The organism is Streptococcus sp. C150 (assembly GCF_000187445.1).
GTDB classification, from domain to species: domain Bacteria; phylum Bacillota; class Bacilli; order Lactobacillales; family Streptococcaceae; genus Streptococcus; species Streptococcus raffinosi.
The window spans coordinates 167,788-283,130 of record NZ_GL698449.1 but is presented as its reverse complement, the minus strand read 5'-3'; the positions used below and the strand labels follow the sequence as shown (position 1 = coordinate 283,130).

General features: G+C 40.6%; 104 protein-coding genes, 3 tRNA genes, 1 other RNA gene, 5 pseudogenes, 1 riboswitch and 1 other annotated feature (1 of these 115 running past the window's edge). Of the genes and pseudogenes, 16 read left to right on the top strand and 97 right to left on the bottom strand.

The features are described from left to right. Both HMPREF0848_RS01360 and ccpA read right to left on the bottom strand, forming a co-directional pair. Positions 1-123: the 5' end (the start) of an MmcQ/YjbR family DNA-binding protein gene (locus HMPREF0848_RS01360; RefSeq protein ID WP_037608752.1), read on the bottom strand. Its footprint begins 945 nt before the window's first position; only the first 123 of its 1,068 coding nucleotides appear in the window; it begins with the start codon at positions 121-123; its stop codon lies off the left edge, out of view. A gap of 56 nt (positions 124-179) precedes the next feature. Further along, positions 180-1,181 carry a catabolite control protein A gene (ccpA, locus tag HMPREF0848_RS01355; RefSeq protein WP_008534115.1) on the bottom strand — a complete coding sequence of 334 codons (1,002 nt, stop codon included), beginning with the start codon at positions 1,179-1,181 and terminating at the stop codon, positions 180-182. 312 nt (positions 1,182-1,493) lie between these two features. On the opposite strand from ccpA, the gene HMPREF0848_RS01350 reads away from it, so the two are divergent. Beyond that, entirely contained in the window at positions 1,494-2,579 is a 1,086-nt protein-coding gene (locus tag HMPREF0848_RS01350; RefSeq protein WP_002889007.1) for a M24 family metallopeptidase, read from the top strand. A 98-nt stretch (positions 2,580-2,677) separates the two neighbouring features. Here HMPREF0848_RS01350 and HMPREF0848_RS01345 read toward each other — a convergent pair whose 3' ends face one another. The 24 genes from HMPREF0848_RS01345 to argF all read right to left on the bottom strand — a co-directional run bounded on the left by HMPREF0848_RS01345 (position 2,678) and on the right by argF (position 24,504). Next, positions 2,678-3,046, bottom strand: coding sequence for a S1 RNA-binding domain-containing protein (locus HMPREF0848_RS01345; protein ID WP_008534113.1), 369 nt, complete (start codon positions 3,044-3,046; stop codon positions 2,678-2,680). Position 3,047: 1 nt separating this feature from the next. Beyond that, positions 3,048-4,454, bottom strand: a complete 1,407-nt coding sequence (locus HMPREF0848_RS01340) for a Cof-type HAD-IIB family hydrolase (protein WP_008534112.1) — start codon at positions 4,452-4,454, stop codon at positions 3,048-3,050. 154 nt (positions 4,455-4,608) lie between these two features. Then, a complete protein-coding gene (gene smpB, locus HMPREF0848_RS01335) occupies positions 4,609-5,073 on the bottom strand; it encodes an SsrA-binding protein SmpB (protein WP_008534110.1) in 465 nt (154 codons plus the stop codon). Positions 5,074-5,094: 21 nt separating this feature from the next. Further along, positions 5,095-7,548, bottom strand: coding sequence for a ribonuclease R (gene rnr, locus HMPREF0848_RS01330; protein WP_008534109.1), 2,454 nt, complete (start codon positions 7,546-7,548; stop codon positions 5,095-5,097). Positions 7,549-7,610: 62 nt separating this feature from the next. Continuing rightward, positions 7,611-7,847 carry a preprotein translocase subunit SecG gene (secG, locus tag HMPREF0848_RS01325; protein WP_002889016.1) on the bottom strand — a complete coding sequence of 79 codons (237 nt, stop codon included), beginning with the start codon at positions 7,845-7,847 and terminating at the stop codon, positions 7,611-7,613. 45 nt (positions 7,848-7,892) lie between these two features. After that, on the bottom strand, positions 7,893-8,039 hold the full coding sequence (gene rpmG, locus HMPREF0848_RS10325) for a 50S ribosomal protein L33 (RefSeq protein ID WP_002890443.1): 147 nt from the start codon (positions 8,037-8,039) through the stop codon (positions 7,893-7,895). Next, positions 8,029-9,204, bottom strand: coding sequence for a multidrug efflux MFS transporter (locus HMPREF0848_RS01320; RefSeq protein ID WP_286643458.1), 1,176 nt, complete (start codon positions 9,202-9,204; stop codon positions 8,029-8,031). The genes rpmG and HMPREF0848_RS01320 overlap by 11 nt, the downstream gene beginning before the upstream one ends. 98 nt (positions 9,205-9,302) lie before the next feature. After that, complete coding sequence (gene coaE, locus HMPREF0848_RS01315) at positions 9,303-9,896, bottom strand: dephospho-CoA kinase (RefSeq protein ID WP_008534105.1); 594 nt, start codon at positions 9,894-9,896, stop codon at positions 9,303-9,305. Then, complete coding sequence (gene mutM, locus HMPREF0848_RS01310; RefSeq protein WP_008534104.1) at positions 9,893-10,714, bottom strand: DNA-formamidopyrimidine glycosylase; 822 nt, start codon at positions 10,712-10,714, stop codon at positions 9,893-9,895. The genes coaE and mutM overlap by 4 nt, the downstream gene beginning before the upstream one ends. Before the next feature lie 47 nt (positions 10,715-10,761). Beyond that, on the bottom strand, positions 10,762-11,661 hold the full coding sequence (gene era / locus HMPREF0848_RS01305) for a GTPase Era (protein ID WP_008534103.1): 900 nt from the start codon (positions 11,659-11,661) through the stop codon (positions 10,762-10,764). A gap of 21 nt (positions 11,662-11,682) precedes the next feature. Further along, the gene (locus HMPREF0848_RS01300) at positions 11,683-12,087 is read right to left on the bottom strand and encodes a diacylglycerol kinase family protein (RefSeq protein ID WP_002889028.1); all 405 of its coding nucleotides are present in this window, start codon (positions 12,085-12,087) and stop codon (positions 11,683-11,685) included. Next, positions 12,068-12,565, bottom strand: a complete 498-nt coding sequence (ybeY, locus tag HMPREF0848_RS01295; protein WP_002889029.1) for an rRNA maturation RNase YbeY — start codon at positions 12,563-12,565, stop codon at positions 12,068-12,070. The genes HMPREF0848_RS01300 and ybeY overlap by 20 nt, the downstream gene beginning before the upstream one ends. A gap of 372 nt (positions 12,566-12,937) precedes the next feature. Beyond that, positions 12,938-13,534, bottom strand: coding sequence for a recombination mediator RecR (recR, locus tag HMPREF0848_RS01290; protein WP_008534102.1), 597 nt, complete (start codon positions 13,532-13,534; stop codon positions 12,938-12,940). Between the two features lie 139 nt (positions 13,535-13,673). Continuing rightward, positions 13,674-15,788, bottom strand: coding sequence for a penicillin-binding protein PBP2B (gene pbp2b, locus HMPREF0848_RS01285; RefSeq protein WP_008534101.1), 2,115 nt, complete (start codon positions 15,786-15,788; stop codon positions 13,674-13,676). Between the two features lie 121 nt (positions 15,789-15,909). After that, positions 15,910-16,746 (bottom strand): NAD(P)H-hydrate dehydratase, encoded by an 837-nt coding sequence (locus HMPREF0848_RS01280; protein ID WP_008534099.1) that lies wholly within the window; start codon positions 16,744-16,746, stop codon positions 15,910-15,912. Between the two features lie 3 nt (positions 16,747-16,749). Then, on the bottom strand, positions 16,750-17,604 hold the full coding sequence (locus HMPREF0848_RS01275) for a bifunctional methylenetetrahydrofolate dehydrogenase/methenyltetrahydrofolate cyclohydrolase (protein WP_008534097.1): 855 nt from the start codon (positions 17,602-17,604) through the stop codon (positions 16,750-16,752). Between the two features lie 148 nt (positions 17,605-17,752). Beyond that, positions 17,753-18,529, bottom strand: a complete 777-nt coding sequence (locus tag HMPREF0848_RS01270; RefSeq protein WP_037609108.1) for an alpha/beta fold hydrolase — start codon at positions 18,527-18,529, stop codon at positions 17,753-17,755. Between the two features lie 148 nt (positions 18,530-18,677). Further along, positions 18,678-18,818, bottom strand: coding sequence for a FeoB-associated Cys-rich membrane protein (locus HMPREF0848_RS10320; RefSeq protein ID WP_037608749.1), 141 nt, complete (start codon positions 18,816-18,818; stop codon positions 18,678-18,680). Between the two features lie 11 nt (positions 18,819-18,829). Continuing rightward, positions 18,830-20,962, bottom strand: a complete 2,133-nt coding sequence (gene feoB, locus HMPREF0848_RS01260) for a ferrous iron transport protein B (protein ID WP_008534095.1) — start codon at positions 20,960-20,962, stop codon at positions 18,830-18,832. Further along, positions 20,959-21,435 (bottom strand): ferrous iron transport protein A, encoded by a 477-nt coding sequence (locus tag HMPREF0848_RS01255; protein WP_002889048.1) that lies wholly within the window; start codon positions 21,433-21,435, stop codon positions 20,959-20,961. Before HMPREF0848_RS01255 ends, feoB begins: the two co-directional genes overlap by 4 nt. A gap of 160 nt (positions 21,436-21,595) precedes the next feature. After that, positions 21,596-22,330, bottom strand: coding sequence for an amino acid ABC transporter ATP-binding protein (locus tag HMPREF0848_RS01250; RefSeq protein ID WP_002889049.1), 735 nt, complete (start codon positions 22,328-22,330; stop codon positions 21,596-21,598). Then, a complete protein-coding gene (locus HMPREF0848_RS01245) occupies positions 22,330-23,010 on the bottom strand; it encodes an amino acid ABC transporter permease (protein WP_008534094.1) in 681 nt (226 codons plus the stop codon). The genes HMPREF0848_RS01250 and HMPREF0848_RS01245 overlap by 1 nt, the downstream gene beginning before the upstream one ends. Before the next feature lie 214 nt (positions 23,011-23,224). Continuing rightward, positions 23,225-23,455, bottom strand: coding sequence for a DUF1797 family protein (locus HMPREF0848_RS01240; protein WP_002885970.1), 231 nt, complete (start codon positions 23,453-23,455; stop codon positions 23,225-23,227). A gap of 68 nt (positions 23,456-23,523) precedes the next feature. Beyond that, positions 23,524-24,504 carry an ornithine carbamoyltransferase gene (gene argF, locus HMPREF0848_RS01235; RefSeq protein ID WP_008534092.1) on the bottom strand — a complete coding sequence of 327 codons (981 nt, stop codon included), beginning with the start codon at positions 24,502-24,504 and terminating at the stop codon, positions 23,524-23,526. Between the two features lie 243 nt (positions 24,505-24,747). Between argF and HMPREF0848_RS01230 the strand changes: the two genes are divergently transcribed. From HMPREF0848_RS01230 to HMPREF0848_RS01220, 3 genes are all read left to right on the top strand, one after another. Next, on the top strand, positions 24,748-27,018 hold the full coding sequence (locus tag HMPREF0848_RS01230; protein WP_008534091.1) for an ATP-dependent Clp protease ATP-binding subunit: 2,271 nt from the start codon (positions 24,748-24,750) through the stop codon (positions 27,016-27,018). Between the two features lie 282 nt (positions 27,019-27,300). After that, positions 27,301-27,759 (top strand): NUDIX hydrolase, encoded by a 459-nt coding sequence (locus HMPREF0848_RS01225; RefSeq protein ID WP_002889057.1) that lies wholly within the window; start codon positions 27,301-27,303, stop codon positions 27,757-27,759. A 9-nt stretch (positions 27,760-27,768) separates the two neighbouring features. After that, positions 27,769-28,071, top strand: a complete 303-nt coding sequence (locus HMPREF0848_RS01220) for a DUF1827 family protein (RefSeq protein WP_002889059.1) — start codon at positions 27,769-27,771, stop codon at positions 28,069-28,071. Between the two features lie 45 nt (positions 28,072-28,116). Here HMPREF0848_RS01220 and HMPREF0848_RS01215 read toward each other — a convergent pair whose 3' ends face one another. From HMPREF0848_RS01215 to parE, 14 genes and pseudogenes are all read right to left on the bottom strand, one after another. Beyond that, a complete protein-coding gene (locus tag HMPREF0848_RS01215; RefSeq protein ID WP_008534090.1) occupies positions 28,117-29,079 on the bottom strand; it encodes a Gfo/Idh/MocA family protein in 963 nt (320 codons plus the stop codon). A gap of 98 nt (positions 29,080-29,177) precedes the next feature. Next, positions 29,178-30,413 carry an aminoacyltransferase gene (locus HMPREF0848_RS01210; RefSeq protein WP_008534089.1) on the bottom strand — a complete coding sequence of 412 codons (1,236 nt, stop codon included), beginning with the start codon at positions 30,411-30,413 and terminating at the stop codon, positions 29,178-29,180. Next, positions 30,391-30,900 (bottom strand): TVP38/TMEM64 family protein, encoded by a 510-nt coding sequence (locus HMPREF0848_RS01205; RefSeq protein WP_008534088.1) that lies wholly within the window; start codon positions 30,898-30,900, stop codon positions 30,391-30,393. Before HMPREF0848_RS01205 ends, HMPREF0848_RS01210 begins: the two co-directional genes overlap by 23 nt. Positions 30,901-31,155: 255 nt before the next feature. Next, complete coding sequence (locus tag HMPREF0848_RS01200) at positions 31,156-31,776, bottom strand: DUF3862 domain-containing protein (RefSeq protein WP_008534087.1); 621 nt, start codon at positions 31,774-31,776, stop codon at positions 31,156-31,158. Positions 31,777-31,819: 43 nt separating this feature from the next. After that, positions 31,820-32,169: a transfer-messenger RNA gene (gene ssrA, locus HMPREF0848_RS10315) on the bottom strand. A gap of 160 nt (positions 32,170-32,329) precedes the next feature. Beyond that, positions 32,330-32,401, bottom strand: a tRNA-Arg gene (locus tag HMPREF0848_RS01195). Positions 32,402-32,469: 68 nt separating this feature from the next. Then, positions 32,470-33,672: a 30S ribosomal protein S1 gene (gene rpsA, locus HMPREF0848_RS01190; RefSeq protein WP_002889064.1), complete on the bottom strand. Its 1,203-nt coding sequence runs from the start codon at positions 33,670-33,672 to the stop codon at positions 32,470-32,472. A 120-nt stretch (positions 33,673-33,792) separates the two neighbouring features. Next, positions 33,793-33,864 (bottom strand) — tRNA-Gln (locus tag HMPREF0848_RS01185). A 67-nt stretch (positions 33,865-33,931) separates the two neighbouring features. Then, positions 33,932-34,012: transfer RNA gene (locus HMPREF0848_RS01180), tRNA-Tyr, on the bottom strand. Between the two features lie 62 nt (positions 34,013-34,074). Beyond that, positions 34,075-34,305 carry a DUF2969 domain-containing protein gene (locus HMPREF0848_RS01175; RefSeq protein WP_002889065.1) on the bottom strand — a complete coding sequence of 77 codons (231 nt, stop codon included), beginning with the start codon at positions 34,303-34,305 and terminating at the stop codon, positions 34,075-34,077. A 118-nt stretch (positions 34,306-34,423) separates the two neighbouring features. After that, a pseudogene (locus HMPREF0848_RS01170) lies at positions 34,424-35,458 on the bottom strand (branched-chain amino acid aminotransferase); the annotation flags it as partial. 156 nt (positions 35,459-35,614) lie between these two features. Next, a complete protein-coding gene (parC, locus tag HMPREF0848_RS01160) occupies positions 35,615-38,071 on the bottom strand; it encodes a DNA topoisomerase IV subunit A (protein WP_008534084.1) in 2,457 nt (818 codons plus the stop codon). A gap of 623 nt (positions 38,072-38,694) precedes the next feature. Then, positions 38,695-39,243 carry a hypothetical protein gene (locus HMPREF0848_RS01155; protein WP_008534082.1) on the bottom strand — a complete coding sequence of 183 codons (549 nt, stop codon included), beginning with the start codon at positions 39,241-39,243 and terminating at the stop codon, positions 38,695-38,697. A gap of 155 nt (positions 39,244-39,398) precedes the next feature. Next, positions 39,399-41,348 carry a DNA topoisomerase IV subunit B gene (gene parE, locus HMPREF0848_RS01150; protein WP_008534081.1) on the bottom strand — a complete coding sequence of 650 codons (1,950 nt, stop codon included), beginning with the start codon at positions 41,346-41,348 and terminating at the stop codon, positions 39,399-39,401. A gap of 137 nt (positions 41,349-41,485) precedes the next feature. Between parE and plsY the strand changes: the two genes are divergently transcribed. Next, positions 41,486-42,127: a glycerol-3-phosphate 1-O-acyltransferase PlsY gene (gene plsY, locus HMPREF0848_RS01145; protein WP_008534079.1), complete on the top strand. Its 642-nt coding sequence runs from the start codon at positions 41,486-41,488 to the stop codon at positions 42,125-42,127. A gap of 121 nt (positions 42,128-42,248) precedes the next feature. Here the strand turns inward: plsY and HMPREF0848_RS01140 are convergent, their stop codons facing one another. The 9 genes from HMPREF0848_RS01140 to HMPREF0848_RS01100 all read right to left on the bottom strand — a co-directional run bounded on the left by HMPREF0848_RS01140 (position 42,249) and on the right by HMPREF0848_RS01100 (position 49,013). Then, positions 42,249-42,608: a helix-hairpin-helix domain-containing protein gene (locus HMPREF0848_RS01140; RefSeq protein WP_008534077.1), complete on the bottom strand. Its 360-nt coding sequence runs from the start codon at positions 42,606-42,608 to the stop codon at positions 42,249-42,251. 73 nt (positions 42,609-42,681) lie between these two features. Continuing rightward, on the bottom strand, positions 42,682-42,936 hold the full coding sequence (locus HMPREF0848_RS01135; RefSeq protein ID WP_002889075.1) for a DUF1912 family protein: 255 nt from the start codon (positions 42,934-42,936) through the stop codon (positions 42,682-42,684). Positions 42,937-43,047: 111 nt separating this feature from the next. Continuing rightward, positions 43,048-43,998 (bottom strand): homocysteine S-methyltransferase, encoded by a 951-nt coding sequence (gene mmuM, locus HMPREF0848_RS01130; protein ID WP_037608742.1) that lies wholly within the window; start codon positions 43,996-43,998, stop codon positions 43,048-43,050. A gap of 11 nt (positions 43,999-44,009) precedes the next feature. Beyond that, a complete protein-coding gene (locus HMPREF0848_RS01125) occupies positions 44,010-45,386 on the bottom strand; it encodes an amino acid permease (RefSeq protein WP_008534075.1) in 1,377 nt (458 codons plus the stop codon). A 126-nt stretch (positions 45,387-45,512) separates the two neighbouring features. Beyond that, positions 45,513-46,112: a ribosome biogenesis GTP-binding protein YihA/YsxC gene (gene yihA / locus HMPREF0848_RS01120; protein ID WP_008534074.1), complete on the bottom strand. Its 600-nt coding sequence runs from the start codon at positions 46,110-46,112 to the stop codon at positions 45,513-45,515. Positions 46,113-46,122: 10 nt separating this feature from the next. After that, positions 46,123-47,349: an ATP-dependent Clp protease ATP-binding subunit ClpX gene (clpX, locus tag HMPREF0848_RS01115; protein ID WP_008534073.1), complete on the bottom strand. Its 1,227-nt coding sequence runs from the start codon at positions 47,347-47,349 to the stop codon at positions 46,123-46,125. Between the two features lie 17 nt (positions 47,350-47,366). Then, positions 47,367-47,537 carry a hypothetical protein gene (locus HMPREF0848_RS10595; protein WP_008534072.1) on the bottom strand — a complete coding sequence of 57 codons (171 nt, stop codon included), beginning with the start codon at positions 47,535-47,537 and terminating at the stop codon, positions 47,367-47,369. A 4-nt stretch (positions 47,538-47,541) separates the two neighbouring features. Continuing rightward, a complete protein-coding gene (locus HMPREF0848_RS01105; RefSeq protein ID WP_008534071.1) occupies positions 47,542-48,045 on the bottom strand; it encodes a dihydrofolate reductase in 504 nt (167 codons plus the stop codon). 107 nt (positions 48,046-48,152) lie between these two features. Further along, positions 48,153-49,013, bottom strand: a complete 861-nt coding sequence (locus HMPREF0848_RS01100; protein WP_008534070.1) for a thymidylate synthase — start codon at positions 49,011-49,013, stop codon at positions 48,153-48,155. A gap of 472 nt (positions 49,014-49,485) precedes the next feature. Between HMPREF0848_RS01100 and HMPREF0848_RS01095 the strand changes: the two genes are divergently transcribed. From HMPREF0848_RS01095 to HMPREF0848_RS01075, 5 genes are all read left to right on the top strand, one after another. Beyond that, positions 49,486-50,652, top strand: coding sequence for a hydroxymethylglutaryl-CoA synthase (locus tag HMPREF0848_RS01095; RefSeq protein WP_037608740.1), 1,167 nt, complete (start codon positions 49,486-49,488; stop codon positions 50,650-50,652). A 1-nt stretch (position 50,653) separates the two neighbouring features. Next, complete coding sequence (locus HMPREF0848_RS01090; RefSeq protein ID WP_008534067.1) at positions 50,654-51,931, top strand: hydroxymethylglutaryl-CoA reductase, degradative; 1,278 nt, start codon at positions 50,654-50,656, stop codon at positions 51,929-51,931. Positions 51,932-52,095: 164 nt separating this feature from the next. Beyond that, positions 52,096-52,545: a DUF1836 domain-containing protein gene (locus HMPREF0848_RS01085; protein ID WP_008534065.1), complete on the top strand. Its 450-nt coding sequence runs from the start codon at positions 52,096-52,098 to the stop codon at positions 52,543-52,545. After that, a complete protein-coding gene (gene trhA, locus HMPREF0848_RS01080; protein WP_008534063.1) occupies positions 52,538-53,215 on the top strand; it encodes a PAQR family membrane homeostasis protein TrhA in 678 nt (225 codons plus the stop codon). The genes HMPREF0848_RS01085 and trhA overlap by 8 nt, the downstream gene beginning before the upstream one ends. 58 nt (positions 53,216-53,273) lie before the next feature. Continuing rightward, complete coding sequence (locus HMPREF0848_RS01075; protein ID WP_008534062.1) at positions 53,274-53,465, top strand: PspC domain-containing protein; 192 nt, start codon at positions 53,274-53,276, stop codon at positions 53,463-53,465. A gap of 65 nt (positions 53,466-53,530) precedes the next feature. Here the strand turns inward: HMPREF0848_RS01075 and HMPREF0848_RS01070 are convergent, their stop codons facing one another. The 8 genes from HMPREF0848_RS01070 to HMPREF0848_RS01035 all read right to left on the bottom strand — a co-directional run bounded on the left by HMPREF0848_RS01070 (position 53,531) and on the right by HMPREF0848_RS01035 (position 61,198). Next, the gene (locus tag HMPREF0848_RS01070) at positions 53,531-53,710 is read right to left on the bottom strand and encodes a hypothetical protein (protein WP_008534060.1); all 180 of its coding nucleotides are present in this window, start codon (positions 53,708-53,710) and stop codon (positions 53,531-53,533) included. A gap of 15 nt (positions 53,711-53,725) precedes the next feature. Continuing rightward, positions 53,726-54,589 (bottom strand): DUF3114 domain-containing protein, encoded by an 864-nt coding sequence (locus HMPREF0848_RS01065; protein ID WP_037608738.1) that lies wholly within the window; start codon positions 54,587-54,589, stop codon positions 53,726-53,728. 19 nt (positions 54,590-54,608) lie between these two features. Continuing rightward, entirely contained in the window at positions 54,609-55,550 is a 942-nt protein-coding gene (locus HMPREF0848_RS01060; RefSeq protein ID WP_008534058.1) for an alpha/beta fold hydrolase, read from the bottom strand. A 48-nt stretch (positions 55,551-55,598) separates the two neighbouring features. Further along, the gene (thrS, locus tag HMPREF0848_RS01055) at positions 55,599-57,545 is read right to left on the bottom strand and encodes a threonine--tRNA ligase (protein ID WP_008534057.1); all 1,947 of its coding nucleotides are present in this window, start codon (positions 57,543-57,545) and stop codon (positions 55,599-55,601) included. A gap of 47 nt (positions 57,546-57,592) precedes the next feature. After that, the gene (locus tag HMPREF0848_RS01050; RefSeq protein ID WP_037608735.1) at positions 57,593-57,985 is read right to left on the bottom strand and encodes a hypothetical protein; all 393 of its coding nucleotides are present in this window, start codon (positions 57,983-57,985) and stop codon (positions 57,593-57,595) included. A 458-nt stretch (positions 57,986-58,443) separates the two neighbouring features. After that, positions 58,444-59,766 (bottom strand): glycosyltransferase family 4 protein, encoded by a 1,323-nt coding sequence (locus tag HMPREF0848_RS01045; RefSeq protein ID WP_008534055.1) that lies wholly within the window; start codon positions 59,764-59,766, stop codon positions 58,444-58,446. Continuing rightward, a complete protein-coding gene (locus tag HMPREF0848_RS01040; protein ID WP_008534054.1) occupies positions 59,767-60,765 on the bottom strand; it encodes a glycosyltransferase family 4 protein in 999 nt (332 codons plus the stop codon). A gap of 211 nt (positions 60,766-60,976) precedes the next feature. Then, entirely contained in the window at positions 60,977-61,198 is a 222-nt protein-coding gene (locus HMPREF0848_RS01035) for a DUF3923 family protein (RefSeq protein ID WP_021152180.1), read from the bottom strand. Positions 61,199-61,502: 304 nt separating this feature from the next. On the opposite strand from HMPREF0848_RS01035, the gene HMPREF0848_RS01030 reads away from it, so the two are divergent. Beyond that, the gene (locus tag HMPREF0848_RS01030) at positions 61,503-62,054 is read left to right on the top strand and encodes a TetR/AcrR family transcriptional regulator (RefSeq protein ID WP_008534052.1); all 552 of its coding nucleotides are present in this window, start codon (positions 61,503-61,505) and stop codon (positions 62,052-62,054) included. A gap of 73 nt (positions 62,055-62,127) precedes the next feature. Here HMPREF0848_RS01030 and HMPREF0848_RS01025 read toward each other — a convergent pair whose 3' ends face one another. The 20 genes from HMPREF0848_RS01025 to HMPREF0848_RS00930 all read right to left on the bottom strand — a co-directional run bounded on the left by HMPREF0848_RS01025 (position 62,128) and on the right by HMPREF0848_RS00930 (position 86,373). After that, on the bottom strand, positions 62,128-65,133 hold the full coding sequence (locus HMPREF0848_RS01025; protein WP_037608732.1) for a Spy0128 family protein: 3,006 nt from the start codon (positions 65,131-65,133) through the stop codon (positions 62,128-62,130). 353 nt (positions 65,134-65,486) lie between these two features. Beyond that, complete coding sequence (locus HMPREF0848_RS01020; RefSeq protein ID WP_008534049.1) at positions 65,487-66,179, bottom strand: 5'-methylthioadenosine/adenosylhomocysteine nucleosidase; 693 nt, start codon at positions 66,177-66,179, stop codon at positions 65,487-65,489. 77 nt (positions 66,180-66,256) lie between these two features. Further along, positions 66,257-66,517: a cell wall synthase accessory phosphoprotein MacP gene (gene macP / locus HMPREF0848_RS01015; protein ID WP_002889099.1), complete on the bottom strand. Its 261-nt coding sequence runs from the start codon at positions 66,515-66,517 to the stop codon at positions 66,257-66,259. A gap of 3 nt (positions 66,518-66,520) precedes the next feature. Continuing rightward, entirely contained in the window at positions 66,521-67,069 is a 549-nt protein-coding gene (locus tag HMPREF0848_RS01010) for an NUDIX hydrolase (RefSeq protein WP_002889100.1), read from the bottom strand. Positions 67,070-67,145: 76 nt separating this feature from the next. After that, positions 67,146-68,525 (bottom strand): bifunctional UDP-N-acetylglucosamine diphosphorylase/glucosamine-1-phosphate N-acetyltransferase GlmU, encoded by a 1,380-nt coding sequence (gene glmU, locus HMPREF0848_RS01005; protein ID WP_008534047.1) that lies wholly within the window; start codon positions 68,523-68,525, stop codon positions 67,146-67,148. Between the two features lie 264 nt (positions 68,526-68,789). Beyond that, positions 68,790-71,450: a magnesium-translocating P-type ATPase gene (mgtA, locus tag HMPREF0848_RS01000; protein WP_008534046.1), complete on the bottom strand. Its 2,661-nt coding sequence runs from the start codon at positions 71,448-71,450 to the stop codon at positions 68,790-68,792. A gap of 224 nt (positions 71,451-71,674) precedes the next feature. After that, a riboswitch (M-box (ykoK) riboswitch) is annotated at positions 71,675-71,830 on the bottom strand. Positions 71,831-72,292: 462 nt separating this feature from the next. Next, on the bottom strand, positions 72,293-73,297 hold the full coding sequence (fni, locus tag HMPREF0848_RS00995) for a type 2 isopentenyl-diphosphate Delta-isomerase (protein WP_008534045.1): 1,005 nt from the start codon (positions 73,295-73,297) through the stop codon (positions 72,293-72,295). Positions 73,298-73,345: 48 nt separating this feature from the next. Next, positions 73,346-74,341, bottom strand: coding sequence for a phosphomevalonate kinase (locus HMPREF0848_RS00990; protein ID WP_008534044.1), 996 nt, complete (start codon positions 74,339-74,341; stop codon positions 73,346-73,348). Then, complete coding sequence (mvaD, locus tag HMPREF0848_RS00985; protein WP_008534043.1) at positions 74,334-75,278, bottom strand: diphosphomevalonate decarboxylase; 945 nt, start codon at positions 75,276-75,278, stop codon at positions 74,334-74,336. Before mvaD ends, HMPREF0848_RS00990 begins: the two co-directional genes overlap by 8 nt. Beyond that, positions 75,260-76,138: a mevalonate kinase gene (mvk, locus tag HMPREF0848_RS00980; RefSeq protein WP_008534042.1), complete on the bottom strand. Its 879-nt coding sequence runs from the start codon at positions 76,136-76,138 to the stop codon at positions 75,260-75,262. Before mvk ends, mvaD begins: the two co-directional genes overlap by 19 nt. A 241-nt stretch (positions 76,139-76,379) precedes the next feature. Continuing rightward, positions 76,380-77,696, bottom strand: coding sequence for an FAD-containing oxidoreductase (locus HMPREF0848_RS00975; protein ID WP_008534041.1), 1,317 nt, complete (start codon positions 77,694-77,696; stop codon positions 76,380-76,382). 160 nt (positions 77,697-77,856) lie between these two features. Next, complete coding sequence (locus HMPREF0848_RS00970) at positions 77,857-78,648, bottom strand: alpha/beta fold hydrolase (protein WP_008534040.1); 792 nt, start codon at positions 78,646-78,648, stop codon at positions 77,857-77,859. Positions 78,649-78,687: 39 nt separating this feature from the next. Next, a complete protein-coding gene (locus HMPREF0848_RS00965) occupies positions 78,688-79,053 on the bottom strand; it encodes a hypothetical protein (protein ID WP_008534038.1) in 366 nt (121 codons plus the stop codon). Between the two features lie 236 nt (positions 79,054-79,289). Continuing rightward, the gene (gene ald, locus HMPREF0848_RS00960) at positions 79,290-80,402 is read right to left on the bottom strand and encodes an alanine dehydrogenase (RefSeq protein WP_008534037.1); all 1,113 of its coding nucleotides are present in this window, start codon (positions 80,400-80,402) and stop codon (positions 79,290-79,292) included. Between the two features lie 218 nt (positions 80,403-80,620). Then, a complete protein-coding gene (locus HMPREF0848_RS00955; protein WP_008534036.1) occupies positions 80,621-81,763 on the bottom strand; it encodes an amidohydrolase in 1,143 nt (380 codons plus the stop codon). Positions 81,764-81,958: 195 nt separating this feature from the next. Next, positions 81,959-82,678, bottom strand: a complete 720-nt coding sequence (locus HMPREF0848_RS00950; RefSeq protein ID WP_008534035.1) for a 16S rRNA pseudouridine(516) synthase — start codon at positions 82,676-82,678, stop codon at positions 81,959-81,961. A gap of 84 nt (positions 82,679-82,762) precedes the next feature. Continuing rightward, on the bottom strand, positions 82,763-83,446 hold the full coding sequence (locus tag HMPREF0848_RS00945; RefSeq protein ID WP_008534034.1) for a VIT1/CCC1 transporter family protein: 684 nt from the start codon (positions 83,444-83,446) through the stop codon (positions 82,763-82,765). A gap of 117 nt (positions 83,447-83,563) precedes the next feature. Continuing rightward, complete coding sequence (trhO, locus tag HMPREF0848_RS00940) at positions 83,564-84,547, bottom strand: oxygen-dependent tRNA uridine(34) hydroxylase TrhO (RefSeq protein ID WP_008534033.1); 984 nt, start codon at positions 84,545-84,547, stop codon at positions 83,564-83,566. Between the two features lie 190 nt (positions 84,548-84,737). Next, the gene (locus HMPREF0848_RS00935) at positions 84,738-85,460 is read right to left on the bottom strand and encodes an ABC transporter permease (protein ID WP_008534032.1); all 723 of its coding nucleotides are present in this window, start codon (positions 85,458-85,460) and stop codon (positions 84,738-84,740) included. Between the two features lies 1 nt (position 85,461). After that, positions 85,462-86,373 (bottom strand): ABC transporter ATP-binding protein, encoded by a 912-nt coding sequence (locus HMPREF0848_RS00930; protein ID WP_008534031.1) that lies wholly within the window; start codon positions 86,371-86,373, stop codon positions 85,462-85,464. A gap of 152 nt (positions 86,374-86,525) precedes the next feature. Here HMPREF0848_RS00930 and HMPREF0848_RS00925 point away from each other — a divergent pair, with 152 nt between their 5' ends. Both HMPREF0848_RS00925 and HMPREF0848_RS00920 read left to right on the top strand, forming a co-directional pair. Beyond that, a complete protein-coding gene (locus tag HMPREF0848_RS00925; RefSeq protein WP_008534030.1) occupies positions 86,526-87,236 on the top strand; it encodes a LytR/AlgR family response regulator transcription factor in 711 nt (236 codons plus the stop codon). After that, positions 87,236-88,531: a sensor histidine kinase gene (locus HMPREF0848_RS00920; protein ID WP_008534029.1), complete on the top strand. Its 1,296-nt coding sequence runs from the start codon at positions 87,236-87,238 to the stop codon at positions 88,529-88,531. The genes HMPREF0848_RS00925 and HMPREF0848_RS00920 overlap by 1 nt, the downstream gene beginning before the upstream one ends. A gap of 148 nt (positions 88,532-88,679) precedes the next feature. On the opposite strand, the gene HMPREF0848_RS00915 is transcribed toward HMPREF0848_RS00920, so the two are convergent. Continuing rightward, positions 88,680-89,381 carry a glucosamine-6-phosphate deaminase gene (locus tag HMPREF0848_RS00915; RefSeq protein ID WP_008534028.1) on the bottom strand — a complete coding sequence of 234 codons (702 nt, stop codon included), beginning with the start codon at positions 89,379-89,381 and terminating at the stop codon, positions 88,680-88,682. Between the two features lie 152 nt (positions 89,382-89,533). On the opposite strand from HMPREF0848_RS00915, the gene queA reads away from it, so the two are divergent. Further along, the gene (gene queA / locus HMPREF0848_RS00910) at positions 89,534-90,577 is read left to right on the top strand and encodes a tRNA preQ1(34) S-adenosylmethionine ribosyltransferase-isomerase QueA (protein WP_008534027.1); all 1,044 of its coding nucleotides are present in this window, start codon (positions 89,534-89,536) and stop codon (positions 90,575-90,577) included. A gap of 97 nt (positions 90,578-90,674) precedes the next feature. Here the strand turns inward: queA and HMPREF0848_RS00905 are convergent, their stop codons facing one another. From HMPREF0848_RS00905 to HMPREF0848_RS10790, 8 genes and pseudogenes are all read right to left on the bottom strand, one after another. After that, complete coding sequence (locus HMPREF0848_RS00905) at positions 90,675-92,462, bottom strand: ABC transporter ATP-binding protein (protein WP_008534026.1); 1,788 nt, start codon at positions 92,460-92,462, stop codon at positions 90,675-90,677. 12 nt (positions 92,463-92,474) lie between these two features. Further along, the gene (locus HMPREF0848_RS00900) at positions 92,475-94,211 is read right to left on the bottom strand and encodes an ABC transporter ATP-binding protein (RefSeq protein WP_008534025.1); all 1,737 of its coding nucleotides are present in this window, start codon (positions 94,209-94,211) and stop codon (positions 92,475-92,477) included. A 197-nt stretch (positions 94,212-94,408) separates the two neighbouring features. Next, a pseudogene (locus tag HMPREF0848_RS10795) lies at positions 94,409-94,564 on the bottom strand (LysR family transcriptional regulator); the annotation flags it as partial. A 9-nt stretch (positions 94,565-94,573) separates the two neighbouring features. Continuing rightward, complete coding sequence (locus HMPREF0848_RS00890) at positions 94,574-96,127, bottom strand: BCCT family transporter (RefSeq protein ID WP_037608729.1); 1,554 nt, start codon at positions 96,125-96,127, stop codon at positions 94,574-94,576. A 165-nt stretch (positions 96,128-96,292) separates the two neighbouring features. Further along, a pseudogene (locus tag HMPREF0848_RS10970) lies at positions 96,293-96,358 on the bottom strand (nucleotidyl transferase AbiEii/AbiGii toxin family protein); the annotation flags it as partial. Continuing rightward, positions 96,355-96,948: a type IV toxin-antitoxin system AbiEi family antitoxin domain-containing protein gene (locus tag HMPREF0848_RS00885; protein WP_008534021.1), complete on the bottom strand. Its 594-nt coding sequence runs from the start codon at positions 96,946-96,948 to the stop codon at positions 96,355-96,357. The gene HMPREF0848_RS00885 and the pseudogene HMPREF0848_RS10970, both read right to left, overlap by 4 nt. A 57-nt stretch (positions 96,949-97,005) precedes the next feature. Continuing rightward, positions 97,006-97,221: pseudogene (locus HMPREF0848_RS00880) on the bottom strand (CHAP domain-containing protein); the annotation flags it as partial. Positions 97,222-97,587: 366 nt separating this feature from the next. Beyond that, positions 97,588-97,845: pseudogene (locus HMPREF0848_RS10790) on the bottom strand (type II toxin-antitoxin system Phd/YefM family antitoxin). Positions 97,846-98,791: 946 nt separating this feature from the next. On the opposite strand from HMPREF0848_RS10790, the gene HMPREF0848_RS00865 reads away from it, so the two are divergent. Continuing rightward, positions 98,792-99,535 carry a response regulator transcription factor gene (locus HMPREF0848_RS00865; protein WP_008534015.1) on the top strand — a complete coding sequence of 248 codons (744 nt, stop codon included), beginning with the start codon at positions 98,792-98,794 and terminating at the stop codon, positions 99,533-99,535. Between the two features lie 9 nt (positions 99,536-99,544). Further along, the gene (locus tag HMPREF0848_RS00860) at positions 99,545-100,852 is read left to right on the top strand and encodes a sensor histidine kinase (RefSeq protein WP_008534014.1); all 1,308 of its coding nucleotides are present in this window, start codon (positions 99,545-99,547) and stop codon (positions 100,850-100,852) included. Positions 100,853-101,091: 239 nt separating this feature from the next. Here the strand turns inward: HMPREF0848_RS00860 and HMPREF0848_RS00855 are convergent, their stop codons facing one another. The 11 genes from HMPREF0848_RS00855 to HMPREF0848_RS00800 all read right to left on the bottom strand — a co-directional run bounded on the left by HMPREF0848_RS00855 (position 101,092) and on the right by HMPREF0848_RS00800 (position 114,963). Beyond that, entirely contained in the window at positions 101,092-101,658 is a 567-nt protein-coding gene (locus tag HMPREF0848_RS00855) for a hypothetical protein (protein ID WP_008534013.1), read from the bottom strand. A 798-nt stretch (positions 101,659-102,456) separates the two neighbouring features. Continuing rightward, positions 102,457-102,825, bottom strand: coding sequence for a 50S ribosomal protein L7/L12 (gene rplL / locus HMPREF0848_RS00845; RefSeq protein ID WP_004183006.1), 369 nt, complete (start codon positions 102,823-102,825; stop codon positions 102,457-102,459). Positions 102,826-102,899: 74 nt separating this feature from the next. Then, positions 102,900-103,403 (bottom strand): 50S ribosomal protein L10, encoded by a 504-nt coding sequence (gene rplJ, locus HMPREF0848_RS00840; RefSeq protein ID WP_003095623.1) that lies wholly within the window; start codon positions 103,401-103,403, stop codon positions 102,900-102,902. A gap of 31 nt (positions 103,404-103,434) precedes the next feature. Then, positions 103,435-103,571, bottom strand: a sequence feature (ribosomal protein L10 leader region). Positions 103,572-103,694: 123 nt separating this feature from the next. After that, positions 103,695-104,903 (bottom strand): ABC transporter permease, encoded by a 1,209-nt coding sequence (locus HMPREF0848_RS00835; RefSeq protein WP_008534010.1) that lies wholly within the window; start codon positions 104,901-104,903, stop codon positions 103,695-103,697. Positions 104,904-104,912: 9 nt separating this feature from the next. Beyond that, the gene (locus HMPREF0848_RS00830; protein WP_374116745.1) at positions 104,913-105,599 is read right to left on the bottom strand and encodes an ABC transporter ATP-binding protein; all 687 of its coding nucleotides are present in this window, start codon (positions 105,597-105,599) and stop codon (positions 104,913-104,915) included. Between the two features lie 10 nt (positions 105,600-105,609). Continuing rightward, positions 105,610-106,863 carry an efflux RND transporter periplasmic adaptor subunit gene (locus HMPREF0848_RS00825; RefSeq protein WP_008534007.1) on the bottom strand — a complete coding sequence of 418 codons (1,254 nt, stop codon included), beginning with the start codon at positions 106,861-106,863 and terminating at the stop codon, positions 105,610-105,612. Positions 106,864-106,912: 49 nt separating this feature from the next. Further along, positions 106,913-107,671, bottom strand: a complete 759-nt coding sequence (locus HMPREF0848_RS00820; RefSeq protein ID WP_008534006.1) for a class I SAM-dependent methyltransferase — start codon at positions 107,669-107,671, stop codon at positions 106,913-106,915. A 400-nt stretch (positions 107,672-108,071) separates the two neighbouring features. Further along, complete coding sequence (carB, locus tag HMPREF0848_RS00815) at positions 108,072-111,251, bottom strand: carbamoyl-phosphate synthase large subunit (protein ID WP_008534004.1); 3,180 nt, start codon at positions 111,249-111,251, stop codon at positions 108,072-108,074. Positions 111,252-111,481: 230 nt separating this feature from the next. Then, the gene (locus tag HMPREF0848_RS00810) at positions 111,482-112,570 is read right to left on the bottom strand and encodes a carbamoyl phosphate synthase small subunit (RefSeq protein WP_002889463.1); all 1,089 of its coding nucleotides are present in this window, start codon (positions 112,568-112,570) and stop codon (positions 111,482-111,484) included. A 164-nt stretch (positions 112,571-112,734) separates the two neighbouring features. Continuing rightward, on the bottom strand, positions 112,735-113,661 hold the full coding sequence (locus HMPREF0848_RS00805; protein WP_008534002.1) for an aspartate carbamoyltransferase catalytic subunit: 927 nt from the start codon (positions 113,659-113,661) through the stop codon (positions 112,735-112,737). A gap of 24 nt (positions 113,662-113,685) precedes the next feature. After that, positions 113,686-114,963: a solute carrier family 23 protein gene (locus HMPREF0848_RS00800; RefSeq protein ID WP_037608722.1), complete on the bottom strand. Its 1,278-nt coding sequence runs from the start codon at positions 114,961-114,963 to the stop codon at positions 113,686-113,688. Positions 114,964-115,343 lie beyond the last annotated feature (380 nt).

Genomic DNA, 115,343 nt, shown 5'->3' with positions numbered 1-115,343 from the left:
AAGTTCTTGGTCAATGAGTGGCTTTCTTAATTCCCATCCTTTATCAGCGGTCCTAAATCCGAAGGCCTCCAGGCTATCAGGGTTTAACCGTTTCTTCTTAAAATAGGCATCCTCAAAAGTCATTATTCCTCCTTTTTTCAAAGGAAAAGTTGAGACAAAATCATGCCCCAACACCTTTTTTATTTCGTTGACTGACGTAAGGTAAGACCGTGATTCAGAATAACGTCTTTTTCTTCTAGTTCTTCCTTATTCATAATTTTAGTCAACATACGCATGCTAACTGCCCCTAAATCATAGAGAGGGAGACTGATACTTGTCAGATTTGGACGGGTGTAACTTGTAATCGGTGAATCATTGCTGGTAATGATTTCAAAATCTTCAGGAACCGATTTACCTGCTGCAAAGAGACCATTTAGGAGGCCTGCAGCCAATTCGTCTTCTCCCACATAGGCAGCCGTAGCTCCAGAATTCAAGACACGTTGTGCCAAATCAAAACCATCTTTGTAGCTATACTTAGCTTCGAAGACAAGTCCCTCGTTGTAGCGCATATTATTTTTTTCAAGTCCTGCCTTATAACCAACCAAACGAAGCTTACCATTAATATCATCAATCAGTGGTCCTGATACAAAGGCAACCTTTTCATTGTTTTTAGCAAGCTGTGTAATAGCATCTTCAACGGAAGCCTTATAATCAATGTTAACACTTGGTAATTGATTTTCAAGGTCAACTGTACCTGCTAAAACGATTGGTGCACGAGTACGAGAGAATTCTGCACGGATTTTTTCTGTCAGATGATGCCCCATGAAAATGATACCATCCACTTGTTTAGCAAATAGAGAATTAATGACTGCAACTTCATGATCGTCATTTTCATCACTAGATGCAAGAACAATATTGTACTTGTACATGGTTGCAATATCATCAATCCCCCTTGCTAAAGTAGCAAAATAACTATTAGCAATATTTGGGATGACAACTCCTACAGTAGTAGTTTTCTTACTCGCCAAGCCACGCGCAACCGCATTTGGACGATAATCCAGGCGATCAATGACTTCGAGCACTTTTTTTCGAGTGTTTTCTTTTACATTTTTATTTCCATTTACAACACGAGAGACCGTTGCCATAGACACACCAGCTTCGCGGGCAACATCGTAAATAGTAATCGTTTCATCAGTATTCATAAAAACACATCCTTTCTAACATAACGCTCACTTATCCAAGATAATTGTAGCAAATTTTGAAAACACTTTCAATTATTTTGACTGATTTTTTACAAAAAAATGAAAGGGTTTGCCTCTTCTCAACCATAATGAAGTAAGCCATTTCAAAAAATAATGTTTTCCGTTAGCTTTTTCATTGCGATTCCAAGCTTACAGAGAAAACCATTAAAATGCTTTTATGAAAGAAAATGATTTAATGAAAAGCCAAAAACAACTTGAATTTTCCCTGCAAAAGTGACAGAATGAATGTAAGAAATACAAAGGAGTTTTTTTATGTCTAAACTTGATCGCATTCGTCATTTTCTGTATGAACATAAAGCGGGTCTAGCCATTGTTTCAGACCCTGTTACCGTCAATTATCTTACTGGTTTTGATTGTGACCCCCATGAACGTCAAATGTTCCTCTTTGTCTATGAAAACCGCGAGCCTGCGCTTTTTGTTCCTGCTCTTGAAGTAGCACGAGCTTCTGCTGTTCTCGACTTCCCAGTCTTTGGTTATGTAGACTCTGAAAATCCTTGGCAAAAAATCAAGGCTGGTCTAGCAAGCACAGATAGTCCTGTTATCTATGCGGAGTTTGACAATTTAAATGTGACTAAATTCCAAGGGTTGCAAACTGTCTTTGACGGACGTTTTGAAAACTTGACACCATTCATCCAAAAAATGCGTGTCATCAAGTCAGCTGATGAAATTCAAAAAATGATTGGCGCTGGAGATTATGCAGATAAAGCTGTAAATATCGGTTTCGACAATATTTCTCTTGATGTGACTGAAACTGACATCATTGCCCAAATTGAATTTGGTATGAAAAAAATCGGTATTAATCAAATGTCCTTTGAAACCATGGTTCTTACAGGTAATAATGCCGCAAACCCTCATGGTATTCCGGGAACTAACCGTATTGAAAACAACAGCCTTCTTCTCTTTGACTTGGGTGTTGTCAGTCAAGGCTACGTCTCAGATATGACTCGTACCGTAGCTGTCGGTCAACCCGACCAATTCAAGAAAGATATCTACAATATCTGTTTGGAAGCTCAATTGACAGCCCTTGATTTTATCAAACCAGGTGTAACAGCCAGTGAAATTGATGCTGCTGCTCGTCAGGTTATTGAAAAGGCTGGTTACGGTGAATACTTCAATCACCGTCTGGGACACGGTCTTGGTATGGATGTCCACGAATTTCCTTCCATCATGGATGGCAATGACTTGGTCATCGAAGAAGGCATGTGCTTCTCTGTGGAACCTGGTATCTATATTCCTGAAAGAGTCGGTGTCCGTATCGAGGACTGTGGTTATGTTACAAAAGACGGCTTTGAAGTCTTCACACACACACCAAAAGAATTGCTCTATTTTGATGTTTAATGAAAACACAAGGGTCTTCAATTAAGTTGAGGACCTTTTCGTTTGCACTCAAATTCAAAAGCCATATAAAAAGCTGACTCATCGTGAGTCAGCTTTTGCTATTTCTCCTCATGCTCTTGTCGAAGATAGTCAAGGCCTTCTTCAATCCATTCTGGCATGGCTGCAGCTAAGGGCTTAAAACCATAGTTCAATCGACTATCTGAGAAACGGTGGCGATGAGGAATTTTATTTTTTTCTTCCTCAAGTGTTCTCAAAGAAAGACTGGCCTTTTGTGTAAACTCATCAAAGTCAACGACCTGAACCAAGACATCCTGGTCTACCTTTAGGGTATTGTAGATGTTGTCAATATAACCTGTCTTAATCTCTGAGATGTGAATCAAGCCTGTGGTACCATTTTCCAAGGAAACAAAGGCTCCGTAAGGCTTGATGCCTGTGATAACACCCTTAAGCTTGTCTCCAATTTTCATCTTAGTCTGCTACCTCAACTGTTTCAATGACAACATCTTCAAGTGGCTTATCTTGAGCCCCAACTTCGACACTCGCAATCTCATCAAGTACCTTATAAGAAGCTTCATCTACCAATTGACCAAAAACTGTGTGGCGATGATCAAGGTGAGGTGTTCCCCCATTTTCAGCATAAGCTTCAGCGATTGGTGCTGGCCAACCACCTCGCTCCAATTCTTTTTTTGAATATGGGATTTCTGGTGTTTGAACGATAAAGAATTGACTACCATTAGTATCTGGTCCAGCATTGGCCATAGAGAGCGCCCCACGAAGGTTGTAGAGTTCTTTAGAGAATTCATCCTGGAAGCTACCACCGAAGCTCGATTCGCCACCCATACCAGTACCAGTTGGGTCACCACCTTGAATCATAAAATTCTTGATGATACGGTGGAAAATCACACCATCATAGTAACCACTTTTAGCCAAATTGACAAAGTTAGTAACGGTTAGTGGCGCATGGTCAGGGAAAAGTTTGATGACCAAATCGCCGTGATTTGTTTTAATCGTTGCGACTGGCCCTTCTACTGAATCCAAGTCAAGTTGTGGGAAATGAAGTTCTTTTTCTACCAATCCGAGTTCCTCCAAGGCATGGAAAATGCCATCTTCTTCTACTGTTCCTGTAACGTAATCTGCTTTTTCTTTCAGTTCTGGTGTGGCATTACCCATGGCAATCTTAAGACCAACATAGTCAAAGATTTCCATATCATTTGGACCATCACCAAACATCATAGCATTTTCTGGTTTGAGATTTTCATGTTCCAAGACATGACCAACACCAGAAGCTTTTGAGATACCATTGGCCACCACATCTGATGAGTGTTCGTGCCAAGGTACCATACGGACATGGGATGCCAGTTCTTCAGGTAATTCAAGGTCACCATCATTTTCCGCAAAAGTCCACATATGGTAAACATCATTCGACAAGTGAAAGTCTGGCTCCACATCACAAAGACCATAGACTGGTTTCATAGCATTATCAATCAAATCTGAACGCTCTGAAACAACTGGCTTATCCTTACCTGCAAACCCCCAGGCAATCCCAATCTCTTTGCACCATGCAACGAAGGCTTCTGTAATCTCACGTGGAAGGGGATGATTGTAGATTTCATCGCCTTTACGGTTAATCACATAGGTTCCATTAATGGTTACAAAATAATCTGGCTCTAGGTCACGAATTTCCTCAACCACACCATAATAGCCACGTCCTGTCGCAATCCCTGTCAAGATTCCTTTATCTTTAAGACCCTTGAAAACAGCTTTTATAGATTCAGGTATGTAACCTGTCTTTTTGACACGAAGCGTGTCATCAATATCAAAGAAAACAATCTTAGTTTTCTTTGCCTTGTATTTTGTTTTTGCATTTACTGGCATCGCTAATCTCCTTACATAAGATCAAGTCTATCGTTAGGTGCTCATCAAAAGACACCCTAACAAAAAGACCATACGGCATTCCCATTATATCATTTCTTAAAGCTAAAAAGCAAAAAATCATCTAAGACTTGAATGGTCCTAGATGATCGCTGTCTTAACGGTTAACGCTCTTAATAACACGTTTGATATCACGCTCTTGTTCACGGCGTTTGATAGATTCACGTTTATCGTAGTCGTGCTTCCCTTTGGCAATACCAAGCAAGACCTTGGCAAAACCATTTTTTAGGTAAACCTTAAGAGGAACCAAGGTCATCCCTGTTCCCTTAAGGTCGTTTGCAAGTTTGACGATTTGCTTTTTCTTAAGCAATAATTTTCGGATACGGTCTGGATCCTGATTCCAAATATTTCCTTGTTCGAAAGGGGCAATATGGACATTGAGTAACCAGGCCTCACCATTTTTGATTTGGGCATAGCCATCTTTTAACTGGATACGAGCCGCACGAACAGACTTAATTTCCGTTCCTGTTAGCACGATTCCTGCTTCAATAGTATCAACGATACTATAGTCATGTCTCGCCTTTTTATTCTGAGCAACAACATTGCCTTCACCCTTTGGCATAGCAGTCCCTCCATTCTCATCCTATTTTCGTTTTTTAGCTACATCCTTGTAAAAAGGTTTGTTGCCTTTTTTCTTACGACGACCACTCTCACGTCCCTTATTATCATTATGAGGACGGTTTTGATTCTTACGTTTGTCTGGCTTCTTAGATGACTTACGTTTATCGTCATAAGACCCTTTACGGCCATTATTATCTTGACGGTTACGATTATCGCCACCCTTACCACGACGATTGAAATCCCCATTTTGACGGTCACGACGAGGGCCTCTGTGACGGAAGGCCTTAGCCTTTTCTTCACGTTCTTGACGGGCCCTATGATCCACTTTTTCGATGATATCATACTCACTTGGAAGGTATTGAAAATCAATATCTCCAGTTTCCTTGTCCGCACGTGTTAATTTGACACGGATAGGTTGTCCAACACGGAAAGTCTTACCTGTTTTCTCTCCTTGAAGCGTCATGGTACGTTCATTGTAATTGTAAAATTCTGGCAAGGTCGTGATGTGAACCAAACCTTCGATGGTGTTTGGCAATTCCACAAACATACCGAATTTAACCACACTTCCGACAATACCGTCGAATTCTTGTCCAACATACTCTTCCATGTATTCTGCTTTTTTCATAGCTTCAACGACACGTTCAGCATCAATGGCACGACGTTCAAGCGTTGAAGATGATGACGCTAACTCAGGAATTACCTCATCAAAATGTTCACGTGTTTCTTGAGACAAATTGTTGGTGTATTCACGAATCATTCGGTGAACCAAGAGGTCCGGGTAACGACGGATTGGACTAGTAAAGTGGGTATAATATTGAGCTGCCAAGCCATAGTGCCCGTGGTTGTGTTCTGAATAACGGGCCTGTTGCATTGAACGAAGCAACATCATGTTCATAACTTCCGCCCCAGGTTTACCCTGCACTCGAGCCATGAACTCTTGCAAGTCTAGCTGATCCATCTTATTGGCAGTTCCTTTGATTTGAACACCAAAGATAGAGGCATAATCCATGAAACGTTGCAATTTCTCGGCTTTAGGTTCCTCGTGGATACGGTAGATAAATGGCAACTTAGCCTTAGCGAAGTGCTCAGCTACACATTCATTGGCAGCCAACATGAAGGATTCAATCATTCGCTCGGCTGTTCCACGTTCACGCACCACGATATCCACTGGCATCCCTTTCTCATTAACCAAGATACGAGCTTCAGACGTATCAAAGTTAAGGGCACCACGACGCTCACGCATGTCTTCTAAAATCTTATGGAGTTCTGCCATAGCTGATACAGAATCCATGATTGGCTTAAACTGCTCAATTTTTTCTGGATTTCCAGCCAACATGTCATTAACATCGCTATAGGTCATACGGAAGGTTGTGTTAATAACAGATTGACAAATCTTATGATTAACCACCTTACCTTTTGGAGTAATCTCCATAATGGCTGACTGAGTCAAACGATCAACATTGGGATTTAGTGAACAAATACCATTTGACAGACGCTCCGGCAACATTGGCACCACACGGTCTGTCACATAAACCGAAGTCCCACGTGCTACGGCCTCACGGTTAAGGGCAGATCCTTCAGTGACATAGTAGGACACATCGGCAATGTGGACACCGAGTTCAAAATTACCATTTGGCAAACGCTTAATATGGACCGCATCGTCCAAGTCCTTGGCATCGGCTCCATCAATAGTGAAGGTCACTTCTTGACGAAGGTCAACACGACCAACTAGGTCTTCCTGACTAGGTGCATCTGGCACAGCTTCTGCTTCAGCCATGACATCCTCTGGAAACTCTGAAACAATATCCATTGATTCCAAGACTTCCAAGACATCAATACCAGCATCCCCCTGATGACCAATAATGTCACGAACACTTCCTACGAAATAATCATAGTGACGGTTAGGGTATTTTTCGATATCAACCTTAATAATTTCAGTACCATCTAGGGCAACTGGTTCTTTCTTGATATAAATTGGCTGCTGAATTTTTTGGTTTTTAGACTTAATGTAACCCGCATAGGGTTCTTTCTCGTCGCTAAGGATAAATTTCCCTACAACAGTCTTAAGCGAACGTTCTACAATTTCAACAACACGTGCTTCTGCTGCTGTCCCTCGTAAACGGTCTGCTGGCTTCTTGATGACAACGGCAACAGTATCACCATCAATAGCATGGCCAACATCATTACGACCGATGAACATATCATCTTCACTGTCATCGACATGCAAAAAACCAAAGCCGTTCTTATTGGCACGGAAGACACCTTCAACAGTCACCTGATTAGGATTTTCTTTCTTAGGACGCAAGGATACAGAGCCATCTCGGTTAAAACGCAACTGCCCCTTACTTTCCATGGCTGATATGGCCTTGATGAGCTGAGGGAACTTTTCACCCCCAGCATGATTAAGAGCCTGGGCAATGTCGTTTACACTGGATTTCCCATGCTCCTTCAAATAATTTATAATAGTTTCTTTCATGATTTCCTTTTCTTTTATTTATTGACTATAACGCAAAAAATGAGCCAACCTCAGTCAGCTCATTACTTACTTGAGAGAATGGAAAGGACGATTGCATCTACAATCCATAGAAAAACCAAGATTCCTGTAAAGCGTTGCATAAAGGCTTCGAAACCACGTGGTTTACTACGTTCAAATAGTGCTTCTGACCCACCACCATCAAAGACATTGCTACTTGGGTTTTTTTGTGGCTGCATGAAAATCGCAATCACAATAATAGCTGACATCACCAAGAGCAGCGTTAATAATAAGTCGTACATAGTTATTCCTCCGAAAATGTCCTTATTATTCTACCATAGAACCCTTTAAGATTCAACATGTAAGGTTACTTTTCTATCCTTTGGACAGAATTTTGGAACCTGAATTTTTTCAGGATGATTCTGTTTATTTTTACTTGTGAGGTAATTGATACTCCCACACTCACTACACTTTAAATTGATTTTAACTCTCACCTATATTCTTAACTCCTAGCGATTTTCTAAAGATGATTAAGGACCAAACAAAATTTCCAAAGACGATGGCTGCTGTCACAAAGAATACCCAACGATATCCTAGCCCTGTAGCAACTGCTGAACCCACAAAGGGACCTAAAACTTGTCCAATGTATGAAAAACTTTGATTAAAACTAAAGATTCTTGAAATTCCTTCTTTGGGGGTCATCTTGGTCAATAAGGAATTGACACTCGGCATCAGGGCACCTACACCAAAGCCATAAGCAAAGCGTAAAAGGCCCAGTTGCAAGGCTGAACCTGCAAAACCACAAAGGAAATACAAGAGAAAACTATAAAATAACCCCATCAAGAGCAAACGATGATTTCCAATGCGATCACCCAGTCGGCCTAAATAAGGAGTGCTTAAAAGGCTTGAAAAGCCCATAGCGGACACAATTAACCCTGAGTAAAAGAGGATATTATCGTTTTGACCCAAATAACGAATGTAAAGCGCCAAGATCGGGGCAATTGATTGGGCAGAAATTTGGATAATCATACTAGTCACAAAGAGCCCAATTAAAAGTGATTTGCTTGGAATTTTAGCAAATACTTGCGAAAGACTCATCATCTCTCCCTTTTCAATCGGTTGGAAGTCCTCGCGTAAACCAAAGATAGTCAAGAGGCAGCAAATAAACAAAATGAGTCCAACCAATAAAAAGGTCCCCCTCATTCCAAAGGCCTCAGATAAGGCACCCCCTAGCAAAGGGCCAATCAAGACACCTGCCGTGAGACCCGTGGACAAGGTCCCCAGGGCATAGCCAGAACGTTGCTGAGGAGCCTGACTAGCAATCAAGGCTGTTGCATTTGGCACATAACCTGCAAACAAACCATTCAAGATTCTCAAGAAAAGCATCCAGAAGACATTAGGCACAAAGGCTAAGCCTCCCATTGTAAAGGTCATGACCATACTGGCTCTTATCATCATAGGTTTTCGGCCATAACGGTCCGCCAAGCGTCCCCAAACTGGTGAAACCAAGGCTGAAGCTAGGGCAGACAGAGCGACAGATAAACCAGCATACCATTCTACCATAGCGCCTTTAACCCCTAATTCTTCAACATAGAGAGCCATGAAAGGCATGACAATAGAAAAGCTAGCCCCAGTAAAAAAAGTTCCTATCCAAGCAATTTTAAGATTTCGTTGCCAATCAGCGGTTTTAAGCTCTTTTTGGCGCAAATCATCATCTTCTTTCTAAAATTCACTATCCATTATAACACAATGACTAACTATAGGAGGTTAGCTAAATCTTTGATGGCACTCTTCACCTTTTCCTTCAAATCATCAATGCTCCCGTTGTTATTAATAACTAAACTAGCATACGGCAGTTTTTCGGATAAAGGCATTTGACTAGCAATACGCATGTCTGCTTCCTCAGCACTTAAGTGATTCCTTTTCATCAAGCGTTGGCGCTGGACCTCAGGAGACACCGCCACCAACCAAATCTGGTCAAACCAATCCTGATAATCATTTTCAATCAGTAAGGGAATATCCATAAAAAAGACGTCCTCTTCCTTGGCCAAGCAATCTCTTTTGGCTGCCAACTCTTCTCGGATAATTTTTCCCTGAATTTCAGCAGATTGATGCCGCATCTCTTCACTTGAAAAGATTAATTGCCCTAACTTAGGACGATTTAATTCTCCATCAGAAAGAAGGATAGCCTCTCCCAACCAATCAAGCAAGGCTTGATACAACCTGCCCCCTTTGGTCTGCATGTCGTGCACCAGTTGATCGGCATCAATGACCTTGTAACCTGCCTCTTTAATCATTTCAACAACGGTTGATTTTCCTGAAGCAATGCCTCCTGTTAATCCTATAATCATCGTTTTTGACAATGAGGACACAAATGCGTTCCTCTTCCTCCTAACTTGATTTTCTCAATCGTGCTTGCGCAACGTGGACAAGGTTGCCCTGTCTTTCCGTAAACCTGCAAATAATCCTGCATGGTCCCGTCTTCACCGAGGGCATTACGATAGGTCCTTATAGTGGAACCACCTTTTTCAATCCCCAACTGTAATATGGCAATCGTTTGATCGTGAACTCGTTTCATGGCTGCCTTGCTGAGTTCCCTTGCCGGCGTCTCTGGATGAACCTTGGCTGCCCAAAGTACCTCATCAACGTAGATATTTCCTAGTCCAGCCACTAATTTCTGGTCCAAGAGTAAGGGCTTAATAGGCTTGTCGGAACGCATTAAAGCTCTCTCAAACGATGCATATTTAAAGGCCTTCTTAGTAGGTTCAGGACCAAGCTTTTTCTTCGTAAAATAAGCTTCCTCTTGATTTTTAGATAGTAAATCAAAAGTCCCAAACTTGCGAACATCCTGATAGACAAGTGTAGAGCCATCATCTAACTTAAAAAATAAGTGAAAGTGTTTGTTGGTAGGAACCTGGTCTGTAAACAGTAGGTATTTCCCCTCCATGCGCAAGTGGGAAATCATAATCAACTGACCAAAATCAAAAATGAGATACTTTCCCCTACGTCGCATGGCTTGAATCCTTTGACCAGGTAATTCGTTTAGAAAGCTTTGATAGGACGTTTTTACCATCTTTGGGACCTTGACCTCAACCGATAAAATAGTTCGCCCTAGGACTAGTCTTTCTAAACCACGTCTAACCGTTTCTACTTCAGGTAACTCAGGCATCTGCTCCTCCTTCTAGCAAGAAAGCCGAGCAAGTGCCCAGCTTTTTCTCAATATTCTTTTTCATTATAACCAAAATCGGCCAAATCAAGTTTTTTATCACGCCAATTTTTCTTAACCTTAACCCAAGTTTCGAGAAAGACCTTATCCCCAAGCATGAGTTCAATATCTTTACGAGCAAGGGTACCAATTTTCTTGAGCATGGCACCTTTTTTACCAATGACAATACCTTTTTGGCTATCACGCTCAACCATGATCGTCGCACGAATGTGAACCTTATCCGTCTCTTCATCACGCTTCATAGAATCAATAACAACAGCAACTGAGTGCGGAATTTCTTCACGAGTCAAGAGTAGCACTTTTTCACGAATCATTTCAGACACCAAGAAACGTTCTGGGTGATCTGTAATCTGATCTGATGGAAAATATTGGAAACCTTCTTCAAGATTGTCACTCAAAACATCCACAAGGTGAGAGACATTGTTTCCTTGAAGGGCTGAGATTGGAATAATCTCCTTGAAATCCATTTGGGTACGGAAATCGTCAATCTGCTCAAGTAGTTGGTCGGGATGGACCTTGTCAATCTTATTAACCACCAAAATAACGGGTACCTTGGCTTGCTTAAGGCGTTCGATAATCATATCATCACCCTTACCACGAGGTTCATCGGCTGGAACCATAAAAAGGACCGTATCCACTTCACGAAGGGTTGAATAAGCAGATTCTACCATGAAATCCCCTAAAGCCGTCTTAGGCTTGTGGATTCCCGGTGTATCGATAAAGACAATCTGTTCCTTGTCTGTTGTGTAAATTCCCATAATTTTATTACGGGTTGTTTGAGCTTTATCGCTCATGATTGCAATTTTTTGCCCCATAACATGGTTCAAAAAGGTAGATTTTCCTACATTAGGACGGCCAAGAATGGCCACAAAACCTGATTTAAATGTCATTTACTTTCTTTCTCTTTAGTTCTAGTTAAAAATTAAGTTCCAAATTTTAGGTATGAAAACAATCATACCAGTGATGAGTGCGTAACAAGATACGACAAGGACAGCTCCCGCTGCCATGTCTTTAGCATTTTTGGCTAACATAGAAAAGTGATAATTACTAGCCAGATCAACCACATTTTCAATGGCAGAATTGACAATTTCAAGAGCAATTACTAGAAAAACCGCCTGCAGGAGAAAAAGCCATTCTATCGCAGAAACACGAAAAATCAAGCCAGCTAGTACCACTAAAACAGCAGAAACCAAATGCTTGCGCATGTTACGTTCTTCTTTAATAGCCGTAATTATACCTGTCAGAGCAAACTCAAAACTTGCTGTAAATTCTCTATTTTTCCACTTTTTCTGTGGATTATTGTCGCGTAAGTCCATAAGCAGTTAAAATTTCTTCCTGTAATCCAAACATTTCCGCTTCTTCTTCAGGGGTGTAATGGTCATAGCCATTGATGTGAAGAAAGCCATGAACAGCTAAGAAGCCCATCTCACGCTCATAGCTATGTCCATATTCTTCAGCCTGTTCGTGAGCCTTATCAACGGAAATAAAGAGTTCACCGATATAACTATCAAATTCTCCCATCATTTCAGCCAATTCTGGATTTTCCGCTAAATCTTCCTCATCAAAAGTGATATCTACCTCTGGCTTATACTCCAAACTAATGACATCAGTAGGGCGGTCCGTATCACGATACTCTAAATTCAATTCGTGACTACGTTCGTTAGTTACAAAAGTAACTGCCATCTCCTTGTCTTCCTTACCAAGTTTTTGCGCTGCAAAATCAAGTAACTCCAAGGTTTGTTTCTTTATTTCTTCAGAGACCTGTCCAGTCTCGTCGATCATTTCAACGTACATAGCATATCTTTCCGAACGATTGATTCCAGTTTTAGGACAGAACCGTTCGTTTCCTTTCACTAACAAATTAGCTTTTTATTACAAATACTTAATCACAGTTAATATCGCCCCAGATTAACTCCAGTCCAATATCAATCACTTCATTATATCACAAGGATACAGAAAAAGCAGACTTAAGCCTAATTGTCTGCTTCTTTTATTAAGAATATGATATAGCAAGCCTTTATCGATTTAGACCATGAGAAAAAACGATTTTTCAAAGAACTCTTTAACTTCTTTGTCCCTAAATTTCTGCATCAGCACCTTACTATTAAAAACTTTCAGTATCAAAATCCGACAAATAGCGAAAAAAAGCCATCGTTAAATGACTTTTTAAAGTTCTGTACGATTCTCAATTGCTCGCAACAAGGTCACCTCATCAGCATATTCAATGTCAGAACCAACAGCCAAACCACGTGCTAAACGGGTTACCTTAATGCCGGCTGGTTTGAGGACACGGGAAATATACATGGCTGTTGCTTCACCATCGGCTGTAGCATTGGTTGCAATAATGACTTCTTCAACCTCACTATCCATCAAACGAGTAATCAAACTCTTCAAATTAATATCATCAGGCCCTATACCGTTCATAGGTGAAATAAGACCTTGAAGCACATGGTAAAGGCCATGATATTCCTGAATCTTTTCCATAGCTGAAACATCTTTTGAGTCCTCGACAACCAAAATCTTAGTACGGTCTCTAGTCTCATCGGTACAGATATTACAGGGATCGTCATCCGTTAAACGCCCACAAACTGAGCAATAAGTCAATTCACGCTTAGCAGCCAAAAGGTTTTTGGCAAAATCATTGACATCCTCATCAGACATGCTAATGGTATAAAAAGCCAATCGTGTCGCCGTTTTAGCCCCAATTCCAGGGAGTTTTGAAAAACTATCAATCAGTTTAGCAATCGGAGTAGGATAAAGCATGAAGGCCTCCATTTCTTTTTATTCTTAATCTATTTCTAACTTTTTATCTTATGACATGATAACCGTTGCCCCAAGGACAAACACCCAAACACTATATCATAGAAAAATCTCTCATGCAAGGCACAAGAGATTTTAGACTTTAGTGAGTGTTTTGGTAAAGTTCCATAATGGCCTTGACTGCACCTTGATAGGCCTTACTCTTCCAGTCAAGCGCATGTGGGTACATAATTCCAACAGCTAATTTGGTTCCATCTTTGGCTGTCGCATAAGCTACAGCATTAAGATTAACTGTGGTTACAGAATTACCAGAACTATCTGTCGCATAGGTTTCGGCTGTTCCTGTTTTCCCACTAATCGGAATGATAGAACTTGCCATTCCTTTACCTGTTGCAAGGCTAGAACCTGAATTGACAACGTCATTGAACCCTTGTTGGACAAGACCAAGTTGCTCAGAATCTAAAGAAAGGGTATTGAGCACACGGGTATCAACCGTTGAAGAGAGGGTACCTAGACTACCATTTGCACCAGCATCGTAAATGCCTCCGACAATATGGGGAGCCACACGTTTACCACCATTAGCAATTGAAGCAACATACTGAGCTAGTTGAATGGTTGTATAGGAGTCATACTGGCCAAAGGCTTCTGTCAGCACATTGGCAACATTGTATTTCTTGGAAATAAAGCCTTCAGATTCTCCAGGTAAATCAAGACCAGTCGAAACCCCCATACCAAACTCGCCATAAGTATCACGAAGAGTCTTCATAGCCTTATCCATATTATCCGTTGACAAAGCCATACCTGGATAATATTGTTGGCCGAGGAGTTTGATAGCAATCTGAACCATATAGGTATTTGATGAATATTCTAGGGCCTGAGTAGCCGTAATGGCACGACTACCTTGATCCGTAAACCAAGATGTAATAGGGGCTGAACCAGCAATATTAATAGGCTGGTCAGTCAAAACTTGGTTACCGTAGATGACACCCGAACGCCAACCTGCCGTCAAGGTAGCCCCCTTAACAACAGATCCTGGAGTGAAGACATCCGTAATCGTTCCTAGGGCATCCGCCTTAAAATCTGGTGCCCCTTTCTCATGCTTTTGTCCTGCCATTGCAAGTACAGCACCGGTGTCTGCATTCAGTACTACCGCATACATTCCCTCAGAATAAGTCGCCTTATTCTCAGCAATTTCTGAAGAAAGTTGTTGACTTAGGATGTCTTCAACACCCTTTTGAAAATTGAGGTCAATGGTTAACTGCAGGTTGTTACCCTTGCTACCTTTTTGCGTGATTTTATCACTGTCGACCTTTCCTTCTTTGTCTACAGTAATTTCACGAACCGTATGTTTTCCTTGTAGTTTTTCCTCATATTCTTTTTCTAGATAAGAGGTTCCTACACGGTCATTGAGGGCATAGCCTTTTTTAAGGTATTCCTTGGCATCTTCCTGAGGTAAGCCTGCTTCTGAGCTTGAAACCTTACCAATCAGAGGAGATAAGGCCGAATCAGCTGTATGACGTTCCCAGTCCTTAGCAACCGTAATACCATTTAGTTCCTTTTGTTTAGCCGCTACAATCGCAATCTGATCAGGTGTTAATTCGCCTGTCTTTAATGTGACTGTTGAGAAATTAGACACAGCATTCATCTGAGAATAAATGTAGACAATCTTAAGTTCATTCTCAGAATAATCAACGGCTTCATCAGGCACTGCATCAACAGCATTATTGTAAATAGTGGCTTCGGCAAGTTTGTTACCAAATTTGTCTGTTTTCTTGTCGTTTGGAAGACTATTGACAACACGCTTATAGGTCGAAGAATCCGCAAGGTAAAAATCACGTTTTTGACGGGCAGTTACCTTAGTTTCAGTAAGAGTTACCATGGTTGCCAACTTCTCTGCAACCTTTTTCATCGTATCAGATGAGACCAGATTGCTACGTGTAAAGGTAATGACGTCCTTACTTTGGTTGGTCGTCAGAGCAACCCCCTTGGCATCAAAAATTTGTCCTCGCTCGCTAGCAATTCTAACAGTATACTTGGAATTATCCTCTAATTTCTTAGCATAAAAGGATTTGTTAGAAATCTGCATATAAGCAAGGCGTGCAAAAAGTAATAAAAAAAGAACAAGAACAACACCAAAAAGCAAGTAAACACGACGTGAGATATTTACTGGCTTCTTAGGTTTATTGGCTCGTTTGTCTTTTCGTTTTTGGCGCCATTTTTTCCAATTTTGATTGAGTTTTTTTGAAAATGATGTCACTTTTTTTCCTCTATGTTCTCATAAAAATTCTCTTTTATTTTATCATAAATCAGCCTAGGCAAACTTAAAAAAATGTCGAAATCTAAAAAAACTTGCCTCAATCTGAGACACGTTTTTTAGATTATAATGACAATTTTCTCATCCAGCTTGGAATGGCTTTACTGATGCGTGTCGGCAAAACCACATAGGCATTTTTAGCGAGGTCATCAGCGATAGCTGAGTGAAGCCAACTGGCAACCGTAACAGCTTTATAGCGGTCATTTGAAGCAAATTGAGCAAGAAAACCCGTTACCATACCGGCCAAGGTATCTCCCATGCCACCTGTTGCCTGATAGGGACCACCAACCTCTAAATGAGATACTTCTTTACTCTGGTAGACAGCCGTTCGGTGGCTCTTAGCTACTAGTATGGTTTCAGCCGGAAAGTCTGCCAGAGCTTTCTGTGTATTAGAAACAGTCTGCTCCAAAATAGCTAAGCCAGAAAGACGTTCCCATTCTTTCTGATGAGGGGTAAGAATGAGGTGACACTCTGGCAAATCCGCCTTATTTTTCTTAGCAAGAAGGTTAAGGGCCGATCCATCAACAACTAGGTTCTGATCAGGTCTAATATTTGCCAGGACCAAATCCAAGACCTGACTAGCTGCATCACTCTCACCTAGACCTGAGCCAATTAAAACAACATTTGCAGCCCTAAGATTATCAAGAAGCCTGTCCTTTTCTCCGAAATCAAAAGCCATAGCCTCAGGAAGATGGGCATGAAGTGCTGTGATATTGTCACAATCGGTCGCTACCGTAACCAAGCCTGCCCCACTATTGACACAGGCAATAGCAGCCATAATGATGGCACCACCATATGGGTAGAGGCCACCAATTAAAAGCACCCGACCGTAAGATCCCTTATGAGACTCTCTCAAACGAGGTCTAATCACTTGCCTAGCTAAATCGCCATCTACTTTCATAAGCTATCCTTTCGCACTACGAAGAGCAGCTTGATAGGTCTGTTCCATAAGCATGGTAATAGTCATAGGGCCTACACCACCTGGAACAGGCGTGATCATGCCAACTTTATCTTTCACACCTTCAAAATCAACATCGCCACAAAGTTTGCCTTCTTCATCACGGTTAATTCCCACATCAATGACAACGGCACCCTCTTTGACAAAGTCTTCTGTGACAAATTTTGCACGTCCAATAGCCACAATCAAGACGTCTGCTTTGTTACAAACATTCGCCAAATGTGGTGTTCTTGAGTGGGTCAAAGTAACTGTGGCATTTTTTTCCAAAAGAAGCTGAGCCATAGGCTTGCCGACGATATTACTACGTCCAATAATAACTGCTGTCTTGCCTTCCAATTCAACATTGTACTCACGCAGAATTTCCATAATACCTGCAGGAGTACATGGCACCATTTGAGGACGTCCATTCCAAAGATTCCCCGTATTCATAGGGTGGAATCCATCAACATCCTTTTTAGGATCAATTGCCAAGAGAATACGCATTTCATTGATATGGTTAGGTAGTGGTAATTGTACCAAGATACCATGGAAAAGCGGATCTTGATTGTACTTTTCAATGACCTCAATCAATTCTTCTTCACTTATTCTCTCTGAAAGATTGACCGTCTTGCTATGGAAACCTGCCTTAATAGCCGCACGTTCCTTATTACGGACATAAACCTGACTAGCAGGGTTGTCGCCAACCATAATAACGACCAATCCTGGTACAATCCATTCACTTTCTTTAAGACGAGCTACCTTTTCTTGCAATTGATTTTGCATTTTAAGAGCTAGGGCTTTACCGTCCATCATTATCACCATGTGTGTTCTCCAATACATACTTTTTTTCAATTATACCATAGGGAAGACTCTTTGTGACTTAATTTTCAAAATTTTCAAAAAAACAGTTCACATTTGAGTACTAAAAAAGCCGAAACACTGTTTCAACTTTTTTGATTCGTTTTCGCTATTAATTGACAAAACTATTTTGCTGGCTCCATCCTTTAATGGCACATAAGGTCTTTTGTTGGAATTTGCCACTCTCATACATATGATCAGCACCAGTTAGTGAAATAAGCACCGAATCATGGTAGTTCTTTGCCGTTCTTCTTGCAATATTAAGGTGAGTCATCTTATCTCTGGTTCCAGAAATCACGAGAACAGGACAGGATATTTGGTTAAAGTCCACGTAAGCTGCCTTCGTTTTATCAAACCAAGGAAGAGCCATCTGGGTGTAAACCTTGCCTGATTCTGGAACTAATGTCGCAAAAACTTCTTCTTTCAAGGACTCTTCTTGTTCATTCATACAATACTTGAAAAACTCCTTTTTATAAGGAGGCATAGCCTTTTTCCAAAATCCCCAGCGTAGAAAATGCTTACCAAAACAAGCCAGCATGGTTGGGTAAAAGGCAAAAATATCTGCCGTAGGTGCTGGTCCCATAAGAATCATACCAGCTACTTCCGTTTTTTCGGCAACCATCTGTGCCACCAAACATCCTAAAGAGTGTCCCAAAATAAGTGGCGGTTGATCTAGACTTTCAATCAAGTCCACCAAATCATCTCGGTAATTCTGCAAGGTCACTGTCCCAACCTTTGCTAGACAATCTTGGTAGGGTAAATCATGATAACGAAAGCTAGGTGTATGCACCTTATATCCCATTTGATGCAGACCTGAAGCGAATTCTCCCCAAACATTACCGTCACACCAGGTACCGTGAATTAGGACAATCTCTCTGTTCAATGCCATTCCTTTCATTTCTCCTTTGTTAAATCAAGCTAGATTTTTTTCAATGTCATCATATCACACTTTCTCTTAGGCAATCTTTATACATTCCTTACAATTGTAAGTAAAAATGACCTCTTATCCAAATAAGAGATCATTTTCTTATATTCTATTAATGATCAGCTTTATGCATTTCTTCTTTGACCGGGCAAGAGCACTCACAATCACCACAAGATCCTTTTCCTTTGATATAGTGACGGATGCCTAAACCAGCCAAAGCGAAAATAATAAAGGCAATAATAAATGTAGACATAACAACTTCTCCTAACTATTAGCTTCTTGAAGATTTTCCAAGGTAATAATCTTATCCTTAATTTGACGTGGTTTACGAACAACGAAGTAAATCATAGTCACTAAAAGCAAGACTGCTACAAGTGTCCAAGGAGTTATCGGCTTACCATAAAGGAGAACTTGACCAAATTGATATAGAATCAAGCTGACACAATAGGCCAAACCTGTTTGAAAACCAATCGCTCCAACCGTCCATCTCAGATTAGCCATTTCACGTTTGATAGCCCCAATAGCTGCAAAACATGGTGCACAAAGCAGGTTAAAAATCAAGAAAGAATAAGCAGCTAGAGCTGAATAATCTGCTTGCAGGGCCGTAGCCAAACCAGCTTCACTACTGTTATGATAGAGAATTCCGAAGGTAGCCACCACGGTCTCCTTGGCTGCTAAACCTGTGAGAGCAGCAACCGTTGCCTTCCAATTTCCAAAGCCCAGAGGTGCAAAAATCCAAGAAAAGCCCTTACCTAAAGTAGCTAAGATACTCACTTCTGTATCAACGGTCTGTAACATAAAGTTATAGTTGGACATGAACCAAATCAGGACAGTCAAACTGAAAATAATGGTTCCTGCACGTTTCACAAAACTCATAGCCTTACCAAAGGCATAACGCAAGACCGACATAGCCTTAGGCCAATGATAAGAAGGTAATTCCATAATGAAAGGACTGGTCAAGCCACCCAAAAAGCTCGTCTTTTTAAGGGCAATACCTGATAAAATGATGGCAGCCATCCCAATAAAATAAGTACTTGGAGCCACCAGAGGATTGTGAGGAAAGAAGGCCCCAGCAATCAAAGCGATAATTTCCAATTTAGCCGAGCAAGGCATAAAGGTTGCCGTCATAATAGTAATCCGACGATCTCTTTCATTTTCAATAGTCCGGCTAGACATAACTGCTGGGACACCACATCCTGTTGAAATCAACATCGGAATAAAAGATTTCCCAGAGAGCCCGAAACGACGGAAAATACGGTCCATAACAAAGGCAATACGACTCATATAGCCAATATCTTCAAGCACACCTAAGCAGATAAATAGCACGAAGATTTGAGGAAGGAAGCCAAGTACCGTCCCAATCCCAGCCACAACGCCATCAACAATCAAAGACTTAAGCCAATCTTGGACATGAAGATAGGTGAGCCCAGAGGTCATCAAATCAGGAACATACTTGCCAAAGAGGACATCACTGGCCCAGTCAGTCCACATCTTTCCCTGAAGAGAAAAATAATAGACCAAATACATAACTACCGCAAAAATTGGGAGAGCCAAAATACGGTTGGTTACTAATTTATCAATCTTGTCTGACAAGGTTAAGGCAAAATCTTTTGTCTGACTCTGAGCCATCTTACAAACACGTTCAATAAAGGCGTAACGCTCATTAATGACAATAGATTCGGCATCCTCTGTGAAAACTTCCTCAGTGATACGTATGATGTCTTTGATTTCTTTACGTTGGAAAGCTGACAAATCTAGTTCAGCCTCAACCAAAGCATCGTGTTCAAAGAGCTTAATGGCATAAAAACGTGCGGACCTTTGTGGCACAGAATTTCCCAAAACATCCAAAATTTGTGATATGGCAGCTTCTAATTTATCATCATAAATTGGAAAAGCGATGTCTCCTACACTAGCGATCGTCGTATGAGCTGCCTTTTTCACAACCTTATCCACACCAGTCTGTTTGAGAGCGCTAGTCGCAACCACCGGGACACCCAGATGATAAGACAATTTATCGATATTAATTGTTTTTCCCTGAGCTTCTAAAACATCACTCATGTTAAGAGCCAAGGTCATAGGAATACCTGTTTCAATCAACTGTGTTGTCAGATAAAGGTTACGTTCCAAGTTTGTCGCATCAACCACATTTAAGATGCTATCAGCCTTTTTGCTGAGTAAATAGTCACGCGCCACCTTTTCCTCAGGACTATAGGGTGACATAGAGTAAATCCCAGGTAAATCCTGAATTTCGATATCTTTATGCTTTTTAACCAGCCCACTTTTTCGTTCAACTGTAACACCTGGCCAGTTACCAACACGCTGATTATGCCCTGTCATCAAGTTGAATAAGCTAGTCTTACCACTATTAGGATTACCAATTAAAGCAACTTCTATCATTTTTCCTCTCCCTCATCCAGCATGACTACACTAATCATTTGCGCTTCCGACTTTCGTAGCGTTAATTCATAGCCTCTCAAACTAATTTCTAATGGGTCTCCTAAGGGAGCTACTTTACGTAATAAAACCCGTGTGCGCTTGGTAATTCCCATATCCATGAGACGACGCTTGGTTTCATTAGCTGCGAAAATATCAGTGACGATGGCAGAACGTCCAACTGGTAGTTCAGAAAGAGGTATTTTCTCCTCATTTTCCTCAGCAGGTGTCAAATCAATCTTATCTAGAATCGATGCATCAAAGGCTAAGCGACTCCCTTTCACTATAATAATAGCACTGTTTTTGGTCTTAGTTACCACCTCAATGGTTTCACCAGGAGCTAACCCTAAGTTAGATAGGTGCAAAAGACTATCTTTAGGAAGGTTAATTCCAAGAATCCTATAAGGGGTTTTTAAGGCCGTATCATATATAAGCATATTTCTTGACCTTCTATATTATTTTTGGTATGGCATCATTATAGCATAATTATCCATTGTTTCCGTAAAATCGCCCTAAACAAGAATGATTCTAGAAAAGTAAAACAGCAAAAAAGACTGGAATAATTCCAGCCTTCACAAACAAGATTTAATCTCTGTCTTACAATACCTTACTCAAGAAATCCTTTGTACGTTCTTCTTTCGTATGGTCAAAAATCTCTTGTGGTGTTCCTTCTTCTACGATAACACCGCCATCCATGAAGATAACACGGTCGGCCACCTCATAGGCAAAGCCCATTTCATGCGTAACGATAGCCATAGTCATCCCAGACTTGGCAAGGTCCTGCATAACCGCAAGTACTTCACCAACCATCTCAGGGTCAAGGGCAGAAGTTGGTTCGTCAAACAAGAGAACATCTGGATCCATAGCCAAACCACGCGCAATCGCAATACGTTGCTGCTGACCACCTGATAGGCTACTTGGATAAGCATCCGCCTTTTCTCTCAAGCCAACCTTATCTAGAAGTTCCAAGGCTTTAGCTTCGGCATCAGCTTTAGAAATCCCCTTAGTTTTAATAGGCGAGAGGGTAATATTTTCTTTAACCGTCATATTTGGGAAGAGGTTAAACTGTTGGAAAACCATTCCCATTTTTTCACGCATTTTGAAAATATCGTTATTCTTATCTGTAATATCCACACCTTCAAAGGAAATTACACCTTTTGTAGGCGTTTCAAGTAAGTTCATTGAGCGTAGGAAGGTTGATTTACCAGATCCTGAAGGACCAATGATAACCACTACCTCACCTTTTTTAATATCTAGATCAATCCCCTTGAGAACTTCGTTTTTACCAAAATACTTGTGAAGATTTTTAATCTCAATAATTGTTTTTGCCATTATTTACGTCCCTCCCCAAGTCGTTTTTCCATTTGTTTCAAAAGCGCTGTCATAGCCGTTGTCACAATCAAATAGTAGAAGGCTGCGAACAGAAGCGGTGTCAAGGTCAAGTAAGTTGTTGTCGCAACAGTCTGTGCACCATTCCACAATTCCATAACGCCGATGGTTTGCAAGAGCGAACTATCTTTGATAATCGTTACGAACTCGTTACCCAAGGCCGGCAAAATATTTTTAATGGCCTGAGGCAAGACCACATAACGCATGGTATTCCATGGACGAATACCAAGTGAATAGGCTGCTTCGACCTGTCCTTTCGGAATAGACTCAATCCCTGCACGCACACTTTCAGAGATATAGGCACCACTATTTAAAGAAAGGACAATAATACCAGGAACGATACGTGACAAATCAAGGTTCAAAATTCCGAACTGAACCGTTGGAAGGTTCATATGAATGAGGTTGAAAGCAATCATAATTTGCACAACCATAGGCGTTCCACGGAAAACCCAAACATAAAGGCTTACGAGCCACTCTAATGGCTTGATTCCAGAACGCTTAATCAAGGATACCAAAACCCCAAGAATGGTCCCAAAGAAGACCACGCAGACTGAAATCATAATTGTTACTAAGACACCATAGTTAAAGTAAGACCAGAACTGTGGCAAAAATGAAAAGTTCATCAAGATACTCCTTATTAATATTCCTCATTATTATATCAGAAGAATGCATAATAATAAAGTATTTTCTTATAAATGCGATATTTTAGTATAAAAAGTAGCTTAAAGACATAAAAATCAAAAAAGAGTGAGTAAGAACAATTTTACATGCTCTTTCTCACTCCCATTAACGATTTTGAAACCCCTAGTCTAAAAAGAGTCGGTTTCAAGTTATTGATTAGTAAAGCAAGTCGTAGATTTCCATTGCAATCAAGTCAATGCTATCAAATGAATAAGATTCACGAGCTTCAACGTCACGCAATGTGAAAACTGGACCATTTTCTGGATCATTGCTGAATGATACTTCGGCAACAACCACTCCTTCACGTTCAAAATTACGTTTTAAATTACCACCATCAGCCGCCATCATTTCAAGACGGTTAATGATTCTCACCAAATGTGATTCCATGTTATTTCTCCTATTAATTGTGTATTTCTTACTTATTTTATCACACTTACGGAAAAAATGGGGGAATTTTAAATTTTTTTCAAGGAATTGTACATTATGGCCTTGATAGAATGCATACGGTTCTCAGCTTCTTGGAAGATGATGTCACTGTATTTTTGGAAGACCTCATCTGTAATTTCTAACTCTGACAAACCATATTTGTCATACATTTCCTGTCCAATTTGAGTATTAAGGTCATGGAAGGCTGGAAGGCAATGCATAACGATGACATCTGGATTTTCCGTTTTGGCAAGTAAGTCTGCATTTATCTGATAAGGTAGAAGCAAATCAATACGAGATTTAAAGTCCACTTCTTCTCCCATAGAAACCCAGACATCAGTGTAGAGCATATCCACTCCCTTAACTTCTGAAATATCATCTGTAATGGTTAAATAAGCACCATTATTATGTTTATGAGCTAGGGCAACAATATCATCCTCAGGCTGCAAACCCTCTGGAGCAATAATCTTAACATTAACACCCAAGATAGCCGATGTCACCAAGAGTGAATTTGCCATATTATTACGACCATCTCCAATATAAGCAATGGTCAAGCCCTCTAGACTACCAAAGTGCTCCTTCAAGGTCATGAAATCCGCAATCATCTGAGTCGGATGCCAAGTATCTGTCAAACCATTCCAGACCGGAACACCAGAGTATTTAGCCAAGTCTTCAACATCCTCTTGTTTAAAACCACGGTACTCAATCCCATCAAACATTGATCCAAGCACCTTAGCTGTATCAATTACAGACTCCTTCTTACCAAGCTGAATATCACCTGCACCAAGGTAGGTCACATTCATCCCTAGATCCTGACCAGCTACAGTAAAGGCTGAACGTGTTCTTGTTGATGTCTTTTCGAAAAGTAGGGCAATATTTAACCCTTCTAGATACTTATGAGGAATTCTATTTTTCTTCAACTCTTTAAATTTAAGAGATAGCGCAATTAATTCTTCCAGTTCCTGTTTAGTGAAGTCAATTTCTTTCAAAAAGGATGTTGCTAATGTCATAGGGCTCTCACTTTCATTCTGAATAATATAAAAGGTATTATAGTCTATTTTTGTATAATATGCAAGTATTTTTGTATTTTAATTCAAAATTAGCACTTGATTATACAGAGTGCCAAACCCTAATGCTTTTTGCTTGCAATATTACTACTGCATGCTATAATGGAGACATAGATTTGACCTTTTTTGACCAAGTTGTCTTCAAAAAAAGAGTCCTTTCAAATCCAGATAGAAAGAGGTACTGATATGCTCTGCCAAAACTGTAACCTAAATGAAGCTAGTATCCATTTGTATACCAACGTAAATGGTAATCAGCAACAAGTTGACCTCTGTCAAAATTGTTATAAAATCATGAAATCTGATCCTGAGAACCCACTCAATCAATTCAATCAAACAGGGGGTTCCAACTTCATTGATGATTTCTTCAGCGACCTAAACAACTTCCGTTCTTCAAACGGAGACCTTCCAAATACACCACCAACACAGGAAGGTGGAAACCGAGGAAACGGTGGCAATACACAGGGTCCAGGACGTCCAGGAGGACCTCGCCAACAGGCGCCTCAACAACCACAAGGTTTACTTGAGGAATTTGGAATTAATATCACAGACATTGCCCGTCGTGGAGATATTGACCCTGTCATTGGTCGTGATGAAGAAATCATTCGTGTTATAGAAATTCTTAACCGACGTACCAAGAACAACCCTGTTCTTATTGGTGAACCTGGTGTTGGTAAAACAGCCGTTGTTGAAGGTCTCGCTCAAAAAATCGTTGATGGTAGTGTACCTCAAAAACTCCAAGGCAGACAAGTTATCCGTCTTGATGTCGTCAGCCTAGTCCAAGGTACTGGTATCCGTGGTCAATTCGAAGAACGCATGCAAAAACTCATGGAAGAAATTCGTCAACGTCAGGATGTTATCCTCTTTATCGATGAAATCCATGAAATTGTAGGAGCTGGTAATGCTGGTGATGGCAATATGGACGCTGGAAATATCCTAAAACCTGCTCTTGCTCGTGGCGAGCTTCAACTTGTCGGAGCAACAACCCTTAACGAATATCGCATTATCGAAAAGGATGCTGCCCTCGAACGCCGTATGCAACCGGTTAAGGTTGATGAACCAACCGTTGAAGAAACCATTACAATTTTGCATGGTATTCAACCTAAATACCAAGACTACCACCATGTCAAATATACGGACGAAGCTATCAGGGCAGCTGCAGAATTGTCCAATCGATACATTCAAGACCGCTTCTTGCCAGACAAGGCCATTGACCTTCTTGATGAAGCTGGTTCTAAGATGAACTTGACCCTTAACTTTGTTGATCCTAAAGATATTGATAAACGTTTGATTGAAGCGGAAAATCTCAAAGCTCAAGCCACTCGTGACGAAGACTTTGAAAAGGCTGCTTATTTCCGTGATCAAATTGCCAAATACAAGGAAATGCAAAAACAAACCATCAGTGACCAAGATATGCCTGTCATCACTGAAAAACATATCGAAGCCATTGTGGAACAAAAAACAAACATTCCTGTCGGTGACCTTAAAGAAAAAGAACAATCACAACTTCTTAGCCTTGCTGATGACCTTAAGTCACATGTTATTGGACAAGATGCCGCGGTTGATAAGATTGCCAAAGCTATCCGTCGTAATCGTGTTGGTCTTGGCGCACCAAATCGCCCAATTGGTAGTTTCCTCTTCGTAGGTCCTACTGGGGTCGGTAAAACTGAGCTCTCTAAACAATTGGCCATTGAACTCTTTGGATCAGCAGATAGTATGATTCGATTCGACATGTCCGAATACATGGAGAAACACGCTGTTGCTAAGTTGGTCGGTGCCCCTCCAGGATATGTAGGTTATGACGAAGCTGGTCAGTTAACTGAAAAAGTCCGCCGTAATCCTTATTCACTGATTCTTCTTGATGAGGTTGAAAAAGCTCACCCAGACGTGCTTCACATGTTCCTCCAGGTACTTGATGATGGTCGTTTGACTGATGGACAAGGTCGCACTGTAAGCTTCAAAGATACCATTATTATCATGACATCAAATGCCGGTACTGGTAAAGTTGAAGCTAGTGTTGGTTTTGGAGCTGCTCGTGAGAATCGCACTAACTCTGTACTGAACCAACTCGGAGACTTCTTTAGTCCTGAATTTATGAACCGTTTTGACGGTATTGTTGAATTTTCTGCCCTCAGTAAGGAAAACCTCCTAACTATTGTGGACCTCATGCTTAATAGCGTCAACCAGCGCTTGGCCAATAACGGTATCCACTTTAGTGTGACTGAAAAAGTCAAAGAAAAATTGGTTGACCTTGGTTACGACCCTAAGATGGGTGCTCGACCACTTCGCCGTACCATCCAAGATTATATTGAGGATGCCATTACCGACTTCTACCTTGAAAATCCAAATGAAAAAGATCTCAAGGCAGTCATGACATCCAAGGGTCATATCACTATTAAATCTGCTAAAAAAGTTGAAAAAACTGCACAAAAAACTGAAACGACCAAAGAATCTGACTAAATCGTCTAGAAGTAGGATAAGGTGCTATAATTTTCAAATCAGAAAAACTCAAGGTATGGGATAACATTTTCCATATCTACTATCTCAAACAGGCTTCTAGGCTTGGTTGACCCTAAGGGGAGTAAGACAGAAGAAACGTCATTTAAAATTTCTTCTGTCTTACTCCTTTTTTCACACATTTCAATTTTCCATTTTCAAAATTCTCTGTAATTCTGCCTAAATCAATAGGAAAATGAGGATTTTTTTAGTATAATATAGGCAAATAAACCTAAGGAGCAACTTATGAATCCAACATTTGGTGATAAGGTTGAGGGAGCTCATTATCAGACACGTTACGGTGTTTATGCTGTGATTCCTAACCAAGACAAGACGAAGATTATTTTAGTTCAGGCTCCTAACGGGGCTTGGTTTCTCCCAGGTGGAGAAATCGAAGCAGGCGAGGATCACTTTAGTGCCTTAAAACGCGAGTTAATTGAAGAACTTGGGTATACAGCCACTTTAGGACAGTACTATGGACAGGCTGACGAATACTTCTATTCAAGCCACCGTGACACTTACTTTTACAATCCAGCCTACATTTATGAAGTTGTAGATTTTTCAGAAATTGGTAACCCCCTAGAAGATTTCAACAAGCTGGCATGGTTCCCAATTGATGAAGCGATTTCCAAGCTTAAACGCGGCAGCCATAAGTGGGGAATCGAACAATGGAAAGCTAGCCATACAAGAACTGCCAAATCCTAGGAGGTAACTATGAAACTTATTAACACGACGCAAACACACCAAGAACTTGTACAAAACCAACTTGATAATACAGATGCCTTCCTCGTAGAAACCTATTCTGCTGGAAATACAGATGTTGTCTTTACACAAGCACCTAAACATTACGAACTATTGATTTCAAATAAACACCGTGCTGTTAAGGATAACGAATTAGAAATCATCCGTGAATTCTTCCTCAAACGCAAAATTGACAAAGATATCGTTTTGATGGATAAACTCCAAACAGTACACACCGAAAAATTGATTGAGATTTCATTCCCAACAACTGTATAAATCCAAAACAAGCAATGGCTAATGCCACTGCTTGTTTTTAGTATCTTACAAAACTTTAGAGGCCTGATCCAAGACTTGCATAACCTGACGACTATGCTCCAACTGCTTGGCAACACTGTCAATATCATTGGTAGCTACCATTTTCTCAAATGCTACAAATTCATCGTACATACGATGATGCGTACTATTAAGATTAGTCACAATCTCTTCTTGACCATTAAGAGTAAGACCAATTTCAGGAAGGGTGTTGGTAGCACCCAAAATGGTGATAGCTCCCTTATCTCCTTGAATGGTTGAACGAATGTCAGCACTACAGTCTTTAGCTCCAATGGCAACAGCCTTAAAGTTACCATAGTCCAAAACTAGAATTCCTGACGTATCCACTCCTCTCTCCACATTAGGTAGGTATTCCACACGATTAGGCTTTCCAAAAAGTCCGACCAAAAGATGGATATTGTAGATATTCAGATCTCTAAGCGCTCCCCCACCCATTTCAGGGTTAAAGGCAGGAGCAATCTCACCACGTTTAAAGGCATCGTAGCGTGATGAATACTGAGAATAATTGATATTCACAATCTTGATATCACCGATTTCTGCTAGAGAATTCTTAATCGCTGTGAAATTAGCCAGATATTGATTGGTTATAGCTTCTATCAAGAGAAGCTTTTTTTCTTGGGCAAGCTTAGCCAGCTCTTCAAACTCTTCCAAATGTAAGGTAAAAGGTTTCTCACAGATGACATGCTTGCCAGCTAGAAGTGCTTGTTTGGCATAGTCATAGTGGGTATGATTAGGTGTTCCAACATAAATGGTATCAACATCTGGATTGGACAAGATTGCTTCATAATCACTTGTCGCCTGAGTTAGACCATATTGCTTAGCTAAAGCTTCAGCCTTATCAAGTGATCGTGGTGTCGACATTATAGCCTTCAGCTCAATTCCCTCAATAGTTACCAAAACAGGCAAAACCTCTGTAACAATCATTCCTGTCCCTAATAATGCAAGTTTCATCAACCTACCTCCTTCTTCCTCTAAACTCTCTTATATATGTTGTAATTCCAAAAACAGAATTATAATGAAAGAGGACTACAATAGAAGCCCTCTACATCTTAAGAACGTCCAAGCAGTTTCTTAATTCCTTGAATGGCCTTATATTTAAACGGTTGTGGATAATAACGGAAAGTTCCCATTTTACGAACGATATAGCCATTAAAGTTTTGTTTAAAACGCAAAACCCCATCTGAACCATCAAAAATGCCCATGATACCAAGGAAGTTATAGAAACTGATACCACGTTTAATAGCCTGTGTCATCACATACTCTTGCAAGAGTGCTGGAGCATAAAACTTATTAAATTCAGGATAAGAACCACTAAAAAGATAGACTGCTTCTTGAGGGGTGTAAACGAAGAGACTTCCGGCTAGAACAATGTCTTCCTGGCCGTACTTGTCAATAAAGGCTGTTGCTTCTCCCTTGCGAACATCAAAAGTTTCAAACTGACTTGATAGCTCTCGCAATTGGTTTTGTTTTTTCTCAGACTTAGGATTAGTTTCCAAATCAGCTTGCAATTTGACAATTCTAGCTCCCAATTTAGCCTGATCCTTCTCTAAATGTTCAAGGTAATCTTGGAAATTCAAAGTAGCAACCATAAAATCAGCATTATCACCAAAGGCATCATAAAAATCTTGGTAGTAATCCAGCGATTTATCACTATATTCTCGACGATCAGAAGTCGCTGAAGTGATTTCTTTAAAAATGGATAACTCGTCACGCTTCAGTTTTTTCAGCTTGATACCAAAAGTTTTAGCTTTTTTAACTAATGGTTTCCCTTTTTTGCTGAAAGACTTAATCAAATCTTTTTCTGTAATCCCTGATAAATCCTTCACATAATGCCAGTCAGGCTCACCACCAGGATAACCTGTTTGCAGACCATCAAAGCTATAACCTAAGTTAGTCAATTGGCTAATCAGCTGCTTTTGCTCATCACCAGTTGGCTCCCCATTACTATCAAAGGTTTGATAAGTATCATAAGGTTTGATTAACAGCTCAAGCGCACCATTTGCTTTAGCGTAGTCCTTCAATCCTTGGTAAAAGTCGCTCAGATGAGTCGTATTGGAGTGAATAGGTCCACAATTCACTTCCATACGAAGCCCACCAGTCATAGGCATACTATAGATAATTGCTGAGATTTCTAGCTGATTGCCTTCTTTCCAAGCGACATAGCTAATGCTAAATCCACGTTTTTCAAGAAGCTTAGCCATTTCCTCTGTTTGCATAAAAGAACGCTCTGAAACCTGTTGAGCATATGTGTTAAATTCTTCCTTAGTTACTTGAATGAAGCTCATTTTTTTCCTTCCTAAAATGGATAACGTAAATTACGAGTGAGATAAACAACAAAAGGGCAAGTATTGCCACTAATGGTATTCGAATTGGGCGACTATTTAGCAACAAATCCCCACTGACGGCATAAACAATCGAAATCGGAGCAACTCCTATAAGAGTCGCTAAAACTCTGGTCTTGCTTGGTAACTTCATCTGAATACACGCATAATTGACCAAAGCCGATGGGATAAAGGGAATAGAGAAAGCCAGAGAAATGCCAATAAAACGATGATTAAAGTTTTCAATATAGGTTAGGAGTTTCTCCATACGTTTAGACCTCTCGGGCTTTTCGAGTCTTCTTAGGATTTCAAAACTAGTTAAATTTCCAAAAGTATTCCCAAGGATATTCATAGGAATGGCCAAGAAGGGACCGTAAAGCAGACCAACGAAAATACAAAAAAACGAACTTGAAACTCCAGGAATGGCTGATGATAAAATCATTAGACTCATAAGGATAAGAGCATTCTGGAGATTTGCCTGCTTAAAAGCTTCTCTTAAGAAGTCTTGGTCATGCTTAGCATTGGCCCAAAACCTGATTAAAGGGAAAATGTTATGTAAGAGAGGTAATAAAAATAGCAGAATTAATACAGTAATTCCGACAAAAAAATCCTTTTCCGGGTCATTGCATCTCCATCGTTTTAGTCACTCTTTTTATTATAACAAAAAAATGCCTTCATTGATTTAGAAAGGCATTTTTTCCTATTATTACTTGTTAATCAAATTTGCTTGAGATTTGTTTTCCAAGGCACCATTCTTGAAGTTAAGAGTAAGACTACCTGTTTCACCCTTTTTAGCGACAAGATTTGATGACCAAAGAGCCTGTGTCATTGTAGCATCAGAAGATACTGCAATAGAATAAACATCTGGTGTACCAAGTGTTTTAACGGCATCATCATAGCTCGTTCCATTTTTAAGGTTTTCATACATTTTCAAGGTGATTTTAGGATCACGGACAAAAGAAAAGTTTGAGAGTGACTTAACAACAGTACTATTATTGAAAAGTTTAGCCGTAACAACGACATTATCAAACTGCCAATTGTAGACATCCAGTTTAGCATCTCCTGCCTGCTCTTGGCTAGTCGATGACGGTTCCCCAAACAAACCTTTCAAAGTATCAAGATTTGATCCCCCTGAAAATTCCTGAGAGGCATTTGCCATGGAAATTTTATCAAAGTTCTGACGAACATTGCCATGTTTAACTGTTAGAATCTTTGAAGCTTCATTATCCACAGACCCCTTCGTCTCAGTCTTAGACGAAGAATGTCCACAAGCAGCTAAGGTAAAAAGTGAAAGACCTAAAACGGCCAAAGACAAAAGTTTTTTCATAATAAATTCCTATACACAAATAAAAGGCTGACGCCTCAAGTATTTATGGAGCCGGTGGGAGTCGAACCCACGTCCAAACACCTGCCAACATATTCGTCTACAACCATAGGTTATGTCTTTCATTTAACAGATAGGCGACACATAACTCAAGCCTTCTATATGCGAGCCTATAAATCTCTTTTCGACCAGCTAGGCAATGGTCAAACGTAGCTTATAAATCAATAAAACCTCTAAGCAAACATAAGCAATCTGCTAGAAGTCACGCGAGCAGGTGTTTAGGCTGCTACAGCGTAAGAATTTGTATTTTTTGCAGTTATATTTAACTGAGCGTTTACGTCGCCACACGAGTCGCAGAATATGCCTCATAATGCCTGTCGAATCCGTAACGACCCCAATATGAGATATTGAGTATTATAGCAAAATTTTTAATAAATAGCAAAATATTACCTACTGTAAACATCATCAGCTCAAAGTCTACAAATCTTATGGCACCTAAATATGACTCAGATTAAAAAACGTTGAAAGAATAAATCTCTCAACGCTCTTGTCTTTTTGCACCCTAAGGGAATCGAACCCCTATCTCAAGAACCGGAATCTTACGTGATATCCATTACACTAAGGGTGCTAACAGTATACTATTATAGCATACTCTAAAATATAAAAAAAGACATGTTTCCATGTCTCTTTTCTATATTACAATTCGATATCTCCGAAAAGATCCGCCATTGAGAATCCAGATTGAGTTTCTGGAAGTTCGTAGTCACGTTTTTCTTGACGTTTAGGACGACGTGGACGTGATTGACGTTTTTCGTTGTTTTCACCTTCAGCATTAGCTGGGCGTTCTTCAAGAGCTTTGATAGAAAGTGATACACGTTCTGCATCAGCGTTTACTTCAAGAACTTTAACAGTAACGTCTTGACCTACTGAAAGAACATCTTTTGGATTTTCAACACGTTTGTGTGAGATTTGTGAGATGTGAACAAGTCCATCGATACCTGGCAATACTTCAACGAAGGCACCGAAGTCAGTCAAGCGTTTAACTTTACCTTCGATAACATCTCCAGCAGCAAGTTTTTGTTCAACGCCATCCCATGGTCCAGGTGTTGTGGCTTTAAGTGAAAGTGATACACGACCTGCTTCTTCGTCGATAGCAAGAACTTTAACATCAACTTCGTCACCAACAGAAACAACTGATTTAGGTGAAACGTTACGTTCGTGAGACAATTCAGTCACGTGAACAAGTCCATCAACACCACCAAGGTCGATGAAAGCACCGAAGCTTGTCAAACGAGCAACTTTACCAGTTACGATTGAACCAACTTCAAGTTTAGAGAAGACTTCTTTACGAGCTTCTGCAGCTTCGGCTTCAACAACTTCACGACGTGAAAGGATGAAACGGTTTTCAGCTGGATCAACTTCTTTGATTTTAGCGTCAAATTCTTGACCTACAAATTGTTCAGTGTTACGAACAAAACGAGTATCAATCATTGAAGCTGGAATAAATCCACGAAGACCTTCAAATTCAACTGAAAGTCCACCTTTAACAGCGCGTGTTCCTTTAACAGTAACAACTTCTTCTTCACGACCAACAAGTTTATCCCAAGCTTTGCGAGCTTCCAAGCGTTTTTTAGATACAAGGTAAGTTACAGTATCAGTATCTTTACCAACAACTTGACGAAGAACAAGCACTTCAAGTGTTTCACCAACTTTAACAAGGTCTGCAACGTTTGCGTCACGGTCGTTTGTCAATTCACGACGTGTCAAAACACCTTCGATACCAGTTCCTTCGATAACAACATTTGCTTGATCATTATCTACTGAGATAACTTCAGCTGTTACAACGTCACCTGTGTTAACTTCGCTAACACTGTTTAGCAATTCTTCAAATTCGTTCATTCTAAAAAGATCCTCCAACAAGAGACAGCCAATTCTGACTCTTGATAACAATATATTTTTCAAGGTACCCGCAAAGACAATTGTTGACATAGGCGGTGCCGAAGCACCCGATACCTTTGACTGGGGTAGCTGGATTCGAACCAACGCATGAGGGAGTCAAAGTCCCTTGCCTTACCGCTTGGCTATACCCCAATAGCAAAATGCCATAAAAAAACATCTAAGTACTTGACATCGACTATTCGACTCAGTCTCTTAGATATGGAGAGAGAGGGATTCGAACCCCCGAACCCGAAGGAGCGGATTTACAGTCCGCCGCGTTTAGCCTCTTCGCTATCTCTCCTTTTAAGAACAAGAAATAGTATATCACAGTTTCTTGACCAAAGCAAGCCTTTACTTTGGATTTTAATGATTAAGATTATAGGCTTCAATAATGGCAGCTACTGCTTGATCCATTTTCTTGTGGAAGCCTGCGACGTTTTCTTTATCAACAACGGCAAATTTACCATCAATTTCTACAATTTGGCCGATAACTTTTTTACCAACAACAAGCTCAAACCCTTCAATGATTGCCTTGTTAACAGTTACTTTGGCATCTTTAACTTGAATTTCAATTTTTTTGTCTTTTTTGCTCATAGATTTACACTTGAGACTTGGCTCAAGTCATCCTTTCTTAATGTATCTCTTTAATTTTACCGAAAAAGAAAAAAGCTTGCAAGAGCAAGCCTTAAAATAAGCGTTAATTTCTTATGATTTAGTCAACTTTGAAAATCCATCCTTCTGGCGCTTCAACATCACCAAATTGAATACCAGTCAACTCATCATAAAGTTTATGTGTAACAGGTCCTACTTCTGTTTCTGAATAGAAGACATGGAAGTCATCACCGTGTTGTACACCACCAATTGGTGAGATAACAGCAGCTGTACCACAGGCACCAGCTTCAACAAATTTGTCCAACTCAGCAATCTTAACATCACCTTGAATAGCTTTCATGCCAAAGCGTTTTTCGGCCAAATAAAGCAAAGAGAATTTCGTAATTGATGGCAAGATGGATGGGCTAAGTGGAGTGATGAACTCGTTATCAGCTGTAATACCGAAGAAGTTTGCAGAACCAACCTCTTCAATTTTAGTGTGAGTTGCAGGATCAAGATAGATAACATCTGAGAATTTACGGTCATGTGCAATCTTACCTGGCAACATACTTGCTGCATAGTTACCACCAACTTTAGCAGCACCCGTACCATGTGGAGCAGCACGGTCGTATTCGTCTTGAATAAGGAAGTTTGTTGGAGCCAAACCACCTTTGAAATAGTTCCCTACTGGCATGGCAAAAATAGTAAAGACGTATTCATCAGCAGGGTGAACACCAATAATATCTCCTACCCCAATCAAAAGTGGGCGAAGATAGAGTGTTGCGCCTGTTCCATATGGTGGAACATATTCTTCATTGGCACGGACTACTTGTTTACAAGCATCTACGAATTTGTCAACGGGAACCTGTGGCATCAAAAGACGATCGGCCGTACGTTGCAAACGTTTGGCATTTTCATCTGGACGAAACAATTGAACTGAACCATCTTTGGTACGGTAAGCCTTGAGTCCTTCGAAAGCTTCTTGACCATAGTGAAGAGCTGGGGATGCTTCTGAGATGTGCAAAGTCGCATCCTCAGTCAAATGACCTTCATCCCATTCTCCGTCTTTGTAATGTGAAATATAACGGAATGGAAGTTTATGGTAATTAAATCCTAAATTTTCCCAGTCTAAATCAACTGTCATGTGTATGTCCTCTTTTCTGTTACTATGTGCTTTATAGTATAGTCCTTTTCATTGAAAATTTCAAGTTTATGTTGCAAAATTCTGACAATTCTTTTTGAGAGGTTTTTTGGGAGGATTGAACGATAAAAAAACTCTGTTCTCAAATAAGAGAACAAAGCTTTCTTATCTTTATTTTTCAATAATCTTGGCAGCGAAGACTTCCTTGTCTGCTAGTCCTTCAATGAAACTTCCATTGCTAGTACGCTCTGAAAGATTAAGAAGGGACAAATCAACTTCTGCTGTTTCACCAGTCGTAGCTGTGACAAGCAAGGTCTGAGGAGCCTCTTCCGCTAGTGTTGCTAGAAGATCTATCTCACCACCAGAATTTTCTGTAAAGACTGGACCAGCCGTAAAGACACGGTGCGGTTTAGTCTTAAGCTCACGAAGAACTTGGAGACCTCGACCAGCTCGCTTAGCCTGTGGAATATCTGCTGTAGCTACCCTTTTGAGACTAGCTCTTTGTGTAAGAAGATAGAAACTTTGGGTATTTGCCACAAAAACGGCCTGAACGGTATCATCATCCTTAAGGTTGATTGCCTTAACACCTGTTGCCTTGGCACCAACAACTGGTACCTCGTCAGCATTGAAACGAAGGGCATAGCCTTTTTGCGTGATAATCATGACATCATCCAATTGAATTGGGGTGACTGTGACAATACAATCACTAGCATCCTTGAGTTTAGCATATTTAACCGACTTAGACTTGTAGGTACGCCATGGAGTAAATTCCTTGCGTTCGAAACGTTTAATCTGACCAAGTTTAGTGGCTGCTAGGTAAGTACCAGCTTCAAAATCATCCAGAATTTCTGCATAAAGCACTTCTTCATCCTTAGATAAATTAGTGATGGTTTGTGATAAATGTTCTCCCAAATCCTTCCAACGAATATCTGGCAACTCATGAATTGGACGATAAATCACATTGGCCTGGTTAGTGAACATCAAGAGATGCTGTGTCGTCTTAGCCTGCTGAACCAGAATCAAGTCATCATCATCACGTTTTCCGACTTCATCAATCGTTGAAGCATTGAAAGAACGTGGGCTTGTACGTTTGACATAACCACCACGAGTGATGCTGACATAGGTTTCTTCTTCAACAATCAAACTTGCGGTATCAATTTCAATGGTCTTGGTTTCCGCTTGTAGCTCTGAACGACGGTCATTCCCAAATTTCTTCTTAATGTCACGGAGCTCACGCTTCATGACATTAAACATGGTGCGCTCGTCACCGATGATGGCAGCCAAGGTCGCAATTTGTTCACGTAAATCGGCTTCCTCATTTTGGAGAGTGACAATATCTGTATTGGTCAAACGATAGAGTTGCAAGGTCACGATAGCTTCAGCTTGTTCTTCTGAAAAATCATAGCTGACTTTAAGATTTTCCTTAGCATCAGCTTTATTTTCAGAAGCTCGGATAAGGGCAATAACCTCATCCAAAATAGAGATGACACGGATGAGTCCTTCCACAATATGAAGACGTTTTTCAGCCTTATCCTTGTCAAATTTTGAACGAGCAACGATAATATCGCGACGGTGGGCAATGTAGCTAGACAAAATCTTTTGCAAGCCCACTTGACGTGGGGTGAAATTGTCGATAGCCACCATGTTGAAATTATAGTTGACCTGAAGATCCGTATATTTCAAAAGATAGTTAAGAATGGTTTGACTGTCAGCATCCTTCTTAAGTTCAATAGCAATACGCAGACCAGTACGGTCAGACTCGTCACGAACTTCCGCAATGCCTGGAACCTTGTTATTGACTCGAACATCATCAATTTTTTTAACCAAGACAGCCTTATTGACATCGTAAGGAATCTCAGTAACGATGATTTGTTCCTTGCCACCTTTGAGTTGTTCGATTTCAGTACGTGAACGCACAACTACACGGCCCTTACCGGTTTCGTAGGCCTTGCGAATCTCGTCTTTGCCCTGGATGATAGCCCCTGTTGGAAAATCTGGGCCAGGCAAGAATTCCATCAATTTATCCAGTTTAGCAGATGGGTGATCAATCATGTAGACAACAGCATCAATGACCTCTGCCAGATTATGTGGTGGAATGTCTGTGGCATAACCAGCAGAAATCCCTGTAGCCCCATTAACCAAGAGGTTTGGAAAGGCAGCGGGTAAAACGGTTGGTTCCTTCTCTGTATCATCAAAATTCCAAGCCCATGGGACTGTGTTTTTATCGATATCTTGAAGAAGGTAGCCCGCAATCTCTGACAAGCGTGCCTCTGTATAACGCATGGCCGCTGGTGGATCACCGTCCATAGAACCGTTGTTACCGTGCATCTCAACCAAGATTTCACGATTCTTCCAATCCTGAGACATACGGACCATGGCATCATAAATGGAACTGTCACCATGGGGGTGGAAATTACCCATAATGTTACCCACCGACTTGGCAGATTTACGATAGCCCTTGTCATACGTATTGCCATCCTTATTCATGGAATAAAGAATACGACGTTGAACGGGTTTCAGACCGTCACGAATATCAGGAAGCGCACGCTCCTGAATAATGTATTTGGAGTAGCGACCAAAACGCTCCCCCATGATGTCCTCAAGGGACATGTTTTGAATATTAGACATAAGATTTCTCTTTATTTTTTAGTTTAAGTAATGATTTGAAATAATATAAAAGACAAATAGTAGACCCCCTACTTCACTGCAACACCTCTAATTACAATGTTGTTCCTTGACTTTGTAACTGTAGAAGAATGGTTTTCACCTTCCTAGTTTCTATTTCACCAATCACAAATTGAACCACTGTACTTATCGCAATTAAAATGAAAAGTACACAAGATAGAGTCAATGAAGTAGAAAGTTCCCCAAAGAATAAGATAAAGTTTAAAAGTGTTAAACAAGTCATTATAGAGGCGTTGATTACGAGAACAGTAGCTAGCGGGATACGAAATAACCTATAATGATAGATACTTTTTAAAAGTGATGTGATACTACAAGCAACACTTAGGGGAGAAAAAACATAGATATAGTAGAAAGCCAATAACAACCCCGTGTAGGTCCTCTGTGAGAAGGGATTATCTATCAAAGATAGAAAGAAGGTTATCACTACTAGTATAGGCAAGATCAAAAAGCGTGTTTTTAGTGGTCTCTTTTTATAAACGCTTAAATAAGCTATTGCCCCTCCACATGCAGGAAACACCACTTGAGGATAGTAAAGTAAAAAACTTAATATCTTAGATAACATAGGTCTACCTCACACTGTCTTTTCCTGACTTAGCAATATAGTCTTTATTTTTTTCATTTTCCTTTCCTCCTATTATATTTTGAACAATACCAATTATCGCTAGGAGAAGAAAAATAAGGTACATAGATGAAGCAGGGAGAAATCCCAAAGACCCTTGTAAAAAGAGCAGGTTGAGGAAAGCCAGTAATGTGGCAAAGAAACTATTAATAACTAGTAAGATTGAATATTTGGTTTGAAAGCGTATTAAATGTAGAAGACTTTTTATAAAAGCTATTAGCGAGAATGGCACATAAAACACTGAAAAGACCATCATATAGTAAAAAACAAATAATAAACCTGAGAATGTACTACCAAAATAAGAATAGAGGGGATTATCCACCACGAAGATTAGGAGGGAGACTATAGATAAGAGAAAAAGGATCGAAAAGCGTGTTTTTATAGGTTGTATGCCATAAAAAATTAAGTATATGGTAGAAACAATAACCATAAGAATAATAGCAGGAAAAGCTACATCTGCATGGTAAAGTAGGTAATCGATAACATTAAAATTCATTTTTCTACCTCCATTGATTTCTAGTCAATGACACTGCAAATAGTTAATAAACTATGTAGAAAATAATCAACTTGTTTCTTTATAATCCCAAGTATCTATTGATAGTAAGCGCTCTCCCTAACTCTATCTTATTACATTCCCTTCTGGCCTGCAACCTAAAATACGCCACTTTCCTCAAGCGTAAATTTAACGTTATCTTCGATCCATTGACGGCGTGGTGCTGGTTTATCTCCCATAAGGACTGAGACACGACGTTCAGCACGCGCTAGGTCGTCAATCGTCACTCGGATAAGGGTTCTTGTCTCTGGATCCATGGTTGTTTCCCACAGTTGGTCAGCATTCATTTCACCAAGCCCTTTGTAACGTTGAAGAAGAGCGCCACGACCAAATTTTTGACGAAGTTCTTCAAGTTCGCCGTCCGTCCAAGCGTATTCGACAACTTCCTTCTTGCCTTTACCTTTGGACATCTTGTAAAGAGGAGGCAGAGCGATATAAACGTGTCCTGCTTCCACTAGTGGACGCATATAACGATAGAAGAAAGTAAGAAGCAAGGTTTGGATGTGAGCCCCATCGGTATCGGCATCGGTCATGATGATAATCTTGTCGTAGTTGATATCGTCAAGGTTAAAATCAGCTCCAACTCCTGCACCGATAGTATAAATCATGGTATTGATTTCTTCGTTTTTGAGAATGTCTGCCATTTTGGCTTTCTCAGTGTTGAGGACCTTCCCTCGGAGAGGAAGAATGGCCTGGAATTTACGATCACGGCCTTGTTTGGCTGAACCGCCGGCAGAATCCCCTTCGACCAGATAAAGCTCATTTTTCTTAGCATTTTTAGACTGGGCTGGCGTTAATTTTCCTGACAAGAGCCCCTTGTCTTTTTTATTTTTCTTGCCATTTCGACTGGCATCACGAGCTTTTCTGGCAGCTTCACGGGCATCACGGGCCTTGATAGCCTTACGCACCAAGTTCGAAGCCAAATCTCCATTTTCCATAAGGAAGTAGGTTAAATGCTCTGAAACGATGCTATCCACAATAGGACGAGCTAAAGGAGATCCCAATTTATCCTTGGTTTGTCCTTCAAACTGAAGGTGTTCTTCAGGAACCAAGAGCGAGATAACTGCTGACAAGCCCTCACGGTAATCTGACCCTTCAAGATTTTTATCTTTTTCTTTGAGAAGACCTGTCTTACGGGCATAATCGTTAAAGGCCTTGGTAATAGCTGATTTAAAGCCTGTCTCGTGAGTACCGCCATCCTTAGTACGGACATTATTGACAAAGGAAAGGATATTATCAGAGTAACCGTCATTGTACTGAAGGGCTACTTCTAGGTGAAATTCCTGCTGGTCTCCATCAATATAGATGACTGGTGTCAGCGTTTCCTTGTCCTCATTCAAGTAAGTTACAAAGTCTTGAACCCCATTTTCATAGTGGAATTCTTCACGAATTTCTTCTTCGCCACGCAAGTCTGTCAATGTCATAGTGACATTCTTAAGAAGGAAGGCCGATTCTTTGAGACGTTCTGAAATGGTGTTAAATTTGAAGTCAGTCGTTGAAAAGATACTAGCATCAGGCATAAAGGTAACTTTTGTACCTGTCTTAGATTTAGGTGCCTTGCCGATTTTTTCAAGTCCTGTTACAGGGTGACCCCCATTTTCAAAACGCTGACGATAGACGCTACCATCACGGGTAATCTCTACCTCAAGCCAGCTAGACAGTGCATTAACAACTGAGGAACCCACACCGTGAAGACCTCCAGAAGTCTTATAACCACCTTGTCCAAATTTACCACCTGCGTGGAGAACAGTGAAAATAACTTCAACTGTTGGTTTACCCATGGCATGCATCCCTGTCGGCATCCCACGTCCAGAGTCAGAAACAGAAACGGAGCCATCCTTATTTAGGGTGACAGCGATGACATCACCAAAGCCTGAGAGAGCTTCGTCGACGGCATTATCGACAATCTCCCAAACCAGGTGATGAAGACCTGTCCCATCCGTTGAGCCAATGTACATTCCTGGGCGCTTGCGAACCGCATCTAACCCTTCCAGTACCTGAATGGCATCATCATTATAATTATTTACATTTATTTCTTTTTTAGCCAAGAGTGACCTCCAAAATTTTCATCCTTATTATTTTATAAGTTTTCAGAAGAATTTGCAAAGGAAATCAGGAAAGCTGTTAGCTTATCTTAGAGCTGACCAACTTTGTCAATTACTAAGCTGTATGCTATAATTATCTCATGAAAATCTTATTATTAATTCTTATCGCCTACCTGCTGGGTTCCATTCAGACTGGTCTCTGGATTGGAAAAGTTTTCTTTCATACGAATCTTCGGGAGCACGGATCTGGAAATACTGGAACAACTAATACCTTCCGTGTTCTTGGTAAGACGGCTGGCACAATCACTTTCTTAGTAGACATGCTTAAGGGGACTTTGGCAGTGCTGCTACCGGTTTGGTTGGGTGTCACAGCTGTATCTCCTCTAATCATTGGTTTCTTTGCCATCATTGGACATGTTTTCCCAATCTTCGCTAGTTTTAAGGGTGGAAAGGCAGTTGCAACAAGTGCTGGGGTGCTTCTTGGTTTTGCCCCCCTCTACTGCGTCTTTCTGCTCTTGGTCTTTGCTCTAACGCTCTATCTAACCAGCATGATTTCATTTTCAAGTGTCACTGCTGCAGTTGTTGGGCTGATTACCCTGGCTACTTTCCCGGCTATCCATTTTTTACTAGATGGGTATGATCCAATCTTTAGTGCTGTTCTTATCATCATGGCTTTAGTGATTATTTTCCGTCACACTGAGAATATGGCCCGTATTCGCAAGCATCAAGAAAACTTGGTCCCTTTTGGACTTAATTTAACCAAACAAAATCCAAAGAAATAAATAATTCAGATCTATCAACCACTAGCAAAAAGCTAGTGGTTTTCTGTTCTGACAATCACTAAAATAGCTAATAAGGCAAACAATAAAGATCCGAAGTTTTCACCTCGGATCTTTTTTAGGCTTAAGCTTTAAAGCTGACACCATTTTCTTTCAATTTTTTAACAGTTGCAGGTCCTACACCTTTAAGGGCTAGGACTTCATCTTCAGTCACACCTGCAAAGGCTGCTGCTGACGTCAAGCCTTCATTGTAAAGAGTCTCTACAAGGTTTGAACGAAGGCCTTCCACTTCTGGAAGTTCTGAAAAGGCTTCAAGACTAAGATCTTTAGCGACCACTTCCTCTTTAGCAACTGGCTGCGTTTCAGCAACCGCTTGTGGGGCTACTGGTGGAACTGGTGGAACTGGGGCTTTCAGATTATTGAAAAGTCCTTGTTTTTTCAAACGGTGTTTAAAAGCCTTCTTTTTATTTTTTACTTTTGCCATGTGTTTTTTCTCCCATTTTGAAAGACGACTTCTTCCTATAGAAGATCGTCGCTCATTTCTTTATCATTTTCTATTAATAGTGACGTTCCCCGAACAAGCCTTCTGGCATATCATGGAAACCTTTACCGGCACGATAATTGGTAAACTTACCAATTAGGAAATTGTAGGCATCTAATTTAGCTTCATAACGGAAACTTGCGTCACGGGCACGTTCATCACCATCTTCTTCCCAAATTTTCTTACTAGCGGCTAAGGCTTTTTCGTTTACTTTAACTTGGGTAACAACCCATGCTTCAAAGTCTTTTAGAAATTCTTGTTCGTAGGTCATATTTTCCTCTTCATTTTAAAAACCAGCTTAACGCTGGATTTATTTTTACAGATAGTATGTAGGCCGTTTGGCCTTACAATCACATATTATAACAAATAATTAGAAATTTGACTAGGTTCTAAATTCTTGATATAAGGCTTTGATGTCATTTGGACGTGTACGACAGCACCCCCCTAAAATCTGAACCCCAAAATGAGCATGCCAATCTTTACTATGTTCGAGCAGGGTGAGGGCATCCTTGTCTTTAGGCTTCCAAGTTTGACTGTCACCATCATAAACTTCACCCGAATTAGGGTAAGTAATAAGGGCCTTGCCTGCCTTCTTAAGAACAGGTAGAGCTTGTTCATAAAGAATCGGCGAACTGCAATTGATTCCCACTGCCAAGATTTGATTAGACTGAGAAACAAGCTTGGCCATCTCATCTAGAGAAGTCCCATCGCTGATGGCATCTGGAACTTGAATGGTAAAACTGATATAAGCTTCTACCTCAGGAAATTCTTCAGCCAAGAGCTCAACCAAGGCTTGTGCTTCCAGATGATTAGGAATGGTTTCCAAAGCCAACAAATCGACACCTTGATCTAGGAGAATTTGAATTCGAGGGCGATGAAAATCCTTAAGTGTTTCAACGGTAACCTGACCATAATCTCCAGTATACTCAGAACCATTGGCCAAATAGGCTGCGTAAGGACCAACATCTCCAGAAATCAAAGGATAGGGGCGTTTGGCTTTCTCGGTCTCATCCAAGGTTGCCCATACCTTATCTCGTGCAGCCTTTGCCAACTGGACCGTTAGGGCAATAATCTGCTCCGCTTCTCTTTCAGTAAGCCCTGCCTCCATCAAGCCCGGTAAGGTCGCTTGATAAGATGATGTGGTAATCAAGTCAGCTCCAGCAGCTACATAGGTTTCGTGAATTTCTTGAATAACTTCTGGCTTCTCAAGAAGGTACTTGGCTGACCAGAGTTTGCCAGAAATATCATAACCCAAGGCCTCCATCTCTGTTCCTAAAGCGCCATGAAGAATGAGGGGAAATTTATTTTCCAAATAATCTTTAAATGTTGCCATGAAAGGCCTCCTTACCATTTTTTAAAGCGAAGGTAGTGATAAAGGTAACAGAAAATCATGAAAGGAATACCAAAGTAGAGCCCCGCACGTTGTGAACTATCCCAAGCAATCCCAATCACAGAAATAGCCAATAGAACGATTGTGATATAAGGAAGGACAGGATTAAACGGTGTCTTATAGTCCAGTTCGTCTTCGGAATGTTCTAGCTTCCACTGTTTACGGAAATTAAGCTGTGCCATAGGAATAGAAAGCCAAACAACTACAACTGCAAAACCAGCGATTGATACCAAAGCTAGATAAACCGTATCTGCAGCATAGATACTTGAAAAGAGTGATAAAACTGCTCCGGCCATGGAAATCAAAAGAGCTGTCATTGGAACACCGTGCTTATTGATTTTCACTAACTTTTTATTAAGCATTCCCTCATTGGCCAAAGACCAAAGCATACGACTTGACGCATAAAGACCTGAATTTCCTGCAGAAAGGATAGCAGTTAAAATAACAAAGTTCATGATGTCCGCCGCAAATGGAATCCCCATCTTGTCAAAAACATCAACGAAAGGGGCTGAGGATACCCCTGCTTCTTTCATGGGAAGAAGCGAAGCCAAAACCACAATGGTCAAGACAAAGAAGATAACCAAGCGTCCAATAGTTGTTTTAATAGCACGTGGAACAGCTTCTTTAGGATTGTCTGTTTCACCAGCTGCAATACCGATTAACTCTGTTCCCGAAAAGGCATAATTAACAGCCAACATGACTGACACAATGGCAAGACCACCATTTGGAAAGAGACCATTAGCCGTCAAATGCTTAAACATAATAGCCTCATGGTGACCATCAAAACTCACCAAACCAAACATTGCTCCAAGACCGAGAATGATGAAGACCAAGATAGCAATGACTTTTATTGACGAGAAGAAGGATTCCGCTTCCGCAAAAGACCTCACGCTCAAAGCATTAATACCAAAAATCACTAAGGCAAAGAAGGCTGCAAAAATCCAAGCCGGAACTGATGGAAACCAACGTTGCATCAACATAGCAGCACCCAAAAATTCTGTTCCCAAGGCAACCGTCCAACAAATCCAATAAAGCCAGGCTACTGTAAAGCCGGTTCCCGGACTAATAAACTTAGTAGCATAGGTGTGGAAGGACCCCGTCACTGGCATAGCTACTGCTAACTCCCCCAATGAAAGCATGACCAAGTAAACAACGATAGCTCCCACAAGATAAGATAGGATAGCACCGAGGGGACCCGCTTGTGCAATCGTATAGCCTGAGCTCAAGAAGAGACCAGTACCAATGACACCACCCAGCGATAGCATAAAGAGGTGGCGTGAAGTCATCTTCCGTTGGAACTGACCTTCATTTTCATAATTATGGTTTTCCATAAATTCCTCCAAAAATGTAATAAAACAAGCTTATCACAATATCATCTCCTTGGATAATAGGTGGAAACTATCAAAGAGATAGACACAAACTATCACAAAAAAAACTCGGATTTCTCCGAGCTCTTCTCACAATTCTGACAAAATCGTATCCCATGCTTCATCATAACCGTCACGTGTGACAGATGAAAAGACGATGAAATGGTCATTCTTATCGAAATTAAGTTTTTTCTTTATGACGGATTCGTGCTTGTTCCATTTTCCGCGAGGAATCTTGTCAGCCTTAGTCGCTACGACAATAACTGGAATTTCATAATACTTGAGGAATTCATACATTTGGATATCGTCCTGGGTTGGTTCATGTCGAAGGTCAACCAAGCTAACAACCACACGAAGATTGTCTCGAGTCACGAGGTATTCCTCAATCATTTTCCCCCATTTGGCACGTTCTTTTTTGGACACACGGGCATAACCGTAGCCTGGAACATCCACAAAGCGTAACTTGTCGTCAATATTGTAGAAATTGAGCAATTGTGTTTTTCCAGGTTTTCCAGAAGTACGGGCAAGGTTTTTACGACCAAGAAGTGTGTTGATAAAGCTTGATTTACCAACATTTGAACGTCCTGCAAGGGCAACTTCAGGCAGGTCATCTTGCGGGTAATGGCTCTTATTTGCTGCACTGAGCAGAATCTCAGCATTATGGGTATTTAGGACTTGTTCTTCAGCCATACATCCCCCTTTACACCGTTTCCATAATCGGTGAAGCAGTGCCATCAACAGCTTCTTTGGTGATGCGAACCTTTGTGACATCTTCCTGACTCGGAATTTCAAACATGACATCCATCATGACTTCTTCAATGATAGAGCGAAGTCCACGAGCACCTGTCTTACGTTCGATTGCCTTGCTTGCAATAGCCCCAAGCGCCTCCTGATCAAACTCAAGTTCAACACCATCATAAGACAAGAGAGTTTGATACTGTTTAACTAAGGCATTTCTTGGCTCTGTCAAGATACGAACCAAGTCATCAACCGTTAACTGTTCAAGGGCAGCGAGGACTGGCAAACGTCCGATAAACTCAGGGATAAGGCCGAACTTTTGGATATCTTCAGCGACGATTTCTTGCATATAGGATGAATCATCATCAATTGCCTTATTATTTTGACCAAAACCAATGATTTTCTCACCCAGACGCTGCTTAACGATATCTTCGATACCATCAAAAGCACCACCCACGATGAAGAGAATATTCTTCGTATCGATTTGAATCATCTCTTGGTTAGGGTGTTTACGACCACCTTGAGGGGGAACACTGGCCACTGTTCCTTCAATAATTTTCAAGAGGGCTTGTTGAACCCCTTCACCTGAAACGTCACGAGTGATGGAAACATTCTCACCTTTTTTGGCAATTTTATCAATCTCATCGACATAGATGATACCACGTTCCGCACGTTCAATATTGAAATCTGCGGCTTGAATGAGTTTGAGGAGGATATTTTCCACATCCTCACCCACATAACCTGCCTCTGTCAATGAAGTGGCATCAGCAATTGCAAAAGGTACATTCAAACTACGAGCCAAGGTCTGAGCTAAGAAAGTCTTCCCTGAACCTGTTGGTCCAATCATAAGAATATTTGATTTTTGCAGTTCCACTTCGTTGTCTTCACGACTTTCGGTGAAGTTGATACGTTTATAGTGGTTGTAAACAGCTACTGCCAAGGCACGTTTAGCACGATCTTGCCCTACGACATAGTTGTTCAAAATATCCAAAAGTTCTTTTGGCTTTGGTGTTTCAGCCAAGTCAGCCAAAACTTCCTCTGCCATTTCTTCACGAATAATTTCTTGTGACAAGGCCACACATTCATTACAGATGAAAACGCCATTGCCGGCGATAATTTTCTTTACTTCTTCTTGGTTTTTGCCGCAAAACGAACAATAAACCATTTCTTCATTACGATTTCCAGCCATTTATTCCTCACTCTTTTCTAAAATAGGGTGCCATAGAAGGCGTGAATAGTATTGACAAGGTTAGTAAAAGCATTTAATAAGAGAAAAACTGCTAAACCATAACGTTTCTTACGAAAGGCAGGGATGGCGGACAATACACATAGTACTCCCAATAATGCAGTAAATAATCCAAAAACACTACGTTGCATGAACCTAGTCTCCTTCTTTTTCATAGCGACTTACGCTAAAATCATAGGCATTTTTATCATCCTTAACCACTAGATGTCGTGATACCTCTTTAAATGCCGTCATATCTAGTTGTGGAAAATACGTGTCTCCCTCTAAATCAGCCTCGATAGTTGTCTTAACGAGTGCATCATAGTGACCATCAAAAGCCTTGTAGACACCAGCACCGCCAGCAATATAGAGGTCCTTATCTTGCTGTTCAAACCAAGATAGAGCTTCCTCAACACTAGTCACCACTCTCACACCCTCACAGCTAAAGTCCTTGTCTCGTGTCAAAATCAAGGTTTCACGTCCTGGTAGACAACGGCGATTCATACCATCAAAGGTCACACGCCCCATAAGAATAGCTGAACCCATGGTTGTTTTTTTGAAATGTGCCAGTTCAGCAGGTAAATGCCAAGGCATGGTGTGATTCTTCCCAATAACATGGTTATGAGCTTCTGCCCAAATAGCAATGAGTTGTTTAGACACAGTATTTCCTTTTCTTTTTACGTTTACAATCCATTCTAACAAAAAAAGAGAAAAAGAGCTTGGAAAAACTTTGCCAGCTCTTTATGGGCTTAAATCATAAGCATTTATTAAATTGCTAAGTCAAATTTGAGTTGGGGTTGAACAGGATCATAGTCCACCAATTCAAAATCTTCTGGTTTGATATCGAAAAAATTAGTTCCATCAGGAACATTAAGGATCAAGCGTGGTTGGCAGTCAGACGGTTGACGCTTGAGAAGTTCCTCGGCTTGCTCAAATTGATTGTCATAAACATGGAGGTTATTGACAAAATAAAAGAACTTACCAACTTTCCAGCCAAAATGCTTGGCAATCATCATCTGAAGAGCCACATACTGCATGGCATTAATGTGATGGGCCACCAACATATCGTTGGAGCGCTGCGTCAAGGTCGCATCCAAATAAATGTCCTCACCCACACGACGAACGTCAAACATGGTCTGAAAGGCACAAGGCTGAAGCCCCGCTGTCTCCTCGAAGGCTTCATAATCCCAAAGAGAAATGACATTACGGCGATTCCAAGGATTGGCCTCTAACTGGGCTAGTAAACGATTAATGATGTCGTGTTTCTTAACAACCGCCCCATAACGCTGACCAATTGAACGCTTGTCCCCATTATTAGCAGGCACGTCTTCAACTTCCCAATCATTCCAATAGTGGACATTATACTTATCTTCAAGGACATCTAAGCTGTTTGTCTGGTCTTGATAAATCCAGAACACTTCTTTGATGGCAGATTTGATAGCGATAGGACGAAGAGTCGTAATTGGAAACTCTCCCTTACTTAAATCATATTCTGCAAAAGAACCTGTGATATATTTGGAATTGGCCGTAGTACCATCCTTGTATTTGGGACGTGCTTGCTCCGACCAAACACCTTCTTCCATGATTTTAGTGATATTTTCTTTAAAAATAGTATCTGCTTTTGTCATGATTTTCCTCTTTATTCTATTTAAAAACAAAGTATTTTTTGAGACTTTCCTTAAGTGTTTACGGAAGTCTACGAACTTCTACGAAGTTCCAAGACTAATTTTTAAGCCTATGGTCTCAAAAATTCCGAGTGTCTGTAAACAAAACACTTTATTTACAGACACTACTCTCACAGCGGAAAGTCTCACTTAACGTTCGCAATGATTTCAATCTCTAACAACAATTTTACTTTTCTAACATAGCTAAAAAAATAGTAGAGTACCATTTCAATTTTACCTTATTCTACTTCAAATGAGAAACAAAAGGGTCATGTTCCCCCAAGGAAAATCTTGTAAAATCCTCTAGCCCTTATCAAAAAATAAGATATTACTAACTATCAAAGTTTTTTCAAGGCGAAAGCGCTCTTTTATGGTAAAATCACTATAGATTAGTATCCTCTGGATGCTCTACAATGAAGAAAAAAGGAAACATCATATGTCTATTGGAATTGACAAGATTGGTTTTGCGACCAGTCAATATGTTCTAAACATGGCGGATCTAGCTCTTGCCCGTGGGGCAGAGCCGGAAAAATTCAGCAAGGGGTTGATGCTTGATGCAACTAGCATTACGCCGATTACAGAAGATATCGTGACACTTGCTTCTGATGCAGCCGCTGACATTTTAAGTGACAAAGACAAGAAAGCCATTGATATGGTCATTGTGGCGACCGAGTCTTCCATTGACCAATCAAAGGCTGCTGCAGTTTATGTCCACAGTCTTCTCAACATTCAACCTTTTGCCCGTTCTTTCGAAATGAAGGAAGCCTGCTATGCGGCAACTGCCGGACTGAACTATGCTAAATTACATGTAGCAGCCCATCCGGATAGCAAGGTTCTGGTTATCGCTAGTGACATTGCCCGTTATGGTGTAGGTTCCTCTGGAGAGTCTACTCAGGGGGCTGGGGCTGTAGCTATGCTAGTCAGTCAGGATCCTCGTATCTTGGAGCTTGCTGATGATAATGTGGCACAAACTCGTGATGTCATGGATTTTTGGCGTCCCAACTACAGTTCAACGCCTTATGTTCAAGGCATTTATTCAACCAAACAGTACCTTGACAGTTTGAAAACCACTTGGTCAGCTTACCAGGAACGTCATCAAGCAGATTTCACTGATTTTGCAGCTTTCTGCCTTCACCTTCCTTATCCCAAATTGGCTCTTAAGGGACTTAACAAGATTATTCCAAAAGATTTGAACCCAGAGAACAAAGAGCGTCTCACAAGTAACTTCGAAGCTTCTATTACCTATAGTCGTCAAATCGGGAATATCTATACAGGGTCACTTTATCTTGGACTTCTTTCCTTGCTTGAACAGTCGCAAGACCTTAAAGCTGGAGACAAGATTGGCTTCTTCTCTTATGGTTCTGGAGCTGTCTCCGAAATTTTCTCAGGACGTCTGGTTGAGGGCTACAAAGACCTGCTTCGTTCAGATCGTCTAGATACCTTTGCCAAACGTCAAAAGTTAAGTGTTGCCGACTATGAAAAACTTTTCTATGAAGAAGCTCAGTTAGATGACACCGGATCAACCCAATTCGCTACATACCAAACTGGCCCTTTTCGACTGACTGAAATCTCTGAACACCAACGTATCTATAAAGGAAATTAATATGACTAAACTCTCTTGGACAGGTTTTTCCAAGAAGACACCGCAAGAACGCAAAGAGCATTTGAAAAATAATGCTCTTTTGTCTCAGGAAAATCAAAATCTTCTGGATAATGATCACCAACTTTCTCTTGAAACCGCCAATCAAATGGCTGAAAATGTCATTAGTCGCTTTACACTTCCCTTTGCCATTTGCCCAGATGTGTTGGTTGATAGCGTGACCTATCAGGTTCCCATGGTTACTGAGGAGCCTTCTGTTGTAGCTGCTGCTTCTTATGCCAATAAGCTCATTAAGCGCTCTGGCGGTTTCACAACAACGATTCATGACCGTCAGATGATTGGGCAAGTCGCCCTCTTTGATGTCCCCGATAAAGCCACTGCTTCAAGTAAAATTCATGCAGCTAGTCAAGAGCTTATAGAGATTGCTAAAGAAGCCCACCCTTCTATCGTTAAACGTGGGGGAGGGCCACGCAAGCTCTGGACTGACACCAAGGGAGACTTCCTCATTGTCTATCTAGCCGTTGATACCCAAGAAGCTATGGGAGCCAATATGGTCAACACCATGATGGAAGCGCTGGTACCAGAATTGGAAAATCTCTCCCAAGGTCAAAGCCTCATGGCCATTCTCTCAAATCTAGCTACCGAAAGCCTTGTGACAGCGACTTGCCGTCTTAGCACACGCTTCCTCAGTCGAAATAAGGAAGAAGCCCATGACCTAGCCAAGAAGATAGAACTAGCCAGCCAACTGGCTCAGGTAGACCCTTACCGAGCAGCTACCCATAATAAGGGAATTTTCAATGGTATCGATGCCCTAGTTATAGCAACTGGAAATGATTGGCGAGCAGTTGAGGCGGGAAGCCACGCCTATGCTAGCAAGGATGGGAGCTACCGTGGCCTGTCTACATGGACCTATGATCAGGAGGCTAAGGAACTGGTGGGAGAATTAACCCTACCCATGCCTATTGCAACCCGTGGTGGTTCTATTGGACTTAATCCGAGTGTATCTATTGCCCATGACTTGTTGAACCACCCAGATGCCAGAACCCTTGCCAGTATCATCGTCTCTCTTGGACTGGCCCAAAATCTGGCTGCCCTAAAAGCATTGACCTCAACAGGAATCCAAGCAGGGCATATGAAACTCCAAGCTAAATCTCTGGCCCTGTTAGCCGGAGCTAGTCCCGAAGAAATGCCTCAAGTTTTGACTGAGCTTCTCAAGGCCAAACATATGAATCAGGAAACTGCTCAAGCAATTCTAGAGAAACTTAGAAACTCATCAAAGTGATAGAAGAACAGTCCAAAAAATCACATAATCTTATCGAATAAATAAAAAAGATGTTGGAAATATTATCTCAACATCTTTTTTATGTCTCACGAGTTCTGACTTGACTTGAATTTCTATAATGTTATAATCTAGTTATGGAAACTAGATAAAGAGGTTTTTATAATTTGACAACACAACACTACCCTCTCTGGGAGGAATTACCAGAGATTGAACTCTATTTGGATCAGGTTTTGCTCTATGTCAATCAGGTCACCCAGAGCACTTTGGGACCAAACGACAAGGGGCTAACCGCCTCTATGGTCAATAATTATGTCAAGCATGGCCATGTCGCAAAACCTATCAAGAAAAAATACAATGCTGCTCAAGTAGCCAGACTTATTGTGATTACGAGTCTAAAGACCGTTTTTGAGATTTCTGAGATTGCGAAAACCTTGGAAATTCTACGAACAGATGCTGAAAGCCAGAAGGCCTACTACAATGACTTTGTCGCCTGCATGAATGGTCAAATTCCCCAGGATGCACCGCAAGTCATCTTATCGGCCTGTCAGACCCTACAGTGCTACCGAGCTACCCATCAACTTTTGAACGACCTTGAAGGAGGAAACAATGTCTAATACTGCTACTTTTAATACTTCTCCCAACCTCAAACTCAGTAAAAAACTTAGCTTTGGTGAGGAAGTGGCTAATAGCGTGACTCATGCTGTCGGAGCTATAGCCATGCTGGTCCTATTGCCAATCACTGCCGTCCATGCCAACAACGGTTATGGCATGACTGCTGCTGTAGGAATGTCTGTTTTCGTCATCAGCCTCTTCCTCATGTTTTTGAGCTCAGCCATCTACCATGCCATGGATTACAACTCACCCCACAAAATGGTCCTACGTATCATTGACCACAGCATGATTTACATTGCCATTGCTGGGAGCTATACGCCTGTTGCCCTCTCGCTAGTTGGCGGTTGGCTAGGTTACAGCATCATCGTCCTCCAATGGGGAACAACGATTTTTGGTATTCTCTACAAAATCTTTGCCAAAAAAATCAATGAAAAGTTCTCTCTCTTCCTCTATTTGATGATGGGTTGGTTGGTAATCTTCATTATCCCTGCTATCATCACTAAGACAGGACCTGCTTTTTGGGGACTCATGCTTGCTGGAGGATTGTCATACACTATCGGTGCCGCCTTCTATGCTAAGAAAAAGCCATACTTCCACATGATTTGGCACCTCTTTATCATGTTGGCTTCAGCTCTTCAATACATGGGAATCGTCTATTTCATGCTTCCTTAAAACTAATACTAGGTTTCAAATAGTTATGATATAATAAGGCCATACGGAGGTAAATCATATGAAAAAAGAACTCAGACGAGATCCAAACAACAAGATCATCGCCGGTGTTTGTTCTGGTATCGCCAATTATCTTGAAATTGACCCTGTCATTATTCGCCTTATTTGGGCTGCAGCGATCTTCTTATTTGGAACAGGTTTTCTTTTCTACATCATTTGCTGGATTATTATCCCAGAAGAAAGCAAGTGGTAAGCTATAATTGAATATAAAAAATAAGACAGACCTGAATACACAATAATTCTGGTCTGTCTTATTTTTTATTTTTTCAAGCGGAAAATCAGATAGCTGATATTAACAAGGAGTAAGACACTCCAAAGAATGAGGAAGGGAATATTTCCTCGGACAGCATTGTGCCAAATACCTAAGGCGTATAAGGCCATAAAGACTAGCGATCCTAGGACCGCCGTTCCCTTATTATTTTGGGGTTGTTTAGACATATTAAACTCCTTTGATTACTTTGTATGGAACGGTTTGAAGCCATAAACCATAGCGAGAAAAGCTCTGGCTTGGCGTTTGACATCATTTGCCAAAGACCTATGAGATTGGGCATAGATACCTTTTGGATTGTAGAAAGATTTATCAAACTGTTCGGGTGCTTTCCGTCCCCACTTCTTTCTCAATTTGTTAGGAGATCGAAAGCCCTTTGTCATCCGATTACGATAGTTAGGATCATGTGGTTGGACTGGTTCCACATCCAGTTGCCAATGGCGCTTATAATTGCCATAGTTGAAACTGGCGCCATTAACCACGCCACTCTCCGTCACCTTCTCAGCATCGACCTCATTGAGAAAATTTCCCTGACTATCCAAAATAAACTCTATGCGATTATAAAGGAGAATCTTGAGATTGATACTTGGAATCCCATCAGGATAAACCACCTTCCCATCACGGACAGCAATCTTCTGGTGCAAACGCCCCTGATCGAACATGGTAAATGGCTTCCATCTGAGATAGGCAGCCAAAGCCTCTTTGTCCGTCATCCCTGGCTTTTTATAATGCCTCCGCACATACTGGGCCTGTTGACTCGAAATCAGGTAACGTAGCTGATGAATTTGGCGCTCTACAAGGCCTTCCTGAGACAAGCTATCACCAGGAAAAGCCAAATCTACTAACCTAACAATAGCCTTCCAAAAGGAATCATGAGGCGCCAAGTCAGGATCAAAATAAGATAATAAGTCTTGGGTTTCTTTAAGTTCCCCAGATAGGTCTTCTGGCATCTCTATATAAGCCAGCAATAACTGAAGTACTTGCAATGGTTGGTGTTCTTCCTGCCATTCCTTCCATAAGCAATTAAAGGCTTTTGAACCAATGAGCATCACATCTCTCCTCAATCATTTAATCAGTTGTCTCTTGTATGAAATCCTCTATGCTTCTAATCACTTCTTTGGTCTGATAGTGGTAGAAATAATGAGGAGCATCATAAAACGCCAGTTCGATATTTTCCTGATTCTTCGCAAAACTGATCGCATAGTGTCGCCACTGCTCCTGACTGAATACTGTCCCTTTTCCATTAGAGACCATGAGTAGCACGGGCATTTGTGACTTGATGCTAGTGGAGTTCACCTTCTTAGCATTTTCTTTAACACACAGGCTCTCATTTAACATAGCTTGCGACAAGAGTTGTCTGTAAGCTATTTCTTGATAGAGACGGCGGTCACTATCACTTAGATTCTCATTAGGCATATATAATTGTCTCGGCAGTAATCTTAGCAGACCTAATTGACTTCCCCAACGGGCCAGACGCAACATCTGAGGATGCCTCTTCAAATGGGAATAACTTTCTGGAAAGGCCCAATCAAGACCAACCACAGCTTTTACTTCACTCGGGTAGTTTTCCTGCCAGAGGAGCGTCTCTAATGAGGCCATCGAATGAGAGATCACGATATAGGGACCTGACACATGAGCTTTTGCAAGTGCTTGACGTGTTTCTGAAAGGACCACAGCAACATCCCTTGACTGAGACGTATCCTCACTGTAACCATAACCAGCTCTTTCAACAAGGACTATTCTATACTTGTCTGAAAGCCCATCATACACATCTTTAAAATCTAAGATTGGTGAAGCCGTCCCAGCACCAGAGAGAAAAACTAGGGTTTGCGGACCGTTTCCTTTTACCAAGACGCTCATTTTGTGTCCATTGACAGCTACCAGTTGACCTTTAGGTGTTAGAGAGGCCTTTTCTCTTTGCAAGGCTAATCTATGATAGGTAAAGCTAGTTAGTAATAAGACTAGGAATGCCCCCAGCAGAAATAAAAGTCTTTTCATAAAAACAGGCATGGTTTATCCTACTAAAAAGTCAGTTAGCTTAGCTAACCGACCCTTTATTTATTCGGCATCTGGGCGTGATTTGCGAGCGATATCAGCAAGGATATTCTCTACAAATTCTGAAACAGTCTCAGTGTGTGTTTGTTTTTGACCATAACGACGAACGTTAACAGTTCCGTCTTCCATTTCCTTGTCACCAACAATCAATTGGTAAGGAATTTTTTGCGTTTGAGAAGCACGAATCTTGAACTGCATTTTTTCATTACGTTCATCCACTTCGGCACGGACACCACGATCACGAAGTTTCTTAGCCACTTTCCATGCGTAGTCCACGTGTTTTTCATTAGATACTGGAATAAGGGTTACTTGGTGAGGGGCAAGCCATGTTGGGAAAGCACCCTTGTAATTTTCAATCAGAATAGCTGTGAAGCGTTCCATAGTTGAGATAACCCCACGGTGAATCATGACTGGACGGTGTTCTTCACCATCAGCTCCGATGTAGTGAAGGTCAAAACGTTCTGGAAGCAAGAAGTCCAACTGAATAGTAGAAAGAGTTTCTTCCTTACCAAGAGCAGTTTTAACTTGGATATCCAATTTTGGTCCATAGAAGGCTGCTTCTCCTTCGGCTTCATAGTACTCAACACCCATATCATCAACAGCCGCTTTCAACATGCGTTGCGCATTTTCCCACATTTCATCATTGTCAAAGTATTTGTGCTTATCTGCAGGGTCACGATAAGACAAACGGAAACGGTAATCCGTCAAGTTAAAGTCTTCATAAACATCGATGATCAATTGAAGAATTTTCTTGAATTCATCTTCGATTTGTTCTGGAGCAACGAAAGTATGTCCATCGTTAAGTGACATTTCACGAACACGTTGAAGACCTGTCAAAGCACCTGATTTTTCGTAACGGTGCATCATACCGATTTCAGCGATACGGATTGGCAATTCACGATAAGAGTGAACATGGTGTTTGTAAACTTCGATGTGGTGTGGGCAGTTCATTGGACGAAGGACAAATTCTTCCCCATCTCCCATATCCATTGGAGGGAACATGTCTTCACGGTAATGATCCCAGTGACCGGAAGTCTTATACAATTCCACAGAAGCAATTGGTGGCGTATAAACGTGTTGGTAGCCCGCAGCGACTTCTTTATCAACGATATAACGTTCCAACTCACGACGGATAGTCGCACCATTTGGCAACCAGAATGGAAGCCCTTGACCGACTTCTTGAGAAATCATGAACAAATCAAGTTCTTTACCAAGTTTACGGTGGTCACGTTCTTTAGCTTCTTCGAGACGTTTAAGATATGTTTTAAGATCTTTTTTGTCAAACCAAGCTGTACCATAGATACGTTGCATCATGGCATTGTCACTATTTCCACGCCAGTAAGCACCTGCAACATTCAAGAGGTGGAAGATTTGGATACGACCAGTTGATGGCACGTGAGGGCCACGGCAAAGGTCAACGTATTCACCTTGACGGTAGATAGTCAAACCACCTTCGTCTTCTGAGTGTTCTTCAATCAATTCCAATTTGTAAGGATCGTTTTTGAAGATTTCACGCGCTTCATCCTTAGTCACTTCTTCACGAATTGATGGGAAGTTTTCTTTAACGATTTTCTTCATTTCTTCTTCGATACGAGGAAGGTCTTCGTTAGAGATTTGACCCGCTTGATTGTCCGTATCGTAGTAGAAACCATCTTCGATGGCTGGGCCGACACCCAAATGGATATCTGGGAAGAGACGACGAGCTGCTTGGGCAAACAAGTGAGCCGCTGAGTGACGCAAGATTGGAAGGGCATCTTCATGATCAGGTGTCACGATTTCGATACTTCCGTCTTCAGTGATGGCACGAGTTGTGTCAATCAATTTGCCGTTGAATTTACCAGCAAGAGCTTTTTTAGCTAGGGAATTGCTGATAGATTGTGCAATGTCAAAAGTTGTAACGCCAGATTCGAATTCACGAACAGCGCCATCTGGGAAAGTAATGTTAATCATAATTTAGATGTCAGGGCTCTATAGGATGAGCCCCTTCGTCCTTTCTATTAATTATTTTTGTTGTAGTAGTTTGTTTCTAGGATGCTTTGCAATTCCGTATTATGCCAACCCGCTCCAATCAATATCTTGTTGACATTAAAGTCCATCTCCTTACCATCAGTTAGAAATAGGCGAAGTTTGTAACCAATAAACAAGCGTTTTTTTAACTGATAAGACATAATCGTCTCTTCAGGAAATTTGGCGATAATATCTCCTAATTTTCCTAAAAGAGTAATAGAAATAATCAAACCCTCTGTTTCTGTAAAAACAATTAGGAAATTAGCAAAGGTTGACCTACCGATTCTCCTAGTAGCATAGATAGCGTGCATGGTCTCAGCAAGACTAGCATCCACACCGTGGTCAATCAAGTAGGCCTTGATAGCTTCAAATTTGAACCCCATCATATTCTCCTTCAACTAAAAAGATAGTATCACCTTGTGCTCTAGATAGCTCTGGCAGTAATCAAAGAGAGAGCATGAGTCACAAAGTAAAAATTCCTAGCTAAACTAGACCGTCTAAAATTGTTAAAGCACCCTCATACAACATAAAAACGACATCCTCGAAAGGACGTCGCAACGTGGTTCCACCTTAGTTCGTGTACGACAAAAAACGAGTTTGTCCTACACCTCTGATTGGCTCTAACGTGGCCACCGTTTTATGTTTGCATAAAAAGTTATCGAGTAGTCCCAATCATGTCCTCTGCGTGATTTCCAGCACCACACGCTCTCTAAAAGATTTCTCATGACTGATATGTCTCTATGCGTTATTATAGCATGAAACTGTAATTTTTCAAGCTAATTATCTCTTTTATGAAGCAATTCTCAGATTTTTGTAAAACGATGAAAAGCTAAGCACTTACTTAATCCAAAAGTCTTGTAATATTGCGGATTTTCTTGACCTGCTTGGCGGACCCTTTGAGGATGCGAACAGAGCCGTTAACAGGCAGGGTGATAGCCTTCGTAGGTAGATAGGTCACCATGCGAGTCAAGCGTTTCATAGTACTATCTTCACCATTCAAATCATTGTGGAAATCCTTAGAAATGGTCAAATCCAAATAGTACTCATAAACACGTTTTCCAAAGTTTTCTGCAGAAATCTCATAGAGCTTTTTAGACCACTTATTCTCATCTTTTTGAGGTGTTGCAATGGCTGCTTCCAAAATAGCACCCGCCAAGTCATTATCATGATAATAAAGTGTTCCAAACATTTGGTCTGTAATCACATTATCCAAATAAAGATTACCATGCGCAATAACTGGGGTACCACTTGCCAAGGCTTCCAGATAGGTCAAGCCCTGAGTCTCACTGGTTGATGCTGAAATAAAGAAGTCAGCAGCCTTATAATAAAGTGCCGTCTCACTAGGCGCAATCATACCAGTGAAAATCACCTTGTCCTCAATACCAAGTTTAGCAGTCTGCGACTTAAGGTCTTCCAGATAAGGCCCAGCACCGGCAACAACCAGACGAACCTTTTCTTCCTCCTTTAAGACAGATGGTAATGCTGCTAGTATTGCCTGAATATTTTTCTCATAAGAAATACGGGAAAGACTCAGCAACATAATCTCATCAGAAGCAATACCAAGTTTGGCTCTCAAGTCCGCCTTATCCTCTTCGGTGATTTCTGGGCGTTGGAATTTTTCAAGTTCAATACCAGTTGGAATAACACGTTTCTCAGCTGCTATCTTATACTTAAGGAGAAGGTCGTAAACAATTTCACTTGGACAAATGACCCCATCCAAATCACTCATAAAGCCACGAACAATGTACTTAACCATGCTTGGTCGAATCACCATTCCCTTGGCAATGTAGCGAACGTAGTCCTCGTATTGCGTATGATAGGTATGCACGACAGGAATCTTGAGTTCACGCGCAATCGCAATTCCAAGGAGACCCAAAGAAAATTCAGTCTGCGTATGAATAATATCTAGCTTGTATTGCTTGGCAATCTCCAGTGCCTTAGAAAAGCCACGATAAGCCACACGTCGGTCCTTAAAGGCAAAGAAAGGCACACTAGGAATACGGACAATCTGCCAATCCTCATAGCGATCAACATCCTTATCAGTTGTTGTAAAGATAAAGACCGTATGCCCCATTTTTTCCAACTGCGTCTTCAATGTGCGAATGCTCGTCGCAACACCGGATACCTGTGGAAAATAGGTATCTGTAAACAATCCGATACGCATTTAAATCTCCAATACTTCTTTGTAGGCTTCTACAAGTTTCTGAGCCACATCATCAATCGAGCGACTTTCCGCAACCTTGTACCCTGCTTCACGTTTGTCCACTTTACCATCAATAACATCTTGCAAGGCCACTACAAATTCATCCACATTATGTCCAAATGTGGCAGCCGTGTCGTCAACCCAGCCCTCATAAACTGGAATGTCACGCAAGACCACATGCTGATAACTAGCAAAGGCTTCAAGTACCACAATTCCTTCTGTTTCCTCGTAAGATGGGAAAAAGAAAGCACTGGCGCCACTCATAGCCCCCTGAAAAACCGCTCCCTTAAAATAACCTGGGAAGCTGACATTATCAGGATGCTTACCATTGACAATGTCTCGAATTTTCTTAGGAATCAACCACTTACTGATACTGCCTAACCAGATGAATCGAACATGAGGCAACTTCTCAGCAACCTTGACAAAGTCTTCGATCCCCTTACGTTGAAAATAAAGGCCAGCACAAATCACAACTGGCTGTCCTTCCTTAATGCCAAAATAGTCACGGAAGACTTTTTCCTTGTGTGGGTCCTTGCCGTATTTTTTCAAATCAATACCATTTGAAACAGCAATAATCGGCGTAGTCACCCCGTAAGACTGAATCAACTTTTTGGAATACTCAGATGGCGTAATCACGTAGTCAGCCTTTTGATACATGTGGGCCAAGTATTTCCCAAAAAGAGGGGCCATCAAGTTGGAGCCGATGAATGAATTTTCAAAGTCCTCACGAGTTGAATGACCATGCATGATGACTTTTTTGCCACGACGTTTTGCGGCATGCAACAACATCAAACTACGTGGTCCGTAAGTATTGATATGAACAACATCGTAATCACCCAAGATGTCTGTTGTATAGGGAATCCCCGCCAAGTCCAAGGCATGCATCTGATGGTGGAGAGCCCGACCAATTCCTGATTTTTCAAGAACCGATTTTCCTTCAAGATAAAGTAGAACTTTCATATTAACAATTATAGCCTAATTTGGACGAAATTTCATCTGGAAGCTGGCTCCTCAAGTCTTAAAAAGCTCTCAAAATCAAGGAAAAAACACTAAACTCATGATGATAAAAGATATAAAGAGACAGAAAATCAATTTCTGCCTCTTTAATTTATAATATCGTAGTGATAGTCATTTACTTTCTTAATATATAGTAAGAGCTCTCTCTTAACCATCAGAGAGAGGTAGACGACTTTCTTGTTTTTAGGATAATGTACCAGATAACTTGACCTATGAGAAATGGCAAGTATAAGAAGGCAATCAAACCAAGACTGATTAGCTGCATAGTCAGGCTATTATCAACACCTGTTGCATCTGCTGGTCTAAGCAAGATAAAGGCTACCAAAAGGGCAAACACAAGCAATTCCACCACCGTCACAACTCGCCAAACCAACATCAGCATTACCTTCTTTCCTTTGTATTATAGTTATATTAAGCCTCAAGAACGATGCAATCAATAGTAAAAACATGACGTCCTGTCAATGACCTTTCCCAAAAAAAGTTATCTCTAAATCTGTAACTGCTACAACTAAGCCTAATCTCCAACCTACTCTTTCTCATAGGAAATTCTCAATTTATCGGATAGATAGACCTCACAAATTTACACGGTGTCAGCTTTTTCTCCCTCTTTTACTAGTATGACTATTGATTTTGAAAAGCATTTCAATATAATAAAATTATAAAAGACTAAGGAGATTCTTATGCCTAAAGGAACAAGAGAAAATATTATCAATGCCTTCTTCTCGCTCGCTTCTAAACACCCTTCTAGCACTCACTTTACCTTAACCCAAATAGCTAAGGAGGCAGGCATATCTAGGCAGTCTATTTATCAAAATCATTTTAACAATTATAATGAATTAATTCAGTATATTCATGAAATGATTGATGCCGATATCCATTCTCATATCGAACAGGATCTAACCACTAAAGATCCAATCACACTCTTTTGCGATAATATTATTCCCTTACTTTACTCTAAAAGAACCTGGCTAAGATGTCTTTACACGACCGCAGCTGATCCAAGTTGGCGAAGCTTCTTGCAAATCACTTATGGAAAATGGCTCAAAGAAAATATAAGTCCAACAGAGGTAGACCTTCAAATGCCAAAGCCTTTCTTACAAGAATTATTTCTCCTCAATATCCTTAACATCATCCAACTATGGATTTCTCAAGAATTTCCAACACCACCTGACATCTTCAAAAAACAGTTTATTTTACTCCTTAAGACTCCCTATATTGAGTTCGTATCCTAGTATAACAATTGCAAATTTGAAAAAGCAAAAACAACTTGAAACAAAAGTTTCAAGCTGTTTTTTAGTTATCACCTTAAATGTCTTTACGACGGCGGTTATAGGCTATACCCATGACTGCAGCTACTTCTGCTGCCACTCCAAGAGCAAGCAAGGCTTTATCACTGGCTTGACCAGTTTCTGGAAGTTGAGGTCCTGATTTCACAGAAGATTGAACTGGCTTAGCTGGTTGTGGGTTCACTGATGAAGTTGTAGAAACCACTGATGGTTTTTGTGGAACATGTGGTGGTCTTGTTGGAGTTGGTGGTGTTTGTGGTTTTGGAGATTTTGGTGGAATGTAACTATTGTTAAATTCTGTATCCAAAGGAAGGACAACTGCTGCTACGAGCAAGTTTTCCTTATCACCAACACTCTTAGTAACCGTCACTTTAAGTTTAGCTACCATGCTGTCATAAACCACATTAGATTCGTAACCTTTGACTTCTTCGACAGTGTAGTAATAAACACCTGGTTTATCATAGTTAATACTGTCAAAGTTGATGTTACCTTTAGCATCGTTAGTCACAGTTTGGACAATATTACCTTTTTCATCTTTGAGGACGAAGCTAAACTCACCATCTTGAAGTTGACGACCTGCAAGAACTTTAGTCAATACGAATTTAGCTTTAGCTGGTTTCAATTCTTTGACATAGTTATTGAAGATAGTGTCTTTTGGATTTGTAACGGTTGATACTAGGGCTTCTCCGTCACGTGTCACGGTAATTGATACCTTTGCTTTCATACCATCATAGATGATGTCTTCGTTATTACCTTTGACTTCTTCAACAGTATAAGTGTAGGTACCTGGTTTTTCAAAGCTAAGGTTACTAAAGGCAACACGACCATCTGCTGTATTACCTACAGTTTGAACAACATTACCTTTTTCATCCTTGAGGACAAATTGGAATTCATCAGCAGTCAAGGCTTGGTTAACACCTGCTTTGCTCAATTCCTTACTGAACTGGATAGAGGCTTGAGCTGGAGTCGCAAACTTGTTGTTAAAGATAGTATCTTTTGGATTAACAACTGTTGAAACAAGAGCATCCCCATCACGTGTCACAGTGATAGAAACAGCAGCTTTCATCGTATCATAGACGATAGCGTCATCCTTACCTGCAACTTCTTCAACGGTATAGTTGTAAGTACCAACCTTGTCGAAAGTCAATTCGCTAAAGTTAACATGACCGTCTGCTGTATTACCTACAGTTTGGACAACATTACCAGCGCTATCCTTGAGGACAAATTGGAATTCATTAGCAGTCAAAGCTTGATTTACACCTGACTTGCTCAATTCCTTGCTAAATTGAATCTTAGCTTTGGCTGGTGTGACCAATTTATTGTTGAAGATAACGTCATCTGGATAAACCACTTTGGCCACTAATTTTTCTCGGCCATCTGTGGTTTCTCTAGCCACTTGGACAGTCACATCAGCTTGAAGCTTATCATAAACGACATCACTATCATTACCAGGAACTTCTGTCACACGATAGTGGTAGGTACCAGGTTGGTTAAGAACAAGATTTGAGAAGACAATTTTACCAGTGGCATCATTGGTTGTTTCACCAAGATCAACCATCTTATTATCTGTCATATCAACCAATTTGAAGGTGAATTCCTTATCTTTCAAGGCTCTACCTGCCAACTCTTTGGCTAATTCAAGATTGAAACGTACTTCTTGTTCACCGCCGACATTTCCAAGGCCCCCAACCAAACGTACTTCAGAAGTATATGTTTTTGACTCAACATCTGCATGAAGGTCAACTTTATTGGTAGGATTATTAGAATCTGATGCTGGGTTGGTCAATCGTGTCTGATACCAAACATAAACCATACGGTCCAAACGACCAAGATTTAACTCAAATTTAGTATCGTCGTGAGAGAAACTCTTAATCAATTCCATGGCTGAACCCTTATCAACCCATGGCTCAGCAGAATCAATGTAACGCAACTCTAAAGAATTATCAACAAATCTTTGATTATCAGACCAAGTATCGATCAATTGAAGATTATTCAACACACGTCTTGCATAATTGAGACGCATTCCCCAGTTAATTAGGGTTGGATCATTCTTGTCCTGACTACCCCATTTAGCAATGACTTCGTCACCAGGGATAGGATTTGCAGAACCAACTGTCACATTAACGACATGACCATTGAAATTGAGGTGCAATTTTTCGCCACCTTTGAGAGCTTCTGAATAGAGTGTATCTAACTCTAAATTCATATATTTCCCAATAGGGTGATCTTCGAAATAATGATTAAATGTGGTTACAACGCTGTTATTCTTAGGATCTACCTGAGCAATACCAACAACTTCGTTATTAGGGTTGTAAACATTTACACTATAGCTTGTCTTAAATTGCAATTCACTTGGAAGAGTGAAGACAACTTTGTCACCTGAATTAATAGCTATATCGTTAGGGAATAAAATATCATGATAAACAACCTTACTTCTTGAGTAAATACTATTTCCGTCTGGAAATTGAAGCTCAACATTAGGGTTTTGAACATGAATTTCAGTTCCCGTTTTGGTTATTTGAGTATCAGAAGTACTAGTAGGAGTACTACTATTCGTCAATTTCTTAGCCTCTACAGGTGCTTCATGTTCAGCTGAATTGTGATCAGCAACACTTGCTGAATCACTAGCTGAACGCTCACTAGTTACACCAGTGGCATTTGAAGCTGTAGAGCTATTTGATGCTTCGCTACTCACATTTCCATGTGGAGCTTCAACCTGTTCTGAACTGACAGATGAAGCTACTGGACTGTCTACTTTACCACTCTTAGGAACATCAACTGATGTACCTGTATTTTCAGTACTTACTGCTGTAGTTGGTACTGATGGCACTGTAACCTCTGATGATGACTGATTTGCTGAGACATTCACCACATCTGTAGCGGGTTGACTAGAAACCTCTGTCACCTGATCGGCTTGTGCTGTACCAATACCAAAAATTGCAGTTGAAATCAAAACGGATGCAATACCGACTGAAAATTTACGGATGGAAAAGCGTTGCTTCGAATCACTAAATAACCTATTCATAATATCCTCCATTTACAAAACATTTTTATCTTTCCCAACCAGCATTATACTCCTATTCTAATTTTTTGCAAGATGTAAGTCACAATTAATTAACATTTTTGTAAATTGTGCAACACTTTTTCCTGTTTTGTAAGAAAAAAGCACTAAATTTTACTAAAATTTTTCTAAAACACACAAAAAACACTAACAATAAAGCTTTTAAACTCAATTGCTAGTGTTTTCGTGATATTATAAAATATTTTCAAAAATATTCAATTATGAGAAGAAAATAATTAATAATTGTCAAATAGTTTCTAATTTACCTAAAACCCAGGTTAAATTTCTGTAGCTTTTAGGGATTGTGTGATAACAATTTAGTCAAGTTCTTCCAAAAAGTCTATCAAGATGGCAGCAGATTGTTTCCCTGCCTGAATAATAAATTCGTCAAAGGTAAGATTGGCATCGTGAGCTGCTGTATCACTCATGGCACGCACAACGATAAAAGGTTTCTTGACACTGTGAGCTGCCTGAGCAATAGCCGCCCCTTCCATTTCAACAGCCAAAACCTCTGGGAAATGCCCCTTAATGGCATCAATCTTGCCCTGACCAGCAATAAAGCTATCACCAGTAGCGATAAGACCAATCTTACTGTCAATTGACGCTTGAGCCAAAACCTTCTCAAAGGTCGTCACGAAGCTTGCATCACTCTCGAAATATAGTGGCTGCATAGACATTTGGCCGTAATCATAGCCAAAGGCTGTCAAATCAACATCGTGATAAGCCAACTTTGAAGCCACGACCACATCACCAATCTTTAGACCAGGCGCTACTGCCCCTGCAGAGCCAGTATTAATGAGGGCCTCAACTTCAAAGTGGTCCGCCAAAACAGCCACAGACATGGCTGACATGACCTTACCAACACCTGATTGGACCAAAACCACATCGTGTTTGCCCAAACGCCCTGTGTAGTAGGTATTTCCAAGAACGGTTTCCTCAACCTTATTTTCCAATTGCTCCACTAGAAGCACCAATTCCTGCTCCATGGCAGCGATAATTCCAATTTTCATATAGTTCCTTTTTAGCTTGTAATCTTGCGTGAATCACTTGTCATAAGAGAATTAGGCCTAACTAGCCTAGACTATTATTAGAAATAAAAGACAGCGATGAAGAGGATAATCAAGAGGACGACTACCCAAAAGAGAATACGATTGAGTTTGTGCTGAAACTGGTTGCGTTTCGCATTTTCAATCCGACGACTCTTGTAGGTAGAAGGCTCATAATCAGCATCAAAGGCCTCATCATAAAAGTCTTCATCGTAGCCCTGATAAGAAGGGTGGTCAGTTAAATCAATTTCCCCACGCTTGGCCTGCTCAATGATATCGTCAGTTAACAGCGGTCTCCCCATAACTTATTTTCCCCCAAAGTGGAGTGCATAGTACTGGAGTGCAAGAATAGTTTTAGCATCTTTAATCTCACCTGATTTCACCAACTCCATACACTCGTCATAGGTCAACTCAAAAATTTCAAGGAATTCATCATCATCAAGTGGACGAGGATTCTCAACAGGTTTTAGATTAGTCGCCACATAGAGTTTAATTTTCTCATTACAAAAACCAATGGCAGTGTAAAATTCATAAATCAACTCTAAATCACCCTGATATTGGGTTTCCTCTTCAAGTTCACGTGCTGCCGCATCCTTTTCATCACCAGCCTCGCCAACTTCCAATTTACCCGCAGGGATTTCATACGATACATCTTCAATAGCCTTGCGGTATTGCTTAACAATAACAAGTTTACCTTCTGGAGTAACCGCTAAAACGGCCACAGCTCCCCTATGGAAAATGAGCTCACGACGAGACGTCTTACCATCTGGTAAAAGGACCTCGTCTACAGCTACCTCAAAAATATTTCCTTTAAATTTTGAGTCGCGTGTTAATGTTTTTTCTTCGTATTTCATGGCTTTCCTCCTTTTTTCTTACCACTTAATTGATGTGATGCCTAAAAAGTCGCCATTAGGTGACCTTCATAAAGCCTTATCGCTGACTTGGGTGATGAGGTTTCTTCACCGCATAACCCTCTTTATTGACTTGACGACCACGCCCAATGGCTACACAGTCAGCTGGTACATTTTCAGTGATGGTCGAACCGGCCGCTGTGAGGGCACTATCTCCGATTTCAAGCGGAGCAATCAAGGTTGAATTACTTCCGATAAAGACGTTATCGGCAATTTGTGTCTTGAACTTATGTTGACCATCGTAATTGACTGTTATAGTACCTGCACCAAAGTTAACATTAGAGCCGACTTCCGCATTGCCAATATAAGTTAAGTGTCCAGCCTTGGTATTTTCACCGATAGTTGATCCCTTAACCTCAACAAAGTTCCCAATGTGAACGTCTTTCTTAAGCGTAGAGTCAGGGCGAACATGAGCAAATGGTCCAATAGTAACACCATCTTCAACCACTGAATGCTCAATCATAGAGTGGGTGATGACTGTGTGGGCACCGATTGTAGAGTCAACAATGTAGGTACCATTGGTAAGCACTGACTCTGCACCAATCTTTGTTTGACCTTTTAGTGTCACATTTGCTTCAACCACAACGTCCGGTTCAATTTCCACATCTACATCAATGTATGTGGCATTTGGATTTTGGAAGGTTACACCATTGACCATGTGAGCCTTGTTGATACGACGACGCATGACATCTTCCGCTGTTGCCAGGGCAACACGGTCGTTAACCCCAAGACTTTCTTCAAAGTCACGAAGAGTGAAGGCACCTACTTTTTCACCATTTTCTCGGAAAATAGAAATGACGTCTGTCAAATAATATTCTCCTTGCGCATTGTTAGTGTTGATATTTTTTAACGCTTCAAAGAGACGTTTATTGTCAAAAACATAAGTCCCTGTGTTGATTTCTTTGACTTGTTGTTCGAACTTGTTGGCATCTTTTTGCTCTACAATCTTAGTCACTTCGCCATTTTCATTACGGATGATACGACCATAGCCAAATGGATTGTCCGCTGTCGCTGTCAGGATAGTGGCAACATTTTTATGATTAACGTGGAAGTCAATAAGATTTTTGAGGCTTTCACCTGTAATCAAAGGCGTATCCCCAGCAATGACAAGCGTTTGCCCTTCAAGTCCAGCCAACTCATCTTCAGCCATCATTACTGCGTGACCAGTCCCCAACTGCTCTGTTTGCATTGTAAAGGCAGATTGACCCTCCAAAACCTCACGAACAAGCTCAGCCTTATGACCAATAACAGTAACGTTTTTAACTGGATCGATGGCTGAAACTGCACGGAAAACATGCTCAAGCATGGTGATACCTGAAACCTTGTGCAATACTTTTGGAAGATCTGATTTCATGCGAGTTCCTTTACCCGCAGCAAGGATAATAGCGTAATTACTCATGTGTTTATTCCCTCTTAATTGTGAATTTTAGTACTTTTCTCCTACTACCCCATGTAATAAAGAAAGCACTCTTTACAGTTTCTCCTAAGCAAGAGAAACTCCCCCATTTTCTATTGATTCTGTTCAATGAGACCCTTTTTCAACATTCTAAATTAGAGTTTCTCACCATCCATAATCGTCTTATTATACCATAAATGAAAAGGTTTTGGCAGAATGAAAGGTAATGAAAAAAGAGCTGACGCTCTTTTTCTAAGTATAGTTATCCTATAACCATTCTTTGTATTTCTTAATATAGATATGCTTCACAAAGGTAACACTAAGCATATACAAAGTAATGATGATAAACAAGAGAATGAAATAGAGACCGTTTAGATGGCTGAGTTTTAAGAGACCAGCCAATGGACTGTATGGAAGAGAAGTCACAAAGAAAGCAGCAAATAAGGTTGTCACAACAACTGATAGTGCTGGGTGACTTTGAATAAATGGTAGTTTTGGTGAACGTAACATGTGGATAACCATGGTTTGAGACCACATAGATTCGATAAACCAACCTGTTTGGAAAATAATGATAAAGGCTGCTGCTTCTGGTGAACCATGAACATAGCCATGCCCCAAAATCATTGGCACAATGATGAAATAGAGCAAGATATATGTCAAAATATCAAATACGGACGAAATAGGTCCTATCCAAGCCATGAAACGCATGATTGATTTGGCTTCCCAGATATGTGGCTCTTTAAGAAATTCCTTGTCCACATTGTCAAATGGAAGGGCGATACAAGAGATATCATAGACAAGATTTAGGACAATCAAATGCACAGGTGCCATTGGTAGAAATGGTAAGAAAATGCTGGCAAAGAGGAGAGAAAAGATATTCCCGAAATTTGAAGAAACGGTCATCTTGATATATTTAGTCATATTAGCATAGACCTTCCGTCCTTCAACCAAACCTTTTTCCAAGACCATTAAATCCTTATCAAGCAAGATAGCATCTGCAGTTTCTTTGGCGATATCAACAGCTGTATCCACAGAAATCCCCACATCTGACACCTTCATGGATGGGGCATCGTTGATACCATCACCCATATAGCCTACCTTATGCCCATTTTCCTTAAGGCTTAGGATAATTCGTGCCTTTTGGTCTGGAGATAACTTAGCAAAGACTGTTGTCGTTTCCACAGCCTTAGCCAAATCTTGATCTGACATGGTATCAAGATCACTTCCAAGTAGAATGTGCGTCACATCTAGACCAACTTTTTCACAGACAGCCTGTGTCACCTTATCATTGTCTCCAGTCAAAATTTTTGTGGTCACACCATATTCCGCCAAAGCCTTGATAGCAGGTGCTGCTGATGGCTTTGGTGGGTCAAGGAAGGCAAGATATCCCGTCAAAATCATATCACTTTCATCTTCGACACTAAAGACGTCATTTTCATTAAGCTGTGATTTGTAGCTAACACCGAGAACACGCAAACCTTGTTCATTCAACTGTGCAACTTCCGCAAGGACTTCCTCACGAACATCGTCAGTTAATGGGATAATGTCTCCCTTGTATTCCACATAGTTAGAAACAGAGAGCATTTCTTCAAGGGCACCTTTTGTCACCATGCTAACAGATCCATCAGTGTCTTGAACAATGACACTCATGCGACGACGTTCAAAATCAAAAGGTAGCTCATCAATCTTTTGGAAGGTCTGGTCAAGGTCACGAACGATGTCATGTTTCTTAGCTTCTCTTTCAGTTCGGCTAATAATGGCACGGTCCATAAGATTTTTTAAGCCAGTTTGGAAATAAGAATTAAGATAGGCTCTCCGAAGTACTGATAGGTCAAGGTCACCATGGATATCAAGAGGGTACTCAAGAACGATTTCATCCTGAGTCAGGGTTCCTGTCTTATCCGTACAAAGGATGTCGATAGCCCCTAGGTCTTGAATAGCATTAAGCTTTTTGATGACCACCTTTTCCTTGGCCATAATGATAGAACCCTTGGCAAGACTGGCTGTGATAATCATCGGCAACATTTCTGGGGTCAAACCGACTCCCACACTAAGGGCAAAGACGCCGGCTTCAAGCCAGTCCCCATCTGTTAAACCGTTAATCACAAAAACAACAGGAACCATAACCAACATGAGTCGAATCAAGAGCCAAGAAATGGAATTCATCTCACGTTCAAATGAAGTTGGTTCGTCATAAGTATTGATGGTCTGCTCAATTGCTCCCATCATGGTTTCATCACCAACAACTAAAACCAAGGCTGTTGCACGACCAGAGATAACATTAGTTCCCATGAAAGCAAGGCTCTCACTTTCAAGCAGGCTCTCTAGATTTTGACCATCTGCTTTAGCCAGACAAGCTTTTTCCACAGCATCGCTTTCACCTGTCAAGCCAGACTGTTGAACAAAGAAATCACGAGAATCTAGTAAGACCACATCAGCCGGAATCATATCTCCCGCACTTAGTTTGACCACATCTCCAACCACAATTTCATCAATTGGGATTTCTTGCTCACTGCCATCTCGAAGTACTGTTGCTGTATTGACAATCATGCGAGACAAATTACTGGCAGCCTTGTCGCTACGAAGTTCTTGAATAAAACGGATACCACCAGATATCAAAACTAGAGTGACAATGATGATAGAAGTCGTTGGGTCTTCTTCACCCGGTTTAGCAAGCCAGACATTGGTGATAAAGGAAACCAGAGCAATGACTAAGAGAATAACAGTAAAGGGATTGATGATAGATTCATAAATCTTTTTGATGATAGAATCCTCTTGTCCTTTGGTTATGACATTTTCCCCATAAAGGTCACGGTTTTCTTCTACTTGGTCTTCCTTCAAGCCATCCAAATGAGTCTTGTAGCGAGTAAGGGTTGTTTCAAGTGGCTCTTGAAGAGCAGCAATAAGTCTTTCTTTATTTGTTGACATTGGAATCTCCTTATTTAATCAGGAGCCAATCACTTATAGAGTCCCTAAGACACTAATCAGCGATTGACTGGTTAGGTGCGGTTCGGGGTGATCGTCGATTAGTCTCATAGGTTTCTCCTTTCATTTTTTTACATAGTGGGTGGACCTCAGACAAAAGAAAAGAGTCCTACCCATATACAGGTAAGACTCTATAAACTCGAGGTTGATTTTTTAATAGATTCTGTCAAAAAATGGACCGTTCAAGCTTTAGCTCCCCAAGGCGATGAAATGAGCTTAGTCTTGACCTTGGCGATCAGGACTGTTGACCAACGAGTAGTGTCTCCACTGCTTTGCGGTAGTCATCCGTATCCTTGTGGTAGCCTCACCTACCGTATTTCACTGAAAATAATACTCCTAAGGCGGTAACTTGTCAAGGGGAAAAGTTACTTTTTGCTTGAGTGGGTAATAAAAAAAGAGCTTCCGCTCTTTTTTGTAAGATATTCTTTTGTAAAATGTATTTTTTTAGACTTTCCTTAAGTGAGTACGGACGTCAGAGAACTTCTTCGAAGCTCCATGACTAATTTTTGAGCCTCTTCACTTTTTAATTTCTAGGCTCAGGCTAAAACAGTTCCCCAAACTGTTTTACTCTCAAAAATTCCGAGTTCTAGAAATACAAGTATTTCTAGAACTTTTCTCACAGCGGAAAGTCTCGTTAAGTGCTCGCTTTGCTCGCTAGAAACAAGTCAAATCAAGAATGTCATTATTATCCTTGACCGGTGTTAAAATGATGTCTCCATAATATCATCGCCTAGAGAAATTGTTTTACCATCTTTAAAAATTAAAAAATAGCACTTGGCTCTTTCCTACTTCTCTTGTTTGATATAAGTCCCTTGTAGCTTACCATGTAAGATGTAATCCACAGATTTGAGCTCATCAACAGTCCGACAATCAAGGGCACACATGATGAGACGAAGGTCGTCTTTCCAGCCATTAACGACAGCCACAACCTTATCCACAGGGTAACGTTCTACCAATTCAAGGACTGTTCGTGAGAGGCCTACACCTTTTGCTCCTAGAACCAGACATTTAACCATATCAAGTGGATTGCGCACGCCACCAGAGGCTAAGATTTCCACAGCTTCACGAAGGTCTTGGGTTTGCAAGAGGGTCTGAACCGTACTTTGTCCCCAGTCATTGAGGTAATCACGGTTGCCGCCTCGACTATTTTCAATATAGGCGAAGCTAGTCCCACCACGACCTGAGATATCCACAGTTTTGATGCCCTGAGACATGGCGTAACGAATGGTTTCCACATCCATACCAAAGCCGACCTCCTTGAGGACAAGTGGGCAGTCTATTTTCTGTGCATAAGCCGCCACATTTTCCTTCCAGGTATGGAAAATACGCTCTCCTTCAGGCATGAGGAGCTCCTGCATAAGATTAACATGGAGCTGTAAAAAGACTGGGTTCATAGCTTCCACCGTCTTAATGCCCAGGTCCACAGACTTATCCACACCGATATTGGTCGCAAGGTCTAAGTCTGGAAACTCTTGACGATAGTCAAAGGATTCTGGTGTCTCTCCCTTTAGAGCAGCACTATAGGAACCCGTTACCATGAGAATACCCGTTCGGCTGGCCACCTCAGCTAGTTTTCGATTGACAGCGCCACCTTTGGCAGAACCACCTGTCATGGCATTGATATAAAAAGGAAATTTCCAATCTCGTCCCACAAAATGTGTGGACAAGTCAATCTGATCTAAATCATAAGTCGGTAGAGACTTGTGGATAAGTTCCATATCGTCAAAACTATTGTAGGGCGATTGGTACTTAAGGGCATAACGGATGTGATCGTCTTTACGATTTGTCATAGGTTATTTCTTTACTTTCTTGCGTGATAATGTCTACTTAGCTGACCCCTAAACCTCATACAAGAGCTCTATGCCTGCCTGTTGCCAGCGCTTAACTAGAATATCTCGGCTGGCTTGGTCAAAGGCAAAGGCGATACCACAGTCACCACCACCTGCTCCAGAAGACTTAGCAATAGCATCGAGTCCTTGCTCTGCTTCTTTGAGTTTTTTCAGCTTGTCCACATAAATATCTGGACTAAGCGATTCCAACTGGTCACTGACAGCTTGGAGGCTGCTCTTAAGTAAGGTCTTATCTCCTGTTTCCAGAGCCTTGATGGCAGCTTGAACAGCCACTTCGGTTTCAGTTAGATACTGGCTTGATATGCGAGATTTGGCCATCTTAACCATGTCTTTTGAAATAGCAGCTTGCTTGGTCCACCCCACCAAAAAATGAGCCTTGAGAGCTGGTACTATAGGTCTGATACGATATCCCCAGTCTTTTTCCAAAAGCTCTGATAAGGTCACTTGATTTATTAGCTCTGCTATTTTTGCACGGTCAAAGGAACGATAGGCAACCAAATCCTCGTATACGATACAAGCTAGGTCCCCCATAGAACCATTGTCTCCTTGCTTGAGGAGGGTGTAGCTAGCTAGCTTAAAGAGAATGTCTTTAGATAAGTCTTTCTGAAGGACTGCTGCCAAGGCCTTGAGGGTCAATACCACAACAGAACCCGAAGAACCGATACCAAATTTAACCCCATCACGTTCCAACTTTCCTGTGATGGAAAGGTCTAGATTAGGTAATTCCTCACCACAATATGCCTCAAAAGTATTCAAGGCCTCTTGAATGAGAGCATAATTTGCGTCTGGCTCTCGACCAACACTGTAGTCAAACATATCTGAAGACAGCTGTGTGCTTGGAGCTTCCTTGACCTCTGCTGACATGAAAATAGGAATAAATTGGATTAGGGCCGTTTGACCATGTGTTAAGACTGAATATTCTCCAGCAATGTAGAGTTTCCCACCTGTTTTTACGCTGGCCTGAATGACTGAGGGCTTAGGCATCTGGCAACTCCTTGGTGCGTGAAACAATGACCTGATAGTCCTTACGGAAGTGGTCTGCTAGGCGGTCTAGGTCTTCTTCCAGACAGAGCACCTTAACGTTTGGCCCCGCATCCATAGTGAAGTAACACTGTTCACCAGAGGCACGGAGGGCCTTAACCTTATCCATAGCCTGATAGGAAGCATCCGTCAGATATGAAAATGGAGGGTTGGCCGTACTTGTGGTTTGATGCATACGAAGGGCATTAGCTTCAGTGAGCTCGCCGACCGCTTGGAAATCATTTGTTTTGAGATAGGCCAACATATCCTTGTAATCTAGCACAGACTGTTTAATCCACTCTGGGAAGGAGGTCGATGTTTCGGTACACAATTTCATACCATCACGACTTGATACGGGTTTCTTTTGATCTGTTAAAACTAGCATAATCATGGCTAATTTGAGGTCTGTTTCAACTTGGTAAACCTCACCACTATCTTTGTCCCAGGCTGCCAATGGTCCAAAGAAAGAACGTGATGATGATCCTGAAGCAAACTTGGCAATTTGAGCCAATTCAGACTGCGTTTTTCCGACTTGAAAGAGCTCGTTTGCTGCCTTAACTAGGGCAGAAAGTCCTGAGGAACTTGATGATAGACCCGCAGCTGTTGGCATATTGTTCCAAGTTTCAATCTTGACATGCTGGTTGGGATTAGTACGGAAGAAATCTAAAACCTTGCTGGCCTTGGTTGTTTCTTTTTCCCCTTGGAGCTCGTCATCAATATACATAACATCACCGGTCGCATCCTCAGGCAGAAAGGACAACTTGGTTTCCGTATACATATTTTCCAAAGTCAGTGAAATACTACTAGTTGAAGGAATCATACGCTTGGTATCCGCCTTACCCCAGTATTTGACAATAGCAATATTTGCGTACGATTTGACGCTTACAGGCTTTCTATCCACGTGTTTACCGCTCCTTTTTCTTGAAGTTTTTTAGCAATCGTTTGGGCTTGATTCTTAGTACTTGTCAGGGCAATAATACAGCCACCCAGTCCTCCACCTGACATCTTGGCCCCGAGCGCACCCTGTTCCAGAGCAGTCGCTATGAGCAGGTCAGACAAATCGCAGGACACACCTAAAGATTTAAGGTGATTATGGGCTTGCGACATAAGCTGCCCAAGAAGCTCTTGATCCTTGGCCTTGAGGGCTCCTTCCGCCCTCTGACTTAATTCGCCTAGCTGATTTAGGTCTGATAAAGCATCTAGTCCGATAGCCTCAACCTTTTCCACGGCCTCACGGGTGTTTCCATGAATGCCCGTGTCTGCGATAACTAGATAGGCACCTAGATCAACCTCGATTTCCTTGAAGCCAATATTACGGGTAAAGCTGATAGCTCGGTCACTCAGACAAGTCTTGGCATCTAAACCGCTGGGCTTACTGTGGGCAATGGTCTCCGCCTGATGGACCAGCATTTCCAAGGTCTCTCGGCTAAGCTCCTGTTCAAAATAATCAAAAACCGCACGAATCGCTGCAATGGCAACCGCTGCAGACGATCCCATGCCACGCTTTTCAGGGACGCTAGACTTAATAGCATAGCTAATAGGCTGATTCTTGATTTCCAGATAATTAAGCGCTGAAAAAATCGCTGTCGTCAAGGGATCCTGAGCCTTGAGCGTCAAAGGAGTATCAGCCGCCTGAATCTGACAGACAACCTCAATGTCCTTGAGAGGGAGAGCAAGGGCAGGATGACCATAAACGACCGAGTGCTCACCCATCAAAATAATCTTACTGTGGGCCTTACCCACTCCTACTTTCTTAGTCATAAGTTACACACACTCACAGACCAACTGGCAAGCGAGTGTCTTTCTACGTTTTTCATACGTTTTTTAGTGGTGACTCAAGGTCTATCAATCATTCAATGCAGACAAAGAGCACCAATCTAAAGAATTTTCTTATAGCACTTCTATCTTATCATCAAAGCGCAAAAAAAGCGACATCTAACCTAGAGTGTCGCTTTGTATTAGAGTGATGTTTTCAAAAAAGAGCCTCTCGGCTCTTTTCATCTTATATCGCAAACAAATCATTTAGGTTCTCAGCCATAGTTGGGTGAGTAAAGATTTGTTTAGCCAAATCTGTATATGGAATGTGATGGTTCATCGCTAGGGTAATTAGATTGATAATTTCATGAGATTCTTGACCAAAGAGGGTCACACCCAAGATTTCCTTAGTTTCAGGATTTACCACAGCTTTGAAGGCACCACGCAAATCACCGTTTACATGACCACGAGGCATGCCAGCAACTGGAAGTTCCTTGACAGCAACTGGTCCACCTGCTGCTCTGGCTTGGTCTTCAGTAAGACCAACTTGTGCCAAAGGTGGGTTGAGGAACATGGCAGTTGGAACTACTCCACGTGTTTCAAGGTTATAGCTACCATCCCCTGTCAAGTAATTAAAGACAATACGGAAATCATCTAATGAAATATAAGTGAATTGAAGGCCACCATTAACATCACCCACTGCAAAGACACCCGGAACACTTGTTTCCAAATGCTTATTAACCTGGATACCACCACGCTCAGTCAAGGCAATATCGGTGTTTTCCAAGTGAAGGGGTTCAATATTAGGCTTGCGTCCTGTCGCATAAAGGAGCGCATCAAAACGGAAGTCTCCTTTATCAGTAACAACGACAACTTCATCACCGTCATTCTTAACTTCAGAAGTTTTAACACCTTGCTCAAAGACAATGCCGTCCTCTTCCATGTATTCCTTGGCCAACTTAGCAATAGATGGCTCCACACGTGGCAAGAAGCTAGTCGCTGCATCCAAGACAGTCACTTGGCTTCCCAAACGGTTATAAAGGCCAGCAAATTCAAGCCCGATATTACCACCACCTAGGACACCCAAGCGTTTAGGCAAGGCTTCAAGGGTTTGAATACCAGTTGAATCGTAGACATGCTCAGCTGTTGTCAAGCCAGGAATAGGCAAGACATTAGACACAGCACCTGTATTGATGACAATAGTCTCAGCTGTAAGCTCTTGGCGGTCATCACCTGCCACTACTTCAATAACCTTATTTGACACAAAATGTGCCTCTGCATCAATGACATCAACGCCATTATCGGCCAACATTTTATAATTCTTAGCGTTAAGACGACCAGTCACCGCACCACGTTCTTTCATGGTATCGTCAAATGACCAGCCCTTTTCGGCCGCTACAATCATAGTCTTGGTTGGGATACAAGCAATATTAATGCAAGTACCGCCATACATGGCTTTGCTGCGTTCGATGACAGCAACTTTCTTACCAGCTGCATTCATCTTAGCAGCCAGAGTTTTACCGGCTTTACCGAAACCGATAACAATCAAATCATAGTTCAACATTTCTGTATCCTCCTATCTATTGCCATTCTATCATTTAATTTTTCAGACTGCACATATCTGAACTGGAAAATAAAAAGGCTACAGCTTTTGCCATAACCGTTTTCATATCTTATATCACTGGAGATATAAAGACTCTTTAAAAATGAGTTTTCTGAGTGATTTATTGCAGGAATTCTAACAAAACTTGGTTGAAGCGTCTGCTTTCAATATAAGCCGCATGCCCCAATTTGTCAAATTCATAATAAGAAGCATTTGGAATCCCATTTGCCAGCTCCCTGGCGCCATCCACACCCAGAACTAAATCGTATTTGGCTCCCAGAACAAGGGTCGGACAAGTAATTTTATCAAGCGAACTATAGCAATCAAAGGCTAGAATTGACTTGGCTAAACAAACAAAGCGATGGCGTTTTTCTGTACTTACAGACTTCAAAAATAATCTGTTAATCACATATAATTTCTTTAACACAGGTGACGAAAATGATTTACTCACGGAATCCTTATTGAGCTGGTCCATTTCTCCATTTTCTGCCATCTCTATCCACCCTCCGACGGTTTCTCTACTGATGGTATTATTACGAGAGAGTGTCAGCGCTAATACTAGCTTTTTCACCTTTTGAGAATACTTGATAGCAAATAACTGAGCAATCATACCTCCCTGTGATATGCCTATGATAGAGGCATTAGCAATATGCAATACTTCCAAAGAATGATAGAGGTCATCAGCCATATTCTCAATAGTAATGTCTTCTTCGATATGGTCCCTTCTATCAAAAATATAGACCTTGTACTCCTTAGCATATTGATAAAACAAGGCGTAAGTGGCAAGATTGGACAGTTCACTTAAACGTTGCAAACTTAATCCCGTAATAATAATGAGAGTTTTGTCTCCCTTACCAAAAGTGACATAATCTACACCTGGGTCTGACAAATGATTTCTTTGGATGGTGAACATTATCTACAGTCTTTCATTGAAATGTCTAGGTTTTAGGTCTTATCGAGATAATGGCATATCATTTGAAGCCATGATGACATCACTCACCAAGACGACAAAGAAAAGCTGCCAGGTGATGAAAGCCATGAAGTCTTCACTTTTGAAGAAAATCGGTGCAACCCCTAATAGAATTAAAAAGGCAGCATTTTTTCGAAGGACCTTTTTAAACGTCTGCCAAAACACTCTGAAAGAAATGTTTGCTCCAATCTTACGAGCTATCACCATATGATAAACAATCTCGAGAAAAGCAACCACACCTACCGTAGTTAGAACCTTAGTAAATGGTAGAGCCATCTGAAGTCCTAGATAAAGGACAATCAGCTGAGCCAAAACAATCGACACCATAACACGAATATGATTAGCCATGATAAAAACCTCCTAATAAATTGCATGCCAAAGCAAGAACAAATAAGCATTTTTAGTAGTCATTACTATAGTATTTACCTACTCATTATACCATAAAACAAATCTATAATTAGGAGTCATTCTACCATTATCAAGCTTAGTAGCTATAGCCATATCAAACGGTAAAACACTGAATATCAAAAAGGAGTCCCACCAAATCATGGCGTGGCTCCTCTGTTATTAGGATAGATTGATCCTTATAGCAATTCGTCAATTGACGTGTAATTTCTGTTTAATCCTTCGGCAACTGGTTGGCTAGTGATGTGTCCTTGGTAGGTTGTTACACCTTGACGAAGACCTTCATCATTTTGAATTGCCTGTTTGAAGCCTAGTCCTGCCAGAGCTTCAATATAAGGAAGGGTAACGTTGGTAAGGGCAATGGTTGATGTACGTGCCACGGCTCCTGGAATATTGGCAACGGCATAGTGAAGGACACCGTGTTTTTCATAAACTGGTTCATCATGAGTCGTTACACGATCCGCTGTTTCAATAACCCCACCTTGGTCAACCGCTACATCCACAATAACAGAACCAGGACGCATCTGTTTAACCATTTGTTCAGTAACTAGTTTAGGCGCTTTAGCACCTGGAATAAGGACCGCTCCAATAACCACGTCAGCATCACGGACACTTGCTTCAATATTGAAAGGATTTGACATCAGTGTTTGAATTTGACTACCAAAGACATCTTCAAGGACTGACAAACGTTTGGCGCTAATATCAAGAATCGTTACTTGGGCTCCGAGTCCAAGCGCAATACGGGCTGCATGTGTCCCTACGACACCCCCTCCGATAATGGTAACCTTACCTTTAGGAACACCAGGCACTCCTCCTAGAAGCACACCAGAACCACCCTCTTGCTTAGTCAAGAAGTGGGCACCAATTTGTACAGCCATGCGTCCTGCAACTTCACTCATTGGAACCAAAAGTGGCAAGTGGCCTTCTTGATCACGAACCGTTTCATAGGCCACACCTGTTGTCTTGGCATTAACCATTGCATCTGCCAAACCCGGAGCTGCTGCCATGTGCAAGTAGGTAAAGAGTAAAAGATCTTCACGAAGGAAGCCATATTCTTCAGCAAGTGGCTCCTTAACTTTAACAACCAGTTCTGCTGCCCATGCTTCTGCAGCAGTCGCAACGATTTTAGCACCTTGATTGGCATAATCTGCATCCGCAAAACCAGAGCCAAGGCCTGCATTTGTTTCGATTAACACGACATGTCCCTTAGCCACAAGACTTTGGACACCAGCAGGTGTTAGCGCCACACGATTTTCATTATTTTTGATTTCTTTTGGGATACCAATTAACATATTTTCTCCTTACTTGGAAGTCATAAGGCAAAGGATTCCTATAAAATACTTGACCACTTCCTAACTTATTTTTAAAATGATAACGCTTTCATTTTATCGAAAAACAAAAGAAAAAGCAAGAAAAAGGAAATCTCACTTTCTCATCACCAAATTCATCATGAAACAAGAATAGCACCCAACCAATCGGCTGGATGCTTCAATGGTATACCCTCTAAGGATTAGTGGTTATCCTTAAAATAATCAAGTAGGAAGAGGGCGTTTTCCACATAGTAATTAACAGCTGCAGGTAAGGCTTCGTCTTTCACAAGGAAATCATCATGGTGCCAGTCGGCAGCATCATCGTCACCATTAGAACCAATGAAGGCAAAAACACCTGGGATTGACTTCTGATAGGTCGCAAAATCTTCGCCACCTGTTGATGGCAAGGTTTCAATCACTTCTGCGAAAGCCTTAGAATTTTCAAAGATGAGAGGTGTAAGCGTCAAATCATTGTAAGTCACAAAGGGAGAATTGCCCCAAACAATCTCAGCCTGAGCACCAAATTGGTCTGCTGTTGCTTGAACGACCTTTTCAAAACGAGCAATGACATCCTCACGAATCTTAGGATCAAAAGTACGAATTGTTCCCTCAAAAAAGCCTGATGCTGGCAGAACATTCCAAGTATTGCCAACTTCGATATGAGTGACTGACAAAACAGCTGAGTCAAAAGGTGAAATCGTTCGAGCTACGATTTGCTGCAAGTTGTTAATGATGGTCGTAGTAACCAAAACCGTATCCACACCCAAATCAGGGCGAGCCGCATGCGAAGAAACACCCTTGACGTCAACCCTAAACTGCTCCACACCTGCCATAATCGCACCTGAACGAAGACCAATCTGTCCAGGTTTCAAGTGAGGATTGTTGTGGTAACCGATGATAGCTGACACACCGTCAATACCACCCGCTTCAATAATCTGGTAGGCCCCTTGGAAATTTTCCTCAGCTGGTTGGAAAATCAAGCGAACTGTCCCTTTCAGCTCCGCTTCTCTTTCTTTTAAAATCTGTGCTGCTCCAAGGAGAGAGGTTTGGTGAAAATCATGACCACATGCGTGCATGGCTCCATTTTCACTGGCATAAGAAAGTCCAGTATTTTCCTGAATTGGAAGCGCATCGATATCAGCACGTAAAGCAATAATCGGGTGGCCTGACCCAATTTCAGCAATCAGTCCTGTCTTTAAAGGATAATTTAAAGGTTCAATACCTAATTTTCTCAAATACCCTTTCAAAAAAATGGTTGTCTCGTGTTCATCTTCAGAAACTTCTGGATGTTGATGAATTTGCTGACGTGTCTTTGCTAAATCCTCGTAAAATACATCTGTCATAATAGACCTCCCTCTTTCACTGTCCTAAAACAGTACATGAAATTGCACTAACTAAGCTTGCCGATTAAATTACTTCTATCATACCACTGTATTGACCAAATGAATAGTTAAAATTACTTATGGGATGCCATAACTATTACTTATAGTTAGCACTTCCACCGTAACATAACCTAAATAACCAAAAACTAAAATGGCTCAGTTTAAATACCTCTTTAAGATGCTCTTTTCCTCCTCGGTCAATGGACGATAGCTTCCCCTTGGTAACTTTTCGTCCAAGACAAAATCTCCAAAGGAAATACGTTTGAGGTAGGTCACCTTGACCCCATAAGCTAAAAACATCTTTTTCACTTGATGAAACTTTCCTTCTGAAATCGTGATATGAGCACAACTCTTGTCACTAGCTGAACTCAGAATTTTCAGATGAGCCGGTTTACAAACAGTACCATCCTCAAAGACAACACCTGACTCAAAAAATGCAGGTGCCTCAGGCCCAAGAACATCATTGACCTCAACATAATACCTCTTAGCCACATGATAACGTGGGTGAAGCAGGGCAAAGCCCAAGGGTCCATTGTTGGTAATCAGCACCAGACCTTCTGTATCCCTATCCAAACGCCCCACAGGATAAAGCCCTTCTCGCTGATCCTCGGGCTTAATCAAATCAATGACCGTTTGGTGTTCCTTGTCTCTTCGAGCTGATACCACTCCTGATGGCTTATTCATGAGATAGTAAACTTCTGGCGCATGTTCCAGTTCCTTTCCAGAAACCGTTATGGTCTGGAGACTAGCATCCACATTAAGATTATCTCTATCCGCCAAGACACCATCCACATAGACTTGCCGACTGCGAATGAGCTTCTTGACCTGATTGCGAGAACCATAGCCAGCCTGCCCTAATAATTTATCTAAACGCATAGGCCTATTGTACCATGGATAAGTCTGGTCTAGTAGACTAAAAAAGCCTACCTACAAAAGGTAGACTTATCATCTTGTTAACCATTACACATTCACAGGGAAGATATGACCTACTGCAAAGGTCACGAGCATGGTCAAGAGACCTACTGTCAAGTTACGCAACATCGCCTGTTTAACAGGTGCTTTTCCAAGCTTGGCACTAACATAACCAGTCAAGAGCAAGGTAAGTGCAACCACAACCACCGTTACAGGGATACGGTAAGGCTCAGGGAAAAGCAGGATAGCTAATGTTGGTGGCAAAGAACCCACTGAAAAAGCAAAGAAACTAGATACGGCAGCATGCCATGGATTTGTGATTTCTTCTAAATCAACGCCATATTTTTCTTCAACCAAGACCTTGATAGGATTTTTACTAAAGGCTTGATTGACCTTGACTTCTGCTGCTGTTTCGCAATCCCCCTGACTGAGGAAGGTTTGATACAAACTCTCTCTAGCTGCATCAGGTGAACGATCCAAGAGAGCTTGTTCCTTAGCGATGGCAGCTTCTTCGGTGTCTTTTTGCGTTGACACACTGACATATTCGCCACCTGCCATTGAAAAGGCACCGGCAAAAATCGCTGACAAGGCTGAAATCAAGATAAACCAAATGTTTGATGTCGCACTGGCCACACCGATAACCACTCCCGCAATGGAAATGATACCATCATTGGCACCCAAGACACCAGCTCTCAAAATATTTAAACGTTCTGCAAAATTCTTATCTTCCAATTTTATTACTCCTTATTTAGAATTATTCTAAATAGTATTTTAACAGTTATTTAGAATGATTACAAATAAGAAGCTTGAAAAAGCCGAGATTTCTCTCAGCTTCTTCACTCCTTAAACTTAGGCAGGTGTTACATCCAAGCTTTCACCAATTGCCGCAAGACGTGCAACAACTTCTTCTTGGCTCAAACCATTTTCAGTGACATAACGGTTACGTGGGTGAACACGGCATTCGTGTGAGCAGCCACGAAGGTACTTGTCTTCATTTTCCTCTGAAGCAAGGATACGACGATTACAGAATGGGTTACCGCAGTTGACATAGCGTTCGCAAGGTGTGCCATCGAACCAGTCCTTACCGACAACGACAGGATCTACATGGTTGATATCAACGGCAATACGCTCATCAAAGACATACATCTTACCATCCCAAAGCTCCCCTTGAACCTCTGGATCTTTTCCGTAAGTTGCGATACCACCGTGCAATTGGCCAACATCTTTGTAGCCTTCACGGACCATCCAACCTGAGAATTTCTCACAGCGGACACCACCAGTACAGTAAACAACCACGCGCTTGTCCATGAACTCTTCCTTATGGTCGCGGACCCATTGTGGCAATTCACGGAAGTTGCGAATGTCTGGACGAATGGCTCCACGGAAGTGACCAAGGTCATACTCATAGTCGTTACGTGTATCGAGGACAACAGTGTCCTCATCTAAAAGAGCATCTTTAAACTCTTTTGGTGACAAGTAAGCACCTGTAGTTTCAAGTGGATTAATGTCGCTATCAAAGTTGTCATCCTCTAAACCAAGGTGGACGATTTCCTTCTTGTAACGAACAAACATCTTCTTGAAGGCTTGCTCTTCTTCCTCATCAATCTTGAACCAGAGGTCCTCCATCCCTGGAAGGCTGTGAACGTAGTCCATGTATTTTTGAGTGGTTTCATAGTCACCAGAAACCGTTCCATTAATTCCCTCGTCAGCGACTAAGATACGTCCTTTCAAACCGATTGACTTACAGAAAGCCAAGTGATCAGCCGCAAATTGCTCAGCATTTTCGATGGGAAGGTATTTATAATAAAGCAATACTCGAATAGGTTTTGCCATTGTATATCCTCTTTCTTTATGAAATATCTATATCTGTTGTTTGATAGTCAAAGTCAACTTAACTATTATAGCGCTACCAAAGAGGACTAGGCAATTGATTTGTTTGGAGGAGAATTGTCACAAAAGAAAAAGGCTGAGTGCCAGATGCCTCAACCTGAGTTTCGTAAGATTGTTTTCCGACAAGATAGTATTACAACTCTTTCTGTAGTGTCCCTAATATAAGAAACTGTGTAAGAAAAATCCAAAAAATAAGAACTCCTATATCTACAAGCGAAACAGTTCCATGTCTATAAAAGCTAGCTCTAAGAAGATTCGCAGAAGGGACAAATGGAAGTAGATAATAAAGTTGATCTAGCCAATCTGGGAGACGACTTGCTGGATACATGATAGGTGAAAACATAAGACCAATCATTAAAATAAGCTGAGACATTAGCGTGACAATATTTTGGGAAAATATATAAGCAATTGAAAATCCTAGACTAATCATTGTTAGGCAAATAAGCAACATCACAAAAACAGACAAAATTGACAAATTTAATTGTACAGAAAAGCGAAGACAGCCTAATAAAAAAGAGAAGAATACACCTGGTAAAATAGCAATTAACCATATACATAGGTCAGCTAAAGAAATTAGAATCCTAGGAATAGGTAAAGCTCGAATATAGTCCACATGACCTTCTGACTTGGCATTGGCTATGACAGGAGATGAAATCGTACAACCAATAGAAATAACTCCCATTAAAACTGATCCAGAGGCAAGATAGTAGGCAGTTGTTGTATCCATCTTACCAATTACCAACGGATACCCAAAAAGAAGTGAAACGGACAAAAGCACTTGAGCTAATGTGAATAGAATGAATAGATTTTTTTGTCGAAGATAGTTCCAACGAAGTAAATAAAAAAATTGAGTCATATCAGTTAACAAGCTCCTCTTTATAGAGATCGGAAATAGATAATGTTTTCATCTTAACCGAAAGGTTTGAAATAATCCCTTTTTCTAGACCTTCCTTGACTTGAATGAGTATTCGGGTTAATTCACTTTCCTCAATTTCCATCTGACAAACACAACCATTGACTATCGTATAATTTTCGAATAGACTTACAAATTCTTTACTAACAAAATTGAAAGAAATTAGATAATGATTTTTATAAGACATTTGGTGTACTGGACCAGATTTTAATAATTTACCATGGTTAAAAAGAGCAAAATTATCCGCATATTTTTCAACTTCTAGTAGATTGTGGGTAACAATGATAATAGTGTGTCCTTTATAAGCCAGTTTTTGTAATAATCGCCACTGTTTTTCACGACGTACAGGATCAACATCGTTGGTTGGTTCGTCAAGAAGCATGATATCAGCAGAGCCAATTAATGCCATGGCAAAAGATGTAAGCCGTTTTAAGCCTCCTGAAAGATTCTTACCTTTTTTATCACGGTATTCTACTATTTCCAAATCTGCTAGAAGGTGCTCAATTTCTTTTTGGAGTTCTGAGGTACTTAACCCTCTCATTCTTCCAATCATCTCTAAATTTTGCTCAACAGTTAACTTTTCAAGAGGTGCATACTGTTGTGACATATAACTCATCATTGTTCGAGCTTGTTTACGGTTATGTATAAAAGAAATATCTCCGTAGTGAACATCTCCCTGATCAGGCTTAATAAAGCCAATCATTTGCTTTAAAAGGGTTGATTTACCAGCACCATTATGTCCTAAAAAAGCTGTGATTTTTGCAGATTCTAGCTCTAAGAAGATATGGTTATTAGCAAAATGTTGTTTATCAAATGATTTTGTTAAATTTTCAATGGTGAGCGTCTCAAAGGTCATAATTTTATTTCTCCATATTGAAAAGATTTTCCAGCATACTTCATTTTTGATAGGGTTATTGTATAATAACCTTAAGAGAGTCTTATGATTATGTCATAATTGACCATTTTAACGTTATAATTAACATACAGAAATGAGTAAGGAGGTTTTCAATGTTAAAAGTTGCTATTTGTGATGACTCTGATAGAGATGCTACCCAATTAGAACATTATTTACTTTCTTATGATAAATTTCCTCTAGAAACAAAACTTTATACAAATCCACAAAAACTGTTAAATCAGCTAACGCCAGACATCCACTGTGTCTTTTTGGATATTAATATGCCAGAAATCAATGGAATTGACGTAGCACAGAAGATTAGAAAATTTAATCCTTTCATTCCTATTATTTTTGTGACAAGTTATCGTGATTATATGGAGCAAGTCTTCGAAGTTCAGACTTTTGACTATATCGTAAAACCGATAGAACTTCAAAAGTTAACGAAAGTATTGGATCGTATTTTGCGTTTTTTGGATATAGGCCAAGCACTTTTTACCTTCTCATTTGGTAAACACAATTATTCTGTCCCTTCGAGCGATATTGTATTTTTTGAGAAAGATAAACGTTCAGTATTTATATACACAAAGACAGGTACCTACAAGTCTCTACTAAAAACAAAAGAGATTTTGGAAAAACTCCCTAATTATTTTATTCAAATTCATGCTTCCTATATTTTAAACCCCAAATACATCAAAGACTTTGATTCAAAAACAGTTACTATTTTACTAAATGGGACTGAAGAACACCTACTCCCAATTAGTAGAAAGTTTCAGTTTTCTTTTAAAGAAAAGTATTACAGCTATCTAAGTGAAAGGCATTTTTAATGTTAGTAGGATTACGAATAATCAGTATCTTGTACGATTTATTTCTAGCAAGTATGTTATTTTATAGACCATTGTCTAAAATCAATATGAAAAAGAAGCCTTTAGTAGCCCTTTTTTTCATATTGATTTTTCATGGGGAACTCGTGTTCCTATTCTCTGAAAGTCGTATTTTTTTGGTCAGTAATCTCCTTCTAAACATTTTAGAATACTATCTAATCGGCCTCAATTTTGATTATCCTATTCGCCAGTCTTCCTTTTGGATTCTTTTACAAACTAGTCTAAGTTTGTTAGCAGGGGCTGTCCTAAACCAAGGAATCCAACTAATTTTACCTTTAGGGGAACTATCAAAAAATTTAGAAGCTATTAGTTTGTATCTCGGAATAAGTTTCTTCTTATCTACAGGAATAACTCTTATTTTACGAAAGCTTCTCCTATCCCATCAAAAGCTTCGTATTGCTACTTCTAAGGGAAACTGGCTTTATCAGTTTATCGTGCCTCTATTATCTATTTTCTTTGCTTTTACAATATCTGCCATTCAAGGAGGGGTATTTGGAGCAGATTACCTGTCAATCATTTCTCTCTCATCTCTCATTGTATTAACTCTCTCCTCTCTTTATTTTAATCTGTACCTTACTCGTCAACAGCAGCAATATTACCAAAACCAATTGGAAAAAGAACAGTTACAGTTCCAAGTTCGAGAAATACAACAATCTCAAGAAGAATATCAACGTCTCCAAAGCCTTCGGCATGACTTAAAAAATAAACATTTAACTCTTTTATCGCTTTTAGAGAAAAATCCTGAAGAGGCAAAAGATTATCTTTATTCATTAACAGATAGTATAGTAGGTGAACAAACTTTCTACTCTAAAAATCAAACTATTAATTTTTTACTTAATCAAAAACTACATCATTTAAAAGATGAGATAGAAATGGAAATTGATTGCTTTGTACCACAAGAATTATCTATTCAGCCAGATATTTTAGCTGTTATATTAGGAAACTGCCTAGATAATAGTATTGCAGCTTGTCTCAGACTACCAAATAAGGAAAGAAGCTTATCACTTAATATCCGATACTTTCAACAAAATCTTTTTATCAATATTAGAAATAATTTTGATGAGAAAGAAAAATCTACTCGTAAATCCCGTCAAAAAGATGGCTGGGGGTTGCGAAATATTGATGCTCTTGTTCAAGAATATCAAGGTAATATCAAACGCTTTATAAAAGATGGACAATATCAAATAGAGATTTTATTACCAATAAAAATAGGAACTATTCCGACTAAAGAATTTTAGGTAATTGATGAAAAATGAGTAATAATTAGGTAACTTAAATATTTGAAGTCAAAATCTATATTATGTTTATTCATTAATAAACAGGTTGAGTAGCATTAGCTCAACCTGTTTTTTTCTATACTCGTAACTTCTTGACTCATATATTATCTTACAATTTCGCAGCGGCTGCTTCATCCAAGATAAGAGTCACGTCTGGATGATGTTGCAAGACACTGGCCGGTACTTCCTCTGTTACCGGACCCTTTACCATCTTGAAAATGGCGTCTGCCTTCTTGTCACCATAGGCAAACAAGATAATCTTCTTAGCAGCCATAATGGAAGCAATCCCCATTGAAATAGCCTTTGTAGGAACTTGGTCTCGACTGGCGAAGAAACGGCTATTAGATTCAATGGTGCTGTCAGTCAAGTCAACCACATGGGTTTGACTATCAAAAGACGTACCTGGCTCATTAAATCCAATATGCCCATTACTTCCAATTCCTAAGATTTGAAAGTCAATGACATGTTGGGACAAGATATCATCGTAGTCCTTAGCTGCCTGCTCCAAATCTTCAGCCATGCCGTCAGGCAAGAAGCTCTCTTTAAATGGTTTAGCATTAAAAAGATGTTCTTGCATGAAAGCATGGTAGCTCTGCTCATGGTCTGGTGCTAGTCCGACGTATTCATCCAAATTGACGCTGTAAAGTTCTGAAAAATCCACATCACTCTCAATCATCTCTTGGTAAAGGGCAATAGGGGAACTACCTGTAGCCAAGCCCAAAGTTTGAGCACCCGCTGCAAGGCTCTCTTTTAAAAGGTCAAAGGCAACCTTTCCTCCTTCAAGTTGATTTTTTACAATAATCGTTTTCATTTTTCACACCTCGCTAATTGGTATATACCATTTTTCTTTATTATCTCTTTTTTTAACTTTTTTGTCAAGCGCTTTTACTCGACAAGTTTAATGACGGGCGTCCTATATCGTGCTATAATAAAAAGGCTGAACATTTTTAAACGAGGAAACAAATGAATACAAACGATTTTGATTTTGAACTACCAGAGGAACTGATTGCCCAAACACCCTTGAAGCAACGTGATGCCTCTAAACTCTTGGTCATTGACCCTGTAACCAAGGAAATGACTGACACCCACTTCGACCACATCATTGACCAGCTTAATCCTGGCGATGCCTTGGTTATGAACAATACACGTGTGCTTCCAGCCCGTCTCTATGGTGAAAAGCCTGATACCCACGGCCATGTGGAATTTCTCCTTTTGAAAAATACCCAAGGGGATCAATGGGAAGTTTTGGCTAAGCCAGCCAAACGCCTTAAAGTAGGTGCTAAGGTTAGTTTTGGTGATGGGCGCTTGACTGCCACTGTCACTGAGGAACTGGATCACGGTGGTCGAATCGTAGAATTTAGCTACGACGGTATCTTCCTTGAGGTCTTGGAAAGTTTGGGCGAGATGCCATTGCCACCTTATATCCATGAAAAATTGGAAGACCGTGACCGTTACCAAACGGTCTATGCCAAGGAAAATGGCTCTGCCGCTGCACCAACAGCTGGTCTCCATTTCACACCTGAATTGCTTCAAAAGATTGAATCTAAAGGCGTAAAATTGGTCTACCTCACCCTCCACGTTGGGCTGGGAACCTTCCGACCTGTTTCTGTTGAGAATGTCGACGAACATGAGATGCACTCAGAGTTTTACACCCTCAGTCAAGACGCTGCCGATACCCTTAATAGCGTCAAAGCCGCTGGAGGCCGCATTGTTGCTGTTGGAACAACCTCTATCCGAACACTGGAAACAATCGGCAATAAATACGATGGTCAACTCCAAGCCGACTCAGGATGGACCAATATCTTTATCAAACCAGGCTACCAATTCACAGTCGTAGACGCCTTTTCAACCAACTTCCACCTTCCAAAATCAACTCTGGTCATGTTGGTTTCAGCCTTTGCCGGCCGTGAATTCGTCCTAGATGCCTATAAACACGCCGTCCAAGAACGCTACCGCTTCTTCAGTTTCGGAGATGCCATGTTCGTCACACGACGTGCTGAGAAATAAATAGTGATTTTGAGACTTCTCTTACCGGGGAAGTCTCTCTTATTGCTCGTCACATTCAGAAAAAATCCACCAGTTATGAACTGATGGATTTTCTTGTTTATTTCTCCGCAAACTGGCTATTATACAAATCGTAATAGAAACCTTTATCTGCAAGGAGGGTTTCATGATTCCCTTGTTCGATGATTTGTCCATCTTTAAGGACCAAAATCTTGTCTGCTTCTTGAATAGTTGATAAACGGTGAGCGATGACAAAGCTTGTTCGACCTTGCATAAGGGTCTTCATGGCCTTTTGAATCAAGAGTTCCAGACGGGTATCAACTGATGAAGTTGCCTCGTCCAAAATCAAGATTTTTGGATCAGCCAAAAGCGCACGGGCAATGGTCAAAAGTTGCTTTTGTCCCAGTGAAATGTTGCTTGATTCCTGGTTCATTTCCATGTTGTAACCACCAGGCAAAGTACGGATAAAATGGTCCACATTGGCAGCCTTAGCGGCTTCAACGATTTCTTCGTCAGTCGCCTCAAGATTACCAAAGCGAAGATTTTCTTTGATAGTTCCTTCAAAGAGCCAAGCATCCTGAAGCACCATACCAAATTGTTTACGATAGTCTTGACGTGACAAGTGACGAATATCATGACCATCCACCGAGATAGAACCAGCCGTCACATCATAAAAACGCATGAGAAGATTGATAATCGTTGATTTTCCAGCACCGGTAGGACCGACAATAGCGACCATTTCACCAGGATTGACTTCAAGATTAAAGTCACGAATCAGAGGTTTATCGGCCACATACTGGAAGTCCACATGCTTAAAACTAACTTGGCCAGTCAAATCTCCTTCAAGCACCTCAGTGGCATCATTGGCCTCGTCTGGTTCATCCATCAGTTGGAAAATACGGTCCAAAGAAGATTTAGCACTCTGCAATTGTCCAGCCAACTGAGTCAAGTTCTGAATGGGTTGGTTAATCTGCCAAACATACTGAACAAAGGCCTGCATATTACCAATCGTCAGACGACCAGCCAAAACTTGCAAACCACCAAGAACAGCAACAATCAGATAGGTCAAATCAGACAAACCATTAAGGACAGGCATCATGAGTCCTGAAATGAAATTGGCCTTAAACCCTACCTTCTGAAGGTCTTCCGTGATTTCTTTAAAGTCATCTAAGGATTTGTCCTCACGACCAAACAACTTAAGCACATTGAAACCAGTCAGATTTTCTTGAACAAAACCGTTAAGAGCACCTAGGGCATCAGCCTGCTGCTTAAAATAGGGCTGAGACTTACTCATGATAAAGCGAGCACCAAAGAAAGTAATGGGAATGGTGATGACAACTATAGCTCCCAATTGAAGATTAAGGTAAAGCACTGTCCCGATAACCAAGGCCAAAGTAAAGACCGCATTAACTACCTGCAAAAAGGACTGCTGCAAGGCATTCGAAACTGTCTCAACGTCACTGGTAAAGCGTCCCAAGAGGTCCCCAAATTGATGCTTGTCAAAGTATGACACTGAGGTACGATTGATTTTCTCAGTCATCTCATTACGCATATCCTGAACCGTTGCCTGCACGGCATTGGTCATAAAATAGTTGGAATAGTAAGAAGCTAACTCATAGATGAGACCACGCAAGAGATAAAAGACCAGAACCACACCAACATAGGAAACGTTGATATGGGCACCTTCCACACCCTTGAACATGTCCAGCGTATTTTTAGTCAGTTCCGTAATGGCTAATCCAATCACAACAGGTTCAAGAACACTCATGATGACACTAACAATTTTCAAGAAAATAGCTAGGTAAAGTGACAAACGATAAGCCTGCAAGTAGGACCAAAGACGGTCAAAACTTGAGGAATGAGTTGTTTTCTTTTTATTATTCTTCATTTTGACCTCCTTCTAATCTTCTGTAAGACTCTTTTGATTCAATTGTGAATTAGCAATTTCACGGTAAATGTCATTGCTTTCCATAAGCTCTTCGTGACGGCCACGACCAACGATTTCACCCTTATCCAGAACAATAATCTGATCTGCATCCATAATGGTTCCCACACGTTGCGCCACAATCAAGACCGTCGCATCCTGGGTCACTTCTTTCAGACGTCGGCGCAAGGTCGCATCAGTCTTGTAGTCCAAGGCAGAGAAGGAATCATCAAAGATATAAAGATCAGGACGTTTAACCACCGCACGTGCAATTGACAAACGCTGCTTCTGTCCACCAGAAAGGTTGCTACCACCCTCAGCCAAGTGAGAATCATAGCGTTCTTCCTTACTTTCGATAAATTCCTTGGCTTGAGCCACATCAGTAGCTTGATTCAATTCTTCATGACTGGCATTTTCCTTACCATAACGGATATTTTCACCGATAGTCCCTGTAAAGAGTAGGGCTTTTTGTGGAATAAAGCCAATCTTACGACGAAGAGCCTTAAGATTGTAGTCACGGACATCTACACCATCAACAAGAATGCGTCCAAGTGTTACATCATAAAAGCGTGGAATTAACTGTACAAGTGATGATTTTCCTGAACCCGTAGACCCAATAAAGGCAATGGTTTCACCAGGTTTTGCCTTGAAAGAAATATTGTGTAAGACAGGACTTTCAGTTTCACCAGGATAGGCAAAGGTCACATTGTCAAATTCCAAATATCCCTTAGTCTCGGTTTCTGTCACGCCATCTTCATTTGGATTGATAGAAATCGGCATGTCCATAATTTCCTGCAGACGTTCACTAGATACCGCTGTACGAGGATACATGGTAAAGAGATTGGCTAGGAAAAGGAAGGACAATAGTGCATGGAAGCTGTACTCAATAAAGGCAACCAAGTCACCGATAGCCAAACTTCCAGAGCCTAATGGCTCAAGGGCAAACCAAACAATTGCCACAATCATGGCTATGATGATTTGCACAAAAAGTGGCTCGGTCAAACCAGTCAATTTGAAAAGCTTGTTTGAATTATCCGCATAGACAGCATTTTCAGAAGCGAACTTCTTCTCTTGAAAATCTTCTCTAGCGAAAGCACGTATGACACGAAGTCCAGTCAGATTTTCACGAGCATACTGGTTAATCTTGTCGAGAGTTGCCTGTTGCTTTTCAGAAAGCGGACGCGTTTTTACCGCCACATACCAGACAACTACGGCTAGGAAAGGTAAGGAGATTGCCACAATCCAAGCCAAAGATGGACTTGTCGTCAAAATCAAAAAGACACTGGAAACCATCATCAAAGGAGTGATAACCCCTAGCTTAAGAACCTGATCCGCAAACTGCATAAGCACAAAAGCATCTGATGTAATACGAGTCACCAAAGAGGATACCCCAATCTGCTCATACTCGTGGTGGGAATACTCCTGAAGCTTAGCATAAATGTCATTACGCATAACTTGCACCATAGTAGTGGTCAACTTACCAACCGCATAGGACAGAAGTATACGACCAACAATCCCAGTCAAAACTACACCAAACATGACCCAAGCATAAGCGTAAAGCTTATCAACATCACCACGGTTTATTCCCTCATCAATCATTCTGGCAAGAACCGTCGGCAAACCCAAGTTAGCAATAACAAATAAAATGGCTGCCGTAAAATTCATTGCTAGCCACTTAGGATAACGTCTGAGATAAGACCAAATATAAGCCATAAATTTCTCCTTTTCTTTTTAGCATTTACCATGCCTTTAAGATTTTTATAGTTATTTACAACCACTAAAGCCGTAAAAGACACAGAAAAAGGGCGTGACAAGCACGCACATCACCTACATTCTAACAAATGAAAATATTAAAAGCAATAGAAAAAACCAGAGCTGATGCCCTGGTTTTCTTTATTAAGCGACTTGATATGTTCACGGATAAAAAGAAGTTCACCAAGTTCCTGCTCCAAATCTTTTAACTGACGACTGAGTGTCGGCTAAGTAATCATCAGCTTCTCAGCTGCCTTGGAGATACTCCCCTCCTCAGCAATAGTAATAAAATAACGAAGCACTCTTAACTCCATGCCATCCTCCTAATTTTCCTCATAAGATTTAAACGGTTGATTCTTCTCAGGATATCGGTCTGGTGTAATGGCGAGTCCCATTTGCTCTTTTTCGTGATATAACTCTTTCATAAGCGACCACATCATCAACACTAGTACTATGGAAAATGGAAAAGCGACAATAATGAGCGTGTTTTGTAAAGCTGTCAATCCACCAGAAAACATGAGTGCAATAGCAATCAAGGCCAGCATGACACCCCAAATCACCTTTTTATGATTACTTGGATTTAGATTGCCATCTTCAGACAACATGGCCAAAACATAGGTGGCAGAATCCGCCGAGGTCACAAAGAAGGTTAAAACTAAAGTAATCGCCAGGACTGAAAGGACACTTCCCAGAGGATATTCATTAAAAGAGGCAAAAAGAATTTCTTCTGTGGCAAAACGTATCAAATCAACCCCCGAATCTTGTAGTGAAGTAGATAAGGTACCAAAAGCAGAAAACCAGATAAAACTAAGGACTGTTGGTGCCAAAAGCACTACTGTCAAAAATTCGCGAATAGTCCGACCTTTTGAGATACGGGCAATAAAGACGCCCACAAAAGGTGACCAGGAAATCCACCATGCCCAGTAAAAAATGGTCCATTGGTTAATCCAAGCCCGCTTGGTCTCATCAAAAGCCGCCGCCCGAAAACTCATACGGAAGAAGTTTTGAAAATAAAGGCCGATAGAGTCTGTCATGGTGTCAAATATCTTAACCGTTGGCCCCAAAACTATGACTCCAGCAAGCAAGACAACAGCTAAAATCAAGTTTGTATTAGATAGGATTTTAACACCCTTTCCTAAACCTGATAAGGCAGAAATAAGAAAAAGAATTGTCGCAATGATGATAATGATGACTTGCACAAGACTATTATTAGGAATACCAAAGACATAGGAGAGACCACCATTGATTTGTGAGGCACCGAAGCCGAGCGTTGTCGCTACCCCAATCACTGTCGCAATAATGGTGATGGTATCGATAATGGTTGCTATTGGTCCGTCCGCATATTTTCCAAAAAGAGGCTTAAAGACGACTGAGAGCTGATATTTCTCCCGTTTACGAAAGCCAAAATAAGCCAAAGACAATCCCACCAGGGCATAGACCGCCCAAGCATGAAATCCCCAGTGAAAAAAAGTAAAACGAAAAGCATCTGCGAGAGCATCCGCACTGCCTATTTCTGCATTGGGCGTCGAGATAGCAAAGTGACTCAAAGGCTCTGCTGCCCCATAAAAGACCAGCCCAATCCCCATTCCAGCAGAAAACATCATGGCAATCCATGACGTCGTCGAATGCTCTGGCCGACTCGTGGGATTACCCAAGCGAATCTGCCCTATCGGACTTACAATTAAAAAGACACAAAAAATTAAAATCCCCGTAACCAATAACAAGTAAAACCAGCCAACACTAGTTGTTAAGAGATTTTTTAAGTAAAAACTAATATTTTGAAACTGCTGGGGAACAAAGAGCCCTAACAAGACTAAAATAAATATGATGACGAGTGAAAGCTGAAAAACTTTTGTTATTTTAGAATACTTCACCATTTTACCTCCTTATGTGTTCTTAGTTATAGAAAGTTTTTGAGAAAACTTAAAATTCTATATGGTTTCATTGTAACACAATTGTTTAATTTATACGTATAACAACCGAATACATCCAACATATTCGCACCGTATTCTTCAAATATTTGACTAATCTTTTGAGAAAGAGATCCCTTTTTCTTTTGCAATATTCTTGATTTTAGCTTTGAAACTATTAGCATTTGAAAATTTCACGACAAGACCTCCACATATGATTGTAGTTTTTCGGTTACTTTAAATAGTTGTGAATAGTGATACAACTTGGCATAATCAACAGCTCCTTTTTTAAAGTAAGCTTGAAAAGCTGGAGCAATAACTTGAATATCGACATGATAAGCTGTTCTCAAACACTCCACTAATGTTCGTTCCATATCATATACTGAGATAAACTGTCCAGCCTGTCGCTCCAGTCTAATAATACCGATTTCATGATACTTTCTAGCGACAATTGACTTGACACCAGCTTCTTTCATTGGCCTCGTATTTGTCCCGAAAGGAAAAGTCATCACAGGCTCAAATGGAATGGTAAGGGACAGACCATGTAACCAAAGTGCTGTTTCTAAGGAATAAATTCCTTTTGGAAAACGGTACTGTAAACTAAAATAGTCATCGATATAGGTATCTGGCAGATGATAGATACCTCTTTCAATTGATTCCACTTTCCCTTTTGAGACTAATTGATTCAGTTGTTGATAAGAAAAGTTAAGCTCTTCCATATCACGAAAAGTTATTACTCCATGATTATTTTTAATATAATTATAAACGGGTTTCTCTAACAAATCCATATCACCACCTCCAAAACAATATGCTAACAAATCAAGTCATTGTTAGCATATCCTTTTTTATTTCGTCGTATACGCAAAACTCAAGTTACTATCCACTCCAGATAATTTACGGAAGGTATAGTTTGGATTGCCATTGTAATTGGTTTCGGAGATAAGGAATGAGCCATTTGGGTAGAGTTTTTCGACGAAAGCCACATGTCCGTATTCTGCTGGTGTGCCATGTCCTCCTCCCGCAAAGGAAATAATAGCTCCTGCTTGTGGACTTGTCGCCAAAATCAAAAAGACACTGGAAACCATCATCAATCATTCTGGCAAGAACCGTCGGCAAACCCAAGTTAGCAATAACAAATAAAATGGCCGCCGTAAAATTCATTGCTAGCCACTTAGGATAACGTCTGAGATAAGACCAAATATAAGCCATAAATTTCTCCTTTTCTTTTTAGCATTTACCATGCCTTTAAGATTTTTATAGTTATTTACAACCACTAAAGCCGTAAAAGACACAGAAAAAGGGCGTGACAAGCACGCACATTACCTACATTCTAACAAATGAAAATATTAAAAGTAATAGAAAAAACCAGAGCTTATGCCCTAGTTTTCTATCTATTTTGCTATCACTAAATTATCTGTTTTATCGCTTCATTTAGCTAATTCCTTGAAGGCATCTAAATGACGAGACAAAACAGAGTTAGCCACATCGTCGACTGTGACCTGCTCTGCAACTTCTGTCTCACCTTATTCATTTTTAATTAAGGTGTCATATTCTACCAATACATACTTGGGCTTATTATTTTTTAGAATCACTGCAGTCCCCTTGCTGTCGACCATACGAGCAACTTTAGAAAAATTTTGGTTAGCTTCAGAAATGGGAACTAAATTTTCAAGATTAATCTGCATCATAATCCCCTCCCTAGATTTATCATAGCATTTTTTAGAGAAAACCAGTAAATAGGATATATTTGTCCTAGAAAGCGATTCTAAGACAATTAAAGTACATCCTTGTTTCAAAAGTTTGCAGATTTGAACTTCGTTTTGTTATAACATACATAAATAAACATTTGTTACGATAAAACATCGAAAAAACTATTTAATAGGTGATAAAAAATAACCTCCAATACATATTACATGTACATGGAGGTTAGTGCACCTTTTCGATATTAAAAAAATAATCTAGATAATCACTGATTTCATTAGAGGTATTCGCTAATGACTTTTTGATATCAATGACACCTAATAGTTCGAGATGTTCATTAAATATTTTGTTATAATCAATATTCGCTGTCAATAAAATAATTTGTGCATAAACGTTACTCCTCCTAATTTTTTTAACTTTTTTCCATAATTACAATTCTTTGTAAATGTGATAAAATAAAGAGTGTTAGTTGCTGTAGTAATCCTTATAGAATTAAAATGATTGTTAACTTTAACTTTTAACTTATATTTTTTAATATACTTTTTAACAGTTATCAACAACCAAAAGTGCCTCACAATATTGAACATACTTCACCTCCAATTCCTATTTTTATTATAGCTTGGTTATACCATTTAATTTGTCATATATCATAAACGGTTCATTTTTTGTCATTTACAGTAAAAGTATACCGATATAATAGTTTCTAGAACTGTTACGATATACCGGTTTTATGACTACTATCATTACTTAAAAGTTTCCATACTTATATGTGTACTGCATGTTAGGGAAAATTATCTGTATTTGCAAAGAAACATGGATTTTTATTTAGACGTCCTAAAAAAACAAAACAAATATATTTTCATACTGGAAAAAGACTTCAATGTTTTTTACTACAGTACTAAATTTTTTATCGAATGGAGAGTACACTAATTGTTAAATATTTTTATTTTAGAAGACGAATTTTTACAACAAACACGAATAGAGACCGTTATTAAGGATGTTATTGCAAAAAAATCTCTAAAATGTAAAGGACCTGAGATTTTTGGAAAACCTAGCCAGCTACTTGATGAAATTACCGAAAGAGGTTCTCATCAACTTTTCTTTTTAGATATTGAAATTAAAGGAGAAGAAAAAAAGGGGCTAGACATTGCAAAAGAAATTCGGAAAAAAGACCCTAATGCAACAATTGTTTTTGTAACAACACATTCAGAATTTATGCCAGTCACTTTTAAATATAGAGTTGCTGCACTAGATTTTATTGATAAAGCTTTAGATGATGAAGATTTTTATGAACGTGTTCATTTAGCAATTGAATATACCATGGATAAAATGGGTGCCACTATTGCCCAAGATTCATTTACTTTTGAAACAGCTACGGCCCATGTTCAAGTGCCTTTTAACAATATCTTATTTTTTGAGACATCTCCAACAATACATAAAGTTATTTTGCATACTAAAGAAGAACGCATGGAGTTCTACGCCAGTATTTCAGAAGTTGAACGAGCTGATGACCGCCTATTTCGATGCCATCGTTCATTTATCGTTAATCCTGAAAATATCGTTAGGATCAATAAGGAAGAAAAAATGGTCATGTTTGAAAATAATAATGAATGTCCCATTTCGCGTACGAAATATAAGGGCCTCCTAGAAAAAGTTAAATCTCTGAAAAGCTAAGGTGTTTCTATGGATATAGTTATAAATTTATTGCTGTTCTATTCTAAGATATTAGTAGCATTGTTACTGTTTCAACAGGTTAGTAACCAACCAATCAAACCTTTGTGGTGTATTATTGGTCCATTTTTGTATGTTCTACTCCTCATCATATGTCCTCCTGTTGGGTACTTTGCTTTCTTTTTTATCTTTATTGCTTATAACATATATCAAAATAAGTATGGTAGTAAAACACTTGATATTTTTTATGGCTTGTACCCCGTTATCGTTGAAAGCTTGCTAGGTAGAATGTTAGGATTCTACGTTTTCCCTCTACTAGGAGTCTCAGTCTTCAATGAAATCAAACTAAGTTGGTTTGATATCTTAATTGAATTACTGGTTTTCCCTCTTCATTTACTCATAGTAAAATCTCTTAGGTTAGATTTTAACGAAATAAAAGAAGGTTTCAAGCGTTACTATTTCAGGTATTTATTATTACTGATCAACATCTCTATGTTTGTATATATGCTCTTAGTTTCTATACTTGTTATTTATAGAGACAAATTAGCTGATGCAGATAATTGGAGAGGACATATTAATAACTTTTATATTGTTCTGTTTTTTGTAATGCTACTCTATCTCAATGCAATTTCAAAAGAAAAACTAGAAAAGGAAATAATTGATCAAAAAGATACTCAATTAAATGAACTATCTATTTACAGCCATCATGTTGAATCACTTTATGAGGAAATTAGAAGTTTCCGTCATGACTACATTAATATTTTGACCAGTCTAAAATTAGGAATTGATAATCAAGATATCGAAGCTATTAAAACTGTATACAATGGTGTCCTAAGAGATAGTGGAAACCAATTCTATGATAGTAAGTTTGATATTGCTAAACTTAGTAATATTAAGAATGATGCTATCAAAAGTATTCTTTCCGCTAAATTACTTGAGGCACAAAATAGAGGTATTTCAATTTCTGTTGAGATTGAAGAACCTGTTAGTAATTTTAGGATAGAATTACTAGATTTCATAACTGTTCTTTCTGTCCTTTGTGATAATGCTATCGAAGCTACGATTGAAGCTATAAGTCCAAGAATGACTGTTGCTTTCATGAATAATGATGATTCGTTGGTACTTATCGTTGAAAATAGTATAAAATCAGAAAAAGTGGATGTTAATCATATTTTTGATAGGGGGTACTCTAGTAAAGGGGAAGGAAGAGGTCTTGGGTTACATAATGTAAATAGCATATTGGAAAAATACCCTAAATCTACGATTACCACTCGTAGTGCAAATCATCTCTTTTCTCAAACTATCAGATTTTGTAAGTAATTCTCTACTTTTAACTTTAACCTCTTTAATCGACTTAGGTTTTGTATTTGAATAGTCTGTTTCTAGTATTTTTTGCTACATAGCTTAATAATTTTTGGGACCACTAGCATAGCTAGTGGTTTTCGTAAGACCAAAATAAGACAGTAACTTCAGAATAGTTACTGTCTTTTTTATTTCATGTTTTTCTTAAAGCCTTGATAGACTTGAAAAGTGGTTTATAAAGACTTCTTAATCATTTATCAATGCCCTACATCTGAATATGAAATATAATAACGTTCCCCATCTTTGACAAAACTATACCAGTTTCCATCAGGTAAAATTTCATATTTATCCCAATCAACATCACCTGCAGGCATTTTAGAAACAACCTCACTGTCTTTATCTGGTGCAGCATATACAGGGGTTTCCTCATCAAGTGTCAATGTTCCAGAAGTAGCTGTCCAAGCACCTCGACCACCTTCAACTCCTCCAACTTGAGAAGCTGGTGTTGTTGCTTCAGCCACTTGCCCACCATCTGTGGTACCTGCTTGAGCTTGTTCTTGAGAAGAAGCTTTAGGTACTACTGCTGAAGCCTGGTTGTCATTTTCTTTACTTGAAACTGCTGAAGATGATGATTGAGCTGCTTTCTTATCCTTCTTAACAGCTTTACTTGAGCTTGAAGATGATTTCTTAACCGTCCTGACTGAGCTACTACTTGAGCTAACACGTGCCGACTCATGACTATTAAACTTATTCACTAAAAAGACAGCGAGGATAACTACAATAAGAGCTGATAGGATACCAATGAGTTTAGTTGTTGTTTTCATGATTGACGTTCCTTTTCTTATGATTTACAAGATTAGTATAATATAAAGACAACTAAAGTTTCATTGAAGTCATAAACAGTAGTTTTTTTGTCATAAAAGGACAACATTTTCTATTTTTAGCGTCTGTTTTAAATGATGGTCTTTATAATATTATTCGTCATGATACAGAATTAAATGAAAAACTTGCACAACACGAACGAGATTACTTAGAGGGTGAAAGACGTGATCCACCTCCTACACAACTATTTGGATATGATGCTAAAACTGATAATGAATCAGATTTTCATTGTGAAGAATTGACTATTGAAAATGAAAATTTATAAAAAGGTTAGTTCTCGTATTTTTTTCTACGACTAATATCAAACATAATATATTTAGAAAAATTGAAAATAAGGAGATAATAAATGATAAATCATGTCAATTCCCAAATAAAAAATAGGAGAAGAAATACAGTTATTGCAAGAGGAAAAATCATAAATATCGAACATAATGAGGATTGCTCTTACTTAAAATTATTTATTCGAAATGGCGCTGGACTAAGACATACCTACTTAACATTTAGATATGACCCAAAATATTTTATATTAGTAAAAACCAATATGTAATAATTACAGCACATATTAAAAATAAACAAAACCAGTCTAAAATAGAAAAACAAAAAACTGCCAAATAATTTTTGGCAGGATTTTTGGCAGGAAACCAAATCAATTTATCAGTTTCTATCAATCGCTTATCGCAATAAAAAACCAGAGCTTATGCCCTGGTTTTCTTTATTAAGCGACTTGAATCGTTACCTTATTATTTAAGAGTAACTGAAGCTCCAGCTTCTTCAAGTTTAGCTTTGATTTCTTCAGCTTCAGCTGCAGCAACACCTTCTTTAATAACTGATGGTGCACCGTCAACGATAGCTTTAGCTTCTTTAAGACCTTCGCCTGTGATTTCACGTACAACTTTGATAACGCCAACTTTTTTGTCGCCTGCAGATGTCAATTCAACGTCGAATGAATCTTTAGCAGCACCAGCGTCAGCAGCACCAGCTGCAGCAGCAGCTACAGGAGCAGCAGCAGTTACGCCAAACTCTTCTTCGATAGCTTTTACAAGGTCGTTCAATTCAAGGATTGAAGCTTCTTTAATTTCAGCAATAATGTTTTCAATGTTCAATGCCATTGTGATTTCCTCCAAATGTGTTTTTTAATATAGTGTTTTAAACGTAGCTTAGGCTACGAGTTGTGAAGATGGGCTTATGCAGCACCGTCTTCTTTGCTTTCTGCAACCGCTTTGACAGCGTATGCAACGTTGCGCACTGGCGCTTGAAGTACAGAAAGGAGCATAGAAAGCATACCTTCTTTGTTTGGAAGTGATGCAAGAGCGTTGATTTCTTCGACTGAAGTGAACGCACCGTCAACAACACCACCTTTGATTTCAAGAGCTTCTGCGTCTTTAGCAAATTCGCTAATAACTTTTGCTGGTGCGATAACATCTTCGTTTGAGAATGCTACTGCAGATGGACCAACAAAAAGTTCTTTAAGGTCTTCAAGACCTGCTTCTTCAGCTGCACGGCTCAAGATAGAGTTTTTGATAACTTTAAATTCAACGCCTGATTCACGAAGATTACGACGAAGAACTGTATCTTGGTCAACTGTAAGTCCACGAGAGTCAACAACAACGATAGATGCTGCTGCTTTCATTTTCTCAGCGACGATAGCAACCTGTTCAGCTTTCTTAGCAATAATAGCTTCACTCATTAGTAGTTTTACCTCCGTTTTTATTTTTGGGCTAGGCACAAAAAAATCGTACCTAAACCTAGACACGAAAGTACAATACGTTACAAAAAAATAGTTACGTTTTGTGCCTCGGTTGGATGTTTACGAGTCTTGCTCCCCAACTGTCTTAGGTCAGTTTTTTCAAACCTTATTTATAATATCATGACCTAAATCAGACGTCAAGGAAAAAATACAATTTTTTTTATTTTTTTCTCTATCTTTTTTTGAAGACCATAAAACCTCTCAAAATCTAAAGATTTCAAGAGGTTATTTCTAATCATACCTAAGGGCTTCGATAGGATCGAGTTTCGAAGCCTTATTCGCTGGTAGGAGACCAAAGATAATCCCTACAGCTGCTGAGAAGGCTATGCTTCCCATGGCTACACCAAGAGAAACCGTCGCTTTAAGGTCCATGGCATTCCCAATTGGTCCAACAACTAGGGCTGCAAAGCCTAGCCCAATCAAACCTCCCAGAATAGTCAGAACCATCGACTCAATCAAAAACTGGGTCAAGATTTTACGACGTGTAGCACCTAAAGCCTTACGAAGACCAATCTCTCGTGTCCGCTCAGTTACCGAAACCAACATGATGTTCATAACACCGATTCCGCCAACTAATAATGAAATCCCAGCAATAGCTCCGACAACGGTGGTAATGGTTCCAAAGATCGTGTTCACCTGATCTAGGGCCGAACTCATATCTGCTGCCTTATATTTTCCATTGTCATCTTGGGCCAACTGGGTCAAGCGTTTAGCAGCATCCTTAGCAACGCTACTACTATTTTTTACATCGGTCACATGGAAAAAAATCTGGCCAATAGCATCAGTGTTATTTTCAGCCGCTAACTGGGTATTGGCCACAAGAGCTGTTCCAATTTCACCATAGGCACCGATTGCTGTGTCTTTATTCTTATAAACACCAATCACACGATAATCATTGTTCCCAATAGTAACCACTTGGTTAAGGGCATCCCCATTCGTCTCAAAGAGTTTTTTAGCCACCATCTGATCAATGACAATAACTCGTGAAAAGTTTTTATAATCATTGTCTTGCAAGGAACGTCCTGTTAACATCTCTAACTTTTTAGCTTTAAAGTAGCCCTGACTGGCACCTGTGATATTAACATTCTTCACGGTCTTTTTTTGGAGGGAGATAGAGGAAGTTAGGCTGTTAGTCACAAAATAGCTATCAATACCAGGCGTCTGCCTAGCCACTTGCTCCAACCAAACTTCTTTGACTGGTTTGGTTGGCTTTGCCAAATCAGCATAGGCAGGGTCTAGTTCTTCCCCTTTAGCCTCATAGTAGACTTGGACAGTATCCTTATCACCTGTCACGCTATCAGTTACACTCTGACGCATTCCGTTTCCTAGCCCCATGATGAGCACGACAGCAGCAACACCAATGATAATACCCAACATGGTCAAAAAGGACCGCATCTTGTGTGACCGAATAGAACTAAGAGCAAATTTCCAATTTTCCATACTTACCTCCTAGTCGATTCGAACGCTATCCGTCGTGTCCTGGGTAATTTCCCCATCACGGATGACAATCTTACGTCGGGCATAGTCTGCAATCTCTGGCTCGTGGGTAACCATAATAATGGTTTTCCCCTCACGATTCAGCTGGGTTAAAAGCTCCATAATCTGCATTCCCGTCTTGGTATCTAGGGCACCCGTTGGTTCATCTGCTAAAATGATTGCTGGATTATTAGACAAGGCACGCGCAATAGCCACCCTCTGCTTTTGTCCACCAGATAACTCCGATGGTAGGTGATGGCTACGGTCAGACAAACCGACTTTTTCCAAAAATTGTTGCGCTTTTTGCTTACGTTCACTCGGAGATTTTCCAGCATAAATTAAGGGAAGCTCCACATTCTTTTGGGCGCTTAGCTTTGGTAGGAGAAAAAACTGTTGAAAGATAAAGCCAATCTGATTATTTCGCACCTTAGCCAAGCGGTTTTCGGAGAGTTCAGCCACATCCTCATTCTCGAGTTGATAGGAACCAGATGTCGGTCGATCAAGGAGTCCAATAATATTCATAAGCGTTGACTTTCCTGAACCAGAAGGACCCATGATAGCCACAAAGTCCCCTTCCTCAACTGATAAGTCAATGCCTTTAAGGACTTGCAGAGTTTCAGGTCCATTTTTGAAGGACTTGGTAATGCCTTTTAAAACCATAAGCGCTGGCTTAGTCACTAGACCTCACCTCTTCTCCACTGGTGTCTTTGGACTTTTTACCCTTAGCATCTGTCACGTCCTTTAGAGTCTCACCATCCTTAAAGGATTTATCGGCCTTGGTGATAACCTTTTGGCCTTCTTTAAGCCCTGATGCAATCTCTTGTTGCTTAGCATCCGCATTGCCAAGCTTGACTTTGACTTGCTTAATCTTCTGACTGTCTTCGTCGTAAACCCAGACATAGTTGTCAGAACCTTTCTTAGTCACAGCAGTTACAGGAACCAATAAAGCATCTTCGTCCTTAGTAACCTCAAGAGACACATTGAAGCCTTGTTTGAGCTTACCGATAGGACTGGTCAATTGAACCTTGTATTCATATTGAGAACTCGTCTGACCTGAATTTCCCGAAGCATTAGCTGACTGGCTGGCATTTTGCTTCGGATAATTGGAGATATAATTGACTTTACCTGTCCAGGTTTGGTCTGGGTATACTTTTGACGTAATCTTGACCTTTTGCCCCACTGAAATATTTGGCATATCATACTCGGTTAAGGTTCCCTGAATTTCGAATTGGCCTTCACTAGTCACGTGAACAAGGGTCTGGCTCTCTTTGGAAGCAGGGTCCACAGAGTCCGCCACTTCTACGACTGTTCCATTCACATCGGAAACAATGACCGTTTGATTAAGTACATCCTGAGCCTTTTCGAGCTCTGAGGCTGCATTAGCAACGGCATCATTATAATCTTGCAAGGTTTGGTAATTACTGGCTTGGGTTTGCTGACGCTGTTGAGCTGTCACTGCAGCTGTCGAATCATCTTCGTCTGTATCCTCGCTAGTTTGCGCTGAAGCTGCAGGAGCTGTTCCATACTGTTGGAAATAATTACGATCACGAACAGCCTTGTTATAGGCACGACTTGCAATATCGTAGGCTGCTTGGGCAGATGTGCTATCATATTGAACCAACTGCTGACCAGCACTCACTTCTTCACCTGTAGAAACAGTTACAGTGGCGTTACGTCCGATAGTATTGTCAAAATAAACGTACTGCTCTGACTGAGCCTTGACCATACCCGTTAGGAGGGTCGAGGAGGCCAGCTGTCCCTTGATGACCTTACTTGCTGTAGGACCTTCAATAGCCTTGTTCCCTTGGCCACCTCCTCCCAACAGGTTAAAAATCAGGATCAATAGGACAAGAATCCCTATGCCTCCAATGATCCAAACTCTTTTCTTATTTTTAAATAGCTTTAGACTGATTCTCTTTCGCATACGTCTCTCTTTCTAATTGTATTGTATAGATGTAACAATTGTAATATTTTTAAGATTCCCTGTCAATGAGTTCCAGTACACCATAGTGTAGCTTTTGATTGGGACGAACCTGACGTTCAAACCCAAGTTCTTCAAAAACGGTATCACGAAAATGTGCCTTGATGATAATTTTTTCCCGTGCAACACGCTTGGCCTCATTTAGCCATTCTTCTGTCAGACGACTGCCATTGGCCAGAGGCTTGATAGCCTCAAGATTTTCCGATTCCTTAATGGTCTCTGAAAACATAGGATCAGCATAGATGATGTTAAAAGAATTGTCAGCTTGAGCCTTCAAAAAAGACAAACTATCGCTCTTAATAGCCTTAATAGAACGCATGGCCTTTTCAAGCTGCTTATCATCTGTCTGATAAGAGGCAAGACCACGAGAAACCACCTGAAAAATCACTTCTTGACTCTCAAGGGCAGTCACCTGATTTCCCGCTGCTGCCATCACTAGGCTATCAGAAGCCAGACCCATAGTCGTGTCAAGAATAGTCTTGGGAAACTTGCCTAAAAGACTGACTAGAGCGTCATGGGGGGCCTTAATCCTTAGGGCAGCCGTATCTGGATGAAAGGTCAATTCACTAGCATCCGCATTGATAAAAGACAGTCTGTCTTTATATAGAAGATAGAACGGTCCAAAGCGCTCTAAACATTTCGCCAAAGATAACTTGCGCCGAGGCTGGTAGTCAGCTCCGAGGTCGAGAACTAAGGCTTGGGCACGGGCAATCAATTCCTCATTTTCACGTAAAGATGTCGTAATAATCATGTTTCTAGTATAGCAAAATTTAAGTAGCCTAAACCATGGTCTTAGCTTTCATTTTTAACTTTCTAGCTTACATTTGTGTAAGAAAAAAGCCCCAGCAAAGCTGAGACTCATTACAGCAATCAACTAGGTTTAAATATGACACGAAAGATAAAACTCTGTAGGGAATATGAAAGAGTTTTTTGCGAACCTAGTCAGCTTAGACCGAGACTTTTGGCAGTGATGAAAACGCCTGAAACAATTAGTCTCAGGCGTTCGGAAGTTTTGAGACGTTCGGCTCAAAACTTAGTCATGGAACTTCGAAGAAGATCGCTGACTTCCGCCATCACCCAAGAAAAGTCTCAAAAGAAAACTGTGTCTTCAATAAAAAAAGTCCCGGCAAAGCTGAGACTCTCTTTCATAATTAGATAGCTTCTGTTGTAAAGCTACGGCTTTCAAGCACACGCACCATAGCATCTGCTGTATCAAGCGCTGTGAAGAGTGGGATACCTGCTTCAATAGCTGAGCTACGGATAGCTGCACCATCTTCGTCATAAGTACGTTTGTTACCAACAGTATTGACAATAGCTTGCGCCTTACCTGAACGAACAAGGGCTGGGATGTCGTTGTCATCATTTTCACCCAACTTGTGCACAAGTGTTGCCTGAACACCATGTTCATTCAAGAACTTAGCTGTGCCTGCAGTAGCATAGATGCCGTAACCGATAGCATCGAAACGACGGGCCAAACCAAGGGCTTCTTCTTTGGTATCGTCATGAATCGTAAAGATAACATTACCAAAGGTTGGCAAGTGAAGGTAAGAAGCTTCAAAGGCTTTGTAGAGGGCCTTCTCAAGCGTTGCATCTGTACCCATAACTTCACCAGTTGATTTCATTTCAGGTCCAAGGAGGCTATCTACCTTAGCCAATTTTGTGAATGAGAAGACTGGTGCCTTGACATGAACGTGTTTGCTTTCAGGATAAAGGCCATCTTTGTAACCTTGCTCTGCCAAAGATTTACCAAGAATCAAGTTTGTAGCCACCTGAGCCATTGGAATATCCGTTACCTTAGACAAGAATGGCACGGTACGGCTGGCACGTGGATTCACCTCGATTACATAAACCGTTTCGCCCTTGATAACGAACTGAATATTCATCATACCAATACAGTTAAGACCGATGGCCAAACGTTTAGTGTAATCAGCAATCGTTTCTTGGATCTTCTTAGAAAGGGTTTGTGGTGGGTAAACCGCCATTGAATCCCCTGAGTGAACCCCTGCACGTTCGATGTGTTCCATGATACCAGGAATCAAGACATCCTTACCATCAGAAATGGCATCTACTTCACACTCACGTCCAATGATATAACTATCGACAAGGACTGGGTGGTCAGGACTCGCCTTAACGGCTGTACGCATGTAAGAGCGAAGGTCGTCTTCATTTTCCACGATTTCCATGGCACGTCCACCCAAAACGTATGACGGACGAACAAGGACTGGGAAGCCGATCTTACGAGCTGCTTCAACCGCTTCTTCTTCATTTGTCGCTGTTTGACCTGGTGGTTGTGGGATGTTGAGATCAATAAGAGCTTGTTCAAAGAGGTCACGGTCTTCGGCACGGTCCAAATCAGCAACCTGAGTACCCAAGATTTTCACACCTGCTTTAGACAATGGCTCAGCCAAGTTGATAGCTGTTTGACCACCAAACTGCACCACAACACCCTTAGGTTGTTCCAATTCGATGACGTTCATCACGTCTTCAAAGGTCAATGGCTCAAAGTACAATTTATCTGAAACTGAGAAGTCTGTTGAAACTGTTTCAGGGTTAGAGTTCATAATGATAGCTTCGTAACCTGCAGCTTGGATAGCTTTAACAGAGTGAACCGTTGCATAGTCAAACTCAACCCCTTGTCCGATACGGATAGGACCTGAACCAAGAACGATAACAGATTCTTTATCAGACTTGATAGATTCATTTTCCCACTCGTAAGTTGAGTAGAAATATGGTGTTGAAGATTCGAACTCGGCTGCACAAGTATCAACCATCTTGTAAACAGGAACGATATGATTTTCCAAACGAGTGGCACGGACTTGGTCAGCTGTTTGGTTCCAAAGTTCCGCAATCTTACGGTCAGAGAAACCATTGCGTTTGGCTTCTTTCAAAACAGCAATGTCGCCGACATGACTTGCCAATTCTTGTTCCAATTCGAAGATATGGAGCAATTTGTCAAGGAAGAAAATATCAATCTTAGTCAACTCTGACAATTCTTCAATAGTGTAACCACGACGGATAGCTTCAGAAAGGTAGAAGAGACGGTCGTCTTGCGCTTTAACAACCTTTTCCACCAAGGCATCATCTGTTACTTCGGCAAGTTCAGGTATTTCATTGTGGTGAACACCGATTTCAAGCGAACGACAAGCCTTAAGAAGAGACTCTTCAATGTTACGACCAATGGCCATAACTTCACCAGTCGCTTTCATCTGAGTACCAAGACGACGTTCCCCATGTTCAAACTTATCAAATGGGAAACGTGGGATTTTGGCAACCACGTAGTCAAGGGCTGGTTCAAACATTGAGTAGGTTGTACCAGTGACTGGGTTAATCATCTCATCAAGTGTCAAACCAACAGCGATTTTAGCCGCCAATTTAGCGATTGGGTAACCTGTTGCTTTTGAAGCAAGGGCTGATGAACGTGATACACGTGGGTTTACTTCGATAACATAGTACTTGAAGCTATTAGGATCAAGCGCCAACTGCACGTTACAACCACCCTCAATCTTAAGGGCACGGATAATCTTCAAGCTGGCATCACGAAGCATTTGGTTTTCAATATCTGACAAGGTTTGCGTTGGGGCAAATACGATTGAGTCCCCTGTGTGAATACCAACTGGGTCGAAGTTTTCCATGTTACAAACCACAAGAGCATTGTCAGCAGCATCACGCATTACTTCGTATTCGATTTCTTTGAAACCAGCGATAGAACGTTCAATCAAACATTGGGTTACTGGTGACAACTTCAAACCATTTTCAGCGATTTCACGAAGTTCTTCTTCATTGGCACACATACCACCACCGGTACCACCAAGGGTAAAGGCAGGACGGACAATAACTGGATAACCAATTTTTGAAGCAAAAGCCACTGCTTCTTCCACCGTATTAACGATTTCAGATTCAGGAATTGGCTGATGCAAATCTTCCATCAATTGTTTAAAGAGATCACGGTCTTCGGCTTGATCAATGGCAGACAATTTTGTCCCCAATAATTCAACGCCAAGCTCATCAAGAATACCAGCTTTAGACAATTCCATGGCCATATTCAAACCAGTTTGTCCACCAAGTGTTGGCAAGAGAGCATCAGGACGTTCTTTACGAAGAATACGTGTCACAAACTCAAGTGTGATAGGTTCAATGTAAACCTTGTCTGCGATTTCTTTATCAGTCATGATAGTCGCAGGGTTTGAGTTGACAAGAACAACACTGTAGCCTTCCTCTTTCAAAGCCAAGCAAGCTTGCGTACCAGCGTAGTCAAACTCAGCAGCCTGACCAATGATAATAGGACCAGACCCGATAACCATAATTTTTTTAATATCAGAACGTTTAGGCATAATTTATGATACAAAGCCCGTTAAGGACCCAGTGAAAATAGGAAACGTGACGACGACGCCTAAGCGTCTAGTCACCGTTTCTCTTTTTCACACCGTCCTTAGGGCGTGTTCACTTTCGTGAACCTGTATCTTCTCCTTTCTATTTGACAACTCTCTGGTTGTCATTAAATAAGGTAGTAGACTGGGGCAAACAAGAATCGCACCCCATTATAGTCACTAGACAGTTGCAATTAACGACGTGCTTTTTCAGCTTGGAAAGCATCAATCAATTCCAAGAACTCATCAAAGAGATAGCTAGCATCGTGTGGACCAGGTGCTGCATCTGGGTGGAATTGCACTGAAAAGGCAGGGAAGTCACGGTGACGAACACCTTCAACTGACTTATCGTTAATCTCTTCGTGTGTTACCATGAGGCAATCTGGAAGTGTGTCACGGTCAATAGCATAACCATGGTTTTGGCTGGTAAAATCAACACGACCAGTCGCAATTTCACGAACCGCATGGTTAAAGCCACGGTGACCAAACTTCATCTTGTAAGCCTTGGCACCATTCGCCAAACTAAACAACTGGTGACCCATACAAATCCCGAAAATTGGAATTTTACCTTGGATACCACGAATCATATCAAGTGCATATGGCACATCTTCAGGGTTACCAGGACCATTTGACAACATCACACCATCTGGATTAAGATGGAGAATTTCTTCAGCCGTAATATTGTGAGGGACAACCGTCACATTACAGTCACGTTTTGAAAATTCACGCAAGATAGAGTGTTTAAGACCAAAGTCAACCAAAACAATGTTTTTACCAACACCAGGTGCAGGGTAAGCTGTCTTAGTAGAGACCTGTTCAATATTATTTGTAGGCAAAACAGTGGCACGTAATTGATCTTGCAAGTGCTCAATACTGTCACCAGGATCAGCCATAGTTGCCTTCATGGTACCGTGTTGACGGATAATCTTAGTCAAGGCACGTGTATCAATACCAGAAATACCAGGGATGTTTTTAGCTTTCAAAAACTCATCCAAAGTCATTTGGTTACGCCAGTTGCTGGCACGACGGCTAGCCTCTGATACCACCACACCCTTAGTTGTAGGTGTGATTGATTCATAGTCATCACGGTTAACTCCATAATTACCAACAAGTGGATAGGTAAAGGTCAAGATTTGACCATTGTAAGACTGGTCAGTGATAGATTCTTGATAACCTGTCATACCAGTATTAAAGACGATTTCACCAGTCACATCCACATCAGCACCGAAGGCCTGACCTTCAAAAATTGTGCCGTCTTCCAAAATAAGTAAACGTTTTGCCATTATAGTAAATTGTTCCTTTCACTAAGATACAAAGGGCGTTAAAAATCTGAATGAAAAGCAAATCTGACAGAGAAACTCAAGCTTCTAGAAAGATTTAGCTATTTTTCGAAGATTTAGCCCGTGTTCATTTTCGTCTGATTCTCTCTGGAATCTGTTAACGTTGTTTACGCTTTGCCATTTAAAATAGCTTCAATAATTGCCATACGGACAAAGACCCCATTTTGCATCTGAGCAACGATACGAGCCTTAGGCGCTTCCACCAAGCTATCAGCAATCTCCACATCACGATTAACCGGAGCAGGGTGCATGATGATAGCATGGTCTGCTAACTTGGCATAACGTTCTTCAGTCAAACCATAGAGAGCATGGTATTCTTCTTTTGAAAATCCCTTGTCATCCCCATGACGCTCGTGCTGAACACGAAGCAACATGAGCACATCTAGGTCCTCAATCACATCGTCAATGGCGACATGCTGACCATAGACATCAAATTCATTAGAGTACCAAACCTCAGGACCAGCAAAATACAGCTGAGCACCCAAACGCTTGAGAATCTGCATATTTGACTTAGCCACACGAGAATAAGTGATGTCACCGGCAATACAAACCTTAAGATTTTCAAAAGTTCCAAACTCTTCGTAAATAGTCATCAAATCAAGCAAACACTGACTTGGGTGTTGCCCAGAACCATCACCCCCATTGACAATAGAGGTCTGAATGGTTCTACTATCAATCAACTGCTTATAGTAATCAACTTCCGAGTGACGAACCACACAGATGTCCACACCCAAAGCAGACATGGTCAAAATTGTATCATAGAGGGTTTCACCCTTATTCACTGAGCTTGTTCCAGCATCGAACTCAATCACATCCAAACCAAGTTTCTTCTCAGCCACTTCGAAAGATTTGTGGGTTCGAGTTGAATTTTCAAAAAAGAGATTGGCAGCGAAATACTGTCGATCCAGCTGGAAATCAGCTCTGCCATTTTTAAAATCTCCACCTCGACGAATCAGGCCCAAGACCTCTTCATTCGTGAGGGTTTCCATGGTCACCAAATGCTTGAGTGACACTTTTCCATCTGCAATCGCCATAGTTTTTCCTTTTAAAATGATTAACTAATCCTTGCTACCTTTATTAGGGTCTGGCAAGATTTGGTAAAGCAAGATACCGAGAATAGTCGAACTTGCCACACCAGTAATTTGAAGACCACCAAGGTCAATCATCAAACCACCAATACCTGATACCAAGATAACACTAGCAATCAAGAGATTCTTTTTATTATCAAAATCAATCTTATGTTCAACTAAAATTTTCATACCGCTAGCAGCGATAACCCCAAAGAGGGCAATGGAAATCCCACCCAAAACAGCCGTTGGGATGGAACTCAAGAGAGCAGATACCTTACCGATAAAGCTCATCAAGACCGCAATCACTGCTGCACCTGCAATAACGTAAACTGAGTAGACCTTACTGAGGGCCATAACCCCAATATTTTCACCATAAGAAGTTACCGGAGGAGCTCCAAAGAAACCAGCAATGATTTGTGCCAAACCATCACCAGTAAGGGTATGGTCAAGACCTGGATCTTTGAAGTAATCACGACCAGTCAAACTGTTTAGAACCATGACATGACCGAAATGTTCCGTCATTGTCACAAAGGCAATCGGAGCCATAGTTAAAATCGCACTTGGATAGAACTTGAAGTCGTAATTTACAAGCGGAATATCAAAGCTTGGAACTTGGAACCAATGAGCAGCCGCAACTTTTGAAAATTGAACAAACTCATGTCCCGTTAACCAACCAAAAACCACTGAGAAAATATAACCAACTATCAAGCCCAACAAAATTGGAATAACACCAACAATTTTCTTGCCATACATGTTAAAGAGGATAACCGCAAAGAGAGTCACCATAGAAATTACAAGGCTGAAGACACTATAGGTGTCATTAACCATTGTCGCATCCTTAACAGCATTAGCCGCAAGACTTAAACCGATAACAATGATAATAGGACCGACCACGATTGGCGGAAGGACCTTATCAATCCAGTTATTTCCTGCGTACTTAACAATCAAGGCAACAATCAAGTAGACCAAACCACCAGCCATGGCACCTTGAGCCACCGCCGCAATACCATCAGACTTCATAAGCATCTGCATAGCAGCAATGTAGGCAAAACTAGACCCCATATAAGCTGGAATCTTATACTTAGTCACCGTCAAGTGAGCCAAAGTTCCCAAACCAGATGAGAAAAGAGCAATGGCAGGATCAATCCCAACCAAAATCGGCACAAGCACCGTAGCACCAAACATGGCAAACAAGTGCTGGAATGACAAACCAACCAACAAACCAGGTTTCGGCATATCATTCACATCATATTTTACGTTATTCACGATATCAAAGGACTCCTTAAAACAAGATACAAAGGGACGTTTTGGCGTAGCCAAACATTTCTGTAGAAAAATAGGAAGTCGACAAGGCACTCCAAAGAGTGCTAGGAGACTTATCTTTTTTCCTAAGAAATGAGTCCCGTGTTCAATTAACAAGATACAAAGCCCGTTTAAAGCCTAAAGCAAAAATAGGAAATACGATGACGGAGCGTCAGCTCCTAAGAGTATTTATCTTTTTTGCACAAGGCTTAGGGCGTGTTCAATTAACAAGATACAAAGGGCGTATAAAGAGCAAAGTAAAATTAGGAAATCTGACACCGAAGCTTTAGCTTCTAGGAAGATTTATCTATTTTACACAGCTCTTAGCCCGTGTTCAATTAACA

What these genes read in the sequence shown, in the direction of transcription:
- HMPREF0848_RS01140 (WP_008534077.1), bottom strand. Translation starts at nt 42,608, where the DNA reads ATGGCAAAAGTAAAAAATAAAAAGAAGGCTTTTAAACACCGTTTGAAA.
- HMPREF0848_RS00990 (WP_008534044.1), bottom strand. Translation starts at nt 74,341, where the DNA reads ATGCCTAAGCCCTCAGTCATTCAGGCCAGCGTAAAAACAGGTGGGAAA.
- mmuM (WP_037608742.1), bottom strand. Translation starts at nt 43,998, where the DNA reads ATGGCAACATTTAAAGATTATTTGGAAAATAAATTTCCCCTCATTCTT.
- HMPREF0848_RS01030 (WP_008534052.1), top strand. Translation starts at nt 61,503, where the DNA reads ATGCCTAAAGGAACAAGAGAAAATATTATCAATGCCTTCTTCTCGCTC.
- feoB (WP_008534095.1), bottom strand. Translation starts at nt 20,962, where the DNA reads ATGATAGAAGTTGCTTTAATTGGTAATCCTAATAGTGGTAAGACTAGC.
- HMPREF0848_RS01050 (WP_037608735.1), bottom strand. Translation starts at nt 57,985, where the DNA reads ATGGGGTTCAAATTTGAAGCTATCAAGGCCTACTTGATTGACCACGGT.
- mutM (WP_008534104.1), bottom strand. Translation starts at nt 10,714, where the DNA reads ATGCCTGAGTTACCTGAAGTAGAAACGGTTAGACGTGGTTTAGAAAGA.
- HMPREF0848_RS00930 (WP_008534031.1), bottom strand. Translation starts at nt 86,373, where the DNA reads ATGACCTTTGAGACGCTCACCATTGAAAATTTAACAAAATCATTTGAT.
- HMPREF0848_RS01060 (WP_008534058.1), bottom strand. Translation starts at nt 55,550, where the DNA reads ATGCCTGTTTTTATGAAAAGACTTTTATTTCTGCTGGGGGCATTCCTA.
- HMPREF0848_RS01095 (WP_037608740.1), top strand. Translation starts at nt 49,486, where the DNA reads ATGTCTATTGGAATTGACAAGATTGGTTTTGCGACCAGTCAATATGTT.
- HMPREF0848_RS00900 (WP_008534025.1), bottom strand. Translation starts at nt 94,211, where the DNA reads ATGGCTTATATTTGGTCTTATCTCAGACGTTATCCTAAGTGGCTAGCA.
- mgtA (WP_008534046.1), bottom strand. Translation starts at nt 71,450, where the DNA reads ATGTCAACAAATAAAGAAAGACTTATTGCTGCTCTTCAAGAGCCACTT.
- HMPREF0848_RS01350 (WP_002889007.1), top strand. Translation starts at nt 1,494, where the DNA reads ATGTCTAAACTTGATCGCATTCGTCATTTTCTGTATGAACATAAAGCG.
- HMPREF0848_RS01225 (WP_002889057.1), top strand. Translation starts at nt 27,301, where the DNA reads ATGAATCCAACATTTGGTGATAAGGTTGAGGGAGCTCATTATCAGACA.
- secG (WP_002889016.1), bottom strand. Translation starts at nt 7,847, where the DNA reads ATGTACGACTTATTATTAACGCTGCTCTTGGTGATGTCAGCTATTATT.
- HMPREF0848_RS01040 (WP_008534054.1), bottom strand. Translation starts at nt 60,765, where the DNA reads ATGAAAGTTCTACTTTATCTTGAAGGAAAATCGGTTCTTGAAAAATCA.
- HMPREF0848_RS00830 (WP_374116745.1), bottom strand. Translation starts at nt 105,599, where the DNA reads ATGGTTTTAAAAGGCATTACCAAGTCCTTCAAAAATGGACCTGAAACT.
- HMPREF0848_RS01075 (WP_008534062.1), top strand. Translation starts at nt 53,274, where the DNA reads ATGAAAAAAGAACTCAGACGAGATCCAAACAACAAGATCATCGCCGGT.
- HMPREF0848_RS00950 (WP_008534035.1), bottom strand. Translation starts at nt 82,678, where the DNA reads ATGCGTTTAGATAAATTATTAGGGCAGGCTGGCTATGGTTCTCGCAAT.
- HMPREF0848_RS01245 (WP_008534094.1), bottom strand. Translation starts at nt 23,010, where the DNA reads ATGAACTTTTCATTTTTGCCACAGTTCTGGTCTTACTTTAACTATGGT.
- rpsA (WP_002889064.1), bottom strand. Translation starts at nt 33,672, where the DNA reads ATGAACGAATTTGAAGAATTGCTAAACAGTGTTAGCGAAGTTAACACA.
- HMPREF0848_RS01255 (WP_002889048.1), bottom strand. Translation starts at nt 21,435, where the DNA reads ATGCTTATATATGATACGGCCTTAAAAACCCCTTATAGGATTCTTGGA.
- smpB (WP_008534110.1), bottom strand. Translation starts at nt 5,073, where the DNA reads ATGCCAAAGGGTGAAGGCAATGTTGTTGCTCAGAATAAAAAGGCGAGA.
- thrS (WP_008534057.1), bottom strand. Translation starts at nt 57,545, where the DNA reads ATGATTAACATTACTTTCCCAGATGGCGCTGTTCGTGAATTCGAATCT.
- HMPREF0848_RS00955 (WP_008534036.1), bottom strand. Translation starts at nt 81,763, where the DNA reads ATGACAGATGTATTTTACGAGGATTTAGCAAAGACACGTCAGCAAATT.
- HMPREF0848_RS00935 (WP_008534032.1), bottom strand. Translation starts at nt 85,460, where the DNA reads ATGACTCAATTTTTTTATTTACTTCGTTGGAACTATCTTCGACAAAAA.
- trhO (WP_008534033.1), bottom strand. Translation starts at nt 84,547, where the DNA reads ATGGCAAAACCTATTCGAGTATTGCTTTATTATAAATACCTTCCCATC.
- HMPREF0848_RS01280 (WP_008534099.1), bottom strand. Translation starts at nt 16,746, where the DNA reads ATGAAAGTAGATGGCGATTTAGCTAGGCAAGTGATTAGACCTCGTTTG.
- HMPREF0848_RS01270 (WP_037609108.1), bottom strand. Translation starts at nt 18,529, where the DNA reads ATGGCATTGAACAGAGAGATTGTCCTAATTCACGGTACCTGGTGTGAC.
- HMPREF0848_RS01065 (WP_037608738.1), bottom strand. Translation starts at nt 54,589, where the DNA reads ATGCTCATTGGTTCAAAAGCCTTTAATTGCTTATGGAAGGAATGGCAG.
- HMPREF0848_RS01230 (WP_008534091.1), top strand. Translation starts at nt 24,748, where the DNA reads ATGCTCTGCCAAAACTGTAACCTAAATGAAGCTAGTATCCATTTGTAT.
- rplJ (WP_003095623.1), bottom strand. Translation starts at nt 103,403, where the DNA reads ATGAGTGAAGCTATTATTGCTAAGAAAGCTGAACAGGTTGCTATCGTC.
- HMPREF0848_RS01045 (WP_008534055.1), bottom strand. Translation starts at nt 59,766, where the DNA reads ATGCGTATCGGATTGTTTACAGATACCTATTTTCCACAGGTATCCGGT.
- HMPREF0848_RS01220 (WP_002889059.1), top strand. Translation starts at nt 27,769, where the DNA reads ATGAAACTTATTAACACGACGCAAACACACCAAGAACTTGTACAAAAC.
- era (WP_008534103.1), bottom strand. Translation starts at nt 11,661, where the DNA reads ATGACATTTAAATCAGGTTTTGTGGCCATTCTTGGCCGTCCTAATGTA.
- queA (WP_008534027.1), top strand. Translation starts at nt 89,534, where the DNA reads ATGAATACAAACGATTTTGATTTTGAACTACCAGAGGAACTGATTGCC.
- HMPREF0848_RS00890 (WP_037608729.1), bottom strand. Translation starts at nt 96,127, where the DNA reads ATGGTGAAGTATTCTAAAATAACAAAAGTTTTTCAGCTTTCACTCGTC.
- parC (WP_008534084.1), bottom strand. Translation starts at nt 38,071, where the DNA reads ATGTCTAATATTCAAAACATGTCCCTTGAGGACATCATGGGGGAGCGT.
- HMPREF0848_RS01070 (WP_008534060.1), bottom strand. Translation starts at nt 53,710, where the DNA reads ATGTCTAAACAACCCCAAAATAATAAGGGAACGGCGGTCCTAGGATCG.
- HMPREF0848_RS00825 (WP_008534007.1), bottom strand. Translation starts at nt 106,863, where the DNA reads ATGCGAAAGAGAATCAGTCTAAAGCTATTTAAAAATAAGAAAAGAGTT.
- HMPREF0848_RS01175 (WP_002889065.1), bottom strand. Translation starts at nt 34,305, where the DNA reads ATGAGCAAAAAAGACAAAAAAATTGAAATTCAAGTTAAAGATGCCAAA.
- HMPREF0848_RS00970 (WP_008534040.1), bottom strand. Translation starts at nt 78,648, where the DNA reads ATGTTCACCATCCAAAGAAATCATTTGTCAGACCCAGGTGTAGATTAT.
- HMPREF0848_RS00820 (WP_008534006.1), bottom strand. Translation starts at nt 107,671, where the DNA reads ATGATTATTACGACATCTTTACGTGAAAATGAGGAATTGATTGCCCGT.
- HMPREF0848_RS00810 (WP_002889463.1), bottom strand. Translation starts at nt 112,570, where the DNA reads ATGGCAAAACGTTTACTTATTTTGGAAGACGGCACAATTTTTGAAGGT.
- HMPREF0848_RS01240 (WP_002885970.1), bottom strand. Translation starts at nt 23,455, where the DNA reads ATGGAATCACATTTGGTGAGAATCATTAACCGTCTTGAAATGATGGCG.
- ald (WP_008534037.1), bottom strand. Translation starts at nt 80,402, where the DNA reads ATGTTAATTGGTATCCCAAAAGAAATCAAAAATAATGAAAATCGTGTG.
- HMPREF0848_RS01135 (WP_002889075.1), bottom strand. Translation starts at nt 42,936, where the DNA reads ATGACCTACGAACAAGAATTTCTAAAAGACTTTGAAGCATGGGTTGTT.
- glmU (WP_008534047.1), bottom strand. Translation starts at nt 68,525, where the DNA reads ATGAGTAATTACGCTATTATCCTTGCTGCGGGTAAAGGAACTCGCATG.
- HMPREF0848_RS01210 (WP_008534089.1), bottom strand. Translation starts at nt 30,413, where the DNA reads ATGAGCTTCATTCAAGTAACTAAGGAAGAATTTAACACATATGCTCAA.
- HMPREF0848_RS01010 (WP_002889100.1), bottom strand. Translation starts at nt 67,069, where the DNA reads ATGAAATACGAAGAAAAAACATTAACACGCGACTCAAAATTTAAAGGA.
- coaE (WP_008534105.1), bottom strand. Translation starts at nt 9,896, where the DNA reads ATGATTATAGGATTAACAGGAGGCATTGCTTCAGGAAAATCAACCGTT.
- HMPREF0848_RS10595 (WP_008534072.1), bottom strand. Translation starts at nt 47,537, where the DNA reads ATGCAACGTAGTGTTTTTGGATTATTTACTGCATTATTGGGAGTACTA.
- HMPREF0848_RS01300 (WP_002889028.1), bottom strand. Translation starts at nt 12,087, where the DNA reads ATGGACTTACGCGACAATAATCCACAGAAAAAGTGGAAAAATAGAGAA.
- HMPREF0848_RS00925 (WP_008534030.1), top strand. Translation starts at nt 86,526, where the DNA reads ATGTTAAAAGTTGCTATTTGTGATGACTCTGATAGAGATGCTACCCAA.
- rplL (WP_004183006.1), bottom strand. Translation starts at nt 102,825, where the DNA reads ATGGCATTGAACATTGAAAACATTATTGCTGAAATTAAAGAAGCTTCA.
- HMPREF0848_RS00860 (WP_008534014.1), top strand. Translation starts at nt 99,545, where the DNA reads ATGGATATAGTTATAAATTTATTGCTGTTCTATTCTAAGATATTAGTA.
- HMPREF0848_RS01200 (WP_008534087.1), bottom strand. Translation starts at nt 31,776, where the DNA reads ATGAAAAAACTTTTGTCTTTGGCCGTTTTAGGTCTTTCACTTTTTACC.
- HMPREF0848_RS01100 (WP_008534070.1), bottom strand. Translation starts at nt 49,013, where the DNA reads ATGACAAAAGCAGATACTATTTTTAAAGAAAATATCACTAAAATCATG.
- plsY (WP_008534079.1), top strand. Translation starts at nt 41,486, where the DNA reads ATGAAAATCTTATTATTAATTCTTATCGCCTACCTGCTGGGTTCCATT.
- HMPREF0848_RS00885 (WP_008534021.1), bottom strand. Translation starts at nt 96,948, where the DNA reads ATGGATTTGTTAGAGAAACCCGTTTATAATTATATTAAAAATAATCAT.
- ccpA (WP_008534115.1), bottom strand. Translation starts at nt 1,181, where the DNA reads ATGAATACTGATGAAACGATTACTATTTACGATGTTGCCCGCGAAGCT.
- HMPREF0848_RS00965 (WP_008534038.1), bottom strand. Translation starts at nt 79,053, where the DNA reads ATGGCTAATCATATTCGTGTTATGGTGTCGATTGTTTTGGCTCAGCTG.
- HMPREF0848_RS00920 (WP_008534029.1), top strand. Translation starts at nt 87,236, where the DNA reads ATGTTAGTAGGATTACGAATAATCAGTATCTTGTACGATTTATTTCTA.
- HMPREF0848_RS00855 (WP_008534013.1), bottom strand. Translation starts at nt 101,658, where the DNA reads ATGAAAACAACAACTAAACTCATTGGTATCCTATCAGCTCTTATTGTA.
- HMPREF0848_RS01205 (WP_008534088.1), bottom strand. Translation starts at nt 30,900, where the DNA reads ATGAGTCTAATGATTTTATCATCAGCCATTCCTGGAGTTTCAAGTTCG.
- argF (WP_008534092.1), bottom strand. Translation starts at nt 24,504, where the DNA reads ATGACATTAGCAACATCCTTTTTGAAAGAAATTGACTTCACTAAACAG.
- HMPREF0848_RS01340 (WP_008534112.1), bottom strand. Translation starts at nt 4,454, where the DNA reads ATGCCAGTAAATGCAAAAACAAAATACAAGGCAAAGAAAACTAAGATT.
- HMPREF0848_RS00915 (WP_008534028.1), bottom strand. Translation starts at nt 89,381, where the DNA reads ATGAAAACGATTATTGTAAAAAATCAACTTGAAGGAGGAAAGGTTGCC.
- ybeY (WP_002889029.1), bottom strand. Translation starts at nt 12,565, where the DNA reads ATGTACGTTGAAATGATCGACGAGACTGGACAGGTCTCTGAAGAAATA.
- HMPREF0848_RS01215 (WP_008534090.1), bottom strand. Translation starts at nt 29,079, where the DNA reads ATGAAACTTGCATTATTAGGGACAGGAATGATTGTTACAGAGGTTTTG.
- HMPREF0848_RS00835 (WP_008534010.1), bottom strand. Translation starts at nt 104,903, where the DNA reads ATGGAAAATTGGAAATTTGCTCTTAGTTCTATTCGGTCACACAAGATG.
- macP (WP_002889099.1), bottom strand. Translation starts at nt 66,517, where the DNA reads ATGGGGAGACCGCTGTTAACTGACGATATCATTGAGCAGGCCAAGCGT.
- rnr (WP_008534109.1), bottom strand. Translation starts at nt 7,548, where the DNA reads ATGAAAGAAACTATTATAAATTATTTGAAGGAGCATGGGAAATCCAGT.
- yihA (WP_008534074.1), bottom strand. Translation starts at nt 46,112, where the DNA reads ATGGCTGAAGAACAAGTCCTAAATACCCATAATGCTGAGATTCTGCTC.
- HMPREF0848_RS01155 (WP_008534082.1), bottom strand. Translation starts at nt 39,243, where the DNA reads ATGAATTTTAATGTTATCGATTACCTACTTTACCATGCAGATGTAGCT.
- HMPREF0848_RS10320 (WP_037608749.1), bottom strand. Translation starts at nt 18,818, where the DNA reads ATGTCTACATTTATTATTGCCTTTATTATTTTCGCTTTGGCTGGTTTA.
- HMPREF0848_RS01275 (WP_008534097.1), bottom strand. Translation starts at nt 17,604, where the DNA reads ATGGTGATAATGATGGACGGTAAAGCCCTAGCTCTTAAAATGCAAAAT.
- HMPREF0848_RS01090 (WP_008534067.1), top strand. Translation starts at nt 50,654, where the DNA reads ATGACTAAACTCTCTTGGACAGGTTTTTCCAAGAAGACACCGCAAGAA.
- HMPREF0848_RS01025 (WP_037608732.1), bottom strand. Translation starts at nt 65,133, where the DNA reads ATGAATAGGTTATTTAGTGATTCGAAGCAACGCTTTTCCATCCGTAAA.
- HMPREF0848_RS01250 (WP_002889049.1), bottom strand. Translation starts at nt 22,330, where the DNA reads ATGGCAAAAACAATTATTGAGATTAAAAATCTTCACAAGTATTTTGGT.
- HMPREF0848_RS00975 (WP_008534041.1), bottom strand. Translation starts at nt 77,696, where the DNA reads ATGTTGAACTATGATTTGATTGTTATCGGTTTCGGTAAAGCCGGTAAA.
- HMPREF0848_RS00905 (WP_008534026.1), bottom strand. Translation starts at nt 92,462, where the DNA reads ATGAAGAATAATAAAAAGAAAACAACTCATTCCTCAAGTTTTGACCGT.
- recR (WP_008534102.1), bottom strand. Translation starts at nt 13,534, where the DNA reads ATGCTTTATCCTACTCCGATTGCTAAACTGATTGATAGTTTTTCAAAA.
- mvk (WP_008534042.1), bottom strand. Translation starts at nt 76,138, where the DNA reads ATGACTAAGAAAGTAGGAGTGGGTAAGGCCCACAGTAAGATTATTTTG.
- fni (WP_008534045.1), bottom strand. Translation starts at nt 73,297, where the DNA reads ATGACAAATCGTAAAGACGATCACATCCGTTATGCCCTTAAGTACCAA.
- HMPREF0848_RS01345 (WP_008534113.1), bottom strand. Translation starts at nt 3,046, where the DNA reads ATGAAAATTGGAGACAAGCTTAAGGGTGTTATCACAGGCATCAAGCCT.
- HMPREF0848_RS01125 (WP_008534075.1), bottom strand. Translation starts at nt 45,386, where the DNA reads ATGGAAAACCATAATTATGAAAATGAAGGTCAGTTCCAACGGAAGATG.
- carB (WP_008534004.1), bottom strand. Translation starts at nt 111,251, where the DNA reads ATGCCTAAACGTTCTGATATTAAAAAAATTATGGTTATCGGGTCTGGT.
- HMPREF0848_RS01035 (WP_021152180.1), bottom strand. Translation starts at nt 61,198, where the DNA reads ATGTTGGTTTGGCGAGTTGTGACGGTGGTGGAATTGCTTGTGTTTGCC.
- trhA (WP_008534063.1), top strand. Translation starts at nt 52,538, where the DNA reads ATGTCTAATACTGCTACTTTTAATACTTCTCCCAACCTCAAACTCAGT.
- clpX (WP_008534073.1), bottom strand. Translation starts at nt 47,349, where the DNA reads ATGGCTGGAAATCGTAATGAAGAAATGGTTTATTGTTCGTTTTGCGGC.
- HMPREF0848_RS01020 (WP_008534049.1), bottom strand. Translation starts at nt 66,179, where the DNA reads ATGAAAATTGGAATTATCGCTGCCATGGAGCAGGAATTGGTGCTTCTA.
- HMPREF0848_RS00805 (WP_008534002.1), bottom strand. Translation starts at nt 113,661, where the DNA reads ATGGCGATTGCAGATGGAAAAGTGTCACTCAAGCATTTGGTGACCATG.